The following is an 81,367-nucleotide window of genomic DNA, read 5'->3' as shown; positions in this document are numbered from 1 at the left end:
CCGAGCGAGACGACCAGATCGCTCCACCGCCGCAAGAAGCCGGGACGTCCGATCGACTTCAGCGACGAGCAGAAGACCCGCTACCGCGGCCGCAACGTCGTCGAACGCTGCTTCAACCAGCTCAAGCAATGGCGCGGCATCGCGATGCGCTCCGACAAGACCGCCCGCCACTACAACGCCGCGATCACCCTCGCCGCCACACTGATCTGGATCAAATCAGACTTGATCCACACGCCCTAGGACAGGGCGGCTCTTCGCATTCCGGGTACGCGCGCACCTCGGGCAGCGCACATTCGTGACGAATGTCGAGATTCGTGGCACGAATGTCGACATTCGTGACGAATGTCGGCTCGGTCGGCGCTCAGTCGGCGTCGGCGAGGGCGAGGATTTCGGCTTCCTGCTGCGGGGTCTCGTGGGGGGCGTCGACGCGGCGGAGGTGCTTGTGGCCCAGGACGACCAGGGCAGCGGCGACCAGCACCGAGATCGCGCCGGCGTAGAACGGCGTCGAGCGCGTGAACACGTCGGCGAGCAGGGTCGCCGCGGGCGGTGCGATCGCGCCGCCCAGGAAGCGGACGCCGGAGTAGGCGCTCGAGGCGACGGACCGCGGGAGGTCGGTCGCCTCCATCACGCACTCGGTCAGCACCGTGTTGAGGATGCCGAGGAGCAGACCGCCGACGATCACGCAGACGATCAGCGCCGCGATCGAACCGGCCAGGAGCCCGGCTGCGGCCAGGTCGAGCGCGAGGAGCGGCATGATCAGCCACAGCACCCGGGTCCGCGGCAGTCGGGACGTCAGCAGTGGAGCGACCCACACCGACGTGATGGCGAGGGCGACGCCCCAGCCGAAGAAGATCAGGCCGAGGGTGATCGCGTCGGTGATTCCGAGGGCGGCCAGGGCGAACGGCGTGTAGGCGAGCAGCACGAAGAAGCCGATGTTGTAGAACAGCGCGGCGGCGGCCAGGAAGCCGAGCGCGGGACGGCCGAGCGCGCGGAAGGGGGCGGAGAGCTTCGTCGGTTCCGGCTTCTCCGGGTTCTTCTTGAGCATCACGACGATCGCGATGAAGCCGATGGCCATCAGGGTGGCGGTGCCGAAGAACGGTCCGCGCCAGCTCCAGCTGCCCAGCAGACCGCCGAGGAGCGGGCCGATTGCGATGCCGAGGCCCAGCGCGGCCTCGTACAGGATGATCGCGGCCGAGGTGCCGCCGGCGGCGGCGCCCACGATGGTCGCCAGCGCGGTGGAGATGAAGAGAGCGTTGCCGAGCCCCCAGCCCGCTCGGAAGCCGATGATCGAGGCGACGTTCTGCGAGAGCCCCGCCGCGAGCGCGAAGACGACGATCAGCGCGAGCCCGATCAGCAGGGTGCGCTTGGCGCCGATCCGGCTGGAGATCCAGCTCGTGAAGAACATCGCGACACCCGTGATCAGCAGATAGCTCGTGAAGAGCATCTCGGTCTGCGTCGGCGTCGCCTTCAGACTGGCCGCGATCGCCGGGAGGATCGGGTCGACGAGACCGATTCCCATGAACGCGATGACCGACGCGAACGCGACCGCCCAGACGGCGGTCGGCTGCTTGAGGATGTTGTCCGGCTTCTGATGGGACATGGACGGGTGAGGCCTCCTCGGCGAGTGTGGTGGTTGTGTGGTGGTCGGTGTGGTGGGGCCGTGCGGTGTGAAAGAGCGGGCGAAGCGTCAGCGCCCGGCGACGGCCGCCGACGCGGCGGTGGAGAGCTCGGCGCGCGAAGCGATCACCTCGACGGTGCAGCGCATCGCGGCGAGCTCGTCCTCGGTCAGGTCGGCGAACATCGGGACCAGCGCGGCCGACAGTGCATCGCGCCAGGCCTGGAGCGCTTCGGCGCCCTTCGCGGTGATCGCGATCTGCCAGGCGCGTGCGTCATCGGTGTCGGCGATGCGCTTGACCCACTCGGAATCGACCAGGTTGCGCACGATCTTGGTCATGGTCGGCTGCGACACCCGGCTCTGAGCGGCGAGCTCCCCCAGCCGCATCGGCCCCGCGCTCTGCAGCACGCTCAGCGTGCGCCAGGTCGCGGGCGACTCGGTGTTGCCCGTGACGCGGGCAGCCAGGCGGGTGAGTCGATGGCTCGCGACGACCAGGTCGCCCAGGGTCTGGCGGAGCTGTGCGGTGTCGGCGGTGCGGGCGGGTGAGGACAGCGTTTCGGTCACACAGATCATTATATATAGCTTGTCTATATAAATCAATCCCTATGCTGCCCTCGTGCGCATCGCTCGCTGGATCCTCTCGGCCACGGCCGCCCTCTCGGCGGCCGGGCTCGTGAGTGCGATCCCCGCTTCCGCCGGCTGGAGCGCACGAGTGACGGCGACGGGCTCGGTGACCGTCGGACAGGAATCCGTGGCCGTGAGCCCGACCGCGGTCAGCACCGTGATGACGAACAGCCTCTACCAGACGACATACCTGGTGAACGTCACGAACACCCAGGCCTCCACGACCTTCACCGGGCCGTCGAACGTCACCCTGACCGCGCTTCCCGCGACCGACCTCGGCACCGCCCTCGCGGCCGCGATCTGGCCCGTCGCGTCCGCCGCGGACTGCACGAACGCCGGCAACCCGGCGCCGGGGGCGGTCTCCGGAGAGTGGTCCAGCGGCGTCACGAGCGCGGCCGTCGCACTCGCTCCCCAGGCATCCGCGCTGTTCTGCGTCCGCGGGTACCCCACCGGAGGGTCGAGCTCCTCCGCGAACTCAGGCCAGAGACGGGAGAACGTTGCCGCCGCGCTGGGCTCCACCTCCGGAGCGACGAGCTTCACCCCCTCCTTCCGCGCCGACATTGCGCTGGCGAACCTCGGGGGCCAGGCGACGGAGCCCTCCGACCCCATCACCACGTCGCTGATCTACCCGTTCTACACCCTGTCGAACCTCAACACGTATTACCAGGTCAAGCCGCAGAATATTCTGAGTCCCGCCGCGCTCTGCATCGGTGTCTCAGGCGTCGGAGTCGGCACCGGCTCCGTGATCTTCACCGCCGCCTGCAGCAATATCGGCACGAACGTGAACCTCGGGAACCAGGCGATCGCGATGATCCCCGTCAGTGGGATGAACGCGATCCAGCTGCGCATCAGGACGACCGCCGCAAACAACGGATTCATCGCCAGCGCAGGATCCAACGTCGTCATCACCACGTCGAACCCGGCGAACACGCAGCAGTTGTGGATTCCGCAGCTGGTGTCCACGACAGGCGGCGCGCGCCTCCAGCTCGTCAACGCCGGGTCCGGTCTGTGCCTGACCGCCCTGACGGCGGGGAGCAATGTCACGACGCGCGAGTGCGCGAGCGACGGCGCCATGCAGACGTATTGGTACCCGGTGGCACTGCCGTTCCCGTAACCGATTGTGAAATCTCACACCTTACCTGCTTGAATTGCAGAATGAGCGCTTCCGATTCGTCCGGCCAGGAGACTTACCACAAGGGCCTCAAGCGGCGACACATCCAGATGATCGCCATCGGCGGAGCGATCGGCACGGGTCTCTTCCTCGGAGCAGGAGGGCGGCTCGCATCGGGCGGGCCCGGCCTCCTCCTCGTCTACGCGATCTGCGGGCTCTTCGCCTTCTTCATCCTCCGCGCCCTCGGCGAGCTCGTGCTGCACCGCCCCGACTCGGGTTCGTTCGTCTCGTACGCACGCGAGTTCTACGGCGAGAAGCTCGCGTTCGTCACCGGGTGGATGTACTGGATGTACTGGGCGATGATCGGCATCGTCGATGTCACGGCCGTCGCCCTCTACATGAACTTCTTCGGCAAGTACGTGCCCGTGCTGGGCGACGTGCCGCAGTGGGTCTTCGCCCTCGCCGCCCTCGTGATCGTCGTCGCACTCAACCTGTTGTCGGTGACGGTGTTCGGCGAACTGGAGTTCTGGTTCGCGCTCATCAAAGTGGCGGCGCTCCTCGCCTTCCTCGCGATCGGCATCGCGTTCGTGGTCTTCGGCACGCCGGTCGGAGGCCACACGCCGGGATTCGCGCTGCTCGCCGACCACGGCGGGCTCTTCCCCAACGGGCTCGTCCCGCTCGTCCTCGTGGTGCAGGGCGTGGTCTTCGCCTACGGCGCGATCGAACTGATCGGCACGGCGGCAGGCGAGACCCCCGATCCGGCGAAGACCATGCCGCGAGCGGTCAACACCATCATCGTCCGCATCGCCGTCTTCTACGTGGGCTCTGTGCTGCTGCTGTCGCTGCTGCTCCCGTTCGACGCGTACAAAGCCGGCGAGAGCCCGTTCGTCACATTCTTCGCATCGATCGGGGTGGAGGGCGCGGACGCGATCATGAACCTCGTCGTCCTCACCGCCGCACTGTCGTCGCTCAACGCGGGCATGTACTCCACCGGTCGCATCGCGCGAGCGCTGGCCCAGCGGGGTGCAGCTCCCCGGGTCGCGCTCCGGATGAATCGAGCCGGCGTCCCGTACGGCGGCATCCTGATCACCGGTGCGGTCGCCCTGATCGGCGTCGGCCTCAACCTCGTCATGCCCGCTGAGGCCTTCGAGATCGGGATCAACCTCACCTCCATCGGGCTGCTCTGGGCGTGGGGAGTGATCGTGGTCTGCCAGCTCCGGCTGCAGAGGATGGCGGCAGCCGGCCGGATGGAGCGACCGTCGTTTCATGCCGGGAGCGCCGTTCACGAGCTACCTCACGCTGGGCTTCCTCGCGCTCGTCGCGGTGCTGATCCTCATCGATTGGCCGACCGGCACCATCACCGTCGGTGCCGCGATCGTCCTCATCATCCCGCTGCTCGTCGGCGGCTGGTTCCTGGTGCGGCGGCGCGTGCGCGAGGCTGCGGCTCAGGAGACGGCGGCCGCGACGTCCGAACCGGAGTCGGCGATCCGCTGAGCGAGCACGAAGGCCTGCCGCTGAGCTAGTAGGGTTCAGTGAGCTCAGCAGGAGGGCAAGCGTGGTCACGTCAGCGAAGTACCAAGTCTTCATCAGTTCGACGTTCGAGGACCTGATCGACGAGCGGGAGCAAGTCATCAAGGCTGTACTCGAAATGGGACACATCCCCGTCGGAATGGAGATGTTCAGCGCGGCCGACGAAGAACAATGGAACATTATTGCTCGACACATCGAGGAAAGCGACTATTACGCGGTCATCGTTGCTCACCGATTGGGTTCGCTGACACTTGAGGGGGTTAGCTATACCCGCAAAGAGTATGAGTTTGCCGTTGCAAAGGGCGTCCCCGTTCTCGGATTCGTCATTGACGAGAAGGCCCCGTGGCCAGCCGATCGGGTCGACGTCGATTCTACGTCGCGGACGGCCCTAGACGAGTTCAAGAGTTTGGTGCGATCGAGGCCAGTCAGCGGCTGGACATCGGCTGAGGATCTCTACGGCAGGTTCTCGGTAGCGCTGATGAAGGCGCTCACAGCCAACCCGCGCGAGGGCTGGGTAAGAGCTTCCACCGTGGGCGCGGGACCCGAGGTGACAGCCGAGGTCATTCGCCTCTCCTCCGAAAACGCAAGCCTGAGAAAGCAGCTGGCCGAGGCGAAGGAAGCCTCCGAAAAGGAACAGCGAACTCGGATATCGAAGACGATTGAGACCCTCCTCAACACCACACGTACACCCGCGTACCGATATGAGCCTGGCGGCGAATGGCAAGAGGACGCGACGGTGGGGTTGCACTTGGTCTTTCACGTTTTGGCCCCGGAGATGCTCATCGAGGCGTCGGTGAAAGACATGGCTAGCACATTGGCGATGCATATCAGGACCGACTCCAGTCGGAAGTGGGACATCGTCGCGACCAATCAGCTCAAGGGGCTCCTGGCGGACCTCATGACGCTCGATCTGGTCCAGCCTTCCGCGAGAAAGCACCCGGTCAGTGACAAATCGGACTATTGGACATTGTCGGCGTTGGGCGCAGATGTGCTCAAAACGGTGCGCAGGGTATCTCTCGCTCGCAAGCCTGACCAGGCAGAACCCATCAACGAAGCGGGTTGACGGTTCACATCTATTGCCTCGCAGTGTCAGCGCTAAAGATCCGCTGGGCGAGCACGAACGCCTGCCGTGACTTCTCCGGCGCGACCGGCTCCCTCACCAGTCGCGCGAGAGGAGCGAATCCGGCGGCGGTCAGACGGCGCCTCACTCGCGCGGGTGACTGGCGACGCGTGCGGAGGTCGATCTCGTGTCCGTAAGCGTGGCGGAGGTGCACGATGTCCTCGTCGCCGCTCTCGCTGACCTGGAAAGCGAGCAGCAGCCGGCCTCCGGGGCGGACCACTCGCGCGAACTCGGCGAAGACGCCGTCCTGCGACTCCTGCGGCACGTGGATGATCGAGTACCACGCCAGCGCGCCGGCGAGCTCGCCGTGGCCGAACGGCAGTTCGGCCATCGACGCCACCTCGAACGGGATGTCGGGGTGGTCCCGGCGCGCGACCGCGATCATGCCGGGCGAGAGGTCGATGCCGCGCACGTCGGCACCGATGCCCGCCAGGAAACCGGCGATCCGTCCGGGACCGCAGCCGAGGTCGGCGATCGGACCTCCTCCGTCCGCCTTCACCTGCTCGACGAACGCCGTCAGCATCGCCCGTTCGAGCGGCAGCGTCCCGAGCTCGCCCTCGAGCAGCGTCGCATAGTCCTCGGCCACCCGGTCGTAGGCGACGCGCGCCTCGTCTTCACTCTGCACCCTCTCGACCCTACGCAACCGGGGTGCGAAGAACGCCTCCATCCACGCGCGCCGCGCTCGTGCGCTGCGCCCGCGGATGGAGGCGTTCGGTTTTCGGGTTACCGCAGGTACCGGTCGTACAGGAGGGTCCTGCGGTACAGATCCGGCGGGTGGGCACCGTCGTCGCGGTGGTCACCGTGCAGGAGCGCGGCCCCGAGTCCGCGCAGGGTGGAGGCGAAAGTACGCCAGGTATTCATCGTGGTTTCTTCTTCCGGTCGTGCGTCCTTGCACACCGATGCACGCGGGCAGGCGCGATCGGACGCTCTGGTGGGACGAGCGTCCGCGCTGCGCCTCCGCGGCCGTTGAAACCACGAAGGGCGCCGCCCCGTTACGGGGGCGACGCCCTCCACAACGCGGAACACTCTGTTACAGAAGGAGTCCGCGTCGCGTGGCTGTGTCAGCCTGCGGTAGAAGAAGCCCCGACGGGGCGTCGACTACTTGAGGTTGACGGTGGCGCCAGCCTCTTCGAGCTGAGCCTTCGCCTTCTCGGCGGTCTCCTTGTTGGCGCCCTCGAGCACGGTGCTCGGTGCGCCGTCAACGAGGGCCTTCGCCTCACCGAGGCCGAGGCTGGTGAGGGCGCGCACCTCCTTGATGACCTGGATCTTCTTGTCACCGGCGGCCTCGAGGACGACGTCGAACGAGTCCTTCTCCTCGACCTCTTCGGCAGCGGCACCCGCACCACCGGCGGCCGGGGCGGCCACGGCGACGGGGGCGGCGGCGGTGACCTCGAAGGTCTCCTCGAACTTCTTCACGAACTCGCTGAGCTCAATGAGCGTGAGCTCCTTGAACGCGTCGAGCAGCTCGTCAGTCGACAGCTTTGCCATGATTTTCTCCTTAGTGTGTGTGGTTACTCACCGCTTGTAAGCCCGAAAGGACTTAGGCAGCGGACTCCTGCTTCTCACGCAGCGCGTCGACCGTGCGAACGGCCTTCGACAGCGGTGCGTTGAACAGATATGCGGCTCCGAACAGCGAGGCCTTGAAGGCGCCGGCCAGCTTGGCCAGCAGAACCTCACGGGACTCGAGGTCGGCGAGCTTGCCTACCTCTTCTGCGGTCAGCGGGTTACCGTCGAAGTAACCGCCCTTGACCACCAGCAGAGGGTTTGCCTTGGTGAAGTCGCGCAGAGCCTTCGCGACGGCGACGGGGTCGCCGTGCACGAACGCGATCGCGGACGGCCCGACCAGCTCGTCGTCGAACGACGAGATTCCCTGGTTGTTGGCCGCGATCTTGGTCAGCGTGTTCTTCACCACGGCGTACGTCGCGTGCTCACTGATGGACTTGCGCAGCGTCTTGAGCTGAGCAACAGTGAGACCGCGGTACTCGGTCAGCAGAACGGCGGTCGAGCTCTCGAACAGTCCTTCGAGCTCGGCGACCGTAGCTTCCTTGTTCGCCATGGCTACTCCTCGGTTGTCTTCTCGCACACCGCGGGAGCGGTGTGCGCCTCGACCGCGGGCAAAGAAAAAAGCTCCGGCACAGGGCACGGAGCTCGTCATCGCAGAGAACTGCGGGAAGTGCTTCACACACCTGCGCGGGCCTCCACCTGAGTGGAACTTCGGACGTGCATGCACGTCGACCAGCGGTCTTTGGCTCCGTCCAGGGTACGGGATCGACACCGTGCGTGCAAATCGACGCGTCAGCCGAGACCGTCCCGCACCCGCGCCCGCAGGAAGTCGCCGACGTCCCTGCCGAACCGCGGATGCAGCGGCACGCCCGCGTGCGACCGGTGGGGATAGACGACGTGTGTCGCGCGCGGCAGCCGCCGCACCGTCTCGGTCGCGAGGTCGAGCGGGTAGAAGACGTCACGTCCTCCCGAGACGACCAGCACGGGCGCGGCCACCCGGGAGAGCCGGTCGCGCACATCGAAGGCGTCCTCGGCCTCCACGAGCACCCGGAGGCCCGCGGGGTCGGCCGGTCCCGGCAGCAGCCGCGTCGCGAGGCGCACGACCGGCGCGAGAAGCGCGGAGTCCGTCGTCGCGGCGGCGAGCTCGCTTGCCGCCGCCTGTCCGTCGGAGGCGAGGAGGTGCGCGTAGCGACGTTGGAGGACCCGCCCGGCGGTCCCGAGCGCAGCCGCCCCCGCAGCCACCACCAGCGAGCCGACCAGGTCGGGATGGTCGGTCGCGAGCTGCAGGGCGATGCTCGCTCCCGTCGACACGCCCATGATGGCGGCAGGGGCGCCGAACCGCCTGCGGAGCGCGCCGGCGTAGAGCTCGGCGATCTCGGCCATGGTCGCCCCCTGTTCCAGCCGCGCGGGCCTCCCGACGGCGTGCACGCGGTGCGACCGCGCGGGGCCTCCGACGATCCAGCGTTCGGTGAGGGCGTCGAGACCGCGGGCGCGCCCCGGCTCGGACGGCAGCCCGCGCAGCAGGATCAGCGGAGGAGCGGAGCGGTCTCCGTAGGCGACGGTCGGCAGCAGCGTGGCAGTCACTCCCGGACGGCCCCGCGCTTCTCTGCGGGGTCGGCCTCTGCGCCGGCCCCTGCGCCGGCCTCGGTCCGGCCCTCGACCGCGTCGGGGTCCTGGACGAGCGCCTCCGAACCGCTCGCCGCCTCCTCGGGCGGTTCCCCGGCCAGCGGCAGCCGCACGGTGAACACCGTCGAGCCCGGCCGGCTGTTCACGCCGACCGTGCCGCCGTGCGCCTCGACGACCGCGTGCACGATCGCAAGGCCGAGGCCGGTCGAGCCGGTCGCGCGGTTGCGGCTGCTGTCGCCGCGGGCGAACCGCTCGAATAGCGTCGACTGGAGCTCCTCGGGGATTCCGGGACCGTCGTCGGAGACCGTCACCACGGCCTCCCGTGCTGCATCGTCCACGGCCAGCGACGCCACGACCGTCGTCCCCTCAGGCGTGTGGACGCGCGCGTTGGCGAGCAGGTTCATTACCACCTGGTGCAGCCGCGGCGCGTCGCCGGACACCTCCACGGGCTCCTCGGGCAGCTCGATCCTCCAGCTGTGATCGGGACCGGCGGCGTGCGCGTCGCTGAGGGCGTCGATCAGCAGCAGCGAGAGGTCGACGGGATCACGGTCGAGCTCGCGGCCCTCGTCGAGGCGGGCGAGCAGCAGGAGATCCTCCACCAGGGAGGTCATCCGGGTGGCCTCCGACTCGATGCGGCCGATCGAGCGGGTGATGTCCTGCGGCAGCTCGTGCGGCGAGCGCCGGGTCAGCTCGGCGTAGCCGCGGATCGAGGCGAGCGGCGTGCGGAGCTCGTGGCTGGCGTCGGCGACGAACTGCCGCACCTTCTGCTCGCTGGCCTGACGCGCGGTCAGCGCCGACGCGACGTGGCCGAGCATCCGGTTGAGCGCAGAGCCCACCTTGCCGACCTCGGTGTGCGGGTCGGTGTCGCCCTCGGGAACGCGCACAGAGAGCGCGACGTCGCCGCGGTCCAGGGGCATGTGGGCCACTTGCTCTGCCGTGGCCGCCACGCGGGCGAGCGGCTTCATCGCCAGACGGACCACGAAGCTGGCGATCAGGAACGCGAAGACCAGCCCGGCGAGGGTCACCAGCACCACCACCAGCGTGAGCTGTTGCACCGTAGCGGTCACCTCGCTGAGCGGCAGCCCGATGATGACGCTGTCGCCGTTGTCGAGCTGCGCTGCGGCGATCCGGTACGAGCCGAGAGCCGAGCCGAGGTCGACGGTGCGCGGCGTCTGGTCGGCCGGCACCGTGAGCAGCGGGAGCGGGTTGATGGTGACCTGCTGCGGGCCGAGCGGCTGGTTGGCCGTCGGGGTGGTCGGCCGGTCCGAGAGGACGACGGGCGTGAACAGCAGACCACCACTGGAACTGCGCACGGCGCCGAGCGTCCCGGTCGGCTGGCCGGGCGTCTGGACGACGTCCTGCGCCTGCGGGACCGTCGGCCCTCCTGCATTGATCCGATCGGCCGCATGCTGCCCGCGCGACAGCGCGCTCGTGAGCTGCTGGTCCAGCCGCTCCATCAGATAGTTCTGCAGCGCCAGCACGCTGACGGTCCCGATCACGGCGCCGAGCACCGCGAGCATCGCGACGACGACCAGCACGACACGGCTGCGGAGCGTCCAGGTGCGGAAGGGACGGAGACCGAAGCGCCGGGCGCGCTCACGGCCGGGGGTCGGGGCGCCCGCAGTGCGGGCAGCGGTCATTGCGCGGCCTTCACCATGTAGCCGGCGCCGCGGACCGTGTGGATCATCGGAGGACGGCCCGCGTCGATCTTCTTGCGCAGGTACGAGATGTACAGCTCGACGACGCTGGAGGATCCGCCGAAGTCGTAGGACCACACCCGGTCGAGGATCTGCGCCTTGCTGAGCACGCGACGCGGGTTGCGCATCAGGAAGCGGAGCAGCTCGAACTCGGTCGCGGTCAACTGGATCGGGTCGCCGTCGCGGTGCACCTCGTAGCTGTCCTCGTCGAGGACCAGGTCGCCGACGATGAGCACCGGGTCGTCATGGTCGGCGACGGCCGCGCGTGACCGGCGCAGCAGGCCGCGGAGCCGGGCGACCAGCTCCTCCAGGCTGAACGGCTTGGTGACGTAGTCGTCGCCGCCCGCGGTGAGACCGGCGATGCGGTCGTCGAGGGAGTCCTTCGCCGTCAGGAACAGCACGGGAGCCTCGTTGCCGTCCGCACGCATCCGCGACAACACCTGCAGGCCGTCGATGTCGGGGAGCATGATGTCGAGCACCACGACATCCGGCTTGAACTCGCGTGACAGCTGCAGCGCCTGCTGCCCGTTCGAGGCCGTCTTGACCTCCCAATCCTCGTAGTGGAGGGCCATGGCGAGCAGATCGGTCAGCGTCGCCTCGTCGTCGACGACGAGGACGCGGATCGAGCTGCCGTCGGCACGGCGCAGGAGGGTACGGGGCTGGCTGGAGGAGCCGGAGGCGGCACGGGCGTTGATGGTCACCTTTCCCATTATGAGGAGCGGACTTGACGGTGTCTTTGTGAAACCTATGGAGCGTCTGAGAAGGATGCGTCCCGTGGCCGAACTGCGTGTGTGCTTCTTCAGCCGGGCACTGGGCCAATCCATAGCTTCGCCATAGAGCACCGCAATCCGACGACCCTACGTTCCCGTTGACTCACTCATTCCGACCCAGAGATATGGAAGCCAATGTTCGGGACATATCTGCGGCGCGAGCTCCTCAATCGCCGCAAGCAGACGGTCATCATCGCGATCGGCATGGCCCTCGCGATCGCACTCGTCATCATCGTCAACGCAGTCTCCGCCGGCGTCAAGGACGCACAGGCCAGCGTCCTGCAGTCCGTCTACGGGGTCGGGACGGACATCACCGTCTCCCAGCCGGCGACGGCGCAGAACGCGACGACCCAGCAGGCGCAGGGCGGAGGCCCCCGGTTCGACTTCGGCGCGGGCGCGGGGACCGACACCGGCAGCGGCCGCCAGATCAACACGTCCCGCCTGGAGCCCACCCGCGGGGCCACGGTGATGGACGCGTCCACGCTGACCACGGCCAAGAAGGTCGCCAACGTGCAGGCCGCCGCAGCCGTCCTTTCGCTGACCAACACCAGCTTCAGCGGCACGCTCCCGAACTTCCAGCAGTTGCGCGAGCAGCGTCAGGCCGGCGGCAGCCAGGCCGCGACCACTCCCCCGCCCACCGGTGGAGCCGACGGCGCCGGCGGGAGCTCGTTCTCGGTCGACTCCTTCTCGGTGATGGGCCTCGACCCGGCGGGCAAGTCCGTCGGACCGCTGTCGTCGGTCACGCTGTCGAGCGGACGTGCCTTCACCGCCTCCGACAAGGGCGCTGACGTCGTCGTCCTCGACGCCGCCTATGCGAAGAGCGCGAGCAAGGCCGTCGGCGACACGGTCACGATCGGGGGAACCGCGTTCAAGGTCATCGGGATCGTCTCGGCGACCGGCGCCGACTCCACGACGGCGTCGAACGCGTACATCCCGCTCGACGTCGCGCAGACACTGTCGGGTCAGACCGCCAAGATCTCGTCGGTCTACATCACGGCCGCGTCGTCCAGCGACATCGACCAGATCAAGACCGACCTGACCAAGGCGCTGCCCGGCGCGACCGTCAGCACGCAGGCCGACCTGGCCTCGAGCGTGTCCGGCTCGCTCGGAAGCGCCGGCCAGCTGATCTCGAACCTCGGCACCTGGCTGTCGGTGATCGTGCTCGCGGCGGCGTTCCTCATCGCGATCCTGTTCACCATCTCCGGCGTCACCCGCCGGACCCGCGAGTTCGGCACCCTGAAGGCGATCGGCTGGTCGAACCGCCGCATCACCGGTCAGGTCGCCGGCGAGTCGATCGTGCAGGGCCTCATCGGCGGCGTGATCGGCGTCGCGGTGGGACTGATCGGTGTGTTCGTCGTCAACGTCATCTCCCCGACTCTGACCGGCAGCATCGGCTCCGGCTTCGCCAATGCTGCCGGTCGGACCGGCGCGGCCGGTGCGGCGGGGACCGGCGGCAGCGAAACCGGTGGCGGCTTCGGCGGGGGCGGCGGCTTCGGAGGAGGCAACGGCGCGTTCGGCGGCTTCCGCCGGGCGGCCACCAGCACGACGGCCGACATCGCGTTGCACGCCCCGGTGACCGTGTGGATCATCGTCGGCGCCGTCGCCCTCGCCATCCTCGGCGGACTGATCGCCGGTGCGATCGGCGGCTGGCGCGCCTCCCGTCTCCGTCCCGCCGCAGCCCTGCGCTCGGTCGCCTGACCGGCGCCATCAGAAGGAGCCATCGTGTACACCCTCACGAACGTCACCAAGAAGTACACCCAGTCCAAGCGCGAGGTGATCGCCCTCAACGACGTCACCCTGGAGATCCCGGACGGCCAGCTCGTCGCCATCCAGGGGCCGACCGGAGGCGGCAAGTCGACGCTGCTGCAGATGCTCGGCGCGCTCGACCGCCCGACCTCGGGGTCGGTGGAGCTGGGACCGGCGAGTCTCTCGAAGCTCGGCGACGGCAAGCTGACCGACATCCGCGCGAACGAGATCGGGTTCGTCTTCCAGGGCTTCAACCTGATCCCGACGCTCACCGCGCAGGAGAACGTGGAGACCGCGCTCGCCCCGCTGAAGGTGAGCACGGAGGAGCGCAAGCGCCGGGCCGCCGAAGCACTGGCCTCGGTGGGACTGGCCGACCGCGGCAGCCACCTCCCGTCGGAACTGTCGGGCGGCCAGCAGCAGCGCGTCGCGATCGCCCGCGCCCTGGTCAAGAACCCGGACGTGCTGCTCGCCGACGAGCCGACGGGCAACCTCGACGAGGAGACCCGCGACGAGATCATGGACCTCCTCGAAGGTCTCTGGCGCGACCGCGGCCTCACGGTCATCGTCGTCACCCACGACACCGCGGTGGCCAAGCGCGCCCAGCGCCGCCTCCACATCAAGCACGGGCAGGTGAAGGAGGTCGCCTGACGGCGACCCCTGTAGCCGCGATACTGTCGGCGCCCGCTCCCGCGACACCGGGGGGCGGGCGCCGTCGTCTGCGCGTCGCGGGCGGACTCCGGAGGGGACGACGCGGCGGTCAGTTCGGCGTCGCGACCACGGTCATCCCCGCGGCCTCCGCGAGCATCGTGGCCTGGCGCACGTCGATGGTCGCGCCGCGCAGGCCGACCTCGGCCGGCTCGACGCCGGTGAGGTCGCTGCCGACCAGGCTCGCCGCGGAGAAGTCGGCGCCGGCGAGCACCGCCGCCGACAGGTCGCAGCCCGAGAACACGGTCTCCTGACAGCGCGCGCGGCCGAGGTCGGCCTCCCGCAGCTTGACTCCGGTGAACTGCGCCCCGCGCAGCTCGGCGCGGCCGAGATCGACGAACGACCAGTTCCCGCCCTCCACCTTCAGCAGGGCGAAGTCGCAGCCGGTGAAGCTGCTTCCGGTGAGCTTGCAGCGCAGGAACGTCGCGTCGAAGAAGTTGCACCCGATGAACGTGCAGTTCACGAACGCGCTGTCGGTGTGTTCGCCGACGTTGAACCGCACGCTGCGGAACGTGCAGCCGGTGAAGGTGGCACCCGTCGACCGCAGTTCGGTCATGTCGACGTCGACGAACTCCGTCCCGTCGAACTCGACGCCGTCGATGTCGCGTCCGTACCAGTCCTCGCCCCGGATAGTCTCCACGCGGCGAGCCTAGTGCGCGCGGCTGCGACACAGCGCGGCCCGATACCCTCGAAGCATGACCCACGACCTCACGGACCTGCTCGCAGACGTGGGTCCGATCGTCTTCTACCTCGCGGTGTGGGGTCTGGTCTTCGCCGGCACGGCACTGTTCGTCGGCGTGTTCATCCCGTTCATCACCGGCGACTCGCTGCTGTTCGCGGCCGGCCTGCTCACCGGCACGCACTCCGAGCTCTCGATCTGGGTGCTCGCGATCGGCGTGGGCATCGCCGCGGTGCTGGGCGACCAGGTCGGGTTCTGGCTCGGCCGCCGGCTGGGTCGGCCGTACCTGGCTCGGCGCGGCGGCCGCTGGGTGCAGGCCGGCGTGAGACGGGCAGAGCGGTTCTACGAACTGTTCGGCTGGTGGTCGGTGGTGATCAGCCGGTACATCCCCTGGGGCCGCGTCTTCATCCCGCCGATCGCCGGGATCAGCGCCATGAAGTACTGGCGCTTCTTCACCGCGAACGTGGTCGGCGCGCTCAGCTGGGGCGTGCTCATCACGGTGATCGGATATTTCGCAGCGGTGAACCCGAGCGTCCGGCCGGTCGCGTACGTCGTGGCCGGCGTCGTCATCCTGGCCTCGATCGCTGCGGGGATCCGCGCCTACGTGCTCGACAAGCGGTCTCGGCGCGAACCGGCTGTCGACAGCGTCGAACCGGCCGGCGACGGGCACCGGCCGGCTCTCTGACGTTCAGTCCTGGTTGCTGAAGGCCGCGTCGAACGAGGCGGTCGGGAGCTTCCAGAGCAGCGAGCGGATGAACCCGACGGCCTCCGCCGCACCGTGCAGGCGGTCCATGCCGGCGTCCTCCCACTCGACGGAGATCGGGCCGGTGTAACCGATCGACTCCAGTGCGCGGAACGAGTCCTCCCAGGGCACGTCGCCGTGCCCGGTCGAGACGAAGTCCCAGCCGCGGCGCGGGTCGCCCCAGGGCAGGTGCGAGCCGAGCACGCCGGCGCGGCCGTTCTTCGGGCGCAGTCGCGTGTCCTTGCAGTCCACATGGTAGATGCGGTCCTTGAAGTCCACGATGAAGCCGACCGGGTCGATGTCCTGCCACATCATGTGCGATGGGTCCCAGTTGAAGCCGAACGCCTCGCGGTGGTCGATGGCCTCCAGCGAGCGCACGCTCGTCCAGTAGTCGTACGCGATCTCGGAGGGGTGCACCTCGTGCGCGAACCGCACGCCCTCACCGTCGAACACGTCGAGGATCGGGTTCCAGCGGTCGGCGAAGTCCTGGTAGCCGGCGTCGATGACGGAGGCCGGCACCGGCGGGAACTGGGCCACGTACGGCCAGATGCTGGAGCCGGTGAAGCCCACGACGGTGTCGACGCCGAGCTTGCGGGCGACCTTCGCGGTCAGCTTCAGCTCCTCCGCGGCGCGCTGGCGCACGCCCTCCGGGTCGCCGTCGCCCCACACCTTCGAGCCGACGATCGCCTGGTGGCGGAAGTCGATCGGGTCGTCGCAGACCGCCTGGCCCTTGAGGTGGTTCGAGATCGCCCAGACCTTCTGGCCGTACTTGTCGAGGATGTCGAGGCGACCTTGCAGGTAGGCGTCGTCCTCTGCGGCGCGCCAGACGTCGAGGTGCTCGCCGGAGCAGGCGATCTCCAGGCCGTCGTAGCCCCACTCGGAGGCGTGCTTCGCCACCTCCTCGAGTGTCAGGTCGGCCCACTGGCCGGTGAACAGGGTGACCGGGTGCGTGCGACCCGACTCGACATCAGTCATGAAGTGGTTCCCATCTCGATCCAGGTGCCCGACTCGGCCGAGTCGATCACGGCGTCGGTGATCCGGACGGCGCGCAGGCCGTCCTCGAAGCGCGGCAGGCCGTCGGGGCTCTCGCCGGCGACGGCGGCATAGCTGTCGGCTACGAACGCGTTGAACGCGTCCTGGTAGCCCTGCGGGTGTCCCGACGGCACCACGCACAGGCGCGCGGCGTCGGCGCTCAGCTGGTCGGCGTCGCGGGGCACCAGGAGGCTCCCGGCACGCCGGCCGACCCACAGCGTCTCCGGCTGCTCCTGGTCGAAGGCCACGCTCTCGGCGCTGCCCGCGATCTCCAGCCACAGCCGGTTCTTGCGGCCGGGCGCCACCTGCGAGACCAGCAGAGTGCCGATGGCGCCGGACGCGGTCTCGATGACGACGGCCGCGGCATCCTCGGTCGTGATGCCGGCGTGTGCGGCGCGCTCGGCGAAGACAGTGCGCTTCGTCGCGGACAGGCGGGTGACACGGTCGCCGCTGACGAACTCGACGAGGTCGACGAGGTGCGAACCGATGTCCGCGAAGGCACGCGAACGTCCGCCCTGCTCGGAGTCGACGCGCCAGTTGTCGTCGCCGGCGGCGAGCAGCCAGTCCTGCAGGTACGAGGCGTTCACGGTGAGCACCCGACCGGCGGCGCCGGAGGCGAACCGTGACCGAGCCTCCCGCACGAGCGGGTGGAACCGGTACACGAACGGAACCGTCGCTGTGCGTCCGGACGCGGCGGCCACGAGCGCCTCCGCATCGGGCACCGTGGTCGCCAGCGGCTTCTCGCAGACGACGTCCTTGCCCGAGGCCAGCACCGCGGCAGCCTGTGACGCGTGCAGCGCGTTCGGCGTCGTGACGTGCACGACGTCGATCGAGTCGTCGTCGAGCAGCTGCTCGAGCGAGTCGTAGGCGCGGCCGATGCCGAGGCGTTCTGCTGCGGCCGCCGAGCGCTCGGGCGTCGACGAGACGATTCCCGCCAACTCGGCGCGCGCGGCGCGCGCGGCACGCGAGTGCACCTCCGCCATGAATCCGCCGCCGACGATCGCGACGCGCAGCCGCGATCCCGCCGTGCTCTCGTCCCGTCGGCTCAATCCGCCCGACTCACTGCCGCTCACACTTCTCCGTTCGTCGTCCGTCATCGTCTCCGCGCCAGGCGCCCAGGGTCACGCGCCGGGCTGTCAGGCCAGCGTCGAGGCGCGCGGGTCCCAGTCCTCGGGGAGGGCGGGAGCGACCTGGAGCGTGCTCGTCACCTCGACGGGGACGCCGGACTCACCGGCCTCGATCGTCGCCACCATCACGTCGAGAACGTGGAACGCCTGCTCGCCCGACGCGCGCTCCGGCACGCCGGCGCGGATGGCGCGGGCCAGCTCGACGACGCCGATACCCCGGGTGCTGGTCGTGCCGGTCGACGGCAGCGTCTCGACGCCCTCGGCTCCGTGCACCAGGAGGTCGCCCTCGAAGGTGTTGGGGTCGGGCACGACGAGCGTCGCCTCGAGGCCGGCGACCTCGAACTGGGTGCGGCCGAGCTTGGAGTCGAAGCTGAAGATCGACTGCGCGGTCTGGCCGCTCTCGAACTCGTAGAGCGCGCTGACGTGCGTGGGCACCGTCACCGCGAACGACTCCCCGGCGCGGGGGCCGGAACCGATCACACGCGACTCCTTCGCTTTGGAGGCCACGGCACTCACACGCTTGACCGGTCCGAACAGCTGCACCAGGGCGGTGAGGTAGTACGGGCCGATGTCGAACAGCGGGCCGGCGCCCTCCTGGAACAGGAAGTCCGGGTTCGGGTGCCACGACTCGGGGCCGGGGCTCTGCAGCAGGGTGAGCGCGGTGAGCGGGGCGCCGATGGCGCCGCTCTCGACCAGGCGCCTGGCCGACTGGATGCCGGCGCCGAGGAAGGTGTCGGGCGCCGTGGCGACCCGCAGGCCCTTCTCGTGGGCGGCCTCCAGCAGCTGCACGCCGCTGGCGCGGTCGAGCGCGAAGGGCTTCTCGCTCCACACGTGCTTGCCCGCGGCGAGCGCCTGCAAAGCGACCTCCACGTGCACCTTGGGGATGGTGAGGTTGACGACGATCTCGATCGCGTCGTCGGCGAGCAGCTCCTCCACGGTGCCGGAGGCGGGGACGCCGTACTTGTCGGCCTGGGCCTTCGCGCGCTCCAGGTCGATGTCGGCGACGAAGCGCACATCGAGGTCGGGGAACGCGGTGAGGTTCTCGAGGTACTGGTTGCTGATGACGCCGGCTCCGATGAGACCGACGCCGACCTTTCCGCCGGTCACGCGAAGGCCTCGGCGGTGAGGAAGGCATAGCTGTCGGCGACGGCCTGGAAGCGGTCGCCGCGGGAGTCGTCGAGCTCGATCACGCGGAGGGCGTTCGGGGCCGCCGCGATGATCTCGGCGATGGGCAGCGCGCCCTGGCCGACCGCGACCTGGTCCTTGGTCTCCGTCGTGCCGGCGCCGTCCTTGACGTGGAGGGCGACGACGCGGTCGCCGAGCTTCGGGAGCAGGTCGACGGGGTTGTGGCCGCCGACGACCACCCAGTAGGTATCGACCTCGAGCACGACCTCCGGGTCGAGCTTGCCGGCGAAGTACTCGAGCGCGGTGACACCCTCGATGGTGCTCTCGACCTCGTGGGCGTGGTTGTGGTAGCCCACGCGGACGCCGTGCTTCGCGGCGACCGTGGCGGCGGCGTTGAGCTGCGCGGCGATCTCCTCGACGTCGGCGGCGGTCTGCCAGCGCTCGACGGGGACATAGGGGTCGATGACGGTCTGGATGCCGAGCTCGGCTGCGGTGGCGAACACCGTGTCGAGGGCCTCGTCGTCGCGGCCGATGAAGCCCTGGTGGGTCGTCGGCGCGGTCAGGCCGGTCTCGGCGAGGCCCTGACGGAGGCCGTCGGCGAAGTCGAGGAGGCCGAACGGCTCGACCTGGGTGAATCCGATCTCGGCGATCCGGCGGAGGGTCCCGACCGTGTCCTCGGTCAGGAGCTCACGGACCGTGTAGAGCTGCACGGAGAGGTTTGAGTTCGACACTGTTCTCCTCGGTCGAAAGATGGGGGATGAGACACGCGATGCGGCGCCCGTGATCATTCAATCCCCACTTCTGTCGAATGTCAATCAAAAGTCGACGTGTTGTCGTCGATCTTTGGACCGCCGGAGATCGGTGTGGTTCAATACGTGCATGACCGACAGCGTCCGGGAGCCCGGCATCGTCGCTGCGGACGCCTCGGACCTCCTGGCGATCCTGCGCGACGGCGTGCCACGGACGCGCGCGCAACTGGCCGAGATCACCGGCCTGGCCCGATCGACGGTGGCGGTGCGCATCGACACTCTGACCGCCGCCGGCCTGGTCGCCCCCGCGGGCGACGACGTCTCGACGGGAGGGCGGCCTCCCGCGCGGATCCGGTTCAACCCCGACTCGCGCGTGGTCGTCGCGATCGACCTCGGCGCGACCCACGGCGTGGTCGCCCTGGCCGACCTGGCCGGCACGATCACGACCAGCGAGTCCCGGCGGCTGCTCATCTCCGACGGCCCAGAGCCGGTGCTCGACTGGGCGCTGGAGGCCGCCCAGCGCCTGTTCGCCGCGACCGGACGCCCGCTCGCCGACCTCGTCGGCGTCGGCATCGGCGTGCCGGGGCCGGTCGAGCACTCGACAGGGCTTCCGGCCAACCCGCCGATCATGCCCGGCTGGGACCGGTTCGACATCCCGGCCTACGCACGGCGCGTCTTCGACGTCCCCGTGCTCGTGGACAACGACGTGAACCTCCTCGCGCTCGGCGAGCATGCGCTCGCCTGGCCCGACCGATCCGACCTCCTGTTCGTCAAGGTGGCCACCGGCATCGGCGCCGGCATCATCAGCGGAGGCCGTCTGCAGCGCGGCGCCCAGGGCTCGGCGGGCGACCTCGGCCACGTGCGCGTCCCGTTCTCCAGCGAGACGCCGAGCCACGGCGCCCGCGACGCCGACCTGGAGGCGCTCGCCAGCGGGCCGGCGATCGCCCGCGCGCTCACGGCCGCGGGAATCCCCGCCGAGACCAGCGACGACGTCGTGGCCCTCGCCCGCACGGGCAACCCGGAGGTCCTCCAGGCGATCCGCCAGGCCGGCCGCGACCTCGGCGAGGTCGTCGCGACCTGCGTCAACATGCTCAACCCGTCGCTCGTGGTCGTCGGCGGCAGCCTGTCCCGCGTCGGCGAGCAGCTGCTGGCGGGGGTGCGGGAGGTCGTCTACCAGCGCTCGACGCCGCTCGCCACCCAGCACCTGACCATCACCGAGTCCCGCTCGGGCGAGACCGGGGGTGCCATCGGCGCGGCCATCATGGTCATCCAGCACACCCTCGGGCCCGGCGTCGCCTCCCGGCCCCTCCCCCACTGATCGACTGTCGCCGCCGTTCGAGCCGCCCAGTATCGAATCGATTCGACCCTCGTTCCGACCATCCACCACCTACCCAGGACCACTCCAGGACCACCCTCGAAAGGACAGCAGTGACCACCGAATCCAAGACCCTCCGCGCCGGAGTCGTCGGCCTCGGCTGGGCCGGCCAGCAGCACATGGACGCCTACGCAACGCTCCCCGGCGTCGAGCTCGTCGCGATCGCCGGCATGGAGGACGGCCCGCGCGCCGAGCTCGGCGAGAAGTACGGCGTCGACCGCAGGTACACCGACTGGCGCGACCTGGTCGCCGACGGCGACCTCGACGTCGTCAGCGTCGCCGTCCCGACCTTCCTGCACGCTCCCATCACCGTCGGCGCGCTGGAGGCAGGCATCCACGTGCTGAGCGAGAAGCCCATCGCCCGCACCGCGGCAGAGGCGCAGACGATGGTCGACGCCGCCCACCGTTCCGGCCGCGTGCTGGAGGTCGCCTTCAACCACCGCCGCCGCGGCGACATCGAGGCGCTCAAGGCGGCCATCGACGCAGGCCAGATCGGACGGCCGTACCACGCGAGGGCGATCTGGCTGCGCCGCGCGGGCATCCCCGCGCTCGGCAGCTGGTTCACCAACCGCGAGATGGCGGGAGGCGGCCCGCTGATCGACATCGGCGTGCACGTGCTCGACTACGCCCTGCACCTCTTCGGCGAGCCGAGCGTCACGGCGGTCTCTGCCGTCACCCACGCCGAGCTCGGCGTTCGCGGGCGCGGCGGCGCGAAGAGCGACAAGCAGCACGTCGGCTCCGCGTACGAGGTCGAAGACCTGGCCAGCATGCTCCTGCGGCTGGAGGGCGGCGGCTCGATCGTGCTCGAGACCAGCTGGGCGGCCTATCGGCCGGCGGGCGACGAGTTCGGCATCACGCTGTACGGCACCGAGGGCGGCGCCGACCTCCGGGTCGTCGACTACGCGCCCGCCGGCGAGCTGACGATCTTCACCGGCGAGGGCGAGGAGGTGGAGGACATCGCGGTGACCGCCGATGCCGGCCGCGGCCACCTCGCGGTCGTGGAGACCTTCCTCGAGCACGTCGCCGACGAGGCGAACTGGGCGCACTGGGACGGCTCCCTGGCGCTCGACCGCGCGCGCGTCATCGACGCGGCCTACGAGTCCGCGCGCCGCGGCGCCGAAGTGCGGCTGAGCCCGGCCACCAGCGGCCTCGACGACGCGGAAGCGGACACCGCGAACACCGCGACCACCGACAGCAGCACCGAGACCACAGAGGCATGACCATGACCGCACTGCGCGTGACCGTGTGGAACGAAGGCGTCCACGAGACCACCCAGCCCGAGATCGCCGCGATCTACCCCGACGGCATCCACGGGGCCATCGCCGCGGGCCTCTCCGAGCTGCTCGGCGACGAGGTCGCCGTACGCACGGCGACCCTCGCCGACCCGGAGCACGGGCTCACCGAGGAGGCGCTCGCCGAGACGGACGTGCTGCTCTGGTGGGGCCACATCGCCCACGACCAGGTCTCCGACGAGGTCGTCGAGCGCGTCCGCCGGCACGTCCTCGGCGGGATGGGCCTGATCGTGCTCCACTCGGGCCACTTCTCCAAGATCTTCATCCGGATGCTCGGCACCACGTGCTCGCTGCGCTGGCGCAATCCGGAGGGCGGCGAGCGGGAGCTGGTCTGGAACGTGAACCCGACGCACCCGATCGCCCAGGGCGTGGATCAGCCGATCGTGATCGACGCGCAGGAGATGTACGGAGAGTTCTTCGACATCCCCACCCCGGACGACCTGGTCTTCATCAGCTCGTTCACCGGCGGCGAGGTGTTCCGCTCCGGGGTGACGTTCACGCGCGGCCGCGGCAAGATCTTCTACTTCTCGCCCGGCGACCAGGAGTACCCGGTCTACTTCCACCCGCAGGTGCGGCGGGTGCTCGCCAACGGCGTGCGCTGGGCTGCGCCCGTCGCCGGCGTGCGGTCGGCACCGGAGGTCTCCAACCCGCAGCCCGTCTGACCGGACGGCGGGAGCGGGGTGGGAGACGGTGCAGACTGGACGCATGGTCGACCTCCTCACCGCCCTCCCCGCTCCCCGCCACACCGACCCGGCGGACGCGCCGCCCCTCCGCTGGGGCGTGATCGGGCCCGGCGTCATCGCCGGTGATTTCACGCGCGCGCTGCACGCCCACACCCGGCAGCGGATGGTCGCCTGCGGCTCGCGCTCGGCCGAGCGGGCTGCCGCGTTCGCCGCCACGCACGGAGTCGACAGGGCGCACGCGTCCTACGAAGCGCTCGTGGGCGACCCGCAGGTGGATGTCGTCTATGTCGCCACCCCGCACAGCGAGCACCTCGAGCACGCCCTCCTGGCCATCCGGGCGGGCAAGCACGTCCTCATCGAGAAGCCCATGGCGGCTGACGCCGAGCAGGCCGGGCAGATCGCGGCAGCGGCGCGGGAGGCCGGCGTCTTCGCCATGGAGGCGATGTGGACGCGCTACCTGCCGCAGACCGACATCGCGCGGCAGCTGCTGGCCGACGGCGCCCTCGGCGAGGTGCGCGTCGTCACGGCCGACTTCGGAGGTCGGGCGACGTTCGATGCGACCGGCCGGCTCTGGGATCCGGCTCTCGCGGGCGGCGCCCTCCTCGACCTCGGCGTGTACGTGGTGTCGTGGGCCTCGTTCGCCCTCGGCGCGCGCGTCGGGATCATCGCGACGGGCACCCTCGCGCCGACCGGCGTGGACGAGCAGGCCGCGCTGGTGCTGTCCTCGGCGACCGGCGGCCAGGCCCTCCTCAGCACCGGCCTGCGGGCGGGGACGCCGTCGCTCGCGACCATCGCCGGGTCCGACGCGCGGATCGAGACCGACAGCCCGTTCTGGGCGGCGAGCGGTCTCCGCGTCCAGCGGGCGGACGGGGTCGTCGTGCACTGGACGGATCCATACAACCGGCCCTACCGCCAGGGGATGTCGTACGAAGCCGCCGCGCTCGCCCGCTACGTCGCGGAGGGCCGCACCGAGTCGCCGCTGCACTCGCTCGATGAAGCGGTCTCCACGCTGGCGACCATCGACGAGGCCCGCCGCCAGCTCGGCGCCGTAGGCGTGGGCTGACGGCGCACGTCGGTCGCGCGAGGCAGAATGGAGTGGTGTTCGACCGCTCCGCCGCCTCCACCGCCCCAGACCAGTCCAGGCGCGACGGCGACCGGCGCGAACTCGACCGGCGCGAGCTCTACCGGCCCGGCGTGCTGGCAAACCTCGGCCCGCACACCTCCGCACCCGCGCCGCGGCCGGTCGTCCCGGCCGTGCCGGGCGCCGAGGGCCACCTCGCCCGTGTCGTGGCGTCGTCGAGCGATCGGGTCAGCTGGCTCCGGGCGCGCAGCCGCGGGATCACCGCGACCGATGTCGCCAAGCTCTCCACCCGGCAGTCGCTGCAGGCGGCCGTCACCGAGAAGCTGAACGGCTCGGGATTCTCCGGCAACGTCTTCACGCAGCACGGTCGCGTCCGCGAACCGGAGATCGCGGCCTGGGTCGCGGCGACGCACGGCATCCAGCCGTCCGACCTGCTCTTCCACGCCGAACGCGATCGCCGCCACCTGGCGACGCCCGACGGGCTGACGGTCCGCGAGGGCGGCCGGATCGAGCTCGCCGAGATCAAGACCACCAACAAGCCGTTCAACAGCATCCCGCGGCACTATCTGCGCCAGATCTGGTGGCAGCAGTACGTGCTCGGAGCGGAGCGCACGCTCTTCGTGTGGGAGCAGCACGACCGGTTCGTCCCCGTGCACGAGGAGCCCCAGTGCCACTGGGTCGACCGCGACGACCGCGAGATCGCCCGCCTGGTCACCCTGGCCGGCGACCTGATCGAGCTGCTGCGCCAGGCGACAGCGCCGAGGGCGACTCCCGCTGACGCGGCGCAGGCCGCCGCGAGCTAGCCGATCTCGACCGGAACCGGCACCCGTGCCAGCGCCAGGGAGTAGACCGCGATCCACGAGACCGCCACGGTCGTCCCGATCAGCTCCAGCCAGGCGCCGACATCCGTCGCGACGTGGACGAGTGCCAACAGGCCGCCCACGATCGTAATGGCCGCCACCGCGATGCAGCTGATCAGCGAGAAACGCGCGACCCGCGGCAGTCGGGATGCGAACGCCACCTGGAGCATTGCGAAGCAGGCCGCAGCGAACCCGAGCACGGCGGACACCGTGTGCACGAGATCCTGGATCGTCGACCTCGGGTCCACGAGGGGAACAGGACAGTAGGACGTGCAGGTCACCTGGGACGCGAGCACGAAGCACACCGCGGCGAAACCGAGGCTGGCGGCGGGCGCCCACCGGTCGAGCAGCCGGTGCGACGAACGTACGTGGCCGCTCGCGAGGGCGACGGCGAATCCACCGGCGGCGATGAGCAGGAGAGCGATGGCGAACGGTCCAGCGGTCGGAGCTCCGACGGCGCCGAGCTCGCTCACGTACACCGGATAGGGAACGGTCAGACGCGCGGCCCAGATGATCGTCAGGCCGCTCAGGACACAGACGGTCCCCACTGCGAGCAACACGGGCACGGCACGCTGCCAACCGCCGGCCAACAGGGGCTGGGCGAACGGCTGGCGAACGATACGCAGCAGTCGTCGCACGGTCGCTCCTCGAATGGATCGGGTCGAGGGATTCTAACCGGCCCCACCCTGCGAAGGCCCTGGGATACGCCGCGATCAGCCGAGCGCACGCTCCATCACCCAGTCATGCTCCAGGCGGTCACCGACCCGGAAGCGCTTGGCCCCGACCTGCACGAAACCGTGCTTGCCGTAGAACCGCTGCGCGCGTGCATTCTCTTCGTTGACGCCGAGCCACACTCCCGCGGCGCCGGCATCGGCCGCTGCGGCCAGGCTGGCCTCCATCAGCCCCCCGGCCACGCCCTCCCCGTGATGGCCCGGCATCACGTAGCACTTGCTCAGTTCGGCCGTGGGGCGCACCGTCACGGCGGCCCGCACGTCGTCGTCGCCCGGCTCGCCCAGATTGACGAGCGTGTAGCCGATGATCTCCCCCGCGTCGTCCTCCGCGACGAACAGGCGCCGCTGGAGGTCGGCGGCGTACTCCGCGAACCGCTGCGCCGAGAGCACCGCCGCGATGAACGACGCCTTGGCCTCCTCGGTCGTGTGCGGCGGGCACGCCAAGGGAAACGTCACGGCCGCGACCTCCGCCAGAGCGTCGGCGTCGGCGTCGGTCGCAGGGCGGATCGTGAAGGTCATCCCGTCAGCGTAGCGGGGCCGGCCGCCTCCACGCGGAGACGGCCGGCCCTGTGCTGCACTGTTGTCAGTGCCTGCCCTGGTGCTAATGCCTGCCCTGGGCCACCAGGTTCAGGAGGGTGAACGAGACTCCGCCGAGTCCCGTCACGTCGTCGTAGCCCACCGCGGTCTTCAGCGACGAGTCCCGATCGAGCGTGATGAAATACGTGTTCCCGCTCCGCGCGCTGGTGTACACCAGCGCCTTCGGCGGGTTCGGCGGCACCACGTCGCGGAAGGCGCTGGGCAGCACGCGCTTCACCGCGTAGAGGGTCGGGTTCGCGAACCCGATCGTCCGCCCGGTCGCCTGCTGCACGATGGCGATCTGCGCCGCCACGATCGGCGTGGCCAGCGACGTTCCGCCGTACGTCTCGTTGACGTAGCCGCCGGTCGCCAGGGTGGTGTCGTCGACGATCGGGCTGAGCCCGATCTGGAACCCGGTGTACGGGTCGGCCAGAGCGGCGACGTCCGGAGAGACCCGGTAGCCCTTGCTCAGCGCCTGCGGCACGATCCCACGCTGGTAGTCCGGCGCAGGGAAGACCGCGCTGACACCGCCTCCCGCTCCCCCGGCGAACAGCGATCCCGGCAGCGGCTCGGCGTACGCGAGCGTTCCGTCGGGGTTCTTCACGATCTTGTCGAGCTGGTCGCCCCAACCGGTCTCCCAGGCGTTGCGACCGTTCTTGTCGATGCCGAGGCTCGTGCCGCCGACCGAGGTGACCCACGGCGAGGAGCCGGGGAAGTCCGGCGACGGGTAGCCGAGGTTCTCGACCTCGTCACCGTTGTCGCCGCTCGAGAAGTACAGCCCGATGCCTTCGCCTGCCGCCTGCAGCTGGATGTTGACCTCGCCCTGGATCACATCGGCCGGAACCGCCTCGCCGATGTTGCCGTAGCTGTTGCTCACGATGTTGGCCAGCTTGTTGTCGAGGATCTTCGACATCGCGATGTCCAGGCCGCCGCTGCAGTCGGTGCCGCCCACGTACAGGATGCGGGCCCCCGGCGCGATGGAGTGCACCGACTCCACGTCGAGGGTCTGCTCGCTCTGCCAGCCGCTCGGGTACTGGCACGCGGCCTGGTCCGTGAACTCACTGGGGCTCGGTACCAGCTGCTGGTAGCTGGAGTTGGTGAGCGGCGGCTCGCCGTTCTGTGCCGCGAGGCTGTTCGCATCCTTGACGATGGTCGGGCTCGCGTAGGCGTCGATGATCGCGACCGTCTGCCCACTGCCGTTGACACCGCGCTTCGTGAGGTCGGTCAGACCGTAGGCGCTGCGCATCTGCTGCGGCGTGTAGCCGCAATTGTAGGTGCCGTAGGTGGTCTGCCCGTTGTAGGCGGCCGGCACCGTCACGGTGTTCTCACCGTCGTAGTGCGAGCACGGCGTGGTGATGACGGGCGCTGCGGCCGCCGACTTCCGCTGCATCTGCGGAGTCGCCGAAGCCGGGACGTCGCCCTGCTTGATCGAGTCGGGTCGGGTCATGGTGCGCGACTGCTCGACGCTGATCGCGGACACCTTGGCGCCGAGCGCTGCGGGAACCGAGGGAGCGCTCGACGGCGCCACGAGTTCGTGGCCGGCGACCTTGTAGGAGTGCAGCGAGGTGCCGAACACCGAGCCGAGCTGCTGGGGCGTGCCGCGGAACACCACGTACTGGCGGCTCGCCGGCTCACCCTGGATGGTCAGACCCGCCGTTGTGAGGAACGACAGCACCGCGTCGTAGTCGGCCTGCGTCGGCGAGAAGCGCGCGATCCACTGCTGCGGGCTCAGCGCTCTGCGATACCCGGACAGGGACGGGTTGGAGACCTGCTTCGCCAGGGTCTCCGCGCCCTTCTGGTCGCGGAGGGGGAGGTAGATCTCACCCTGCACTGTCGTGTCGGCTGGAGCCGCTCCCGCATCGTTCTGGGCGGTGGCCCACGAGGGGACGGAATTGGCGAAGGGCACCCGGTCGGCGGCGTTCGCCGCGGATGCCCCTGCCAACGACAACGCCACCACGGCAGACGTGGTGGCGATGATTCCGATCGCCCTCTTGTGGAGGGCGGAGGTGGTGCGAGGTGTCATCAAACATTCCTTCGCTCGGACGGACTCGACTGTGAGCCGACGCGCGGTGCGCGACAGGGCGAACATAGCCCCGGCGTTCTACCTCCGCAAGATGGGGTAGACAGGTCTGCCGAAGTCGTTGCCCCTGTGCAACGTTCTTTCGACTCGCCGAGGCGACGAAAACGGGCCGGTCACCGCGTGAGCGGTGGCCGGCCCGTCGGGAGTGCGATGCACTCAGATGGCGTTGACGTCCAGCGGGATGCCCGGGCCGAACGTGGTCGACACGGCGCCCTTCTGGATGTAGCGGCCCTTCGCGGCGGACGGCTTGAGGCGCACGACCTCGTCGAGGGCCGCCTTGATGTTCTCGTCGAGCTGCTCGGCGGTGAAGCCGGCCTTGCCGACGACGAAGTGCACGTTCGCGTGCTTGTCGACGCGGAACTCGATCTTTCCGCCCTTGATGTCGGACACGGCCTTCGCCACGTCCGGGGTGACCGTGCCGGTCTTCGGGTTCGGCATCAGACCGCGCGGGCCGAGCACCTTGCCGAGACGGCCGACCTGGCCCATGAGCTCCGGGGTGGAGACGGCCGAGTCGAAGTCGGTGTAACCGCCGGCGACCTTCTCGATCAGGTCGGTGCCGCCGACCTCGTCGGCGCCCGCGGCGATGGCGGCCTCAGCAGCCGGGCCGGTCGCGAACACGATGACGCGCGCGGTCTTGCCGGTACCGTGAGGAAGGATGACGGTACCGCGGACCATCTGGTCCGCCTTGCGCGGGTCCACACCGAGCTTCAGCGCGACCTCGACGGTCGAGTTGAACTTGGCGGAACCGGTCTCCTTCGCGAGGGTGACCGCCTCGGTCGGGGTGTAGAACTTGCCGGCCTCGATCTTGTCGGCCGCGGCCCGGTAGGCCTTGGACTTCTGTGCCATGAGATTTCTCCTAACGAGAATGTGGTGCGAGCCTGGCCGGCTCTGCCACGGTGATGTCTGGATGACGTGGGGGTCGGGCTTACGCCTCGACCGTGATGCCCATCGAACGGGCGGTGCCTGCGATGATCTTCGACGCCGCGTCGATGTCGTTGGCGTTGAGGTCGACCATCTTCTGCTCGGCGATGGCGCGCACCTGCTCCTGGGTCAGCTTGCCGACCTTGGTGGTGTGCGGGACGCCGGAGCCCTTGGCGACGCCGGCCGCCTTCTTGATCAGCTCGGCCGCGGGCGGGGTCTTCAGGACGAACGTGAACGAGCGGTCCTCGTACACGGTGATCTCGACCGGGATGACGTTGCCGCGCTGCGACTCGGTGGCCGCGTTGTACGCCTTGCAGAACTCCATGATGTTCACGCCGTGCTGACCCAGGGCCGGGCCGATGGGCGGGGCCGGGTTGGCAGCGCCGGCGTTGATCTGAAGCTTGATCAGACCGGTGACCTTCTTCTTCGGTGCCATGTCTCTTCCTTCTTTGTGTATTCGAGCCCGTGGGCGTCACGCCCGCGCGGCTCTCCCGGTTTCTCGGCCCTTCCGAGACCCGGTGGTTCGTAAAACAGTGGGGAGGCTCTGAATGTTTCCCGTCAGAGCTTCGTGACCTGGTCGAAGCTGAGCTCGACCGGGGTCTCGCGCTCGAAGAGGGACACCAGCACGGTGAGCTTGCCGCTCTCCGGCTTGATCTCGCTGATCGAGCCAGGCAGGCCCGCGAACGAGCCCTCCTTGATGGTGATGGTCTCGCCGATCTCGAAGTCGACCTCTGCGGGGATGACGCGCGCGGCGGCCTTCTGGCCCTTGGCGGCGCCCTTGGCCGGAACCTGGTCGACCTGCACGAGGCTCTTGAGCATCGAGAAGGCCTCCTCGAAGCGGAGCGGCGTGGGGTTGTGCGCGTTGCCGACGAAGCCGGTGACGCCCGGCGTGTGGCGGACGACCGACCAGCTGTCCTCGTTGAGGTCCATGCGCACCAGCACGTAGCCGGGGATGCGCACGCGGTTGACCATCTTGCGCTGGCCGTTCTTGATCTCGACCACGTCTTCCATGGGGACCTGCACCTCGAAGATGAAGTCCTCCATGTTCATCGAGACCATGCGGTTCTCGATGTTCGACTTCACGCGGCGCTCGAAGCCGGCGTAGGAGTGGATGACATACCACTTGCCGAACTTGGCCCGCAGCTCGGCGCGGAACTCCTCGTAGGGGTCGGCCGCGACCTCGTCCTCGTCTTCGACGGCCTCCTGGGCGGCCTCGGCCTCTTCGGCCGAGTCGACCTCGAGGGCCTCGTCGACGGCGCGGTCGGCCTCGGGGTCGACCGCCTCGGCCATCGCGTCGAGCACGGCGTCGAGGTCGATCTCGGTGCCGTCGTCGGCGACGATGTGCAGCGCCTCGTGCTCCGCGGGGTCGGACGACTCCTCGTCGCGCTCCAGGACGTTGCCCGTCTGCGCCTCGTCGTCTTCGGACGACTGCTCGGCAGCGGTCGCCCAGTCCACGTCGTCGCGGTTCGTCTCAGACACTGAATTCATTCCATTTCTGTCGGTATGGCCGTGCGGCCGGTCGGCTGCCGGGGTCTACTTCGGATGCCCGAAGACCCACACCACGCCGAGACCGAACACCCAGTCGAGCAGGGACACGATCGCCATCATGATCACCACGAAGACGAGCACGACGCCGGTGTAGCTCAAGAGCTCCTTGCGCGTCGGCGTGACGACCTTCTTGAGTTCGCCGATGACCTGCCGGATGAACAGGGCGATCCGCGCGAAGGGGTTGCGCTTGGCCGCGCGCTCCTTCTTGGCGTTGGCGACGATTTCCTCGCTCGGCTCGTCGATTACCTTTCGGGCCACCTCGTTACACCTTTCGTGGACCGGCATCGGAATGCCGGTTTGCAGGGCGGACAGGAATCGAACCTGCAACCTGCGGTTTTGGAGACCGCTGCTCTGCCAATTGAGCTACCGCCCTAGGGATTGTGAACCGCGAAACCCTCCTGGCATCGCGAAAATAGGCGCAGAAAAGCTTGGCAGATTCAACCACCGCACCCAAGTGTACGGGACACCCGACCCCCTCGCAAAAACGCGCCGGGGGCCGCGCGTCGCCGGCGTCGGGCTACAGCAGCTTGCGCTCGAGCGCCCAGGCGGTGAGCTCGTGACGCGACGAGAGCTGGAGCTTGCGGAGCACGGCGGAGACGTGGGTCTCCACCGTCTTGACCGAGATGAACAGCTCGGCGGCGACCTCCTTGTACGCGTAGCCGCGCGCGATCAGGCGCATGACCTCCCGCTCGCGCGCCGAGAGGCGGTCGAGCTCGTCGGTGGTCTCGGCCTGTTCGCCCGCCGTCGCGCCGAACGCGTCGAGCACGAAGCCGGCGAGCTTCGGCGAGAAGACCGCGTCACCGCCCGCCACGGCGACGACGGCGTCGCTGACCTGCCGCCCCGAGCTGCCCTTGGTCAGGTACCCGCGGGCGCCCGCGCGGATGACGCCGACGACGTCCTCCGCCGCATCGGACACGCTCAGCGCGAGGAACCGGGTCCCCGCGCTCTCGGCGACGGCGCGGCGGAGCACCTCCGCACCGCCTCCCCCTGCGCCGCCGGGCAGGTGCACGTCGAGAAGCACCACCTCCGGCCGGGTGCGGAGGATCGCCTCCACCGCCCCGTCGACGTCCTGCACCTCCGCGACCACGTGCAGGCGGTCGTCGAGGTCTGCCCGGAGTCCGGAACGGAAGATCGAATGGTCGTCCACGATCACCACGGTGATCGGGCGCGGCGTCTCGTCGGTCATGTGCTCATTCTCGCTCGCCCGGCAGGTCGACCGTGAGGTGGATCTCCGTGCCGGTGCCGCGCGAGGTCACCGTCGCACCGCCCCCCGCCCGTCGCATCCGCCCGATGATCGACTCGCGCACGCCCAGGCGGCCCTCCGGCAGCGCATCGATGTCGAAGCCGGGGCCGCGATCGCGGACGAAGACGTCGACGGACCCGCCGCCCGACTCGATGTACACCGACACGTCGCCCCCCGCGTGCCGCGCGGCGTTCAGCATCGCCTCGCGGGCCGCGGCCGCCAGCTCGGCCGGCGCGCGGCGCACGGGCTCGCCAGCGCTCACCACGTCGAAGTGCACGGCGTGGTCGACCTCCAGCGCCGCAGCCACGGAGCGCAGCTCCATGGCGAGGTCCTCTGCGTCGGGAACGGCGCCCTCCGCAGCCTCGGCGTAAAGCCAGTCGCGCAGCTCGCGCTCCTGCGCGCGGGCGATCCTGCCGACCTCGCTGGACGCCCCTGCCCGGTTCTGGATCAGCGCGAGCGTCTGCAGGACCGAGTCGTGCAGGTGCGCCGCCATCTCGGCCCTCTGTTCCTCCCGCACCCGCGCCGTCCGCTCGGCGATCAGCTCCGTCCAGAGCCGCAGGGCCCACGGCCCGACCATCACGGCCGCGCCCGCGAAGGTCGCGCCGATGATCGCGAGCCACAGCAGACCGGACGAGCGACCCGCCTGCAGCCCGCTCAGCACCAGCGCGAGCGCGACGAGGAACCCGCCGGACGCGAGGCGGAACCCGGCAGGCGAGAGGGACGACGGCTTCGCACTCTCGTCGTCGACGAGCTGGTCCCACAGCACGGCGGCGACCAGCAGGGCGATCGACCCGACGACCGCCCCGACCGCCGCCTCAGGGTCGCCCGCCGCCACCAGGACGATCGCGGCCAGCCCGGAGACCGCCCCGCCCACCGCGAGCACCCAGGGAACGTTCACCCGTCGTCTGACCCGCTCGTCCGAGCTCCCGGGGGCCGGGTCGCGCAGCGGGGTCAGCGCCCATAGCCACAGATAGAAGAGCACGCCGGCGCCACCGAGGAGCGCGGTGCCGACGAGGATCCAGCGCACGGCCGTCACCGGCCAACCGAGATGGTCGGCGAGCGCGACGCTCACCCCGCCGACCACGCAGTCGCGCGGCCGCGTCAAAGGCGTGCGCGCCGCGCGCTCGCCGGGCAGGGGTGCGGAAGCCATACCTGGAATCCAAGCAGACGGGACAGCCGCCGGACAGCCGAGCGTGGAGGAATCAGGGTCCGCTCAGGGTGACCCCGGATAGCGGGAGGTGCGCCGTGCGCGCCACGATCGAGTCATGGTGAACGACGGCACGACCCCTCCCCCTCCCGGCGCGACGCCCCCGGGCGCGACTTCTCCGGGTGCGACTCCTCCCGGTCAGACGCAGACTCCGCCCGGCCCGTACGGCGGCCCGCAGAGCGGCTTCTCCGGCCGCGGGACCCGCTTCTTCGACTGGATGCGCGGCCTCGGCGTCACGCGCACCGACGGGTGGATCGGCGGCGTCTGCGCGGGCATCGCGTACCGGATCGGCATCGACCCGCTGATCGTCCGCGGAATCGTCGTCGTCGCCGCACTGCTCGGCGCCCCTGTCGTCCTGCTCTACGCGATCGCCTGGGCCCTGCTGCCCGACCGCGACGGCCGGATCCACCTGCAGCGGCTGTTCGACGGCGAGTTCGAGGCCCCGATCGTCGCCATCGGGGTGCTGATCGTGCTGTCGCTCCTACCGTGGTCCAACGGGATCTGGTGGTTCGGCGGTCCGTTCGGTCACGATCCCGGCTGGTTCGACGTCGTGAGCCGCATCTTCTGGACCCTCATCGTGCTCGGCGCTGCAGCAGCGCTCATCGTCATCGCCGTCCGCAACGCCGACCGGCGATCGGGTGGGACCGCCACTGCGTCGGCTTCGTCCGCCGCAGCGCCGCCCACCACGAACGCGCCAGGAGCCGGGACTGCGTCGCTGGCGGCCGATCCTGCGGCGACCGAGCCGGCCTCGCCCGTGTCGCCCGCGGCTCCGGTGTCATCCGCACCGTCGGTTCCCGCTGCGCCGGCCGTCGCGATCGGCTCCGAGCCGTCGGCGCCGCCTGCGCCGGCTGCCGGAGCGACGGATCAGGAGGTCGCGGACTGGCGCGCCCGCCAGGCGCAGTGGAAGGCCGAGCACGACCAGTGGAAGCAGCGCCTGGCCGAAGACATGCGTGCCGTGAAGGCGCAGCGCTCCGCCGAGCTGAAGGCGCAGGCGTCGGCCGCCAACGCCGAGGCCGAAGCGCGCAGGGCGTACTACCGCGCAGCCAATCCCCGGGTCGGAGCGGCGATCGGATGGCTCGCCGTCGGGCTGGCGCTGGTCGCGGCCTCCCTCACCGGCGCACTCTGGGGCGCACTGACCGGCCTGCCCGGTTACGCGCTCACCGCCTCGTTGGCCGCCGCGACGCTCGTCTTCGGGGTGACGGTCCTCATCGCCGGTATCGCCCGCCGCCGGAGCGGATTCCTGATCTTCCTCGGCATCCTCCTGGCGACGCTCACCGTGGTCGCCGCACTGCTGCCGACCTCGCCACGCGTACGACTGGACGCCGGCTTCACCGCCGGAAGCTCGCTATCCGCAACTCCAACGGGCAGTGCGAACTACCTCCAGGCTGTCGGTGACACCACGATCGACCTCACCAAGGCCGTGACCGCCGAAGGGGTCCCCGCCGTGAACCTCGCCAAAGGCGCCGGACCGACCACCGTGATCGTTCCCGAGAGTGCAACGGTGCGGGTCGAGGCGTCGGTGGCGTCGGGGCTCACGGTCACCGACGCGTCGGGTCAAGAACACGCACACCACTGCGACCCCGGGTTCTTCGGAGGATGCACGATCGACGTCCTCGTCGGTCCGGGCAGGAGTCCGCAGGTCGTCGTCCACATCGCCCAGGTGGACGGCGTCGTCGTCGAACGAGTCGAGAAGTGAAAGAGAGCGAGAGAACCATGACCCCGAATGCCGAAGGACCGACTCCGGAGTCGGACGACACCCTGCGACTTCCCGACCGGGAAACTGCGACGGAACCGGCCGAGTCGACGACTGAGGAGGTGACCGGGGCGGAGACCGCGGCCACTTCGCCGCAGGCAGATATCGAGACCTCCTCAGTAGCCGCACCGACCGTCCAGCCGGCTCCACCTCTCCAGGCTCCGGCCCGGCTCGTGCCATCCAGTACGCCGCCGCTGCGCTGGGGCGGGATCATCTGGGGTGCACTGCTGATCGTCGTCGCGGCCGTCACCCTGGCGATCGTGTCGTCACCGACGCGGCTGGCGGGCGTCACTGTGTGGATCGCAGCGCTCACACCCGGAGCCGCGCTCGCCGTGTGGATCGCTGCGCTCGGACTCGTCATCGTGGCCTCGGCCCTGGTCGGTGCGATCAGCACCGCACAGCGCAATCGACGGCGACGTCTCGGCTGACCCGGCTTCCACCGGGCCGCCCGGTCAGCGGGGCGTCTCCGTCGTGTGAGTATGTGGGGGTGGACGCCGCGGCCGTGATGTCAACCACGTTTCCGGCGCCCCCATGGCTGCGGCCACTGCGGCATCGCTGACGACGTCGAACCCGTCGCGAGCGAACGGTGAGCATGACGGAGGTGAGATGGATGATGAACTCGATGGTCGGCGCCGGCAGAGCGGAAGCGCTCGAGCCGGCCGTCCTGCTGGCCGCGGCAGTCGCACTCGTGGCCCGGCGTTCCGGAACTCGGATGCTCGCGTTCAAGGGTCTCGCAGCCGTGGAGTACGGGCTGCGCGACCCACGCCCCAGCGCCGACGTCGATGTCTTCGTCGAACCGGAACGTCTGCACCCCTTCATCGACTCGCTCGCGGAACGCGGATGGCTGCAACGCACTAGCGACCCCGATGTCGCAACGTTCCCGCGCCATAGCATCAGCCTTTTCCATCCGGAGTGGAGCTTGGACATCGACGTCCACTTCCGCTATCCGGGCATTGAGCTCGAGCCGACCGAGTCCTTCGAAAAACTCTGGATGCAGCGGACGACGCTCTGGTGTGGGAGTCAGCCCGTGCAGATCCCCGGTCTCGCCGATTCCATCCTCATCGCCGCCCTGCACTCGCTCCGGGCGCTCTGGATCGGACGCCACGAGCTCGAACTGGAGGCGCTAATCGCCCGTTGCCGTTCCGTGGACGCCGATCAGTTGGTGGTTCGCGCACGGGAGCTGAACGCGCTCGCGACCGCTCGGCCGTTCCTCGAGAGGCTCGGCCCGCCTCGACGTGACATCGATTGGGGAGAACCCTCTGCGGAATGGCGACTGCGCACCCGCGTCTCTGAGCCGATGCACCGGCGCGCGCTCCATTGGAAGCGCGCCACCTGGCGGGAACGGGCGGGCCAGGTGCGCATCGCACTGTTCCCGCCGATCACGACCCTGATCAAGGACACGACGACGACGCACCTGCCTCCGCTTGCGGCGGCGCGCGCCTACCTCCGGCGGTGGCGTCGGGGTCTCGCGTCGGTGCCCGAGGTGCTCCCGATTATCCTTGCGCGGAAATCCGGACGCTCCGGTGATCATGCCGAGCACGTGGACGAGCGTTCGCACGCACGACTCTAAGGCGCTCCCGCCGGTCAGCGCGCGCCTACGGGATTCGTCGGGATCAGTACGCGCCGTTCGGGCGAATCATCACGGCGACCGTCTGGAACATGATGTGGAGGTCTCCTCCGAGCGACCAGTTCTCGACATAGAAGAGGTCGAGTCTCACGCCCTGCTCCCAGGTCAGGTCCGATCTGCCGTTGACCTGCCACAGACCGGTCATACCGGGCTTGACGATCAGCCTCCGGAGACTGTCGCGGTCGTACTCGGCGACCTCGGACGGCAGTGGCGGCCTCGGGCCGACGAGACTCATCTCGCCACGGAGGACGTTCCACAACTGCGGAAACTCGTCGAACGACGTCTTGCGGAGAAAGCGTCCGACGCGGGTGACCCTCGGATCGTCCTTGATCTTGAACAACGGGCCGGAGCCCTCGTTCTGCTCCTGGAGCGCACCCACCTCGTGCTCCGCCCCGATCCTCATCGTGCGCAACTTGTGGATGGCGAACTCCTTGCCGTCTCGTCCGATGCGTGTCTGCTGGAAGAACGCGGGCCCCCGGCTGTCGAGCTTGATGGCGATCGCGCAGGCCATGATGAGCGGAGCCGCCACGAGGAGTCCGACGGAGCTCAGGACGAGATCGAAAGCCCGCTTGCCGCGCCGCCTGGTCATCGAGCGGTCCGCCGGCTCGACTTCGATGATCGGCAACCGTTCGATCGGATGGAACTCTGCGCGCGGGGCGGCGAGTTCCGGCACGTCGACCGAGAGCCACACCACCGCCCCGGACCCTTCGACGTCCCAGATCAGTTGCCGGACATTCGTCTGTGCCCGTTCCTCGGTCAGGACGATCACATCGACGTCGTTCTCTGCGATGAGGTCGAGGAGGAGGTCGGTGCGCCCGACCGTCTCGATGGGGGCTGTCGCCACGAGACTCACGCCGACGGGCGATGCCGACTCGCTGAAAACCTTGGCGAGGTCGGCCGCACGCTTCTGCGTACCGATCACCAATGCTCGACGCACGTACTTTCCTCGGGCACGGTGCGCTCCGATCCAGATGCGACAGACGATGCGAACGGTCAGCAGGCTCGCCAGGCCGATCGGCAGCGCGCCGGCCAAGTATGCGCGCGAGAGATCGACTTCGAAGAGCAGCGCGATCACCGCCAGCAGTGCGATCACGAGGACAGTCGCTTTGATCGGCGGCAGCAACGACGGCCCGTCGCGGCGTTTCGGCCACGTCACCCATCCCCCGAAAGCGGCGACCGAGATGAGCCAGGTCGCCGCCAGAATCGTCGAGACGACCCAGTAGGTCGTCTGGAAGCCGCCGAAACTGACCCTCCCCTCCCAGTTGCCGAATCGAAGCAGGTGGGCGACGCTGACCGCCAGCGCGATGACGACAGCGTCGGTAATGGCGAGGGAGATCGCAGATCTCTCGCGCTTGGTCAGCGCACGATCACGTGTGCCGGACTGCACAGGAGCGACCATCAGCGTTCCCCCGATCCGAGCTTGCCGCTACGGAAGGTGGTGGCGAGGTCGTCGTGCGCGAGCGCCGTTCGAACCAGCTCGAGCCGCGCTTCATCGACCAGGACGATCGATTGTCCGTCCGGCGATGTACCGGTACCCGCGGTCGGCAGGGTCCAGGTGTCGATGCCCGATGCGCTGAGCCCGCGGGATCTGAGGGCGAGACCTGCGACCGCCGAGGATGTGAGCCCGCCATCAGCGACGATGTATCGCGCGAGCGTCCCGACAGCCGACTGGAGCTTCAGCGGATTCGTGAGCGTGCCCGTATCGATGAAGCCGAGGACGAGGGCGCGGATGAACGCCTGTTGATTGCGAACACGCTGATAGTCGGCCTCGCCGAACGAGTAGCGCTCACGGACGAACGCGAGCGCCGAGGTGCCCTCGAGGCGGTTGAACCCCTTGGTGAAGGTGTAGCCGGGCATGTTCTTTGATTCGAACGCCCTGTCCGACCAGACCTCCACCCCGCCGAGCGCGGTGGAGATCGAGCCGAACCCCCCGAAGTCGACGACCATGACGTGATCGATGCGCGCCTTCAACAGGGACTCGACGGACTGCACGGCCAGGGGCACACCTCCCCAGCTGAACGCGGCGTTGAGCTTCGCCGAGCCGTGGCCGGGCACGGGCACCCACAGGTCGCGCATCAACGACACGACCGTGATGCCTGAGCCGTCCGCCGGCACATTGACGAGCATCAACGTGTCAGATCGTTCACCGGTGCGTTTGCCGGAGAGCACGTCGTTGAGACCGGACCGGGAGTCGGAGCCGATGAGGAGGAAATTCGTCGCGCCATTCACAGCGGGCGGACGTGTGGCATCCGCCGGGAAGGGGTTCGTGATGCGTCGCACCCCGTTGTCGAACGTTCCTCCCAGCCACACCAGATACCCGCCGACGAGAGCCACCGGGAGTACGAGGACGACGATCACGGCGGTCACCCAGATCCAGAGTGCGCGACGTCGACGACGCTTGCGCTTGCGGCGGTCGGATCGGCTTGCCGAGGCTGACTCGAAGACCGCCTCGAGCTCCTCGAGGTCGCTCACCGACGGACCCCGGACCCGGCCAACATGTCCATCACGGGCACCAGGCGCGAAGCCATCTCTGCGAATGCCGCATCCGATTTGCCGTAAGGGTCCTCGACATCGTCATCGGTCGTCGGTCGGAGGCGCCCTGTCCGGCGAAGCGCAACGGCCGACGCGAGAAGCTCTCGCCAGCGCGCAGAGCCGGTCGCCGTCACGGGAGCCCCCGCCTCTGCGACAGCTCTGCCGAACTCCAGTGTGGAGAAGATCCGCGCGAATGCCGACGGCTCGAGCGTCGCAGCGCGTTCACAATGCTCAGCCGTCATCCCGAGGACCAGGTCGGCTCCGCGCAGCATCTGCTCATCGAGCTGCCTGGCGACGAAACCGTCGGGGTCGCCCCCGTTCGCGCGCACCAGTGGTCGAGTCTGCGACGACATCCCTCTCCCGACCACCGCCCGCGTTCCGGCGCTACGCACCACGACCCCGCCGCCCGTGGCGGCGATGCGGCTCACGAGAATCCGCTCGGCCATCGCGGACCTGCAGATGTTGCCCGTGCAGACGAAGAGGACGGAGAACGTTGGAGTGGACACGGGAACCTTCCTCGGGCTCGGCGCAACGACAGGGACGGAGCGAGGAACACAGTGTCGCGCGGCGCGTCCGGCTCCACTGTCGTCTGGTACCGCAATGTCCCGGCTGCGACGGGCAGTTTCACCTTCGATATCCACCCGCCCCCGGGCCTCGACGTAGGGGGGTCACCTGGAAGCCCGCTCCCTTGCGGACGATCCGGTCGAGCGCGCCCTGTTGCGGGTCCGCCGATACTGAGGTGGTTCGTTTTGGAGGGAGTTGCGCGATGCGTGCCGATCAGATCCACCCGGCTCGACCGCAGACCCTGGTGGTGCACGCCCTCGGACGCCGTGTACGCGTGTGCGCCCGGGGACCGGGTGCCGCCGAGTTCTGCTCGCATTTCTCGACCGCGTGGCGCCAACTACTCCTCATCGACGCCGACCCGGACGTCGACGACGAGGTCTCGCTCGTCGTTCCGGACCGGACCGAGCAGACCATATCCGAGCTCATGGCAGTGGCCGAATCGCAGATAACCCTGAAGGCCATCCAAGGGAACGTCGGCACAGGCGTGCTTCTGCACGCCGCCGCCCTCACCGGCGAGTCGGGTGGGGCGACCCTGCTGGTGGGGCCGTCCGGTGCGGGGAAGACGACCGCCGCACAGTATTTCGGGCGTCATCACGGGTACCTCACCGACGAGATCGCCCTGGTGAGGAGCACTGGGACGGTGTCCCCCTACCCGAAGCCGTTGTCCGTCGCCGGCCCGCTGGCCACCGCGAAGACGCAGCGTTCACCGAACGACCTGGACCTCGCGACACCGCCCGCGGGCGAACCGGCGCTCGAGCGCATCATCCTTCTCGACCGGCGCCCCGATGCGGGCGAACACGCGCGAGTCAGCCGATTGGATTTGACCGACGGCATCTTCGCCCTCGTGCCACAGATCTCCTCGCTCACAGCCACTCCCCGACCGCTCGTCACTCTCGCCCGGCTCATCGCCCGCGTCGGAGGCGTGGAGCAGCTCACGTATCGGTCGATCGACGACCTCGACCCGTACGGCGCTCTCCCGACGAGCTCTCCGTTCGACAGCGACGAACTGGCCTTCTCCGTGCCGGCCGAATCTCCGACGCATTCGACACCGCGGATCGATGACGGCCGGGGCCTGGTGCGCACGCGGCCACACGACGCGATCGAAACACGTGACGCGCTGATCCTCGCGATCCGCGATTCGGTGACGGCCCTATCCGGAGTCTCGCGGTCGATCTGGCTCGCCTGCGAACGTCCGCGATCGTCGGCCGAGGTTCTGGATGCCGTACGAAGGGAGCACGGGCCCTTCCCACAAGACAGCGAGATCACCGCATCCCACGCGGACCAGCTCGTCCAACACGGCGTCCTGCGGTGGCTGTCGTGACGTCCGACGATCAGACGCCCACGGTCTCGTCCATAGGTGACATGGCGGATGAAATGATCCGTACCGCCCTGCGGCGCCGCCGGCACGCGAAGAATCCGGACGCCGTATGGGTGGAAGGGGCCACCGGCCGGTGTGCAGTGGCCGACATTTCCGACTTCCGCCAGTTCCAACTCGTGGGACCGTCTGCCGAGGTGTGGAACCGCATCGACGGATTCGCGTCCGACGATGAAGTGGTGCGGGCGGTGCTCGCGTGCTACCCGGGACACCCCGCCACCGCATACGCCGAGTGCGGCGCTTTCATCGAGACGATGACCGACCTCGGTTTGCTCGTCCATCAGCCCGGCAGCGACCGCGGCGAACCCGACGACATGGACCGTCGCCCTCGCGAAGGTCTCGTCGCGCAGCCAGCCCAGGAGGGAACCGTCACATGAGCACTCAGGTCGAGGCCGCCGAAACGCGATCCAGAACACGCGACCTCCGCGACTTCATCTCGATGCTCCGGAGGTACTGGGTCGGAGAACTCCTCATCCTCTTGGCCACCATCGCCGTCGTGGCCGTCTTCACAGCGCTACAGCCGCGTGTGTACAGCGCGACCGCCTCAGGCCTGACGCAGGCCGCGTCCGGCGAAAGCCTGTCCATGGCGCTCGCGGGCGACACGCTCGCGAAATCGCGGGCCGAGACCTATGTCCGCATCGCCACCTCCGATGCAGTCGCGAAACGCGCCGCCACGGCTCTCGGAGCCAAGGGGACAGGCGGATTGCTCGGTAGCATTCGTGCGAACCTGCCCTCCGGAACCGCGGTCATCGAGATCACCGCCAGCGCAAACAGCCCCGACGAAGCCGCCAAGCTCGCAAACGTGTGGGTACAGGCTCTGGCCGACCAGGTGAAGGAGCTCGAGGCGCCCAAGGACGGCATCAACGACGCTGCGCTCTCATTCGCGCCGCTGGCAGCGGCTCGTGCGCCCTATCTCCCCTCGTCGCCGAATCTTCAGTCCGCCTTCATGCTCGCGCTGGCTGCAGGCCTTGCGCTGGCGTTCGTCTACGGTCTGCTCCGCAACCACTTCGACAGGAAGGTTCGATCCGTCGCTCAGATCGAGGCTCTCATCGACGCCCCCGTCATCGGGATCGTCCCCTCGAGCGACCTGTTCGGCGAACGATTGCGAGTCGTCGATCAGCCGGAGAGCGACACCCGCCAGCTCTTTGCGATCACCGAGGCCCTTCGCGAGCTGCGGACGAACCTCAGCTACGTGAACGTGGACAGGCCGCCCCGCGTGATCGTGATCACCAGTTCGATCCCGGGTGAAGGGAAGTCGACGCTCGCCTCGAATCTCGCGGACGCCATCGCTGCCGCCAGCTCGAACGTCGTTCTCATCGACTGCGACCTTCGGAGGCCGACCCAGTCCGGGATCTACTCACTGCGCGGAGGTGTCGGATTGACCGATGTGCTCAGTGGACGACTTTCGATCAACGACGCCATGCAGGCGCCGGGCAATGACCCGCATCTGCGCGTCCTGGGATCCGGGCGCATCCCACCCAACCCGAGCGAGCTACTCGGCTCCCGCACCATGAAGGAGCTCGTCGAAGCGCTCGCCGAAGTCGCCACCGTGATTCTCGACGCGCCGCCCGTACTCTCGGTGACGGACGCCGCCGTTCTGAGCACGATCGCCGACGGGGTCGTCTTGACGGTTGCTGCCAAGCAGGTCACTTCGGAGCAGCTCGAGAAGTCGTTCCGCGGGATCGTGCGCGTACGGGGGCGGGTCCTCGGCGCCGTACTCAACAAGGTTCCGTCCAACGGGATCGACGCCTACGACTACGGCTATTACCGTAGCGACTATTACTACACCGCCAAGAGCGACGACGAGAAGCCGACCGCGGCCGAGGCAGCCACGTCGGAAGCGAGTGACTCGACGGCAGGCGAGATGACGGAGGCGCGGGACAGCGCGCGCGGCGAACGTGCCTTGGCTCGGCGTCGCGCTGCTCGCTGACCTCCGGCGGCCCTGGGTGCACGACGCCCCGACGGCGCGTGCCCCCCGCGGACGGTGCCCCTGGCGGGCTGCGCAGCGCGCAGATGCCCCGACGCGGAAGCCCTGGCCACCGCTTGTCGAGGGCATTTCCCTCTGTCACGGAGGCGACGCTGCCAGGAGAGGGCTGTGCCGTCAGGAGAGGGCTGTGCCGTCAGGAGACGCTGTGCCTCGACGATACTGAGTCAGAGACGTTCTGCGGCTGTGCCACCAGCGCCGTGTCCGGCGGTTTCAGTCCGGTTACGGGGTCTTCGGGCTTCGGAAGAGTGATAAAGATGCTGAACAGCAGCCCGGAGTACGTCCAGAGGAGCACGTCGAACGAGAAGAACATGCCCACGACCAGGGCGAGGAGTGCCTTCGCCATCCGCCCTACGCTGAAGAACGCGAGGACGCAGACGGCGAGGAGCACGAGGAGGCCGGCTATTCCCATGGTCCCAAGCACATAGACGAACATGTTGTCTACGACGCGCAGATAGGTCTGATGCATGTATCCGCGTTGATACAGCACGCGTTGGCTGCCCCAGCCGTAACCGAACCACGCCTCGAGCGGTGGCCTCGCCAGCAAGTCCGGGATCGATTGGAGCGCGCCCGACCGGTGGGACCATGAACCGGAGACGACCAGCTCCTGCGCGATACGCACGACACCGACGTCGACGGTCACCAGGAACACGCCTCCCGCGGCCATTACGTACAGTGTTCGCGCCCACGCCAGGAGTTTGGTGTTCATGGCAACGTGTACGAGCACAGCGGCAGACAACGCGAGGACCACGCTCCGAGTCCCACCGATGACCTGGCCGACGATGGCGCACGCCAGTGCGAGCAGACGCCATCCTTGCTTCCACCGCGCAGGATTCGACCACGCGACGATGAACGCGACTCCCTGGAGGAGCGCGAACAGAATCGGGTGGCCGAGCGAACCTTGCGCGCGCGCATATCCAGTGAGGAGCGGGTTCCCTCTCGCCCCTCCGCGGTAGCCCCAGACGGGGTCGATGTGCAGAATCACTTCGGACAGGCCCAGCATGAGCTGAAACACCGCCGTGACGATGATCGCCGCGTACAGCATCCGCAGTTCTGCCGGGTCGAGCGACGAGACCACGTATGCTGCAAGAACGGTCAGCCCGAAGAAGACGATGATCGAGCTGATCTCATAGCTGCCCATCAGTGCCACACCGAACGCGGTATAGCCCCACCAGATAACGACCAGGATGAATTGTCTGCCGCCCGCTTTCGGCGCCCGGCTGCGGAGGAGTGCCAGCACCAGCAACGCGATGGCGGCGACAAAAGTCGCCTGATAGACCTCCGGCCCCGCGGTCGTGTTCCCGCTGAACGACAGGATGAAGAACGACATCGACATCGCGACGCCGCGAACCAGTCGCGCAGGAACGATCACCAGCAACACCACGGCCACCACGAGCACGCCCGCGCCGACGATGAGGAGAAGAGGGAGGTTCATCGCCCGACGCGTCTTCCGGCCAGGGAGCGATACGCGTCAATCACGGGCCCGAAGACGCGGTCCGGAGATGCCTCGGCATCCACCCAGCTCTTCGCCGCCGCGACGACGGTCGTGCGAGCCGGATCGTCCGTGAGCACGTGGACGATGGCGTCTGCGAACTCGTCATCGTCGGCGTCGTCCGCCACAACGATCCCGCGACCGGACGCGAGGAGCCCGTTCGCCGCGGAGGTCGTCGCGACGACGGGACGCCGGCGCTCGAAGGCCTCGAGGACGACAAGCGGAGTCCCTTCCCACCGCGACGTCATCACGAGTGCATGCGCCGAGTCGAGACGGTCGGGCACGTCATCCACCTGCCCGACGAACTCGACCGGCGCCCCGATCGCCGCGGCCAGTCCCTCTGCGTCTGCACGCAGCTCACCGTCGCCCGCCCAGGTCGCCGCCACCGGCCTGGTCTTCGCCACGGCCGCAACAACGCGCACGAATCGAAGCGGATCCTTCTGCTCGACGAGCCGGCCGACGGCGAGAATCCGGACCGGAGCGGTCGCGTCAAGGCTCGGCCACTCCCGGGGAGGGAGCGCGTGACGCTGAGCCGGCGCGTTCCCGACGACAACCACTCGGCTCCTCGGTCGGCGCGCGTCGTAAACGACCATGTCGGCGACCGCGCCGCCGACGGCGAAGATCATACGGCTGCGAAACGACAGGATTCGCGGCCGGATACTCGGAAGCCGCGTGTGCGCGTGCTCCACGACGGGTATGCCCAGGAGACGCCCGGCGATGAGGCACTGCAAGGCCTCGCGCCGCTGGTGTGCGTGGAGGACGTCCGGTCTCTCCGCACGGGCTGCACGCAGGAGGGCCCTCGTCTGCCTGAGGAACCCCGTGGGCCGCTGCGGGATGAATCGGACGGACGGGGCCAGCCGAGCTCGCGAAGACCCGGGTTCCGCGACGACCGAGACAACGACTCCGTGCTGGAGTGCGAGCCAGTTGGACAGGTCGACGACGACCTGTTGGGCGCCCCCCGCGCCGATGTTGTCGATCACCTGCATGACCCGGAGCGCGCGGCCTCCGATGGTCTCTGACATCGGCGAGGGTCCGATCAGCTTTGGTCGATGACCTGGACGTCGCCGAGCGCGTTGCGAGCCTTGTCGAGAGCTTCGCCGATGTTGCGCGCGTCCATGACGACGACGGCGGCCGTTCCGTTCGGCAGTCGGAGTCGGAGTTCGAACGGGCGGAGCGGGGACCGGGTACGGGTGCGGGCTGTAGTGGACACGCTGGAACTGTAGGCGCGGAACTGCCGGGCGAATTCGGCGGTTTCCGGCCGATCAACGCTTCCCGGCGACCATTTCATCCCGGCGCTCACCCATCGCGACTCTCCTTCACAGACGCGGTCGCGCGTGAGCTATCCACAGATCCAGGCCTCTCCGGTTCCCCGTCAGTCGCATCTGGAACGATGGCTTCATGAGCACCACCGGCACCACGTCAGAGACCACCCGCGATCGAGCCCTCTCCCGCCTGCGCGCCCTCGTCGGCCGCCCGGACGCCGACTTCCACGCGGGGCAGTTCGAGGCGATCGAGGCCCTCGTCGACGACCGCAGCACGGCGCTGGTGGTGCAGCGGACGGGCTGGGGCAAGTCCGCCGTGTATTTCGTCGCGACGATGCTCCTGCGCGAACGCGGGGCCGGCCCGACCATCCTCGTGTCTCCGCTCCTGGCGCTGATGCGCGACCAGGTGGAGGCGGCGGCGAAGGCCGGGGTACGGGCTCTGTCGATCAACTCCGCCAATCGGCACGAGTGGGACGAGGTGGTCGCCCGGTTGAAGGACGACACCGTCGATGCGCTCCTGGTCTCGCCCGAACGGCTCAACAATCCCGAGTTCCGCGACCAGCACCTGCCCGCCCTCGTCGATCGCTGTGGGCTCCTGGTCATCGACGAGGCGCACTGCATCTCCGACTGGGGGCACGACTTCCGGCCCGACTACCGTCGGCTTCGCGAGCTCGTCCGCGCTCTGCCCTCCGGGGTCCCGGTGCTCGCCACGACGGCCACGGCGAACCAGCGGGTGGTCGCCGACGTCGAGGAGCAGCTGGGCGGAGCGGCGGGCGCGGGTTCCGTTCGCACGATCCGGGGTCCGTTGGCGCGCCGGTCGCTACGGCTCGGCGTCCTCACGCTCGACGACGCGACCGCGCGCCTGGCTTGGCTCGCCGGCCACCTCGCCGAGCTGCAGGGCAGCGGGATCATCTACACGCTGACGGTGTCGGCCGCCGATGACACCGCCCGCGTGCTCCGCCGGGCCGGACACGATGTCGCCGCGTACACGGGCCAGACGGATCCCGCGGAGCGTGAGGAGCTCGAAGCGCGGCTCAAGCGCAACGAGGTCAAAGCGCTCGTGGCGACGAGCGCGCTCGGGATGGGGTTCGACAAACCGGATCTGGGCTTCGTGGTGCATCTGGGCGCGCCGTCCTCGCCCGTCGCGTACTACCAGCAGGTCGGGCGAGCGGGCCGCGCCACCGAGACGGCCGACGTGCTCCTGTTGCCTGGCGCGGAGGACCGTGCGATCTGGCAATACTTCGCCACCGCAGCGATGCCGACGGAAGAGAAGGTGTCGGCGCTGCTCGGCGCGCTGGGCGAACAGGCGCAGTCCACGCGCGTGCTCGAGAGCCGGGTCGACCTGCGGTCGTCGACCCTCGAGCTCCTGCTCAAGGTGCTCGACGTCGACGGCGCCGCACGGCGCGTGCCCGGTGGCTGGATCGCGACCGGCATGCCCTGGACCTACGATCGCGAACGCTACGAACGCATCGCGGCCGCCAGAGCGGCCGAACAGGCCGCGATGATCGAGTACGAGCGCACGCCGGGCTGTCGGATGGAGTTCTTGCAGCGCCAGCTCGACGACCCCGACGCCGGCCCGTGCGGTCGCTGCGATCGGTGTGCAGGGCCGTGGTATCCCCGTGAGGTCGGGGCCGACGCGGCGCAGGCGATCTCCTCGGAGCTCGATCGTGCCGGCGTTCCGGTCGAACCCCGAAAACTCTGGCCGACAGGGGCGGACGCCGTCGGCGTTCCCGTGAGAGGCAAGATCCCGCAGAGCGAGCAGCTGGAGGCGGGACGGGTGCTGGCCAGGATGACGGATCTGGGTTGGGGAGGCCGGCTCCGCGGACTGCTGGCGCCGGAGACTCCCGACGCGGACTGCCCGCCGGAGATCGTGCGGGCGTGCGTTCAGGTGCTCGCGCAGTGGGACTGGACCCAGAGACCGGCCGCGGTGGTCGCGGTGCCGTCGCGCTCACGACCGCGGTTCACCGAGAGCCTGGCCCGCGGGCTGGCCGAGATCGGACGGCTCCCGTACCTCGGAGCGCTCACGCTCCGACAGGGTGGGCCGTCCGGAAGTGCGGGCGGCAACAGCACCTACCGCCTCGCCGGGGTCTGGGACCGGTTCGACGCGACGGGTCTCGAGTTGCTCTCCGGCATGCCCGTGCTGCTCGTCGACGACCTCATCGACAGTCGGTGGACGATCACGGTCGCCGGGCGTGAGCTGAAGCGTTGCGGCGCGGGAGCGGTGCTGCCATTCGCGGCGGCACTCCGGGCGTGATGAGCGGTCGAATCGGAACGCCGGTCAGATGAAGCCGCCGAAATCGCCGCCACCGAAATCGCCGCCACCGAAATCGCCGCCGCCGAAATCGCCAGAGCCGAAGTCGCCACTGCCTGCGTCCCAGCCGGAGGAGCCGTCCCAGCCGGAGCCGCCGTCCCAACCCGAGGTATCGGCGCCGGAGGCGGCGTCGGGCGATCCGCCGTCTGTGGCCGCCTGCTCCGCGCCGGGTGCCGGCAGGAAGGCGCTGACGAGCGTGGAGGCGATGACGTAGCCCGCCACGCTGCCGAGAAGCGAGCTCGCGAACATCCCTCCGAAGCCCATTCCGCCTCCCGGGCGGGCGCCGAGCGTGCGCTCCAGGGTGCCGGGTTGGCGCAGTTCGGAGCGGGTCGCGGCCTGGGCGAGCGAACGAGCGTCGTCCGCGCCCGGCTGCTCTCCCGCCGGCGCGTTGGCCGAGAGCTCCTGGAACACGAGGCGGCGCTGCTCCGGGGTCAGTTTGGCGAAGGCCTCCTCGTGGACCTGCTCGATGGTCTCGGGCGGGGCCGTGCGCAGGAGGTAGCGGTAGCGCTCGACGGCGATCTCGTCTTCGGTGCGTTGCGCCGACGGGGGCGCCGGCGGGCGCGGCAGTGCCGGCAGGCGCGGCAGTGCCGGCAGGCGCGGCAGTGCCGGCAGACGCACCTGCTCCGGCAGGTGCCGAACGTGCAGTATTGGCGTACTGCTGAGCGGGCTGGTATTGGCGAGTGCGGTCGTCCTGCGGTTCTTCGCGGCCGAGGAGTCGATCGAGGAATCCCATGGCCACAGCCTAGGAACGGAGGGTGAGAGTCCTCTCAGAGAACGCCGCCAGGTCGCTTTGCGGTTGACCGCCACACTCGACCTCCACAGCGGGCGGCTTGCTCGGCCGACCCGTCACCGGATGCTCGCCGGATCCTCAGAGCGTCAGACCCACCAGCACCGGTTCCGGTCGCAGGAGCACGCCGAACTCGGCCTGCACGCGCGCCTGGATGAACGAGGCCAGTTGTGCGACGTCCGCGGCCGTGGCGTGGCCGCGGTTGACGATCGCAAGGGTGTGCTTCGACGAGATGACGGCGCCCGACCCCGGCAGGGCGAAGCCCCGGCGGATGCCGGCGTTCTCGATCAGCCACGCGGCCGAGAGCTTCACGTCGTAGGGGCCGTCCGCCAGCGGCGGGATGTCGAGCGGGTGGACGCCTCCGAGGGGGAGGCCGATCACGACATCCGGTTCGGGAGGAGTCACCGGCCAGCGGGGCGCTTTCGCTGGCAGGCCGCGCGCGAACGACTCCGAGACGATCGGGTTGGTGAAGAAGCTGCCCGAGCTGACCGAGTCCGGGTCGTCGGGATCGAGCACCATCCCTTTGGAGGCGCGCAGAGCCAGCACCGCGCGCCGCAGTTCGGCGACAGGAACCCGGGAGCCGAGCGGAACGCCGAGCGAGTCGGCCAGCTGCGTGTACGCGACCGGCGCGCTGAGAGGTGCGCCGACACCGCCGGGAACCGAGTTGTCCGACAGCTCCAGCTCCACCGCGAGCACCACGCCGAGCCGACCGCGCTTCAGCACGGACGTGCGATAGCCGAGCTCCAGTTCCGCACGCGACAGACGTACGACGTCGCCGGTCTCCGCGTCGAGGAATTCGACGCCGACGAGGGCCGACTCCAACTCCTGCCCGTACGCCCCGATGTTCTGCACCGGCGCCGCACCCGTCGAACCGGGGATGCCCGACAGCGCCTCGACGCCCGACCACCCGTTCCGCACGGTCAGGGCGACAACCTCGTCCCAGGGCTCGCCCGCCTGCACCCGCAGCCGCACGCGACCGTCGGGGGCGTCGAGCCGGTCGATGCCCCTGGTCACCACGTGGATGACCGTGCCCTCGAAGCCGTCGTCGCTGGCCACCGTGTTCGATCCGCCGCCGAGGAGGAGCCACTCCTCCCCCGACGCCCAGACCTCGCGGACGGCCTCGACGAGCGCGTCGGTGGTCACCGGCGCGATCAGGGCCTCCGGCACGCCCCCGACGCGCATGGTCGTGAGCTCCGCGAGAGCGGGCACCCCCGTCGTCGCGTCGTTCACGCGAGCGAGACGCGGACCTGCGCCTTGCCGAGCACAGTCTCGGCGTTGAAGGTCGTGGTGAGGTCGATGCGCGCCACCCGCGCCTCCGCGTCGAGCTGGCCGACCTTGGCGGTCACCTGCACGCTCGCGCCGCTCGTCGGGTCGACGACCACCGGGCGCGTGAACCGCACCTGATAGTCGACGACGCGCGCGGGGTCGCCCACCCAGTCCACGACCGGCTGCACGGACAGACCCATCGTGAGCATCCCGTGGGCGATCACTCCGGGGAGCCCCACCGAGGTCGCGACGTCGTCGCGGTAGTGGATCGGGTTGAAGTCGCCGGAGGCGCCCGCGTAACGAACGAGCGCGTCCCTGCTGAGATCGAAGGTGCGCTCGGCGACCACGTCGCCGACGGTGAGGGACTCGAACTCGGGTGCGGGCATCACTCGTCTCCTCGAACGACCAGGGTGGACACGGTGGTCACGACGTGCTCGCCGGCATCGTCGACGATGACACTCTCGGCGGTGACCATCGAGTGCGTGCCGAGCGACTTCACGGAGGTCACCGTGAGCGTCGCGGTGAGCTCGTCGCCCGCCACGATCGGCCGCGAGAACGTGAACCGCTGGTCGCCGTGGACGACGCGGCTGAAGTCGATCCCGGCCTCCGGGTCGGCGAGCAGCTGGTCGAGGGTGAGCTGCTGCACCACGACGGCGAACGTCGGCGGCGCGACGAGGTCGGCGTGGCCGGCGGCCTGCGCGGCCGCCACATCGAAGCTGACAGGGTCGGTGGCGAATACGGCCGCGGCGAACTCCCGCACCTTCTCACGCCCGACGAGGTAGGGAGGGGTCGGGGGGAAACTGCGCCCCACGAGCTCTGGATTCACTGGCACCCGACGATTCTACGAAACAGAAGAGCCCCGGCGCAGAAGCGCCGGGGCTCTCGAAGCTGTGTCAGCGGACTACTGGCAGCTGTCGCACTGCAGCAGATCCATCGGGTCGACGGGAACTGCGTAGCCGCCGACGGTGTCGTTTTCGTAGTCCATGATGGCCTCCCCTAGAAGTCTGTTCACCGTGTGTCTCGCGGTGTTTACCCACTATATAACCCGAATGACACGATTGTCATTCCACTACATGTAGTGTTTTCGGGTTTTTTCTGGCGGACTGCCCGACACCCCCGAGATTACGCGGAACCACCGACATCGACCCCTCCGAAGTGGGGGAATCGACACGGCGTGTCGCGTCCGGGAGCCCGGTCACTGTTGCCAGACGCCGCCCGGGGAGAGCCACGGTCCGAACTTCCAGGGCTCGATGGAGAACGAATCGGTTGCACCGGGATAGGTGAACGACACCGACCCGTCGCCCGTCGGGAAACCGGCGAAGCCACCCTTCTCACCGCACCCGTCGGTGGCCCACCCTCCGGGGTCAGTCTGCTGGGTATACCGCCAGCAGCGGAACCGGTCCACCTGCGGCCACATACCCGGCGGCATGCTCTGCCAGTGGTAGGTGATGGTGTCGCCGTCCCGGGTGACCCATGCCTTCATCGGAGCAGGCGCGGGCGGAGCGGGCGGCACTGCGACCGGGGGCGCCGGTGCAGGTGCGGGAACCGCAGGTGCCGGCTGCGGTGCGGGAGCGGGAGCGGGCTGCGGTGCGGGAGCGGGAGCGGGCTGTGGCGCGGGCGCAGGCGCAGGTGCCGGCGCAGGCGCCGCCTGCGACGGTGCTGGCGGCTGCTGCTGCTGGGCGTCGGGGATTTCGTCACCGTTCCAGTCGATGTGCGCGTTGATGTAGTCCTGCGATTCGCCGGCCATCCCTGCGCACTGTTCGGAGAACAGCAACCGGAGAGCGATCTCTCCGCTCTTGACGAAACGATTGCCCGGGAAGCCTCCCCCGATGATGGTGGCGATGACGGTGGCGGCGCAGGAGTTTCCGGTGACCTTGGCGATCCACAGGGCCAGCTGTTTGTCGACGAACTCGATCCCCTTGCCGAGCAGGCAAGGCAGTACCGTGTTCCCGAAGGCCTTGCAGACGAGCTTGATGGCAGCGTCGCGGATGGTGCTGAACAGCGAGAGGGAGGTGACCCAGACGGTGGACTGGGCGTAGTCGGTTCCCTCCATCACCCACGAGCCGCCCACCTGGTGGGCGACAGCGTCGTCGTGACCGGCCAACGGCATGGTGACAGCGATCTTCCCCGTCCAGTCGCCCGCGATGTGGATGTCGTACTTGCAGTCCCCGACATCGGTGATCGTGGCCGCGGTCTCATGGGCGACGACTCCGGCGGGCACCTCGAGGGTGATTCCGTTGGCGGCCTTCACCGTTCCTCCGCGCTCCGGCGTGATGGTGGCGGTGGCGAGTGCGACGTCGGGCTGGGATGAGCACCCGGTCAGCAGGGCGACACCGAGGGTGATCGCGGAGACGGCGGCGACGAAGGCGGTTCTCGGGAAGCGCATAGGAGCCTCACTGTTTCGGGTACTCCGATCTTGTCAGCACGACAAGGGGCGATCAACAGGTTTCTCAGAGTGAGGGGCTCCCAGCGCCCGTCCGTGAGCGGCTGCGGCCGAGCGCAGCGTGCGGCGCGAACGTGGCGCGGAGTCCCGGTCGCGCGACCGTTACTCTCTGTCTATGCGACTCGGAGTCCTCGACGTGGGATCGAACACCATCCACCTGCTCGTCGTCGACGCGCACCCCGGCGCCCGGCCGCTCCCTGCGGCGACCCACAAGTCCGTGCTGCGCCTGATGCGCTACATCCTGGAGGACGGGTCGATCAGCGAGGAGGGCGAGACCGCCATCCTCGAGGCCATCCGCGCTGCGGTCGCGGTCGGTGAAGCGGAGGGCATCGATGAGCTGCTGCCGTTCGCGACCTCCGCGATCCGGGAGGCCGCCAACGGTCCGGCGATCCTGCGTCGCATCCGCGACGAGACCGGCGTCGAGCTGCAGGTGCTCTCCGGCGAGGACGAGGCGCGGCTGACCTTCCTCGCCGTCCGGCGCTGGTCGGGATGGTCCTCCGGCTCGCTCCTGCTGCTCGACATCGGCGGCGGCTCCCTGGAGGTCGCGGCGGGCGCCGACGAGTACCCGGACACCGCGGTGTCCCTCCCCCTCGGCGCCGGCCGCAGCACCATCGGGTTCCTGCACCTCGACCCGCCCACCGAGGACCAGCTCACCGCGCTGCGCGACTACGCCAGGGCGACCCTCGCGGAGGCCGTCGGACGGTTCTCCGGCCGGGGGCGCGAACACGTGATCGGCACCTCCAAGACCATCCGCTCGCTCGCCCGGCTCGCGGGCTCGACGGCGAGCGGCCCCGGCGGCACCGAGCGGAGCCTCCTGCGCCGCTCCGAACTCGCGGACTGGGTGCCGCGGCTGGCGCAGCTGCCCGCCGATGCGCGCACCGCACTGCCGGGCATCACCGCGGACCGCACGTTCCAGATCGTCGCGGGCGGAGTGGTGCTGCGGGAGGCCATGCGCGCCCTGGACGTCGCCGAGCTCGAGGTCTGTCCGTGGGCGCTGCGCGAGGGCATCATCCTGCGCTACCTCGACCACCTCGACTGACCTGGGCAGATTTGCCGCAGATGGTGCGATCGGCGGCCGTCAGGGCCAGCGACGCTCGACGCCGTCGAGGATGAGGTCGAGACCCGTGGCGAACTCCTCGTCGTAGTCGTAGCCGGACTCTGCGAGCCGGGCGACGACCTCCAGCAGGTACGGGAAGCGCTGCGCCACCTCGGCGGGAACGGACTGCTCCGTCTCGGCCGCCACCTGCCCCGACTCCTCCGCGGAAGCGAACGGGAGGGTCTTCTCCTGGAGGGCGAACCCGTACACGTACGCGTCGAGCACCGACGTCACGTGCACGGTGGTGCGGAACGGGAATCCGGCCTCGCGCAGGCACCCCATCATCGCGTTGTGCGCGGCGAGGTTCGCGAGCCCCGGCCGCGTGCGCGACTCCATCAGCCCGACCGCCCAGGGGTGGCGCCGCAGTGCCGCGCGCAGCGACACCGCTCGTGCGCGCATCGCCTCCCGCCAGGTGGCGCCGGCTGGCGGCTCGACCTCGGCCCAGACCAGGTCGACCATCCCGTCGACGAGCTCCTCCTTGTTGGCGACGTGCTTGTAGAGCGCCATCGGCACCACCCCGAGCTCGGACGCCAGCGACCGCATCGAGAGCGCGTCGATGCCTGCGGTGTCGGCGCGTTCGAGCGCGCGCCGGAGGACGCTGTCGCGGGTCAGGCGGGGACGGGTCGCCTCGGGCATACTGTCCCCTTTCGGCGGAGGTCGTGAACGGATGTTGACACGGTGTACGCCGTACACCTATTGTGCAGGTGTACGGCGTACACCATCCTAGCCCCCCTCACCAGAACCGAGGCCACCATGTCCACCGATCCCCTGCCTGCCGATCCCCTGACCGCCGATCGCCGACGCGCGCTCACGGCCGGCGCGCTGTTCCTCGTCACCTTCGTCACCGCGATCGCCGGCGTGCAGCTCTACGCCCCGGTCCTCGACGACCCGGCATACGTGCTCGGCCGCGGCGCGGACACGCGCGTCCTCCTCGGCATCCTCTGCGAACTGGCGCTGATAGCCGCCAACCTGGGTACGGCGCTCGCACTCTTCCCGATCCTGCGCCGCCGATCCGAGGGGCTCGCCCTCGGCTACGTCGTCGCCCGCATCATGGAGTGCGTCTTCATCGCGATCGGCGTGCTGTGCCTGCTCACGGTCGTCACCCTGCGGCCGCAGGCGACGGCGCTCGGCGACCAGGAGGCCGTGGCCGTCTCGGCGCACACGCTCGTCGCCCTCCGCAACTGGACGTTCCTGCTCGGTCCCGGCTTCGTCGCGGGCCTCGGCAACGGTGTCCTGCTGGGGTGGCTGCTGCTGCGCTCCGGGCTGGTGCCCCGAGCGATGGCGATCGTCGGCATGGCCGGCGGTTCGCTCGTCGCGCTGTCGGGGATCGGCGTGCTGTTCGGGTTCTGGGGTCAGGGGTCGCCGGTCTCCGCCGCCGCGACACTTCCCGAGATCGTCTGGGAGGCCTTCCTGGGGATCTTCTTCAGCTTCGTCCTCTTCACGCCGCGTCAACGCGCGCGCGTCTCCCGCCGCACTGCGAGCGGGAGCGCTCAGCTCTCCGCCGCGTGACGCCCCCGCCGCGGCGCGCCGCCGCCGAGCCGGCCGTCGTGCAGCTCCAGCACCCGGTCGGCGCGTGCCATGAGCAGCGGGTCGTGCGTGGTCACCACCGCGGCGACGCCGCTGCCGTGCACCAGTTCGACCAGCAGGTCCATGATCTGCCGGCCGGTCACGCTGTCGAGCTGGCCGGTCGGCTCGTCGGCGAAGAGGAGCGGAGGGTCGGCGGCGAGTGCGCGGGCGATCCCGACGCGCTGCTGCTGGCCTCCCGAGAGCTCCGTCGGGCGCTGCCGGGCGTGCGCCGCCAGTCCCACCCGCTCGAGGAGCTCGGCGACGCGGGCGTCGCGCTCGGCGGGCGGCGTCCCCAGGAGCCGGAGCGGCACCTCCACGTTCTCGGCCGCCGACAGCACCGGGATGAGACCGAACGACTGGAACACGAAGCCGACGCTGCGTCGGCGCAGGGCGACGAGCGCGGTCTCGTCGGCCGTGCCGACCTCCACGCCGTCGACCACGACCCGGCCCGAGGTCGGCCGGTCGAGCCCGCTGAGCACGTTGAGCAGGGTGGTCTTGCCCGACCCGGAGCGGCCCTTGATCACCACCAGTTCGCCGCGGTGGACCTCCAACGTCGCCTCGGCGAGCGCGACCACCGGCCCTGCCGCGGTCTCGAAGACCCGGCTGACGGCCTCGGCCGCGAGCAGCGGCCCGTCCTGCACCGACCGGACCCGCTCGGCCACGGTGTCAACGCTCGTCATCGGCGGCCTCCTCCTGCTGCGTCTGCTGCACGTGCGGCCAGACCCCGACGTGGTCGCTCTCGAGCGCCAGCCGCACACGTTCGCGCATCCCGAGCGTCGTCAGGTACTCCTGCGGCAGCTGGAGGCGGCCCACCCGGTCGAGGACCGCGTACTCCTCGGCGACCAGGTGCTCGTCGCCCTCGGCCGTGACGCCGGTGCGGCGCAGGACCTCGGTGGCGGTGCGCCCGTCGCGGATCTGCACGGTGCGCGCGACGTGGTCGGACACCGTGGGGTCGTGAGTGACGATCAGCGTGGTCACGCCGAGCTCACGGTTGACGCCGCGCATGGCCTCCAGCACCTCGGCGCTCGTCGCCTCGTCCAGCTCGCCGGTCGGCTCGTCGGCGAGCAGCACCCGCGGCTCGTTGGCGAGGCCGACGGCGATCGCGACGCGCTGCTGCTCGCCGCCGGACATCTCGGACGGGGTGCGGTCGGCGCAGTGCGCGACCTCCAGGAGGTCGAGGAGGTCGGCAGAGCGGCGCTCCCGGTCGGGCGTACGCGCCAGCGACATGGCGAGCGCCAGGTTCTCGCGCGCGGTGAGGTAGCCGAGGAGGTTGCGCGAGGTCTGCTGCCAGACGAACCCGACCGTGCGGCGCCGGTAGTCGACCCGCTCGCGCGACGACAGAGCGAGCAGGTCACGCCCGGCGACCGTCACCGACCCGGCCGTCGGCTTGTCGAGACCGGACAGGATGCCGAGCAGCGTCGACTTGCCCGACCCCGAGGCGCCGACGATCGCGACGAGCTCGCCGCCGTCGACGCTCAGGGTCAGACCCTGGAGCGCCTGCACCTCCACGCCGTCCGCCGTGAAGATGCGCACGAGGTCGGAGCAGCGGATCGCGGCGTCGACCGGCGGTGCGGCGGCGCCCGGTGCTGTGGTCGCGCCGGGGGCGGCGATCGCGCCCAGCAAGGTCTCCTGCGTCGTCATCCTGGTCATTCTCCTCCTGTCGACGGAAGGTCTCCGGCCGCGCGCAGCACCGCGGCGGGCGACGAGCGCCGCGCACCCGCCAGCGCCACCAGCGTGGCCACCGCGGCGACCGCCGCGAAGCCGGCGAGCGCTGCGGCGGTCAGCCACGGGTCCCTCGCGACCGTCGGCTGCACCGGACTGCCGGTGAACCCGCGCAGATCGAGCGGGCCGAGCACGATCCCCGGAAGCACCAGCCCCACGATCGCGCCGGCGACGAGACCGATGACGAGCACGGGGCCGAGCTCCCAGGCGAGCACGCCGGCCGTCTGCCGCGTGCTGAACCCGACCGTGCGCAGTGTCGCCACCAGGCGGATGCGGGAGGCCGTGTTCATGACCAGCGTGAGCACCAGGGCGGCGACGCACAGCAGCACGGTGAGGGCGATCGAGAGCAGCGCGATCGACTCGGTGCCCGCCACGAGCGGGGAGGAGCGGAGGGTCGCGCGCTCGGCGACCGCGTCGCCCACCAGGGCTCCGCTGCCGCCGATGCGGGCGAGCTCGTCGTGGACCCGCGCCGCATCGGCGCCGGACGACAGCGCCACCAGCACCGTCTGCGGGGTGCCGGTGACCTCGCTCGAGGCCGGGAGCGTCGAGCGGTCGATGATCACCCACCGGGAGTCGCGCACGTAGACGCCCGGCGTGAAGTCCAGTTCGGTCACGGCCAGGTGCACATTGGTCCCCTGCCCGACGACGAGGGCGCTCGTCACCGGGATGCGACTCTCCCATCCGCCGAGCACCGCGCCGGTGCGGCCGGGGAGCCCGCCGCCGAGGAGCGTGGAGAGGCGCGCGGAGGCGGGGAGGCCGCGCTGCACGGCATCCAGCTGCTTCGGGTCGACGAGGTAGCCGGAGACGACCTCGCCCGTGCCGCCCGCGGTGATCGCGATGCCGCCCGCCCAGTCCACCGTGGCGGTGGCGGCGACACCCGGGATGCGCTTCACAGCGGCCAACTGGTCGGGACCGAGCGTGGAGGCCGCCGTCAACGACAGGTCCGAGCCGACCCTCGCCCGGGCGCCCTGGTCGAGACCGTCGCGCGCCGTGGCGAGGACGCTCACCGAGAACAGGGCGATGCTGACCCCCGCCACCAGGGCGAACACCGGCCAGAGCACGGCGCCGCGCCCGCCGCGTGCACCTGTCCCGCGGGCGCCGGACGCGCCGAGGAAGGCGACGGCGCCGCTGCCGCGGCGGAACGCGGCGACGAGCCAGCCGAGAGGAACGCCCGTGACGCGCAGCACGATCACGCACGCGGCCAACGCCACGAGGACCGGGGTGAGGGCGGCGAGCGGATCGACCTCCAGACCGCCGCCGGAGGCAGTGAGCCCGCGGCGGGTCAGCAGGACGACGCTCAGCACCGCCAGCCCGATGATGGTCACCTCGGCGACCCAGGCCCAGCGCGAGCGCGCGCGCGGGCCGACCGGCCGCGGTGCGAGCGAGCCGGCGGCGAGCACCAGTGCGACAGGTGGCGCCGCAGCGCACAGTGCTGCGAGCAGCACCGGGATCAGCACCGGTGCGGTATCGGGCGTCACGGCGAAGGCGACCGCGAGTCCGACGATCGCCGTCGGCACAGAGGCGAGGGCACCGTCGATCGCGAGGGTCCCGCGCAGTCGACCGGGCGACGCACCGCGCGCCGCCATGAGCGCGAGCGCCTCGCGGCGCCGGCCCACGACGAGCCGGGCGCCCAGCGCGAGCACGGTGAGGGCGACCACGAGCGGCCCCGCCGCGAGGATCGCGAACAGCGTGTTGGCCGGCTGCGCTCGGCTCTGGAAGTCGTCGAGCGGCCCCTGCAGGCTCGTGCTGAACGTGAGCGTGACGGGAACGCCCTCGACCGACGCGACCGGCGGGAGTGCCAGGAACCCGCCGAGGGTGCTGCGCACGGCCGGCAGATCCTCCACCTCGAAGGATGCCGGCAGCACGGGGAACCACAGCGACGCGACGGCGCCGTCGAACGCAGGGGCGACAGCCGGCCACGACCCGGGGTCGAGCCACGCCACCGCTCCGAAGTCCTTTCCCTTGTCGCCCTCGTCGAGGAAGTGGCCGTGCGCGCGCACGGCGTCGAGGTTCCAGAAGTCGCTGCCGGCGTCCTTCGGCGCGACGATCCCGACGAGTCTCAGCGTGAGGCCGTCTTCGGTGCCGGTGCGCCGCTCGGCGCCGAGCGGCCACTCGAGGAGGCGCGCGGCGTCGCGCGTGAGCACGACGTCCACGACGGCACCCTGGAGCGACGACGCGGTGACAGGGGCCGGCCAGGAGCCCTCGACCAGCCGCGCCTGCGATCGCAGCCCCCGATAGGCCTCGACCCCCACGCTGTACCTGCTGTTCGAGGCGGCGTCCTTCGGCGGCTCGACGCTGAGGTCGAGACTCGTCATCGCCGTGTCGCCGTGCCCGGTGACGTGGCGCAGCGGCGGCTTCAGCCCGGCGTGCACCGAGGCGGCGATGCCGGGGAGGCCGTGCCAGACGGCGACGGGATCCAGCACGGGTCCCGCTGTGAAGGATCCGGTGCGAATGGCGGTGGTCAGGTCGCGGCCTCCCGCGCCTGCCTGGGTCACCTCGTGCCGCAGCTCGGCGGTCAGCAGGCCGCTGGCGACCCGCGGCCAGGCGGCGAGCGCCGCGGTGACGACGACCGTGACGAGAGTGAGCAGCAGCAGGCCGCCGCGGAACGCCTTCAGGGCGCGCAGCGCGAGGCCGGCGTCCGTGAGCCGGGAGGCGCGCGCGGCGGAGGGAGACGTCATCGGGTCTCCTCCCGGTACGCGGTATCGGCCGCCTGGCGCCGCACGCCGGCGCCGTAGCCCCACACGGCGACGGCGAGCGCCGCGACCAGCGCCAGTACCCCGAGTCCCATGCCGACGGGATCGACGCGACCCTGCACCGACAGCGTGGAGGGCGCGGTGACGACCGACAGTCGCGCGAGCGTGTTGCCGACCAGCAAGACGACCACGACCCCGCCGAGGAGGCCGAAGACGCCGGCGGCGAAGGACACGCCGATGACCTCCAACCGCCGTGCCCACGCCTGCTGCCGGCCGGAGAGTCCGACGGCGCGCAGCACGACGACCTCCCCGCGCCGACGGCGGAGGGCGGCGGTGATCGCGGCGACGACCGCCGCGACGGCCAGCAGCGCGCAGCCTGCCGCGCCCAGCCAGGTGCTGGCGACGGCCCCACCGAGGAATCGGGCGACGAACGCGCCGGAGGCCGTGCTCACGGTCGCGTCGGGACCGACCTGGGCGCGGACGGCGCTCGCGACCGTCTCCGGATCGTCGGCGCCGTCGGTGGCGAGCCACACCGACGAGGCGCGTGTCACCGAGGCCGACGACCGCAGAAGCTCGGCCGTGAGCGCGGGCAGGTCGGCGAACACCGCGCGCTCGTCCGAGGTGCCGGGGAGCGCCGGCACGATCGCCGCCACCTTCCCCTGCAGGTCGCCGACCGGGCTGCGCACCTCGATGCGCTGCCCGACCTGGAGGGCGTTGTCGTGCGCGAGTGCCGTGGTGACCGCGAGCGGGAGGGCGGAGGCGCCCGGCGGGACGAACCGCACGGACGCATCCCCGGTGAACGAGGCTGCGCGCGCGCCGAGAGCCCCGTCGGCCCGGAAGGCACCGGCATCGCCGAACGCCGCGGTGGCCGGGACCCAACCCCCGGCGCCGGACGGCAGCCCGGAGACGCGCACGCCGAGACCGGTGACGCCGTCCGGGGCCTCCAGCGTCACGTCGAGGGCGACGAGCCGGGTGGCTCCGTCGGGGAGGGCGAAGGCGATCGCGGTGGTCGCCGTGCCGCCTCCTGCGGGCGCTGGTGCGGGGGCGGGTGCGACCTGCCCGGCGACCGGGACGACCTCGCCGGTGGAGGTGGCCAGCCAGGCGGTGCCTCCCGTCACGTCCGCGGCGCCGTCGCCTTCCGCCACCGCTGCCGTCGCCGACAGCAGCTTCGAACCGGACGGGAGCTCCACCCCGGCGAGCACACCCGGAACCCGCAGGCGCCTGGCCAAGTCGCCGGTGTCGAGCAGGTAGCCGCCGATCGGCAGCAGCGTCGGCAGCGCGCTCGCGTCGGCGGCGACGACGGCGACGTCGGAGTCGCCGACCGTCCCGCTGTCGACGATGGCGGGCGAGACCGCCGTCACCCCGCGGACCGCGGCGAGGCGCGCGGCCCCGGAGGTGTCGTCCGGGCCGTGCGGGCTCCCGCTCACCCCGAGATCGGTGCGAACGGCGGCACCGTTCACGAGCAGGGCGGAGTCGCGCAGGAAGCCGCCGAACGTCCCCGCGTAGCCTGCGGCGAACGTCAGCGAGCCGACCGCGAGGACGATGAGCGCGACCGGACCGGCGAAGAGCGCCACCCCGCGCCCCACCTGCCGTGCCGGAAGCACACCGGCGACACCGCGACCGCGGCCGGCGACGCGCTCCACCGCGGCCGAGGCCGGCCCGAACAGCAGGAGGCCGATCAGCGCGATCGCGCACAACACAGCGGCCGGAGCGACCACCCCGGTCGGGTCGACCGCGTCGGAGCCACCGCCGACGGCGGGGCCGAACGCCACGAACCGCCAAAGTGTCACGGTTGCGGCGATGACCGCGAGCACGGTGAGGCCTCCCGACACGACGGTCCGGCCGCGACCGGCCTCCACCGCACCCGGCGATTCAGAGGCCGCACGCGCCGAGAAGACGACCGTGAGCATCGAAGCGACGACGGCCAGCACGACCGTCAGAATCGGCGGCAGCGCGACATCGAGAGCCTGAGTGGGCGGCGCGAGCGTGAACGACAGCACCAGCTGCGCCGCCACCGTGCCGACGACGGTCGCGAGCACCGCGACCACGCCCGACTCGACGACCGCGGCGCGGGCGAGGGTCTGGATCGTGACGCCGCGCGAGCGCAACAGCCGCGTCTCGACCCGCCGCGCGCCGGCGAGCAGCTGCGCGAGCAGTACGAGCGCGATCGCCGAGCAGGCGGCCAGCACGGCGAGCGGAACCGGGATGACGGCGTGCAACGCCACCACCGAGCGCTGCATCGCCGCCACAGTCGCGATCGCGTCCCCCTCGGCGGAGAACGGGCTGGCGCCGGCGGCCGAGTCACCGCTCAGCTCCGTGGCAGCGCCCGCCAGGGCCGCGTGGAGGCGGGGAAGCTGGGCGGCGGTCGTGCGCTTCGCGTCGGGTGTGACCACCCACCTGCCGGTGAGACCGTCACTGGCCGCGGACGCCGTCGCCGCATCCACGGCGATCCTGCCGTCGGTGCCGCCCTGGCCGTCGGTGAGGCCGAGCCACGCGGGCGCCGACGGATCGGCGGGATGCCACAGTGCCGTCACTTCGACAGGAACCGGCTCGGAACCGCCCTGCAACTGCAGGTGATCACCGACGCGGACGGAGTGGGCGCGTGCGAACGCCTCGTCGACGGCGGTCTGGCCGTCACCGGTGGGCCAGCGGCCCGCCGAGACGACGACCCGGGAGCGGAGGTCGTCGGCCGCGACGAGGAGCAGCGCATCGCCGCCTGCGGTGTCTGCGTCCTTTGCGACCGGGACCTGCGGAGCGGAGAACGTCCCCACGACGGCCGCGGACAGTCCGGACAATCGATGGGTGAGCACCCGGCGGACCTCGGCGTCCTGCGCGGTGAGGTCCGACAGCGCCGTGGACTCCAGCGCCAGCGAGGTCACGGCCGACGCTTGGCCGGACAGCGTGGCGCGCACCGCAGCGGTCGGCGACCGCACGGCGAGCCCGGACATCACGCTCGCGAGCGCTGCCACCACGACGATGACGAGCCCGGTCGCCAGGAGCGTCCCGCGCTGCGCCCGGCTGCGTTGCAGCCAGAACGAACGCGGCCGGCGCACCCCCGCCCCCGCCCGGCCCTCCCTCGCACGCATTCCCTCAACCTAGCGCGCGTTCGCGCAAACACCGCGCGCTTTCACGCACTTTCGCGCGCGCTTCCGCCGCGCGGGCTCCTCGAGGGGCAGGCGGTCGTCCCCTCGTGCCCCGAGTGGCAATAGTGCGCTCTTACGCGAGGCCTCCCTCCCGCGCACACCACCCCACGTACGCCGAGGGGCACGTCGTTGTCACTTTCGCGCACCCAAAGCGACAACAAGGTGCCCCTCGCGAGAGCCGTTCGTGGCCCGCGCGAGATTCGTTTGCGGCTCGCGAGCCCGTCGCTAGATGCGGGCGCCGCCGCCACGCGGATGCGGTCGGTCGAGGGGCACGTCGTTGTCGCTTCCGCACACCTAAAGCGACCACAACGTGCCCCTCGCGAGAGCCGTTCGTGGCCCGCGCAAGATTCGTTTGCCGGCTCGCGAGCCCTTCGTTCGATGAGGACACCGCCGCCACGCGGACGCTGTCAGTCGAGGGGCACGTTATTTTCACTTCCGCGCACCCAAAGCGACAACAACGTGCCCCTCGGCGAGCGCGAGCGGGGCGGGGAGGCCGCGGTCAGCGGGTGGGGAGGGCGGGCTCGTGCAGGGTGACGCGCGGGAGCGGGCGGCGCCGTAGGACAGGCGGACGGTCGACACCTGGCCGTCCTTCTCTCGGACGCCGTCGCCGTTCTTCTGGCCGAGCGGGGTGCAGGCGTGAGGGGTGGGCCACGGATAGGGGCCCGCGCACCCCTCGGGCGAGCCGCCGCGACCGACGGTTTCGCCCGCGAAACACGGCGTCGCGCGCTAGCAGCGTGGCGTGCGGTGGGCGGGGCTCGATCGCCTGCCGGGGCGCTGTCGACGTGTGCAGTCCGGTCCGCTGTCGGCGGCCGGCAGTACCGTCGCGGTGTGACCGCGTCGTGCTCCCTGTGCGGCGCTCCCGCACATCCCGGAGCGCCGATCGCGCTGTGCCTGACGCACCTGCTCGAGGCTCACGAGTGGGTGGAGGCGGAGTACGGCCAGACGGACCTGCTGCCGTCGCCGTGCGCGTTCTGCGGGTCGCGGCTCGGGGTGCGGTACCCGTCGGGGTGGCTGTGCGCCGTGTGCGAATGGCGGGTGGGCGAGCTGCCGCCCGACGGGGCCGCCGCCTCCCGAGTGGATGTCGTCTACTACCTGCGGTTCCGCGACCGGATCAAGATCGGCACGTCCGCCAATCCCGCTCAGCGGTTCGCCAGCCTCCCGCACGACGAGGTGCTCGCGTTCGAGCGCGGCGACCGCAGGCTGGAGCAGCAGCGGCACGCGCAGTTCGCCGCGCTGCGCATCCCCGGAACCGAGTGGTTCGAGACCGACGACGTGCTGCTAGCACACGTCGCGTCGCTGCCGCCCGACCCGTGGGGGCTGCTCGCGCGCTGGCGCAGCGAGGCGGCTGCGCGCGGGTGAGGTGCGGCTCGGGGCCGGCTGCGTCGCCAATTCCGGAGAGGGCCACGACACGCCGCTCGGATGTCCGTTCATCCGGACATCCGAGCCCATCCCGGACCGAGCTCCGGAGTTACCGACCGCCGAGGGCACGCCCCCGTCCCGCCCAAGTCACCGGAGATACGGGCACTCGACGTCCCGCACCAGCATCTCCGGAACAACGGACAAGCCGACCGCCCCACTCACGAATCTCCGGAGTCATGGACCAACGCCGCTACCGCGAGCAGATCTCCGGAACTACCGACGAAACTTCCGGTCCCGCAATCAGATCTCCGGAGTTGCGGTCGGCAACGGAGGAGATCGGCGGCGCCACGCCGCACCCGGGAGGCTAACGGAGGAGATCCGACCGCATCGCCGCGCAAACTCCTCCGTTGCCGACCGGCGGCGAAGGGTCGGCGGGGGTCGGTGGCTATGGGAGGAGATCGGCACGCGGTGCGCGCCGATCTCCTCCGGTAGCTGCGATGGGGCCTCCGGCTGGGGCGATCTCCTCCGTTGGCGACGCGCTATGCGGCGGAGGTGGCCGGCTCGGTGGGACGCTCGGCCTCCACCTTCGCGATCAGGCGCGCCATCTCGGCGGCCTCGACCGCGGCGCGGGACGCGCGAAGCGGCTCAGCCGCAGCGCCCCCTTCCGCGGCGACGCTTCCCGCCGCAGCCACCCTCAGCGGCTCCGCCGCGGCGACGCTTCCAGCCACCGCCACCCGCAGCGGCTCCGCCGCCACGACGCCACCGGCCGCAGCCGTGCGCAGCGGCTCCGCCGCGGCGACGCGGGCCTCCGCGTCGAGGCGGGCCAGGCCTGCCACGGCCGTGAGGTCGGCGGCGACCGCCGCGCGGCCGGCTCGCGAGCGGATCACGACCGCCGCCGCCACCGTGACCACTGCCGCACCGAAGGCCAGCACGCCGGCCGTCGCGAAGCCCTCGGTGTAGCCCGACTCGGCGGGGAGTCCGCCCGCGCCGATCGTTCCGGTCACCAGTGCCGTCATCACGGCGGCGCCGATGGCCGAGCCGACGGTGCGGAGGTTGGCGTTCATGCCGCTCGCGATCCCGGTCTGCGTCGCGGGGACGCTCTGCACCACCACGCTGGTGATGGCCGCGTAGATCAGGCCGAGGCCGATCCCGAACACGCCGGATGCGGCGGCGACGGCGAACAGCGAGCCGTGGAGGAACGCCAGCGACAGACTCGACGCCGCCATCACGACCGCGGCGACCACGATCTGCATGCGGAAGCCCAGCCAGCGCTCGAGCGGTCCGCTCACGAAGCCGGTCACCGCCATCGTCACGAGCATCGGGAGCATCAGCAGCCCCGACTCGGCGACGCTCGCGCCGAGCCCGTAGCCGGTGGATACCGGAGTCTGCACGAAGCGCGGGAAGAACGCGAACACCGCGAACATGGCGGCGCCGATGAACACGGCGGCGGCGTTCATGGACCAGACGCCCGGCTCACGCATGAGCCGCATGTCGACCAACGGGTGCCGCGAGCGCAGCTCCACGACGACCCAGGCCGCGAGAAGCAGGGCGGCGAGCGCGAACAGCGCGATCACCACGGGCGACGACCAGCCCCACTGGGCGCCGGTGCTGAGCGGCAGCAGGAGGGCGATGAGCCAGCCGGACAGCAGCGCAGCCGACCACGGGTTGACGCCTCCCGTCGCCCGCGTGGGCGACTCGGGGACGATGGCGAGAGCCAGCACGGCCGCGGTCACGGTGAGGGCGACGGGGACCAGGAACAGGCCGCGCCAGCTGAGGACGTCGGCGAGCGGCCCGGCGAGCACGGTCCCGAGCCCGCTGCCCACGGCGATGATCGACGCGATCGCGCCGATCGCCGACGGCAGCCGGTGCGCGGGGAATTCGTCGCGGATGATGCCGAACGCGAGCGGGAACATGGCCCCGCCGAGACCTTGCACGACCCGGCCGGCGATGAGGACGCCGATGCTGGGGGCGACGGCGGCGATGATGCTGCCGACCGCGACGGCCAGCAGCGCGAGCACGAACACGCGGCGCTTGCCGACGAGGTCGCCGACGCGGCCGAGCAGGGGCGTCGCGACCGCCGCGGCGATCAACCAGGCGGTCATGGTCCAGGTGACGCCGGCGGTGGTGGTGTGGAGGTCCTGCTGGATCACTGGGAGGACGGGGACGACGAGCGACTGGAGGGTCGCGAAGGAGGCCACGCTGAGTGCCAGAACGGCGAAGGTGGCGGAGGGACGGGATCGAGACACGGCTACGTACTTCCTCTTCTCGAAGGGGAGGCCGGCAGATGGCCGACCGGGTGAACTTTTCTCTGCGGAGAGCTACAATTGGAGGGAGGCTCCGATCGGAGGCTGCCTCCGGTTACAGGAAAGACACTACCGGAGGGTGCCTCCGCTTCGCAACCCTCAGTTTCGACATTCCCCGGAAGGACCCGCCGCCGTGACCGGCACCGACATCGCCCAGCCTCTGATCGCGCGCCCCCAGCGCGCCGACGCCCGACGCAACTTCGACGCACTGCTCGCCGCGGCGCGCGAGGCGTTCGCGGCCGACGGCGCCGGCGCCTCCCTCGAGGACATCGCGCGGCGCGCCGGAGTCGGCATCGGAACCCTCTACCGCAACTTCCCCACCCGCGACGCCCTCGTCGAGGCCGTCTACGTCGAAGAAGTGGAGGCCGTCGTGCGCGCGGCGGACGACGCAGCGTCCCTCGAACCGTGGGACGCCGTGCAGGCCTGGCTGCGTCGCTTCCTCCTCTACGTCGGCACCAAGAAGGCGCTGCTGGAGGGCCTCAACAAGGACTCCCCCGTCCTGCTCAGCTGCCGCACCTCCCTCTACGACGCTGGAGAGCCGCTCGTTCGCCGCGCCCAGGAGGCCGGCGAGCTGCGGGCGGACGCCAGCATCGGCGACGTCATCCGCATGGTGTCCGGCGTCGCGGGCGTCGCATTCGACGACGACGAGCAGCGCGACAGGGTCGTCGCGATGGCGATCGACGGCCTGCGCGCCCGCCCGCTGCCGGCCTCCTGAACCTGAGGGAGTGTTCAGACAGGCCGCTCGCGTTCCCTAGGCTTGAGGGATGGAGCTCGGTGTCTATGCGGTGATCGCCGTCGCGGTGATCGTCGGTGTAGCCGCCTTCGCCCGCAAGCTCGGCGTCGCCGCGCCCATCATTCTCGTGATCGTCGGCGTCACGCTCTCCGGGCTGCCGGGGGTTCCGGAGATCGACGTCCCTCCGGAGATCATCCTCGACGGTCTGCTGCCCCCGATCCTGTATGCCGCTGCCATCAGCGTCCCGCTCACCGACTTCCGCAGGAACCTCGCGCCGATCGCCGGCCTCTCCGTGTTCCTGGTCGTGGTCACCGCGTTCGCCTCCGGCTTCGTGCTGTACACGATGCTGCCCGACCTCAACCTCGCCGCTGCGATCGCCCTCGGCGCCATCATCAGCCCGCCCGACGCGGTCGCGGCGACCTCCATCGGCCGCAAGCTCGGCCTCCCGCCGCGCCTGTTGACGGTGCTGGAGGGCGAGGGGCTCGTCAACGACGCCACCGCGCTGGTGCTGCTGCGCACGGCGCTCGCGGCGGCGGTCGGCGCCCTGGCGACGCCGATCGCGGGCGTGCTCGACTTCTTCTCGGCCGTCATCATCGCGCTGGTGATCGGACTCGTCGTCGGGTTCGTCTCGGTGTGGGTGCGCTCGAAGCTGAACGACCCGGTGCTCGACACCGCCCTGTCGGTCGTCGTCCCGTTCGCCGCGTTCGCGCCGACGGAGGCGCTGCACGGGTCGGGCGTCCTCGCGGTCGTCATCACCGGCCTCTACACCGGGCACGCGGCCCCACGGCAGTTCAGCGCCCAGGCCAGGATCAGCGACCAGATCAACTGGCGCACCATCCAGTTCCTGCTCGAGAACGGCGTCTTCCTGCTCATCGGCCTCGAACTGCGCACGCTCGTGGCCGACGTGGAGCACCCCGAGATCCTGAGCGTGTGGGACGCCGTCGGCATCGGCCTGATCGCGATGGCCTCCCTCGTCGTCATCCGCTTCGTGCTCATCGGCCCGCTGATCTTCTTCCTCCGAAGACGTGGCGAACGCGCAGAGAAGCACGTGCTGCGGGAATGGCTGATGATCAGCTATTTCCGTGACCATCCTGTGCGCTACCGCTGGCAGGCCCAGCGAAAACAACGCGCGGAGATGCGCTACACGCGGCACCGCAGCGACCTGGAGGAGTTCCGCCAGGAGGCGATCGACTGGAAGGGTGGCGTGGTGCTCGGCTGGTCCGGGATGCGCGGCGTCGTCACCCTCGCGGCCGCGCAGTCGTTGCCCGACAACATCCCCTACCGGCCCCAGCTCATCCTGATCGCGTTCACCGTCGCGTTCGTGAGCCTGGTGGTCCAGGGCGGAACCCTGCCGTGGCTGATCAAATTGCTGGGTTTGCAGGGCGTCGACGTGAAGGACGACCGGCGACTCCTCGCCCGGCTGCTCGACGACCTGAGCGAGGCGGGCCTCGCCGTACTCGACGACCCGGAGACCGCGGCGGGCACACCGACACCCGTCGACCCCGAGGTGGTCGAGCGGGTGCGCCAGACCACGTACCTGCGGGCGGAGGCGGCGTGGGAGCGCATCGTCCTCGACGACGCCCCTCCCGGGAGTCGCCCGCACCACGTCTACCGGACCCTCCGGCTCGCGGTGGTCGACGCCGAACGCGACCGCCTTCTGGAGGAACGTGCGCGCGGCGCGTACCCGTCTCGCATCCTCAGCGAGGCGCAGTCGATGCTCGATATCGAGGAGACGCGCCTGCGGTCACGATCGCGGTAGCGGCTCGCCTCGTCGCTCCACGTCGTTATCACCCAGGCTTTCGTCCGAGCCGAGGCGTCGGACGAGTCCGGCATCGGCGAGCTCGTCGAGCACGGCCTGGGTGGTGTTCCGGGCCGAGCCGTCGGGTGCCGGCCCGAAGGCGGCCTCGGCGCGGGCGACCAGGCCGTCGAGCGACGACGGGGTCTGCAGCTCCCCCCAGAGCACCGACCCGAGCGGCGAGAACCGGGAGACCTTGCCATCGGCCAGGACGATGACCTCACCTCCGACCTCGATCCAGTCGTCGACGTGCGCGCGCGTGTACGCTCCGGGCGCGATGGGGCGGGGAGCCACCGCCGGAGCGTCCGCGTCGCGGACCTTCGCGAGTGGAAGGTGCGCGGCAGGCCGTCGCAGCAGCTCCGACACCGGCTCGACCAGGTCGGCGGCGTGGTGATAGCGGATCACATGGACGCCGCCGGAGACGCGCACGAGGGCCTCGAGACGCCGCAGCGCTCCGGGGAGCGCCCCCAGGTAGCTGGTCTGCTCGACGATCCGACTGAGAGCCTCGTCCAGGCCCACGGTCGCGACCGCCGGGGTCACATACTCGTCGTGGCGATCGAGGAGCGCGAGGCGGGTGAGCCGGAGCGGCCGCCGCACCTCCGCCAGACCGAGGGCATCGGGCCCGACGATCCGCTTGAGGAGACTGTCCTGCTGTTTGAGTGCGAGCGGCTTGGGGAACGGATGCACGGCGCCGTCGATGTCAACGGCGACCGTCTCATCCGACACGTAGCCCAGCGCGGTTCCGAGCGACGATGCGGCCGTGGTCTTGCCCGCGCCGGAGGGGCCGATCAGTGCGATGACATCGCCCGTCGCCGGATCGGCCAAGCCGGCGGCGTGCAGCATGAGGAGGTCGTGCCGACGGCGTTCGATCGCCAGGAGGTTGATCGTCTGCCGCAGGGTGACGCTGACGTCGTCGACGTCCCGACCGACCACGTCGGCGTCGGAGGCGCCCTCTCCCACGTCGACCGAGATCGTCGTCGACGGCGCGGTCACGCCGGAGACCCGACGCCACTGGGCGCGCAGCCGGCGGAAGTCGGCTCGGGACATCCCGGCGGCCTCGACGCGCAGCCCGACTCCCAGCGCCTCGACATCGAACCCCTGCCTCATGGACCGCCTTCCCCCGTCGTCGTCGATATGTCTCATGAAAGAGTATGGGACAGACATGCGACACTCGGGCGCCGGGCATCGTGCGGGACTACCCTGGAGGGCATGCACAAGATCTTCGCGTCGAGCTTCGCGAGCATCTATCCGCTCTACGTCGCCAAGGTCGAGCGCAAGGGCCGCAGCGCCTCGGACGTCGACACGGTGGTGCGCTGGCTGACCGGCTACGACGAGCAGGGGCTCGCGGCGGCGATCTCGAGCGGCGTCGACCTCCAGACCTTCCTCGAGGAGGCTCCCCTGCCGAACCCGCGCGCCTCCCTCATCACCGGTGTCGTCTGCGGCGTGCGGGTGGAGGAGATCGAGGACCCGCTCATGCAGAAGCTGCGGTACATGGACAAGCTCGTCGACGAAGTGGCGCGGGGCAAGAAGCTGGAGTCCATCCTGCGCTGAGACCCTCGCCACGCCCGGGATGCCCGCGTGTTTTGAGTTAATCAAAACAGAACCGATAGCGTGGAGCCATGGACACGGCACTGCACTCGGACGCGCTCCGCACGTCCGGGCTCCGTGTCACGCAGGGGCGGCTCGCCGTTCTCCGCGTGCTCGGCGCGCACCCCCACGTGGATGCGGAGACGGTGTACCGAGCGGTGTTACCCGCACTGCCCGGCACCTCGATCCAGAACATCCACAATGTGCTCGGCGACCTCACGGCCGCCGGCCTCCTGCGCCGGATCGAGCCGGCGCACTCGCCGGCTCTCTACGAGCGCCGCGTCGGCGACAACCACCACCACGTCGTCTGCACGTCGTGCGGGGCGGTCGCGGACGTCGACTGCGTCGTGGGCCACGCCCCCTGCCTGCATCCCTCGGATGCCGGCGGATTCGTGGTCGACACGGCCGAGGTGACGTTCTGGGGTCTGTGCCCGTCCTGTCAGGAGCGCGCGGCGACAGCCCCGCCGCGCGCCGAATGAGGTTAGGAGAACCATGACGCAGAATCACACGACCACCCAGACCGGCACTCCGGTCGGCAGCGACGCGCACTCGCTGACGGCAGGGCAGGACGGCGTCACCGCACTGCACGACCGGTATCTCGTTGAGAAGCTCGCCCAGTTCAACCGCGAGCGGATCCCGGAGCGGATCGTGCACGCCAAGGGCGGCGGGGCGTTCGGCGAGTTCGTCGTCACCGGCGACGTGACCGCCTACACGAAGGCCGCCGTGTTCCAGCCTGGCGCCACCACCCGAACCGTGCAGCGGTTCTCGTCGGTCGCGGGCGAGCAGGGCTCCCCCGACACCTGGCGCGACGTGCGCGGGTTCTCGGTGAAGTTCTACACAACCGAGGGCAACTACGACATCGTCGGAAACAACACCCCGGTGTTCTTCATCCGCGACGGCATCAAGTTCCCCGACTTCATCCACTCGCAGAAGCGCCTGCCCGGCTCCGGCCTCCGCGACGCCGACATGCAGTGGGACTTCTGGACCCTGTCGCCCGAGTCGGCGCACCAGGTCACCTACCTGATGGGCGACCGCGGCCTGCCGCGCTCGTGGCGCACCATGCCCGGTTACGGATCGCACACCTACCAGTGGATCAACGCGGCAGGCGAGCGCTTCTGGGTCAAGTACCACTTCCACGCTCTCCAGGGCAACGAGGAGATGCACGGCGCCGAGGCCGAACGGATCGCAGGCGAGGACGCCGACTACTACCGCCGTGACCTCTACGAGGCCATCGAGCGCGGCGACTTCCCCGCCTGGAGGGTGAGTGTGCAGGTGATGCCGTACGAGGACGCGAAGACCTACCGCTTCAACCCGTTCGATCTCACCAAGGTCTGGCCGCACACCGACTACCCGCTGATCGAGGTCGGCGTGCACACCCTGAACGAGAACCCGGAGAACTTCTTCGCGCAGATCGAGCAGGCGGCGTTCTCACCGGCCAACACCGTTCCCGGCATCGACATCAGCCCGGACAAGATGCTGATGGCGCGCGTCTTCTCGTACCCCGACGCCCAGCGCTACCGCGTCGGCACCAACTACAACGAGCTCCCGGTCAACGCACCGATCGCGCCTGTCCACAACTACTCGCAGGACGGCGCCGCGCGGCACGGCTTCAAGCCGGCGACCGCGCCGGTGTACGCGCCGAACTCCTTCGGCGGACCGTCGGCCTCCGCCGCGGCGGCGGGCGAGGGCTCGTGGGAGTCGGACGGCGCGCTCGTGCGCGCTGCGGCGACCCTGCACGCGGAGGACGACGACTTCGGCCAGGCCGGAACCCTCTACCGCGAGGTCTTCGACGACGCGGCGCGCGAGCGCTTCCTGGACACGATCGCGGGCGCGGTCGGCGGAGTGACCCGGGAGGACATCCGCGAGCGCGCCATCCAGTACTGGACCAACGTGGACGCCGGACTCGGGGTGGCGCTGCGCCGGCGGCTGGAGGCCGGGGTCGCGGATGCCGACGAGGCGGCGGAGTACGTGGGGGTCGCCGAGTAGGCGACCCCGGCGCTGACGCGAACGGAGGAGATCCGGCCGGTACCGGCCGCGATCTCCTCCGTTCGCTGCGTTTCAGCGGTCTCGGCGGATGGATCTCCTCCGTTGCCGACGGAATCAGCGAGCGACACGGGCGAGCTCGCCCGACGCCAGCGCAGCCCAGACCGCGCCGTCGGCCGCGACGGCGAGGCCGCGCGGTCCCGAGCCGGCGGCCAGCTGCACCCGCTCGGTCGCACCGGAGGCCGCCACGCGGACGAGCGCATCGGCTCCCCACAGCGACGCCCAGACTCCCCCACGGTCGTCAGCGACCACCGCGTACGGGCCCGCACCCTCGTCGAGCGGCACGACGGCGACCGACCGATCGCGGTCGACCCGCGCCAGAGCGTCGACCGCGTGCAGCGCCGTCCACACGGAGCCGTCGTCGGCGACCGTCACGCCGAGCGGACCGGAGCCCAGGGGAAGCTCGACGAGCTCGATCGCTGCGTCCCCGCCGCGCACATGCCCCAGCGCGGGCCGGTGCCCCTGCAGCGAGAACCAGATGCTGTCGCCGGAGGCGGTGATCCCCGAGGGACCGCCTTCCGCGCCGACCGGGAATTCCTCGACGCGACCGAGGATGTCGATGCGGCCGAGCGCCGCGCCGAACTGCTCGGTGAACCACGTCGTGCCGTCGGGGAGGGTCACCACGTCGAGGGGCAGGGCATTCGCCGAAGGGACGGCAGTCTCGCCGACCACACGCGGACCGGGACCGAGATGCACCAGGCGGTCGCCCGCGCTGTCGACCACCCAGACCGTGTCCTCCGTCGCCGGGCTCACCCCGACCGGCTGCGCGCCCTCGCCCAGGTCGACGAGGTCGACTGTGCCGTCGGCGGCACGGCGCCCCACCCGGCCCGCGTCGCCGAAGCCGAACCAGACGGCGCCGTCATCGGTCGCCGCGATTCCGGTCAGACCGTCGCCGGGCCGACCGACCGCGAAGAGCTCGACGCTCACAGGGTGGCGTCGATGGTGCGGTCGTACACGACGGTCCCGCCGACCCGGATGAGGCCCTCGCCCAGCGGCTCGGTCACCAGTTCGGAGCCTTCGCCCTGGGTGATGCGCAGCGCACGGCCGAGTTTCGCGGTGATGGCGACAGCGGCGGCACCGGTCGCCTCGTCCTCCACGATGCCCATGGCCGGCGCGAACATGCGCGCGCGCAGGGTGCCGGCGGCCTCGTCGATCCACGCGTAGGCGTAGTGCTGCCCCTCGGTGAAGGAGAACGGGTCGAGCGCGTCGACGTCGGCAGGGGTGGCGAGCGGCAGCCAGGTGAAGGCCGGAGCCCACTCGGCGCGCGCGTCGATGGCGGCCTCGTCGGCGTCCAGATCGACCGAGACCGCGACGTCGCCCGCCTTCTCGGCGAGGGCGCCGACCGGGGTGCGCTCGTGCGCCAGCCACCACGCCGTCCCGACGCTCGGGTGCCCGGCGAAGGGGAGCTCGGCGGCCGGCGTGAAGATGCGGATGGTCGCGATGCCGCCGGACTCGTCCAGCGCGTCGATGAAGACCGTCTCGCTGAACCCCAGGGCCGCGGCGATGTCCTGCTCGCGTCCGGCGGTCGCGGGCGAGCTCGTCACGATCCCCAACTCGTTGCCGTTCGTGCCGCGCTGGTCGGTGAAGACGCGGACGACCACTACCTCGATCTCATCCATAGCTTCCACCCTGGCATGAGCACCATAATCTTGCCATGAGTGACGATGCACCTCCCACCTCGTTTCCGCCCCTCGAAGACGACGTCACCCTTGTCTCGCCGCCCGGCGAGAAGACCGACGAAGAAGTCGCCATCGGCCACGCCGTCGACCGGTTGGCGGAGCGATTCCCGAAGGTGCCCCGAGACCGCATCGTGGAGCTCGTGCACCAGCGCCACCTGGAGTACACCGGCGCCCCCGTGCGCGACTTCATTCCGGTGCTCATCGAGCACGACGTCAAGCGCGAGCTGGCCGCGGAGATCGCCCCTGGGGCGTGAGACCCGGCCGGCCAGGCCTCAGTACTCGCCTTTGATGACGAAATAGGAGCCGCGGATCGTTCCGGCGAGCTTCGACTTCTGGCGCGCGAACTTGAACGCCGAGAGCTCCTCCGGCACCTCCATGCCCTCCGACAGCTTGAAGCCGACCGCGCGCTTGCCCGCGTCTTCGATCGTGTACATGACGTTGATCGACAGGCCCGACTCGTAGAACACGTAGGCCATGCGGATGCCGTCGACCTCGAACGACGTGACCTCGAGCGCAGGCGAGGCGATCACGATGTCGCGCTCGTCCTTCAGGATGCGGGCGACCCAGTCGAGCGCCTCCTGCTCCTCGGCCGCTGGAGCCGTCGCGAAGTCGTGGTCGTACTTGTTCTTGAAGTACCGCGACTCGTTCGCGCGCAGCCCCGCGAGGGCGGGTGCGACGGGGCTCGACTCGAGGCCCTCGGTGGAGACGTTCACGAAATCGACGACCTGGCGCATGGCTGCCCTTCCTCTCGGCTGCGGGACAACCCTACTGAATCACCTCGGCGTCGCGGAGGGGGTCGTGCTCACGCGCCGCCCGCCGTGACGATCGCGTCGGTGGCGAACCCGGCGACGAGACCCGCGAAGATGCACCAGGCGACGAGCGTCTTCATCCCGGAGCGACGCGCGACGGCGAGCAGCTCGATGACGACGTACAGGATCGAGCCCGCGGCCAAGCCGAGGAAGGCGATCGAGACGATGTCACTGCTGAACGCCTGGCCGATGATCGTACCGAGGAACGTCGGGCCGCCGCCGATCACGCCGAGCAGCGCGAGATAGCCCCACGACGGCCGCGTGCCGCCCAGCGGCGCGACGATCCCGAAACCTTCCGTGGCGTTGTGGAGCCCGAACCCGATGATCAGGAGCACAGCGAACGCGAGCTCGCCCTGTGCTGCGGCGGTGCCGATCGCGAGGCCCTCCGCGAAGTTGTGGAGGCCGATCCCGATCGCGATCGTGAGCGCGAGCCGGCGGGCTCCCGCCAGAGACTCGGCCTCGGTGGCCGCCACGATGGCGACGCCCGTGGTGGTGGCGGTGCCGCCGATTCTGGAACCTGACGTTCCGCCGACCGGACCGGCCGGCGTCGGATGCGACCCGTGCCCATGGCGCGCACCCTCCAGGCCCGCCGGCGGCCGGATCGGCGACGCCAGCGCCAGCGCGCGCCGCTTCATGTACCGGTCGACGTACGTCAGGCTCAGGAGGCCGACGCCGATGCAGGCGGCCATCAGCAGTCCCTGCCCGAGCGCCGGGCCGAGCCGGTGCGACGAGAGCGCCTTGTCGACGGGCTCCCAGGCCTGGGACAGCACGTCCCAGAGCAGGAAGAGCAGGATGCCGGTCGCAAGCGCGTTCAGGGCCGTCTTGAGGCCGACGGAGTTGGAGCGGATCCGGCCGACGGGGAGGCCGAGGAAGATCGTGAGACCGGCGACGGCGCCGAGCGCGGCGACACCCAAGGGGGACATGCGGATTCCTTCGTGCGGGGAGCGTCCGCTTCGACGGGCTGAGCGGATTCGTTTGTAAGGTAAGCCTTTCCTTACTAAGAATCAACTAAGAAAAGTCGCAGAAAGCGTCACTCCGGCCGCGGCACCACGATCATCGGCACCGGCAGCTCGCGCAGCATCGCCGCCGCCGTCGAGCCGAGGAACAGCCGGGAGGGCTGCGCCAGCCGGCTCGAACCGACCACGACGACCTCCCCCGGCTGCCAGTCCAGACGCGAGATCGCATCCTGGATGGTGTCGCCCTTCGCCACGACCGCCGTCGCGACGACGCCGGTGGCCGCGCTGGCCTCCTCCAGCACCGTGGCCGCGTGGTGCTCCCCCACGTTCTGCTTCGGCGCCTGCGCGTCGCCGGGGAGGTCGAGCGCGAGCAGCGACACCAGCCGCAGCGGGACGCCCGCCGCGGCCGAGAGCCGCTCACCCGTGGCGAGCACGGCCTCCGCCCCCGCCCGCGTGCCGACCATGCTGGTCACCCGGGTGAGCCGCGGTGCGTGCTCGCGCCAGCCCTCCGGAGCGAGCAGCACGGGGATCGGCGAGGCGTGCAGCAGCGCGCCCGCGACCGAACCGACCGTGAACCGGCCGAGCAGGCCGCCACGGGCGGCGCCGACCACGATCAGCGTCGAGCCGAGCTCCTCGGCGGAGGCGAGCAGGCCCTCCGCGAGCGAGTCGCCGAAGACGACCCGCCCGCTGAAGGCGACCGACGACGGCACGCGGGTGCGTGCGTCCGCCAGCCAGCCCTCTGCGGTGTCGCGCAGGAGTGCGTCGTAGGCGGGGTCGTTCGGCACATTGCCGCGCCGGGAGGTGTCCGGCATCACCAGGACCACATCGAGGTCGGCTCCGAAGGAGCCGGCCAGCGCGGCGCCGGCGGCGAGGGCGTCCTCGCCGGCCGGGGTCGCCGTGTATCCCACGAGGATGCGCTGAGTGGTGGTCATGGTCTCTTCTTTCGGGTTCGGCGTTGCGGGATGGATCAGGCGGGGATCAGCGTGTACTTCGTGCTCAGGTACTCGTGGATGCCCTCGAGGCCGCCCTCGCGTCCCAGGCCCGACTGCTTCACGCCGCCGAACGGGGCGGCCGCGTTGGAGACGAGCCCGGTGTTGAGGCCCATCATCCCGGTGTCGACCCGGTCGATCATGCGCTGACCGCGGGCGAGGTCCTGCGTGAACACGTAGCCGACCAGACCGTACTCGGTCTCGTTGGCGCGCGCTACGGCTTCGTCCTCCGTCGCGAAGGTCGTGATCGCCAGCACGGGGCCGAAGATCTCCTCGCGGAGGATCTCGGAGCCGGGCTGAACGTCCACGATCACGGTCGGCTCGTAGAAGAAGCCGTCGCGCTCGGGAGCCTTGCCTCCGGTCAGGACGCGGGCGCCGCGCTCGACGGCGTCGCCGACGAGCGCCTGCATGGTCGCGACCGCGCGGTCGTCGATCAGCGGGCCGATGGTGACGCCGTCCTCGGAGCCGGGGCCGACGCGCAGCGCAGCGACCTTCGCCGCCACGCGCCGCGAGAACTCGTCGGCGACCGACTCGTGCACGATGAACCGGTTGGCGGCGGTGCAGGCCTGGCCGATGTTGCGGTACTTCGCGAGCATCGCACCCTCCACCGCCTTGTCCAGGTCGGCGTCCTCGAACACGATGAACGGCGCGTTGCCGCCGAGCTCCATGGAGGTGCGCAGCACGTTCTGGGCTGCCTGCGCGAGCAGGGCGCGGCCCACCGGGGTGGACCCGGTGAACGACAGCTTGCGGAGGCGCGGGTCGGCGATGATCGGGGCGGAGACCGCGCCGGAGGTGTTCGTCTGCACGACGTTCACGACTCCGGCCGGCACGCCGGCGTCGGCGAGCAGCTGCGCGAAGAACAGCGTGGTCAGCGGGGTCAGCTCGGCCGGCTTGACGACGACCGTGCAGCCCGCGGCCAGGGCCGGCGCGATCTTGCGCGTCGCCATCGCCAGCGGGAAGTTCCACGGCGTGATGAAGAAGCACGGGCCGACGGGACGCTGCGAGACGACCATCGTCCCCGTGCCCTCCGGGTTCTGCCCGTAGCGACCGGAGATGCGCACGGCTTCCTCGGAGAACCAGCGCAAGAACTCGCCGCCGTAGGTGACCTCGCCGTTGGCCTCGGCCAGCGGCTTGCCCATCTCCAACGTCATCAGCAGCGCGAAGTCGTCACGGCGCTCCTGGAGGAGGTCGAACGCCCTGCGCAGGATCTCGGCACGGGTGCGCGGCGGGGTCGCCGCCCAGGCCTCCTGTGCCGCGACCGCGGCGTCGAGGGCGCGGATGCCGTCCTCGGGCGTCGCGTTGGCGATGCGCTTGATGACGCGGCCGGTGGCCGGGTCCTGCACCTGGATCTGCGGGCGGGTGCCCTCCTCCCAGGCGCCGCCGATGAACAGGCCGCTGGGAACGCGGGAGAGCAGGTCCGCCTCGCGGGCGGTCAGCTCGGCGGTCGTGGTGGTGTCGACGGCGCTCATGCGTTGGCCACCGCCTCCGCGACGACGTCGAGCCCCTCGATGAGGAGGTGGTCCGGGATGCTCAGCGGCGGCAGGAAACGGATCACGTTGCCGAAGGTGCCGCAGGTCAGCAGCACGACGCCGGCGGCGTGTGCGGCGGAGGCGACCTTCGAGGTGAGGGCGGCGTCCGGCTCCCCGGTCTCCGGGTCCACGAGCTCGATGGCGACCATCGCGCCCTTGCCGCGCACCTCGGCGACGCGCGGGTCGGCGGCGCGGAGGGCGCCCAGCTTCTCGAAGAGGATCTCGCCGATGGCACGGGCGCGCGCGGCGAGGTCCTCCTGCTCGTAGGTCTCGATCGCGGCGAGCGCGGCGACGCAGGCGAGCGGGTTGCCGCCGTAGGTGCCGCCGAGGCCGCCGACCTGCGGGGCGTCCATGATCTCGGCGCGGCCGGTGACGGCCGACAGCGGGAGGCCGCCGGCGATGCCCTTCGCGGTGACGATCAGGTCGGGGACGATGCCGAACTGCTCGGACGCGAACATGGTGCCGGTGCGGGCGAAGCCGGTCTGCACCTCGTCGGCGATGAACACGACGCCGTTCTCGTTCGCCCACTCCTGAAGAGCGGGGAGGAAGCCGTCGGCCGGGACGATGAAGCCGCCCTCGCCCTGGATCGGCTCGATGATGACCGCGGCCAGGTTGCCGGCGCCGATCTGCTTCTCGATCATCGTGATGGCGCGCTTGGCCGCCTCGGCACCGGACAGGCCGCCGTCGCGCAGCGGGTAGCTGAGCGGCGCACGGTAGATCTCGGGCGCGAACGGACCGAAGCCGTTCTTGTACGGCTGGTTCTTGGCGGTGAGGCCCATGGTGAGGTTGGTGCGGCCGTGGTACGCGTGGTCGAACGCGACGACGGCCTGCTTGCCGGTGTAGTGGCGGGCGATCTTGACCGCGTTCTCCACGGCCTCCGCACCCGAGTTGAAGAGGGCGCTGCGCTTGACGAAGTCGCCGGGGGTGAGCCGGTTGAGCGCCTCGGCGACGTCGACGTAGGAGTCGTAGGGCGCGACGGTGAAGCAGGTGTGCGTGAACGCGGCGACCTGCTGCGTGACGGCCTCGACGATGCGCGGGGCGGCGTTGCCCACACCGGTCACGGCGATGCCGGAGCCGAAGTCGATGAGCGAGTTGCCGTCGACGTCGACGAGCACACCCCCGCCCGCTGCGACGGTGTAGACCGGGATGGTCGCGCCGACACCGGCGGCGACGGCCTGCGCCTTGCGCTCGGCGCGCTTGCGCGACTCCGGTCCGGGGATGGGGGTGACGAGCCGGCGCTCCTGCGGGAGCGAGGGGCCGCCGACGAGGGCTGCGGAGGCGGGAGAAACGATGGTCATGGCGGCATCGTAAGGAGCGGGGCGTGACCAGCGCCTGGACGGACCGTACAATTTCAGAAACTGGATTCGACACCCTGGCAGATGGAGTGCCCGATGCCCGCGACCCTCGCCCAGCTCCTCGCGCGACCGGAGCTCGGCCTGCGCCTGCTCACCCCGGCCGACGTCGGCGACCTCGACGCCCCGCTGTCGTGGGCGCACAGCTCCGACCTCCCCGACCCCACGCCGTTCCTGTCGCCCGGCCAGGTGCTGCTGGTCACCGGCACGCCCGACGACGTCGACCCGTACGTGACGCGGCTCGTGTCGCACGGGATCGCCGGCCTCGGCTTCGGCACCGAGGTTGTGCGGGCCACCCCCGCCCCCCTGATCGACGCCTGCGCCCGGCTCGGCCTCCCCCTCTTCGAAGTGCCGTACCGCACACCGTTCATCGCCGTCGCCCGCTTCGTCGCCGACCGGGTGGCGGCCGACGCCTACGCCCGCAACACCTGGGCGCTGCGCGCCTCCCGCGCGATCTCGCTCGCCGCGCTGCGGCCCGACGCGCTCGGCGCCGTGCTCGGCGAGCTCGCGCGCCAGATCGAGCGACCCGTCGCGCTGTTCGGGGCGGACGGGGCGCTCGACCGCATCGCGCCCTCGGGAGCCCTCGACGCTGCGGCGCGCACGGCGCTGACGGAGGCCGCCGAGCCGCTGCTGCGCAGCCGACGGCGAGCGGCGGGGACCGCGAGCACGGACGACGGCCCGTTCGCCCTGCAGACTCTCGGCGCGGCCGGACGCCTGCGCGGCGTGCTCGCCGTCGGGTCGGAGGGGCTGGACCAGGCCGCACAGCAGGTCGTGACCGGCGTCGTCGCGCTCGCGGGCCTGGCGCTCGAGCAGAGCCGCGCCACCGACGCCGCGCGGGCCAGGCTCCGCACGGCCGTCTGGCGCGCGCTCCTCGCCGGCGAGCGGGCGCTCGCGGAGACGATCGCCGAGCCGGTGCTCGGCGCGCTGCCGGACGGCCCGGTGCGCGTGACGGTGCTGCGCGGCACCGCGGGCGCCGCCGCCGCGGACTGGCTGGAGGCCGACGGCGACGGCTTCTTCGCCCGCGACGGCCAGGAGCTCGTGGTCGTCGGCGCCGCCCCGGAGACGGTCGCCCGGCTCGCCGCGCGCTTCGAGCTGCGCGGCGGCTCGTCCGCTCCCGTCGCGCTCGACGCCCTGGCCGCAGGGGTGACCCAGGCCGGTGTCGCCGCGCGACGGTCGACACCGGACGAGCCGGTGCCGTCGTTCGACGACGTGGCGGCGGCGGGGATGCTCGCCCTCCTGCACACCCCCGACGCCCGGGCCGTCGCGGCGACCGCTCTCGCCCCGCTGGCGGAGGCCGACCCCGCGCTGCCGGGAGTCCTGCGCACCTGGCTCGACGCCGACGGCGTGTACGACGTGGCCGCCCGCCAGCTCGGCATGCACCGGCACACGCTGCGCGCGCGCGTCGCGGACGCCGAGCGGCTGCTGGGCAGCGACCTCGGCGGCTTCGCCGCGCGCGCCGACCTCTACGCGGCGCTGCGCGCCGTCGAGTAGGCGCGCGCCCCGCCCCGCCTCGCCCCCC

Annotated in this window: 76 protein-coding genes, 1 tRNA gene and 1 pseudogene; 29 read left to right on the top strand and 49 right to left on the bottom strand. The window is 70.4% G+C overall.

From position 1 onward, the window contains the following. Positions 1 to 240: transposase (locus JNB50_RS15685; protein ID WP_208041116.1), on the top strand; the 240-nt coding region annotated here is incomplete at its 5' end. Between the two features lie 121 nt (positions 241 to 361). Here JNB50_RS15685 and JNB50_RS15680 read toward each other — a convergent pair. Beyond that, on the bottom strand, positions 362 to 1,600 hold the full coding sequence (locus tag JNB50_RS15680; protein WP_208041115.1) for an MFS transporter: 1,239 nt from the start codon (positions 1,598 to 1,600) through the stop codon (positions 362 to 364). An 87-nt stretch (positions 1,601 to 1,687) separates the two neighbouring features. Next, positions 1,688 to 2,179: a MarR family transcriptional regulator gene (locus JNB50_RS15675; RefSeq protein WP_307794749.1), complete on the bottom strand. Its 492-nt coding sequence runs from the start codon at positions 2,177 to 2,179 to the stop codon at positions 1,688 to 1,690. 52 nt (positions 2,180 to 2,231) lie between these two features. Here JNB50_RS15675 and JNB50_RS15670 point away from each other — a divergent pair, with 52 nt between their 5' ends. The 3 genes and pseudogenes from JNB50_RS15670 to JNB50_RS15660 all read left to right on the top strand — a co-directional run bounded on the left by JNB50_RS15670 (position 2,232) and on the right by JNB50_RS15660 (position 5,943). Further along, positions 2,232 to 3,353, top strand: a complete 1,122-nt coding sequence (locus JNB50_RS15670; RefSeq protein ID WP_208041113.1) for an RICIN domain-containing protein — start codon at positions 2,232 to 2,234, stop codon at positions 3,351 to 3,353. Between the two features lie 41 nt (positions 3,354 to 3,394). Continuing rightward, positions 3,395 to 4,844 (top strand): annotated as a pseudogene (locus JNB50_RS15665) (amino acid permease). A 61-nt stretch (positions 4,845 to 4,905) separates the two neighbouring features. After that, entirely contained in the window at positions 4,906 to 5,943 is a 1,038-nt protein-coding gene (locus JNB50_RS15660) for a DUF4062 domain-containing protein (protein WP_208041112.1), read from the top strand. Positions 5,944 to 5,953: 10 nt separating this feature from the next. Here the strand turns inward: JNB50_RS15660 and JNB50_RS15655 are convergent, their stop codons facing one another. The 7 genes from JNB50_RS15655 to JNB50_RS15625 all read right to left on the bottom strand — a co-directional run bounded on the left by JNB50_RS15655 (position 5,954) and on the right by JNB50_RS15625 (position 11,536). Next, positions 5,954 to 6,625 carry a methyltransferase domain-containing protein gene (locus tag JNB50_RS15655; protein ID WP_307794748.1) on the bottom strand — a complete coding sequence of 224 codons (672 nt, stop codon included), beginning with the start codon at positions 6,623 to 6,625 and terminating at the stop codon, positions 5,954 to 5,956. Positions 6,626 to 6,723: 98 nt separating this feature from the next. Continuing rightward, entirely contained in the window at positions 6,724 to 6,861 is a 138-nt protein-coding gene (locus JNB50_RS15650) for a hypothetical protein (RefSeq protein WP_208041110.1), read from the bottom strand. A gap of 237 nt (positions 6,862 to 7,098) precedes the next feature. Beyond that, a complete protein-coding gene (gene rplL / locus JNB50_RS15645; RefSeq protein ID WP_208041109.1) occupies positions 7,099 to 7,488 on the bottom strand; it encodes a 50S ribosomal protein L7/L12 in 390 nt (129 codons plus the stop codon). A gap of 52 nt (positions 7,489 to 7,540) precedes the next feature. Further along, complete coding sequence (rplJ, locus tag JNB50_RS15640) at positions 7,541 to 8,056, bottom strand: 50S ribosomal protein L10 (protein WP_055917683.1); 516 nt, start codon at positions 8,054 to 8,056, stop codon at positions 7,541 to 7,543. 239 nt (positions 8,057 to 8,295) lie between these two features. Beyond that, entirely contained in the window at positions 8,296 to 9,087 is a 792-nt protein-coding gene (locus JNB50_RS15635) for an alpha/beta fold hydrolase (RefSeq protein WP_208041108.1), read from the bottom strand. Continuing rightward, positions 9,084 to 10,769, bottom strand: coding sequence for a cell wall metabolism sensor histidine kinase WalK (locus JNB50_RS15630; RefSeq protein WP_208041107.1), 1,686 nt, complete (start codon positions 10,767 to 10,769; stop codon positions 9,084 to 9,086). Before JNB50_RS15630 ends, JNB50_RS15635 begins: the two co-directional genes overlap by 4 nt. Continuing rightward, entirely contained in the window at positions 10,766 to 11,536 is a 771-nt protein-coding gene (locus tag JNB50_RS15625) for a response regulator transcription factor (RefSeq protein WP_279554782.1), read from the bottom strand. Before JNB50_RS15625 ends, JNB50_RS15630 begins: the two co-directional genes overlap by 4 nt. Positions 11,537 to 11,731: 195 nt before the next feature. Here JNB50_RS15625 and JNB50_RS15620 point away from each other — a divergent pair, with 195 nt between their 5' ends. Together JNB50_RS15620 and JNB50_RS15615 are read left to right on the top strand one after the other, a co-directional pair. Then, the gene (locus tag JNB50_RS15620; protein WP_208041106.1) at positions 11,732 to 13,294 is read left to right on the top strand and encodes an ABC transporter permease; all 1,563 of its coding nucleotides are present in this window, start codon (positions 11,732 to 11,734) and stop codon (positions 13,292 to 13,294) included. A 24-nt stretch (positions 13,295 to 13,318) separates the two neighbouring features. Next, a complete protein-coding gene (locus JNB50_RS15615; RefSeq protein ID WP_208041105.1) occupies positions 13,319 to 13,990 on the top strand; it encodes an ABC transporter ATP-binding protein in 672 nt (223 codons plus the stop codon). A 109-nt stretch (positions 13,991 to 14,099) separates the two neighbouring features. Here the strand turns inward: JNB50_RS15615 and JNB50_RS15610 are convergent, their stop codons facing one another. Then, on the bottom strand, positions 14,100 to 14,687 hold the full coding sequence (locus tag JNB50_RS15610; protein WP_307794747.1) for a pentapeptide repeat-containing protein: 588 nt from the start codon (positions 14,685 to 14,687) through the stop codon (positions 14,100 to 14,102). A 55-nt stretch (positions 14,688 to 14,742) separates the two neighbouring features. On the opposite strand from JNB50_RS15610, the gene JNB50_RS15605 reads away from it, so the two are divergent. Further along, the gene (locus JNB50_RS15605; RefSeq protein WP_208041104.1) at positions 14,743 to 15,411 is read left to right on the top strand and encodes a DedA family protein; all 669 of its coding nucleotides are present in this window, start codon (positions 14,743 to 14,745) and stop codon (positions 15,409 to 15,411) included. A 3-nt stretch (positions 15,412 to 15,414) separates the two neighbouring features. Here JNB50_RS15605 and JNB50_RS15600 read toward each other — a convergent pair whose 3' ends face one another. The 4 genes from JNB50_RS15600 to JNB50_RS15585 all read right to left on the bottom strand — a co-directional run bounded on the left by JNB50_RS15600 (position 15,415) and on the right by JNB50_RS15585 (position 19,462). Beyond that, a complete protein-coding gene (locus JNB50_RS15600) occupies positions 15,415 to 16,443 on the bottom strand; it encodes a sugar phosphate isomerase/epimerase (protein ID WP_208041103.1) in 1,029 nt (342 codons plus the stop codon). Continuing rightward, positions 16,440 to 17,573, bottom strand: a complete 1,134-nt coding sequence (locus JNB50_RS15595; protein ID WP_307794746.1) for a Gfo/Idh/MocA family oxidoreductase — start codon at positions 17,571 to 17,573, stop codon at positions 16,440 to 16,442. The genes JNB50_RS15600 and JNB50_RS15595 overlap by 4 nt, the downstream gene beginning before the upstream one ends. Positions 17,574 to 17,636: 63 nt before the next feature. After that, positions 17,637 to 18,734 (bottom strand): Gfo/Idh/MocA family protein, encoded by a 1,098-nt coding sequence (locus tag JNB50_RS15590; protein ID WP_208041101.1) that lies wholly within the window; start codon positions 18,732 to 18,734, stop codon positions 17,637 to 17,639. Further along, the gene (locus JNB50_RS15585; RefSeq protein WP_307794751.1) at positions 18,731 to 19,462 is read right to left on the bottom strand and encodes a sugar phosphate isomerase/epimerase; all 732 of its coding nucleotides are present in this window, start codon (positions 19,460 to 19,462) and stop codon (positions 18,731 to 18,733) included. Before JNB50_RS15585 ends, JNB50_RS15590 begins: the two co-directional genes overlap by 4 nt. A gap of 169 nt (positions 19,463 to 19,631) precedes the next feature. Between JNB50_RS15585 and JNB50_RS15580 the strand changes: the two genes are divergently transcribed. From JNB50_RS15580 to JNB50_RS15560, 5 genes are all read left to right on the top strand, one after another. Next, positions 19,632 to 20,819, top strand: coding sequence for an ROK family transcriptional regulator (locus tag JNB50_RS15580; RefSeq protein ID WP_208041099.1), 1,188 nt, complete (start codon positions 19,632 to 19,634; stop codon positions 20,817 to 20,819). A gap of 110 nt (positions 20,820 to 20,929) precedes the next feature. Then, positions 20,930 to 22,096: a Gfo/Idh/MocA family protein gene (locus tag JNB50_RS15575; RefSeq protein ID WP_208041098.1), complete on the top strand. Its 1,167-nt coding sequence runs from the start codon at positions 20,930 to 20,932 to the stop codon at positions 22,094 to 22,096. Continuing rightward, entirely contained in the window at positions 22,093 to 22,830 is a 738-nt protein-coding gene (locus JNB50_RS15570) for a ThuA domain-containing protein (protein ID WP_208041097.1), read from the top strand. The genes JNB50_RS15575 and JNB50_RS15570 overlap by 4 nt, the downstream gene beginning before the upstream one ends. 43 nt (positions 22,831 to 22,873) lie before the next feature. Further along, on the top strand, positions 22,874 to 23,914 hold the full coding sequence (locus tag JNB50_RS15565; protein WP_208041096.1) for a Gfo/Idh/MocA family protein: 1,041 nt from the start codon (positions 22,874 to 22,876) through the stop codon (positions 23,912 to 23,914). 35 nt (positions 23,915 to 23,949) lie between these two features. After that, positions 23,950 to 24,735, top strand: a complete 786-nt coding sequence (locus tag JNB50_RS15560) for a YqaJ viral recombinase family protein (RefSeq protein WP_208041095.1) — start codon at positions 23,950 to 23,952, stop codon at positions 24,733 to 24,735. Here the strand turns inward: JNB50_RS15560 and JNB50_RS15555 are convergent. The 10 genes from JNB50_RS15555 to JNB50_RS15510 form a co-directional block, all read right to left on the bottom strand. Further along, the gene (locus tag JNB50_RS15555) at positions 24,732 to 25,430 is read right to left on the bottom strand and encodes a DUF998 domain-containing protein (protein ID WP_307794745.1); all 699 of its coding nucleotides are present in this window, start codon (positions 25,428 to 25,430) and stop codon (positions 24,732 to 24,734) included. The genes JNB50_RS15560 and JNB50_RS15555 overlap by 4 nt on opposite strands. Before the next feature lie 75 nt (positions 25,431 to 25,505). Next, a complete protein-coding gene (locus JNB50_RS15550) occupies positions 25,506 to 26,042 on the bottom strand; it encodes an N-acetyltransferase (RefSeq protein ID WP_208041094.1) in 537 nt (178 codons plus the stop codon). A gap of 82 nt (positions 26,043 to 26,124) precedes the next feature. Beyond that, positions 26,125 to 28,122, bottom strand: coding sequence for a protease pro-enzyme activation domain-containing protein (locus JNB50_RS15545; protein ID WP_243768538.1), 1,998 nt, complete (start codon positions 28,120 to 28,122; stop codon positions 26,125 to 26,127). A 213-nt stretch (positions 28,123 to 28,335) separates the two neighbouring features. Next, the gene (gene rplA / locus JNB50_RS15540; protein ID WP_179607980.1) at positions 28,336 to 29,025 is read right to left on the bottom strand and encodes a 50S ribosomal protein L1; all 690 of its coding nucleotides are present in this window, start codon (positions 29,023 to 29,025) and stop codon (positions 28,336 to 28,338) included. Positions 29,026 to 29,104: 79 nt separating this feature from the next. Next, positions 29,105 to 29,536 (bottom strand): 50S ribosomal protein L11, encoded by a 432-nt coding sequence (gene rplK, locus JNB50_RS15535; protein ID WP_011185322.1) that lies wholly within the window; start codon positions 29,534 to 29,536, stop codon positions 29,105 to 29,107. Between the two features lie 122 nt (positions 29,537 to 29,658). After that, positions 29,659 to 30,579: a transcription termination/antitermination protein NusG gene (gene nusG, locus JNB50_RS15530; protein WP_208041093.1), complete on the bottom strand. Its 921-nt coding sequence runs from the start codon at positions 30,577 to 30,579 to the stop codon at positions 29,659 to 29,661. Positions 30,580 to 30,633: 54 nt separating this feature from the next. After that, entirely contained in the window at positions 30,634 to 30,906 is a 273-nt protein-coding gene (secE, locus tag JNB50_RS15525; protein WP_208041092.1) for a preprotein translocase subunit SecE, read from the bottom strand. Positions 30,907 to 30,948: 42 nt separating this feature from the next. Then, positions 30,949 to 31,021: transfer RNA gene (locus tag JNB50_RS15520), tRNA-Trp, on the bottom strand. 144 nt (positions 31,022 to 31,165) lie between these two features. Beyond that, positions 31,166 to 31,834: a response regulator transcription factor gene (locus tag JNB50_RS15515; RefSeq protein WP_208041091.1), complete on the bottom strand. Its 669-nt coding sequence runs from the start codon at positions 31,832 to 31,834 to the stop codon at positions 31,166 to 31,168. 4 nt (positions 31,835 to 31,838) lie between these two features. Next, positions 31,839 to 33,041 (bottom strand): ATP-binding protein, encoded by a 1,203-nt coding sequence (locus JNB50_RS15510; protein ID WP_208041090.1) that lies wholly within the window; start codon positions 33,039 to 33,041, stop codon positions 31,839 to 31,841. Positions 33,042 to 33,156: 115 nt separating this feature from the next. Between JNB50_RS15510 and JNB50_RS15505 the strand changes: the two genes are divergently transcribed. The 3 genes from JNB50_RS15505 to JNB50_RS15495 all read left to right on the top strand — a co-directional run bounded on the left by JNB50_RS15505 (position 33,157) and on the right by JNB50_RS15495 (position 36,421). Next, positions 33,157 to 34,794, top strand: coding sequence for a PspC domain-containing protein (locus JNB50_RS15505; RefSeq protein ID WP_208041089.1), 1,638 nt, complete (start codon positions 33,157 to 33,159; stop codon positions 34,792 to 34,794). 17 nt (positions 34,795 to 34,811) lie between these two features. Then, entirely contained in the window at positions 34,812 to 35,279 is a 468-nt protein-coding gene (locus tag JNB50_RS15500) for a US12 family protein (protein WP_208041088.1), read from the top strand. A gap of 164 nt (positions 35,280 to 35,443) precedes the next feature. Then, on the top strand, positions 35,444 to 36,421 hold the full coding sequence (locus tag JNB50_RS15495; protein ID WP_307794744.1) for a nucleotidyltransferase family protein: 978 nt from the start codon (positions 35,444 to 35,446) through the stop codon (positions 36,419 to 36,421). Between the two features lie 43 nt (positions 36,422 to 36,464). Here JNB50_RS15495 and JNB50_RS15490 read toward each other — a convergent pair whose 3' ends face one another. Genes JNB50_RS15490 through JNB50_RS15480 form a run of 3 tightly spaced genes read right to left on the bottom strand, consistent with a single transcriptional unit; the run spans position 36,465 to position 39,516 of the window. Further along, positions 36,465 to 37,877 carry a sugar transferase gene (locus JNB50_RS15490; protein ID WP_208041086.1) on the bottom strand — a complete coding sequence of 471 codons (1,413 nt, stop codon included), beginning with the start codon at positions 37,875 to 37,877 and terminating at the stop codon, positions 36,465 to 36,467. Then, positions 37,877 to 38,950, bottom strand: coding sequence for an LCP family protein (locus tag JNB50_RS15485; protein WP_208041085.1), 1,074 nt, complete (start codon positions 38,948 to 38,950; stop codon positions 37,877 to 37,879). Before JNB50_RS15485 ends, JNB50_RS15490 begins: the two co-directional genes overlap by 1 nt. After that, positions 38,947 to 39,516 carry a low molecular weight phosphatase family protein gene (locus JNB50_RS15480; protein ID WP_208041084.1) on the bottom strand — a complete coding sequence of 190 codons (570 nt, stop codon included), beginning with the start codon at positions 39,514 to 39,516 and terminating at the stop codon, positions 38,947 to 38,949. The genes JNB50_RS15485 and JNB50_RS15480 overlap by 4 nt, the downstream gene beginning before the upstream one ends. A gap of 260 nt (positions 39,517 to 39,776) precedes the next feature. On the opposite strand from JNB50_RS15480, the gene JNB50_RS15475 reads away from it, so the two are divergent. From JNB50_RS15475 to JNB50_RS15465, 3 genes are read left to right on the top strand one after another with little or no spacing between them, the layout of a single operon-like run. Beyond that, on the top strand, positions 39,777 to 40,895 hold the full coding sequence (locus tag JNB50_RS15475) for a hypothetical protein (protein ID WP_208041083.1): 1,119 nt from the start codon (positions 39,777 to 39,779) through the stop codon (positions 40,893 to 40,895). Beyond that, a complete protein-coding gene (locus tag JNB50_RS15470) occupies positions 40,892 to 41,326 on the top strand; it encodes a PqqD family protein (protein WP_208041082.1) in 435 nt (144 codons plus the stop codon). Before JNB50_RS15475 ends, JNB50_RS15470 begins: the two co-directional genes overlap by 4 nt. After that, positions 41,323 to 42,879, top strand: a complete 1,557-nt coding sequence (locus JNB50_RS15465; RefSeq protein WP_208041081.1) for a polysaccharide biosynthesis tyrosine autokinase — start codon at positions 41,323 to 41,325, stop codon at positions 42,877 to 42,879. Before JNB50_RS15470 ends, JNB50_RS15465 begins: the two co-directional genes overlap by 4 nt. 190 nt (positions 42,880 to 43,069) lie before the next feature. Here the strand turns inward: JNB50_RS15465 and JNB50_RS15460 are convergent, their stop codons facing one another. The 3 genes from JNB50_RS15460 to JNB50_RS15450 are packed head-to-tail and all read right to left on the bottom strand — an operon-like array spanning position 43,070 to position 45,635. Then, complete coding sequence (locus JNB50_RS15460) at positions 43,070 to 44,332, bottom strand: O-antigen ligase (RefSeq protein ID WP_208041080.1); 1,263 nt, start codon at positions 44,330 to 44,332, stop codon at positions 43,070 to 43,072. A gap of 32 nt (positions 44,333 to 44,364) precedes the next feature. After that, entirely contained in the window at positions 44,365 to 45,447 is a 1,083-nt protein-coding gene (locus tag JNB50_RS15455; protein WP_208041079.1) for a glycosyltransferase family 4 protein, read from the bottom strand. A gap of 14 nt (positions 45,448 to 45,461) precedes the next feature. Further along, complete coding sequence (locus tag JNB50_RS15450) at positions 45,462 to 45,635, bottom strand: hypothetical protein (RefSeq protein WP_208041078.1); 174 nt, start codon at positions 45,633 to 45,635, stop codon at positions 45,462 to 45,464. A 188-nt stretch (positions 45,636 to 45,823) separates the two neighbouring features. Here JNB50_RS15450 and JNB50_RS15445 point away from each other — a divergent pair, with 188 nt between their 5' ends. After that, positions 45,824 to 47,941, top strand: coding sequence for a RecQ family ATP-dependent DNA helicase (locus JNB50_RS15445; protein ID WP_208041077.1), 2,118 nt, complete (start codon positions 45,824 to 45,826; stop codon positions 47,939 to 47,941). A 24-nt stretch (positions 47,942 to 47,965) separates the two neighbouring features. On the opposite strand, the gene JNB50_RS15440 is transcribed toward JNB50_RS15445, so the two are convergent. The 5 genes from JNB50_RS15440 to JNB50_RS15420 all read right to left on the bottom strand — a co-directional run bounded on the left by JNB50_RS15440 (position 47,966) and on the right by JNB50_RS15420 (position 52,437). Next, positions 47,966 to 48,616, bottom strand: a complete 651-nt coding sequence (locus JNB50_RS15440) for a hypothetical protein (protein ID WP_307794743.1) — start codon at positions 48,614 to 48,616, stop codon at positions 47,966 to 47,968. A 250-nt stretch (positions 48,617 to 48,866) separates the two neighbouring features. After that, on the bottom strand, positions 48,867 to 50,015 hold the full coding sequence (locus JNB50_RS15435; RefSeq protein ID WP_307794742.1) for a UDP-N-acetylmuramate dehydrogenase: 1,149 nt from the start codon (positions 50,013 to 50,015) through the stop codon (positions 48,867 to 48,869). Next, on the bottom strand, positions 50,012 to 50,437 hold the full coding sequence (locus tag JNB50_RS15430) for a MaoC family dehydratase (RefSeq protein ID WP_208041076.1): 426 nt from the start codon (positions 50,435 to 50,437) through the stop codon (positions 50,012 to 50,014). Before JNB50_RS15430 ends, JNB50_RS15435 begins: the two co-directional genes overlap by 4 nt. After that, complete coding sequence (locus JNB50_RS15425) at positions 50,437 to 50,883, bottom strand: MaoC family dehydratase N-terminal domain-containing protein (protein WP_208041075.1); 447 nt, start codon at positions 50,881 to 50,883, stop codon at positions 50,437 to 50,439. Before JNB50_RS15425 ends, JNB50_RS15430 begins: the two co-directional genes overlap by 1 nt. A gap of 363 nt (positions 50,884 to 51,246) precedes the next feature. Then, entirely contained in the window at positions 51,247 to 52,437 is a 1,191-nt protein-coding gene (locus tag JNB50_RS15420) for a hypothetical protein (protein WP_208041074.1), read from the bottom strand. 172 nt (positions 52,438 to 52,609) lie between these two features. Between JNB50_RS15420 and JNB50_RS15415 the strand changes: the two genes are divergently transcribed. Then, the gene (locus JNB50_RS15415; protein ID WP_208041073.1) at positions 52,610 to 53,533 is read left to right on the top strand and encodes a Ppx/GppA phosphatase family protein; all 924 of its coding nucleotides are present in this window, start codon (positions 52,610 to 52,612) and stop codon (positions 53,531 to 53,533) included. Positions 53,534 to 53,572: 39 nt separating this feature from the next. Here JNB50_RS15415 and JNB50_RS15410 read toward each other — a convergent pair whose 3' ends face one another. Continuing rightward, entirely contained in the window at positions 53,573 to 54,226 is a 654-nt protein-coding gene (locus JNB50_RS15410; protein ID WP_208041072.1) for a TetR/AcrR family transcriptional regulator, read from the bottom strand. A 117-nt stretch (positions 54,227 to 54,343) separates the two neighbouring features. On the opposite strand from JNB50_RS15410, the gene JNB50_RS15405 reads away from it, so the two are divergent. Continuing rightward, on the top strand, positions 54,344 to 55,099 hold the full coding sequence (locus tag JNB50_RS15405; protein ID WP_208041071.1) for a DUF4386 domain-containing protein: 756 nt from the start codon (positions 54,344 to 54,346) through the stop codon (positions 55,097 to 55,099). Here JNB50_RS15405 and JNB50_RS15400 read toward each other — a convergent pair. From JNB50_RS15400 to JNB50_RS15385, 4 genes are read right to left on the bottom strand one after another with little or no spacing between them, the layout of a single operon-like run. Further along, entirely contained in the window at positions 55,081 to 55,836 is a 756-nt protein-coding gene (locus tag JNB50_RS15400; RefSeq protein WP_208041070.1) for an ABC transporter ATP-binding protein, read from the bottom strand. The two genes, JNB50_RS15405 and JNB50_RS15400, sit on opposite strands and share 19 nt — an antisense overlap. Beyond that, positions 55,823 to 56,797 (bottom strand): ABC transporter ATP-binding protein, encoded by a 975-nt coding sequence (locus JNB50_RS15395; protein WP_208041069.1) that lies wholly within the window; start codon positions 56,795 to 56,797, stop codon positions 55,823 to 55,825. Before JNB50_RS15395 ends, JNB50_RS15400 begins: the two co-directional genes overlap by 14 nt. 5 nt (positions 56,798 to 56,802) lie before the next feature. Further along, positions 56,803 to 59,556 (bottom strand): FtsX-like permease family protein, encoded by a 2,754-nt coding sequence (locus JNB50_RS15390; protein ID WP_208041068.1) that lies wholly within the window; start codon positions 59,554 to 59,556, stop codon positions 56,803 to 56,805. Further along, positions 59,553 to 62,657 carry an FtsX-like permease family protein gene (locus JNB50_RS15385; RefSeq protein ID WP_208041067.1) on the bottom strand — a complete coding sequence of 1,035 codons (3,105 nt, stop codon included), beginning with the start codon at positions 62,655 to 62,657 and terminating at the stop codon, positions 59,553 to 59,555. Before JNB50_RS15385 ends, JNB50_RS15390 begins: the two co-directional genes overlap by 4 nt. 885 nt (positions 62,658 to 63,542) lie before the next feature. Here JNB50_RS15385 and JNB50_RS15380 point away from each other — a divergent pair. After that, positions 63,543 to 64,073 carry a GIY-YIG nuclease family protein gene (locus tag JNB50_RS15380; RefSeq protein ID WP_208041066.1) on the top strand — a complete coding sequence of 177 codons (531 nt, stop codon included), beginning with the start codon at positions 63,543 to 63,545 and terminating at the stop codon, positions 64,071 to 64,073. Positions 64,074 to 64,612: 539 nt separating this feature from the next. On the opposite strand, the gene JNB50_RS15375 is transcribed toward JNB50_RS15380, so the two are convergent. After that, positions 64,613 to 66,319, bottom strand: a complete 1,707-nt coding sequence (locus JNB50_RS15375) for an MFS transporter (protein ID WP_208041065.1) — start codon at positions 66,317 to 66,319, stop codon at positions 64,613 to 64,615. Between the two features lie 190 nt (positions 66,320 to 66,509). Here JNB50_RS15375 and JNB50_RS15370 point away from each other — a divergent pair, with 190 nt between their 5' ends. Both JNB50_RS15370 and JNB50_RS15365 read left to right on the top strand, forming a co-directional pair. Next, positions 66,510 to 67,091: a TetR/AcrR family transcriptional regulator gene (locus tag JNB50_RS15370; protein ID WP_208041064.1), complete on the top strand. Its 582-nt coding sequence runs from the start codon at positions 66,510 to 66,512 to the stop codon at positions 67,089 to 67,091. A 49-nt stretch (positions 67,092 to 67,140) separates the two neighbouring features. Beyond that, on the top strand, positions 67,141 to 68,868 hold the full coding sequence (locus tag JNB50_RS15365; protein WP_208041063.1) for a sodium:proton antiporter: 1,728 nt from the start codon (positions 67,141 to 67,143) through the stop codon (positions 68,866 to 68,868). On the opposite strand, the gene JNB50_RS15360 is transcribed toward JNB50_RS15365, so the two are convergent. After that, positions 68,854 to 70,011, bottom strand: coding sequence for a PqqD family peptide modification chaperone (locus tag JNB50_RS15360; RefSeq protein ID WP_208041062.1), 1,158 nt, complete (start codon positions 70,009 to 70,011; stop codon positions 68,854 to 68,856). The two genes, JNB50_RS15365 and JNB50_RS15360, sit on opposite strands and share 15 nt — an antisense overlap. A 102-nt stretch (positions 70,012 to 70,113) precedes the next feature. Here JNB50_RS15360 and JNB50_RS15355 point away from each other — a divergent pair, with 102 nt between their 5' ends. The 3 genes from JNB50_RS15355 to JNB50_RS15345 all read left to right on the top strand — a co-directional run bounded on the left by JNB50_RS15355 (position 70,114) and on the right by JNB50_RS15345 (position 72,477). Beyond that, positions 70,114 to 70,455, top strand: a complete 342-nt coding sequence (locus tag JNB50_RS15355; RefSeq protein ID WP_208041061.1) for a DUF2200 domain-containing protein — start codon at positions 70,114 to 70,116, stop codon at positions 70,453 to 70,455. 68 nt (positions 70,456 to 70,523) lie between these two features. After that, positions 70,524 to 70,970: a Fur family transcriptional regulator gene (locus JNB50_RS15350; RefSeq protein WP_208041060.1), complete on the top strand. Its 447-nt coding sequence runs from the start codon at positions 70,524 to 70,526 to the stop codon at positions 70,968 to 70,970. 13 nt (positions 70,971 to 70,983) lie between these two features. Beyond that, positions 70,984 to 72,477: a catalase gene (locus tag JNB50_RS15345; protein ID WP_208041059.1), complete on the top strand. Its 1,494-nt coding sequence runs from the start codon at positions 70,984 to 70,986 to the stop codon at positions 72,475 to 72,477. A 114-nt stretch (positions 72,478 to 72,591) separates the two neighbouring features. Here JNB50_RS15345 and JNB50_RS15340 read toward each other — a convergent pair whose 3' ends face one another. Next, positions 72,592 to 73,461, bottom strand: coding sequence for a hypothetical protein (locus JNB50_RS15340; RefSeq protein ID WP_208041058.1), 870 nt, complete (start codon positions 73,459 to 73,461; stop codon positions 72,592 to 72,594). Continuing rightward, positions 73,458 to 74,153 carry a PhzF family phenazine biosynthesis protein gene (locus JNB50_RS15335; protein WP_208041057.1) on the bottom strand — a complete coding sequence of 232 codons (696 nt, stop codon included), beginning with the start codon at positions 74,151 to 74,153 and terminating at the stop codon, positions 73,458 to 73,460. The genes JNB50_RS15340 and JNB50_RS15335 overlap by 4 nt, the downstream gene beginning before the upstream one ends. A gap of 35 nt (positions 74,154 to 74,188) precedes the next feature. Between JNB50_RS15335 and JNB50_RS15330 the strand changes: the two genes are divergently transcribed. After that, on the top strand, positions 74,189 to 74,467 hold the full coding sequence (locus JNB50_RS15330) for a three-helix bundle dimerization domain-containing protein (protein WP_243768536.1): 279 nt from the start codon (positions 74,189 to 74,191) through the stop codon (positions 74,465 to 74,467). 18 nt (positions 74,468 to 74,485) lie between these two features. On the opposite strand, the gene JNB50_RS15325 is transcribed toward JNB50_RS15330, so the two are convergent. The 5 genes from JNB50_RS15325 to gabT all read right to left on the bottom strand — a co-directional run bounded on the left by JNB50_RS15325 (position 74,486) and on the right by gabT (position 79,794). Continuing rightward, a complete protein-coding gene (locus JNB50_RS15325; RefSeq protein ID WP_208041056.1) occupies positions 74,486 to 74,947 on the bottom strand; it encodes a phage tail protein in 462 nt (153 codons plus the stop codon). Positions 74,948 to 75,015: 68 nt separating this feature from the next. Then, entirely contained in the window at positions 75,016 to 75,945 is a 930-nt protein-coding gene (locus tag JNB50_RS15320) for a ZIP family metal transporter (RefSeq protein ID WP_208041055.1), read from the bottom strand. Positions 75,946 to 76,052: 107 nt separating this feature from the next. Then, complete coding sequence (locus tag JNB50_RS15315; protein ID WP_208041054.1) at positions 76,053 to 76,910, bottom strand: universal stress protein; 858 nt, start codon at positions 76,908 to 76,910, stop codon at positions 76,053 to 76,055. A gap of 35 nt (positions 76,911 to 76,945) precedes the next feature. Next, positions 76,946 to 78,436 (bottom strand): NAD-dependent succinate-semialdehyde dehydrogenase, encoded by a 1,491-nt coding sequence (locus JNB50_RS15310; RefSeq protein WP_208041053.1) that lies wholly within the window; start codon positions 78,434 to 78,436, stop codon positions 76,946 to 76,948. Beyond that, positions 78,433 to 79,794 (bottom strand): 4-aminobutyrate--2-oxoglutarate transaminase, encoded by a 1,362-nt coding sequence (gene gabT, locus JNB50_RS15305; RefSeq protein ID WP_208041052.1) that lies wholly within the window; start codon positions 79,792 to 79,794, stop codon positions 78,433 to 78,435. The genes JNB50_RS15310 and gabT overlap by 4 nt, the downstream gene beginning before the upstream one ends. A gap of 93 nt (positions 79,795 to 79,887) precedes the next feature. Here gabT and JNB50_RS15300 point away from each other — a divergent pair, with 93 nt between their 5' ends. Then, the gene (locus tag JNB50_RS15300) at positions 79,888 to 81,339 is read left to right on the top strand and encodes a PucR family transcriptional regulator (RefSeq protein WP_208041051.1); all 1,452 of its coding nucleotides are present in this window, start codon (positions 79,888 to 79,890) and stop codon (positions 81,337 to 81,339) included. Positions 81,340 to 81,367 lie beyond the last annotated feature (28 nt).

Source organism: Leifsonia sp. TF02-11 (genome assembly GCF_017565305.1).
Classification (GTDB): Bacteria; Actinomycetota; Actinomycetes; order Actinomycetales; family Microbacteriaceae; genus Leifsonia.
This window is presented reverse-complemented; position numbering and strand designations above follow the sequence as displayed.

Excerpts from the sequence above, each read along its gene's own strand:
- JNB50_RS15625 (WP_279554782.1), bottom strand. The coding sequence starts at position 11,536 with ATGGGAAAGGTGACCATCAACGCCCGTGCCGCCTCCGGCTCCTCCAGC.
- JNB50_RS15410 (WP_208041072.1), bottom strand. The coding sequence starts at position 54,226 with ATGCCCGAGGCGACCCGTCCCCGCCTGACCCGCGACAGCGTCCTCCGG.
- JNB50_RS15330 (WP_243768536.1), top strand. The coding sequence starts at position 74,189 with ATGAGTGACGATGCACCTCCCACCTCGTTTCCGCCCCTCGAAGACGAC.
- JNB50_RS15400 (WP_208041070.1), bottom strand. The coding sequence starts at position 55,836 with ATGACGAGCGTTGACACCGTGGCCGAGCGGGTCCGGTCGGTGCAGGAC.
- JNB50_RS15355 (WP_208041061.1), top strand. The coding sequence starts at position 70,114 with ATGCACAAGATCTTCGCGTCGAGCTTCGCGAGCATCTATCCGCTCTAC.
- JNB50_RS15455 (WP_208041079.1), bottom strand. The coding sequence starts at position 45,447 with ATGTCAGAGACCATCGGAGGCCGCGCGCTCCGGGTCATGCAGGTGATC.
- JNB50_RS15350 (WP_208041060.1), top strand. The coding sequence starts at position 70,524 with ATGGACACGGCACTGCACTCGGACGCGCTCCGCACGTCCGGGCTCCGT.
- JNB50_RS15605 (WP_208041104.1), top strand. The coding sequence starts at position 14,743 with ATGACCCACGACCTCACGGACCTGCTCGCAGACGTGGGTCCGATCGTC.
- rplK (WP_011185322.1), bottom strand. The coding sequence starts at position 29,536 with ATGGCACCGAAGAAGAAGGTCACCGGTCTGATCAAGCTTCAGATCAAC.
- JNB50_RS15550 (WP_208041094.1), bottom strand. The coding sequence starts at position 26,042 with ATGACCTTCACGATCCGCCCTGCGACCGACGCCGACGCCGACGCTCTG.
- JNB50_RS15390 (WP_208041068.1), bottom strand. The coding sequence starts at position 59,556 with ATGACGTCTCCCTCCGCCGCGCGCGCCTCCCGGCTCACGGACGCCGGC.
- gabT (WP_208041052.1), bottom strand. The coding sequence starts at position 79,794 with ATGACCATCGTTTCTCCCGCCTCCGCAGCCCTCGTCGGCGGCCCCTCG.
- JNB50_RS15335 (WP_208041057.1), bottom strand. The coding sequence starts at position 74,153 with ATGGATGAGATCGAGGTAGTGGTCGTCCGCGTCTTCACCGACCAGCGC.
- JNB50_RS15300 (WP_208041051.1), top strand. The coding sequence starts at position 79,888 with ATGCCCGCGACCCTCGCCCAGCTCCTCGCGCGACCGGAGCTCGGCCTG.
- JNB50_RS15325 (WP_208041056.1), bottom strand. The coding sequence starts at position 74,947 with ATGCGCCAGGTCGTCGATTTCGTGAACGTCTCCACCGAGGGCCTCGAG.
- JNB50_RS15405 (WP_208041071.1), top strand. The coding sequence starts at position 54,344 with ATGTCCACCGATCCCCTGCCTGCCGATCCCCTGACCGCCGATCGCCGA.
- JNB50_RS15475 (WP_208041083.1), top strand. The coding sequence starts at position 39,777 with ATGCGTGCCGATCAGATCCACCCGGCTCGACCGCAGACCCTGGTGGTG.
- JNB50_RS15570 (WP_208041097.1), top strand. The coding sequence starts at position 22,093 with ATGACCATGACCGCACTGCGCGTGACCGTGTGGAACGAAGGCGTCCAC.
- JNB50_RS15630 (WP_208041107.1), bottom strand. The coding sequence starts at position 10,769 with ATGACCGCTGCCCGCACTGCGGGCGCCCCGACCCCCGGCCGTGAGCGC.
- JNB50_RS15495 (WP_307794744.1), top strand. The coding sequence starts at position 35,444 with ATGACGGAGGTGAGATGGATGATGAACTCGATGGTCGGCGCCGGCAGA.
- JNB50_RS15365 (WP_208041063.1), top strand. The coding sequence starts at position 67,141 with ATGGAGCTCGGTGTCTATGCGGTGATCGCCGTCGCGGTGATCGTCGGT.
- JNB50_RS15420 (WP_208041074.1), bottom strand. The coding sequence starts at position 52,437 with ATGCGCTTCCCGAGAACCGCCTTCGTCGCCGCCGTCTCCGCGATCACC.
- JNB50_RS15580 (WP_208041099.1), top strand. The coding sequence starts at position 19,632 with ATGACCGACAGCGTCCGGGAGCCCGGCATCGTCGCTGCGGACGCCTCG.
- JNB50_RS15360 (WP_208041062.1), bottom strand. The coding sequence starts at position 70,011 with ATGAGGCAGGGGTTCGATGTCGAGGCGCTGGGAGTCGGGCTGCGCGTC.
- JNB50_RS15445 (WP_208041077.1), top strand. The coding sequence starts at position 45,824 with ATGAGCACCACCGGCACCACGTCAGAGACCACCCGCGATCGAGCCCTC.
- JNB50_RS15680 (WP_208041115.1), bottom strand. The coding sequence starts at position 1,600 with ATGTCCCATCAGAAGCCGGACAACATCCTCAAGCAGCCGACCGCCGTC.
- JNB50_RS15315 (WP_208041054.1), bottom strand. The coding sequence starts at position 76,910 with ATGACCACCACTCAGCGCATCCTCGTGGGATACACGGCGACCCCGGCC.
- rplJ (WP_055917683.1), bottom strand. The coding sequence starts at position 8,056 with ATGGCGAACAAGGAAGCTACGGTCGCCGAGCTCGAAGGACTGTTCGAG.
- JNB50_RS15545 (WP_243768538.1), bottom strand. The coding sequence starts at position 28,122 with ATGACACCTCGCACCACCTCCGCCCTCCACAAGAGGGCGATCGGAATC.
- JNB50_RS15500 (WP_208041088.1), top strand. The coding sequence starts at position 34,812 with ATGACCCCGAATGCCGAAGGACCGACTCCGGAGTCGGACGACACCCTG.
- JNB50_RS15620 (WP_208041106.1), top strand. The coding sequence starts at position 11,732 with ATGTTCGGGACATATCTGCGGCGCGAGCTCCTCAATCGCCGCAAGCAG.
- JNB50_RS15465 (WP_208041081.1), top strand. The coding sequence starts at position 41,323 with ATGAGCACTCAGGTCGAGGCCGCCGAAACGCGATCCAGAACACGCGAC.
- rplL (WP_208041109.1), bottom strand. The coding sequence starts at position 7,488 with ATGGCAAAGCTGTCGACTGACGAGCTGCTCGACGCGTTCAAGGAGCTC.
- rplA (WP_179607980.1), bottom strand. The coding sequence starts at position 29,025 with ATGGCACAGAAGTCCAAGGCCTACCGGGCCGCGGCCGACAAGATCGAG.
- JNB50_RS15415 (WP_208041073.1), top strand. The coding sequence starts at position 52,610 with ATGCGACTCGGAGTCCTCGACGTGGGATCGAACACCATCCACCTGCTC.
- JNB50_RS15385 (WP_208041067.1), bottom strand. The coding sequence starts at position 62,657 with ATGCGTGCGAGGGAGGGCCGGGCGGGGGCGGGGGTGCGCCGGCCGCGT.
- JNB50_RS15600 (WP_208041103.1), bottom strand. The coding sequence starts at position 16,443 with ATGACTGATGTCGAGTCGGGTCGCACGCACCCGGTCACCCTGTTCACC.
- JNB50_RS15345 (WP_208041059.1), top strand. The coding sequence starts at position 70,984 with ATGACGCAGAATCACACGACCACCCAGACCGGCACTCCGGTCGGCAGC.
- JNB50_RS15430 (WP_208041076.1), bottom strand. The coding sequence starts at position 50,437 with ATGCCCGCACCCGAGTTCGAGTCCCTCACCGTCGGCGACGTGGTCGCC.
- JNB50_RS15650 (WP_208041110.1), bottom strand. The coding sequence starts at position 6,861 with ATGAATACCTGGCGTACTTTCGCCTCCACCCTGCGCGGACTCGGGGCC.
- JNB50_RS15565 (WP_208041096.1), top strand. The coding sequence starts at position 22,874 with ATGGTCGACCTCCTCACCGCCCTCCCCGCTCCCCGCCACACCGACCCG.
- JNB50_RS15515 (WP_208041091.1), bottom strand. The coding sequence starts at position 31,834 with ATGACCGACGAGACGCCGCGCCCGATCACCGTGGTGATCGTGGACGAC.
- JNB50_RS15320 (WP_208041055.1), bottom strand. The coding sequence starts at position 75,945 with ATGTCCCCCTTGGGTGTCGCCGCGCTCGGCGCCGTCGCCGGTCTCACG.
- JNB50_RS15395 (WP_208041069.1), bottom strand. The coding sequence starts at position 56,797 with ATGACGACGCAGGAGACCTTGCTGGGCGCGATCGCCGCCCCCGGCGCG.
- JNB50_RS15505 (WP_208041089.1), top strand. The coding sequence starts at position 33,157 with ATGGTGAACGACGGCACGACCCCTCCCCCTCCCGGCGCGACGCCCCCG.
- JNB50_RS15510 (WP_208041090.1), bottom strand. The coding sequence starts at position 33,041 with ATGGCTTCCGCACCCCTGCCCGGCGAGCGCGCGGCGCGCACGCCTTTG.
- JNB50_RS15310 (WP_208041053.1), bottom strand. The coding sequence starts at position 78,436 with ATGAGCGCCGTCGACACCACCACGACCGCCGAGCTGACCGCCCGCGAG.
- JNB50_RS15490 (WP_208041086.1), bottom strand. The coding sequence starts at position 37,877 with ATGGTCGCTCCTGTGCAGTCCGGCACACGTGATCGTGCGCTGACCAAG.